Source organism: Streptomyces sp. H27-C3, assembly GCF_030063415.1.
GTDB lineage: Bacteria > Actinomycetota > Actinomycetes > Streptomycetales > Streptomycetaceae > Streptomyces.
The window spans coordinates 57,672-165,176 of sequence record NZ_JASITA010000017.1 but is presented as its reverse complement, the minus strand read 5'-3'; the positions used below and the strand labels follow the sequence as shown (position 1 = coordinate 165,176).

93 protein-coding genes, 1 tRNA gene and 2 pseudogenes (1 of these 96 cut by a window edge) are annotated in these 107,505 nt (G+C 70.5%); 54 read left to right on the top strand and 42 right to left on the bottom strand.

What is annotated here, in order from left to right; translation table 11 throughout:
• Positions 1-285 precede the first annotated feature (285 nt).
• From QMK30_RS19245 to QMK30_RS19235, 3 genes are all read right to left on the bottom strand, one after another.
• Entirely contained in the window at positions 286-789 is a 504-nt protein-coding gene (locus QMK30_RS19245) for a DUF937 domain-containing protein (protein WP_283519520.1), read from the bottom strand.
• A 364-nt stretch (positions 790-1,153) separates the two neighbouring features.
• Positions 1,154-1,378 carry a DUF397 domain-containing protein gene (locus QMK30_RS19240; protein WP_283519519.1) on the bottom strand — a complete coding sequence of 75 codons (225 nt, stop codon included), beginning with the start codon at positions 1,376-1,378 and terminating at the stop codon, positions 1,154-1,156.
• A complete protein-coding gene (locus tag QMK30_RS19235) occupies positions 1,365-2,189 on the bottom strand; it encodes a helix-turn-helix domain-containing protein (RefSeq protein WP_283519518.1) in 825 nt (274 codons plus the stop codon). Before QMK30_RS19235 ends, QMK30_RS19240 begins: the two co-directional genes overlap by 14 nt.
• 197 nt (positions 2,190-2,386) lie before the next feature.
• Here QMK30_RS19235 and QMK30_RS19230 point away from each other — a divergent pair, with 197 nt between their 5' ends.
• From QMK30_RS19230 to QMK30_RS19215, 4 genes are all read left to right on the top strand, one after another.
• Positions 2,387-2,704, top strand: a complete 318-nt coding sequence (locus tag QMK30_RS19230; protein WP_283519517.1) for a hypothetical protein — start codon at positions 2,387-2,389, stop codon at positions 2,702-2,704.
• Entirely contained in the window at positions 2,701-3,057 is a 357-nt protein-coding gene (locus tag QMK30_RS19225) for a hypothetical protein (protein ID WP_283519516.1), read from the top strand. The genes QMK30_RS19230 and QMK30_RS19225 overlap by 4 nt, the downstream gene beginning before the upstream one ends.
• 201 nt (positions 3,058-3,258) lie before the next feature.
• Complete coding sequence (gene recD2 / locus QMK30_RS19220) at positions 3,259-5,499, top strand: SF1B family DNA helicase RecD2 (protein ID WP_283519515.1); 2,241 nt, start codon at positions 3,259-3,261, stop codon at positions 5,497-5,499.
• A 125-nt stretch (positions 5,500-5,624) separates the two neighbouring features.
• A complete protein-coding gene (locus QMK30_RS19215) occupies positions 5,625-6,971 on the top strand; it encodes a citrate synthase (RefSeq protein ID WP_283519514.1) in 1,347 nt (448 codons plus the stop codon).
• 459 nt (positions 6,972-7,430) lie between these two features.
• Here the strand turns inward: QMK30_RS19215 and QMK30_RS19210 are convergent, their stop codons facing one another.
• The 4 genes from QMK30_RS19210 to QMK30_RS19195 all read right to left on the bottom strand — a co-directional run bounded on the left by QMK30_RS19210 (position 7,431) and on the right by QMK30_RS19195 (position 11,728).
• Positions 7,431-9,620: a heavy metal translocating P-type ATPase gene (locus QMK30_RS19210; RefSeq protein WP_502963169.1), complete on the bottom strand. Its 2,190-nt coding sequence runs from the start codon at positions 9,618-9,620 to the stop codon at positions 7,431-7,433.
• A gap of 128 nt (positions 9,621-9,748) precedes the next feature.
• Entirely contained in the window at positions 9,749-10,066 is a 318-nt protein-coding gene (locus QMK30_RS19205; protein WP_283519512.1) for a heavy-metal-associated domain-containing protein, read from the bottom strand.
• A gap of 301 nt (positions 10,067-10,367) precedes the next feature.
• Entirely contained in the window at positions 10,368-10,565 is a 198-nt protein-coding gene (locus QMK30_RS19200; protein WP_215128394.1) for a helix-turn-helix transcriptional regulator, read from the bottom strand.
• A gap of 236 nt (positions 10,566-10,801) precedes the next feature.
• A complete protein-coding gene (locus QMK30_RS19195; RefSeq protein ID WP_283519511.1) occupies positions 10,802-11,728 on the bottom strand; it encodes a sugar phosphate isomerase/epimerase family protein in 927 nt (308 codons plus the stop codon).
• Positions 11,729-11,853: 125 nt separating this feature from the next.
• Between QMK30_RS19195 and QMK30_RS19190 the strand changes: the two genes are divergently transcribed.
• The 7 genes from QMK30_RS19190 (at position 11,854) to QMK30_RS19160 (ending at position 19,780) form a co-directional block, all read left to right on the top strand.
• Entirely contained in the window at positions 11,854-13,152 is a 1,299-nt protein-coding gene (locus QMK30_RS19190; RefSeq protein WP_502963165.1) for a 5-dehydro-2-deoxygluconokinase, read from the top strand.
• 8 nt (positions 13,153-13,160) lie between these two features.
• Entirely contained in the window at positions 13,161-14,033 is an 873-nt protein-coding gene (locus QMK30_RS19185; RefSeq protein ID WP_502963168.1) for a Cgl0159 family (beta/alpha)8-fold protein, read from the top strand.
• A gap of 30 nt (positions 14,034-14,063) precedes the next feature.
• Positions 14,064-15,026 (top strand): 5-deoxy-glucuronate isomerase, encoded by a 963-nt coding sequence (gene iolB / locus QMK30_RS19180; RefSeq protein ID WP_283519509.1) that lies wholly within the window; start codon positions 14,064-14,066, stop codon positions 15,024-15,026.
• Complete coding sequence (iolD, locus tag QMK30_RS19175) at positions 15,023-16,939, top strand: 3D-(3,5/4)-trihydroxycyclohexane-1,2-dione acylhydrolase (decyclizing) (RefSeq protein ID WP_283519508.1); 1,917 nt, start codon at positions 15,023-15,025, stop codon at positions 16,937-16,939. The genes iolB and iolD overlap by 4 nt, the downstream gene beginning before the upstream one ends.
• Positions 16,940-16,970: 31 nt before the next feature.
• Positions 16,971-18,470 (top strand): CoA-acylating methylmalonate-semialdehyde dehydrogenase, encoded by a 1,500-nt coding sequence (locus QMK30_RS19170; RefSeq protein ID WP_283519507.1) that lies wholly within the window; start codon positions 16,971-16,973, stop codon positions 18,468-18,470.
• A gap of 228 nt (positions 18,471-18,698) precedes the next feature.
• Positions 18,699-19,187, top strand: a complete 489-nt coding sequence (locus tag QMK30_RS19165) for a GNAT family N-acetyltransferase (protein WP_283519506.1) — start codon at positions 18,699-18,701, stop codon at positions 19,185-19,187.
• Positions 19,187-19,780, top strand: a complete 594-nt coding sequence (locus QMK30_RS19160; protein ID WP_283519505.1) for a DUF4291 domain-containing protein — start codon at positions 19,187-19,189, stop codon at positions 19,778-19,780. The genes QMK30_RS19165 and QMK30_RS19160 overlap by 1 nt, the downstream gene beginning before the upstream one ends.
• A 246-nt stretch (positions 19,781-20,026) precedes the next feature.
• Here the strand turns inward: QMK30_RS19160 and QMK30_RS19155 are convergent, their stop codons facing one another.
• Positions 20,027-20,644 carry a DinB family protein gene (locus tag QMK30_RS19155; protein ID WP_283519504.1) on the bottom strand — a complete coding sequence of 206 codons (618 nt, stop codon included), beginning with the start codon at positions 20,642-20,644 and terminating at the stop codon, positions 20,027-20,029.
• A gap of 191 nt (positions 20,645-20,835) precedes the next feature.
• Positions 20,836-21,288: a GNAT family N-acetyltransferase gene (locus QMK30_RS19150; RefSeq protein WP_283519503.1), complete on the bottom strand. Its 453-nt coding sequence runs from the start codon at positions 21,286-21,288 to the stop codon at positions 20,836-20,838.
• A 138-nt stretch (positions 21,289-21,426) separates the two neighbouring features.
• Here QMK30_RS19150 and QMK30_RS19145 point away from each other — a divergent pair, with 138 nt between their 5' ends.
• The 5 genes from QMK30_RS19145 to QMK30_RS19125 all read left to right on the top strand — a co-directional run bounded on the left by QMK30_RS19145 (position 21,427) and on the right by QMK30_RS19125 (position 26,294).
• Positions 21,427-24,114: an alpha/beta fold hydrolase gene (locus QMK30_RS19145; RefSeq protein WP_283519502.1), complete on the top strand. Its 2,688-nt coding sequence runs from the start codon at positions 21,427-21,429 to the stop codon at positions 24,112-24,114.
• 62 nt (positions 24,115-24,176) lie between these two features.
• A complete protein-coding gene (locus QMK30_RS19140; protein WP_283519527.1) occupies positions 24,177-25,019 on the top strand; it encodes an ABC transporter permease in 843 nt (280 codons plus the stop codon).
• 186 nt (positions 25,020-25,205) lie between these two features.
• Positions 25,206-25,439 carry a hypothetical protein gene (locus QMK30_RS19135; RefSeq protein WP_283519501.1) on the top strand — a complete coding sequence of 78 codons (234 nt, stop codon included), beginning with the start codon at positions 25,206-25,208 and terminating at the stop codon, positions 25,437-25,439.
• Positions 25,440-25,548: 109 nt separating this feature from the next.
• Positions 25,549-26,013 (top strand): anthrone oxygenase family protein, encoded by a 465-nt coding sequence (locus tag QMK30_RS19130; protein WP_283519500.1) that lies wholly within the window; start codon positions 25,549-25,551, stop codon positions 26,011-26,013.
• Positions 26,014-26,102: 89 nt separating this feature from the next.
• Entirely contained in the window at positions 26,103-26,294 is a 192-nt protein-coding gene (locus QMK30_RS19125; RefSeq protein WP_349362082.1) for an FG-GAP repeat protein, read from the top strand.
• Positions 26,295-26,460: 166 nt separating this feature from the next.
• Here QMK30_RS19125 and QMK30_RS19120 read toward each other — a convergent pair whose 3' ends face one another.
• Positions 26,461-27,048, bottom strand: a complete 588-nt coding sequence (locus tag QMK30_RS19120) for a class F sortase (protein WP_283519526.1) — start codon at positions 27,046-27,048, stop codon at positions 26,461-26,463.
• Between the two features lie 31 nt (positions 27,049-27,079).
• Complete coding sequence (locus QMK30_RS19115; RefSeq protein WP_283519499.1) at positions 27,080-27,628, bottom strand: hypothetical protein; 549 nt, start codon at positions 27,626-27,628, stop codon at positions 27,080-27,082.
• Positions 27,629-28,505: 877 nt separating this feature from the next.
• Here QMK30_RS19115 and QMK30_RS19105 point away from each other — a divergent pair.
• Both QMK30_RS19105 and QMK30_RS19100 read left to right on the top strand, forming a co-directional pair.
• Positions 28,506-28,973 (top strand): GntR family transcriptional regulator, encoded by a 468-nt coding sequence (locus tag QMK30_RS19105; protein ID WP_283519498.1) that lies wholly within the window; start codon positions 28,506-28,508, stop codon positions 28,971-28,973.
• A complete protein-coding gene (locus QMK30_RS19100) occupies positions 28,970-29,542 on the top strand; it encodes an HD domain-containing protein (RefSeq protein ID WP_283519497.1) in 573 nt (190 codons plus the stop codon). The genes QMK30_RS19105 and QMK30_RS19100 overlap by 4 nt, the downstream gene beginning before the upstream one ends.
• Here QMK30_RS19100 and QMK30_RS19095 read toward each other — a convergent pair.
• Together QMK30_RS19095 and QMK30_RS19090 are read right to left on the bottom strand one after the other, a co-directional pair.
• Positions 29,530-30,003 carry an NUDIX hydrolase gene (locus QMK30_RS19095; RefSeq protein ID WP_283519496.1) on the bottom strand — a complete coding sequence of 158 codons (474 nt, stop codon included), beginning with the start codon at positions 30,001-30,003 and terminating at the stop codon, positions 29,530-29,532. The genes QMK30_RS19100 and QMK30_RS19095 overlap by 13 nt on opposite strands.
• A 2-nt stretch (positions 30,004-30,005) precedes the next feature.
• The gene (locus tag QMK30_RS19090; RefSeq protein WP_283519525.1) at positions 30,006-30,764 is read right to left on the bottom strand and encodes a helix-turn-helix domain-containing protein; all 759 of its coding nucleotides are present in this window, start codon (positions 30,762-30,764) and stop codon (positions 30,006-30,008) included.
• A 592-nt stretch (positions 30,765-31,356) separates the two neighbouring features.
• Here QMK30_RS19090 and QMK30_RS19085 point away from each other — a divergent pair.
• The 14 genes from QMK30_RS19085 (at position 31,357) to QMK30_RS19020 (ending at position 42,116) form a co-directional block, all read left to right on the top strand.
• On the top strand, positions 31,357-31,623 hold the full coding sequence (locus tag QMK30_RS19085; protein WP_283519495.1) for a DUF6284 family protein: 267 nt from the start codon (positions 31,357-31,359) through the stop codon (positions 31,621-31,623).
• Positions 31,620-31,958 (top strand): hypothetical protein, encoded by a 339-nt coding sequence (locus QMK30_RS19080; RefSeq protein ID WP_283519494.1) that lies wholly within the window; start codon positions 31,620-31,622, stop codon positions 31,956-31,958. Before QMK30_RS19085 ends, QMK30_RS19080 begins: the two co-directional genes overlap by 4 nt.
• Positions 31,955-32,968, top strand: a complete 1,014-nt coding sequence (locus QMK30_RS19075) for a DUF2637 domain-containing protein (protein WP_283519493.1) — start codon at positions 31,955-31,957, stop codon at positions 32,966-32,968. The genes QMK30_RS19080 and QMK30_RS19075 overlap by 4 nt, the downstream gene beginning before the upstream one ends.
• Complete coding sequence (locus QMK30_RS19070) at positions 32,965-33,318, top strand: RRQRL motif-containing zinc-binding protein (protein ID WP_283519492.1); 354 nt, start codon at positions 32,965-32,967, stop codon at positions 33,316-33,318. Before QMK30_RS19075 ends, QMK30_RS19070 begins: the two co-directional genes overlap by 4 nt.
• A 28-nt stretch (positions 33,319-33,346) precedes the next feature.
• Positions 33,347-33,898 (top strand): hypothetical protein, encoded by a 552-nt coding sequence (locus QMK30_RS19065; protein ID WP_283519491.1) that lies wholly within the window; start codon positions 33,347-33,349, stop codon positions 33,896-33,898.
• Between the two features lie 150 nt (positions 33,899-34,048).
• Complete coding sequence (locus QMK30_RS19060) at positions 34,049-36,226, top strand: cell division protein FtsK (protein ID WP_283519490.1); 2,178 nt, start codon at positions 34,049-34,051, stop codon at positions 36,224-36,226.
• A 141-nt stretch (positions 36,227-36,367) separates the two neighbouring features.
• Positions 36,368-36,658: a hypothetical protein gene (locus QMK30_RS19055; protein ID WP_283519489.1), complete on the top strand. Its 291-nt coding sequence runs from the start codon at positions 36,368-36,370 to the stop codon at positions 36,656-36,658.
• A gap of 4 nt (positions 36,659-36,662) precedes the next feature.
• A complete protein-coding gene (locus QMK30_RS19050) occupies positions 36,663-36,851 on the top strand; it encodes a hypothetical protein (protein ID WP_283519488.1) in 189 nt (62 codons plus the stop codon).
• A gap of 14 nt (positions 36,852-36,865) precedes the next feature.
• Entirely contained in the window at positions 36,866-37,468 is a 603-nt protein-coding gene (locus tag QMK30_RS19045) for a hypothetical protein (RefSeq protein WP_283519487.1), read from the top strand.
• Positions 37,469-37,471: 3 nt separating this feature from the next.
• A complete protein-coding gene (locus tag QMK30_RS19040; protein WP_283519486.1) occupies positions 37,472-37,600 on the top strand; it encodes a hypothetical protein in 129 nt (42 codons plus the stop codon).
• Between the two features lie 142 nt (positions 37,601-37,742).
• Entirely contained in the window at positions 37,743-38,579 is an 837-nt protein-coding gene (locus QMK30_RS19035) for a bifunctional DNA primase/polymerase (RefSeq protein ID WP_283519485.1), read from the top strand.
• A 1-nt stretch (position 38,580) separates the two neighbouring features.
• Positions 38,581-40,056 carry an AICE element replication initiation protein gene (locus QMK30_RS19030; protein ID WP_283519484.1) on the top strand — a complete coding sequence of 492 codons (1,476 nt, stop codon included), beginning with the start codon at positions 38,581-38,583 and terminating at the stop codon, positions 40,054-40,056.
• A gap of 501 nt (positions 40,057-40,557) precedes the next feature.
• On the top strand, positions 40,558-40,728 hold the full coding sequence (locus QMK30_RS19025; RefSeq protein ID WP_502963167.1) for a helix-turn-helix transcriptional regulator: 171 nt from the start codon (positions 40,558-40,560) through the stop codon (positions 40,726-40,728).
• Positions 40,728-42,116 (top strand): tyrosine-type recombinase/integrase, encoded by a 1,389-nt coding sequence (locus QMK30_RS19020; RefSeq protein WP_283519482.1) that lies wholly within the window; start codon positions 40,728-40,730, stop codon positions 42,114-42,116. The genes QMK30_RS19025 and QMK30_RS19020 overlap by 1 nt, the downstream gene beginning before the upstream one ends.
• Before the next feature lie 187 nt (positions 42,117-42,303).
• Here the strand turns inward: QMK30_RS19020 and QMK30_RS19015 are convergent.
• Positions 42,304-42,376, bottom strand: a tRNA-Arg gene (locus QMK30_RS19015).
• 317 nt (positions 42,377-42,693) lie between these two features.
• Between QMK30_RS19015 and QMK30_RS19010 the strand changes: the two genes are divergently transcribed.
• The 7 genes from QMK30_RS19010 (at position 42,694) to QMK30_RS18980 (ending at position 51,776) form a co-directional block, all read left to right on the top strand.
• Positions 42,694-44,292, top strand: coding sequence for a dynamin family protein (locus tag QMK30_RS19010; protein WP_283519481.1), 1,599 nt, complete (start codon positions 42,694-42,696; stop codon positions 44,290-44,292).
• 137 nt (positions 44,293-44,429) lie between these two features.
• Positions 44,430-46,193 (top strand): GTPase, encoded by a 1,764-nt coding sequence (locus QMK30_RS19005; RefSeq protein ID WP_283519480.1) that lies wholly within the window; start codon positions 44,430-44,432, stop codon positions 46,191-46,193.
• Between the two features lie 143 nt (positions 46,194-46,336).
• A complete protein-coding gene (locus tag QMK30_RS19000; RefSeq protein ID WP_283519479.1) occupies positions 46,337-46,738 on the top strand; it encodes a single-stranded DNA-binding protein in 402 nt (133 codons plus the stop codon).
• 385 nt (positions 46,739-47,123) lie between these two features.
• Positions 47,124-48,539: a Cys-Gln thioester bond-forming surface protein gene (locus tag QMK30_RS18995; protein ID WP_283519478.1), complete on the top strand. Its 1,416-nt coding sequence runs from the start codon at positions 47,124-47,126 to the stop codon at positions 48,537-48,539.
• A 419-nt stretch (positions 48,540-48,958) separates the two neighbouring features.
• On the top strand, positions 48,959-50,623 hold the full coding sequence (gene ettA, locus QMK30_RS18990; protein ID WP_283519477.1) for an energy-dependent translational throttle protein EttA: 1,665 nt from the start codon (positions 48,959-48,961) through the stop codon (positions 50,621-50,623).
• A gap of 5 nt (positions 50,624-50,628) precedes the next feature.
• The gene (locus tag QMK30_RS18985) at positions 50,629-51,063 is read left to right on the top strand and encodes an acyl-CoA thioesterase (protein ID WP_283519476.1); all 435 of its coding nucleotides are present in this window, start codon (positions 50,629-50,631) and stop codon (positions 51,061-51,063) included.
• Complete coding sequence (locus QMK30_RS18980; RefSeq protein ID WP_283519475.1) at positions 51,060-51,776, top strand: DUF8010 domain-containing protein; 717 nt, start codon at positions 51,060-51,062, stop codon at positions 51,774-51,776. The genes QMK30_RS18985 and QMK30_RS18980 overlap by 4 nt, the downstream gene beginning before the upstream one ends.
• Before the next feature lie 144 nt (positions 51,777-51,920).
• Here the strand turns inward: QMK30_RS18980 and QMK30_RS18975 are convergent, their stop codons facing one another.
• Positions 51,921-52,325, bottom strand: a complete 405-nt coding sequence (locus tag QMK30_RS18975; RefSeq protein ID WP_283519474.1) for a globin — start codon at positions 52,323-52,325, stop codon at positions 51,921-51,923.
• Between the two features lie 108 nt (positions 52,326-52,433).
• Between QMK30_RS18975 and QMK30_RS18970 the strand changes: the two genes are divergently transcribed.
• Positions 52,434-53,396: a methyltransferase domain-containing protein gene (locus QMK30_RS18970; RefSeq protein WP_283519473.1), complete on the top strand. Its 963-nt coding sequence runs from the start codon at positions 52,434-52,436 to the stop codon at positions 53,394-53,396.
• 64 nt (positions 53,397-53,460) lie between these two features.
• On the opposite strand, the gene QMK30_RS18965 is transcribed toward QMK30_RS18970, so the two are convergent.
• The 14 genes from QMK30_RS18965 to QMK30_RS18900 all read right to left on the bottom strand — a co-directional run bounded on the left by QMK30_RS18965 (position 53,461) and on the right by QMK30_RS18900 (position 72,534).
• Positions 53,461-54,657, bottom strand: a complete 1,197-nt coding sequence (locus QMK30_RS18965; protein WP_283519472.1) for an FHA domain-containing protein — start codon at positions 54,655-54,657, stop codon at positions 53,461-53,463.
• Positions 54,658-54,748: 91 nt separating this feature from the next.
• Entirely contained in the window at positions 54,749-56,107 is a 1,359-nt protein-coding gene (locus tag QMK30_RS18960; RefSeq protein ID WP_283519471.1) for a vWA domain-containing protein, read from the bottom strand.
• 93 nt (positions 56,108-56,200) lie between these two features.
• Positions 56,201-57,484 carry a PP2C family protein-serine/threonine phosphatase gene (locus tag QMK30_RS18955; RefSeq protein WP_283519524.1) on the bottom strand — a complete coding sequence of 428 codons (1,284 nt, stop codon included), beginning with the start codon at positions 57,482-57,484 and terminating at the stop codon, positions 56,201-56,203.
• A 2-nt stretch (positions 57,485-57,486) separates the two neighbouring features.
• The gene (locus tag QMK30_RS18950) at positions 57,487-60,396 is read right to left on the bottom strand and encodes a serine/threonine-protein kinase (RefSeq protein WP_283519470.1); all 2,910 of its coding nucleotides are present in this window, start codon (positions 60,394-60,396) and stop codon (positions 57,487-57,489) included.
• Positions 60,393-61,742: a hypothetical protein gene (locus tag QMK30_RS18945; RefSeq protein ID WP_283519469.1), complete on the bottom strand. Its 1,350-nt coding sequence runs from the start codon at positions 61,740-61,742 to the stop codon at positions 60,393-60,395. Before QMK30_RS18945 ends, QMK30_RS18950 begins: the two co-directional genes overlap by 4 nt.
• Before the next feature lie 72 nt (positions 61,743-61,814).
• On the bottom strand, positions 61,815-62,816 hold the full coding sequence (locus tag QMK30_RS18940; protein WP_283519468.1) for a glutamate ABC transporter substrate-binding protein: 1,002 nt from the start codon (positions 62,814-62,816) through the stop codon (positions 61,815-61,817).
• Positions 62,817-62,836: 20 nt separating this feature from the next.
• The gene (locus QMK30_RS18935) at positions 62,837-64,210 is read right to left on the bottom strand and encodes a GlnX family signal transduction membrane protein (protein WP_502963164.1); all 1,374 of its coding nucleotides are present in this window, start codon (positions 64,208-64,210) and stop codon (positions 62,837-62,839) included.
• 287 nt (positions 64,211-64,497) lie between these two features.
• Positions 64,498-65,478 carry an N-acetylglucosamine kinase gene (locus tag QMK30_RS18930; RefSeq protein ID WP_283519467.1) on the bottom strand — a complete coding sequence of 327 codons (981 nt, stop codon included), beginning with the start codon at positions 65,476-65,478 and terminating at the stop codon, positions 64,498-64,500.
• Positions 65,469-66,734, bottom strand: coding sequence for a 6-phospho-beta-glucosidase (locus QMK30_RS18925; protein WP_283519466.1), 1,266 nt, complete (start codon positions 66,732-66,734; stop codon positions 65,469-65,471). The genes QMK30_RS18930 and QMK30_RS18925 overlap by 10 nt, the downstream gene beginning before the upstream one ends.
• Before the next feature lie 8 nt (positions 66,735-66,742).
• Positions 66,743-67,654, bottom strand: a complete 912-nt coding sequence (locus QMK30_RS18920; RefSeq protein WP_283519465.1) for a carbohydrate ABC transporter permease — start codon at positions 67,652-67,654, stop codon at positions 66,743-66,745.
• A 5-nt stretch (positions 67,655-67,659) separates the two neighbouring features.
• A complete protein-coding gene (locus tag QMK30_RS18915) occupies positions 67,660-68,637 on the bottom strand; it encodes a carbohydrate ABC transporter permease (RefSeq protein ID WP_283519464.1) in 978 nt (325 codons plus the stop codon).
• Between the two features lie 8 nt (positions 68,638-68,645).
• The gene (locus tag QMK30_RS18910) at positions 68,646-69,980 is read right to left on the bottom strand and encodes an ABC transporter substrate-binding protein (protein WP_283519463.1); all 1,335 of its coding nucleotides are present in this window, start codon (positions 69,978-69,980) and stop codon (positions 68,646-68,648) included.
• Between the two features lie 75 nt (positions 69,981-70,055).
• Complete coding sequence (locus QMK30_RS18905; protein WP_283519462.1) at positions 70,056-71,285, bottom strand: ROK family transcriptional regulator; 1,230 nt, start codon at positions 71,283-71,285, stop codon at positions 70,056-70,058.
• Between the two features lie 190 nt (positions 71,286-71,475).
• Positions 71,476-72,534 carry a mechanosensitive ion channel family protein gene (locus QMK30_RS18900; RefSeq protein WP_283519461.1) on the bottom strand — a complete coding sequence of 353 codons (1,059 nt, stop codon included), beginning with the start codon at positions 72,532-72,534 and terminating at the stop codon, positions 71,476-71,478.
• Positions 72,535-72,800: 266 nt separating this feature from the next.
• Here QMK30_RS18900 and QMK30_RS18895 point away from each other — a divergent pair, with 266 nt between their 5' ends.
• Positions 72,801-73,337, top strand: coding sequence for an HNH endonuclease (locus QMK30_RS18895; protein WP_283519460.1), 537 nt, complete (start codon positions 72,801-72,803; stop codon positions 73,335-73,337).
• Positions 73,338-73,425: 88 nt separating this feature from the next.
• Here the strand turns inward: QMK30_RS18895 and QMK30_RS18890 are convergent, their stop codons facing one another.
• On the bottom strand, positions 73,426-76,443 hold the full coding sequence (locus QMK30_RS18890; RefSeq protein ID WP_283519459.1) for a glycoside hydrolase family 84 protein: 3,018 nt from the start codon (positions 76,441-76,443) through the stop codon (positions 73,426-73,428).
• Between the two features lie 178 nt (positions 76,444-76,621).
• Between QMK30_RS18890 and QMK30_RS18885 the strand changes: the two genes are divergently transcribed.
• The 3 genes from QMK30_RS18885 (at position 76,622) to QMK30_RS18875 (ending at position 79,692) form a co-directional block, all read left to right on the top strand.
• Positions 76,622-76,861 (top strand): hypothetical protein, encoded by a 240-nt coding sequence (locus tag QMK30_RS18885; protein WP_283519458.1) that lies wholly within the window; start codon positions 76,622-76,624, stop codon positions 76,859-76,861.
• Complete coding sequence (gene malQ, locus QMK30_RS18880) at positions 76,862-79,345, top strand: 4-alpha-glucanotransferase (protein WP_283519457.1); 2,484 nt, start codon at positions 76,862-76,864, stop codon at positions 79,343-79,345.
• Positions 79,346-79,461: 116 nt separating this feature from the next.
• The gene (locus tag QMK30_RS18875; RefSeq protein WP_283519456.1) at positions 79,462-79,692 is read left to right on the top strand and encodes a hypothetical protein; all 231 of its coding nucleotides are present in this window, start codon (positions 79,462-79,464) and stop codon (positions 79,690-79,692) included.
• 113 nt (positions 79,693-79,805) lie between these two features.
• Here the strand turns inward: QMK30_RS18875 and QMK30_RS18870 are convergent, their stop codons facing one another.
• Positions 79,806-80,303, bottom strand: a complete 498-nt coding sequence (locus QMK30_RS18870; RefSeq protein WP_283519455.1) for a MarR family winged helix-turn-helix transcriptional regulator — start codon at positions 80,301-80,303, stop codon at positions 79,806-79,808.
• A gap of 123 nt (positions 80,304-80,426) precedes the next feature.
• On the opposite strand from QMK30_RS18870, the gene QMK30_RS18865 reads away from it, so the two are divergent.
• The 4 genes and pseudogenes from QMK30_RS18865 to alc all read left to right on the top strand — a co-directional run bounded on the left by QMK30_RS18865 (position 80,427) and on the right by alc (position 84,653).
• Complete coding sequence (locus QMK30_RS18865) at positions 80,427-81,350, top strand: EamA family transporter (RefSeq protein WP_283519454.1); 924 nt, start codon at positions 80,427-80,429, stop codon at positions 81,348-81,350.
• Positions 81,351-81,439: 89 nt separating this feature from the next.
• A pseudogene (locus QMK30_RS18860) lies at positions 81,440-82,348 on the top strand (DMT family transporter).
• A gap of 186 nt (positions 82,349-82,534) precedes the next feature.
• Positions 82,535-83,443, top strand: coding sequence for a LysR family transcriptional regulator (locus QMK30_RS18855; RefSeq protein WP_283519453.1), 909 nt, complete (start codon positions 82,535-82,537; stop codon positions 83,441-83,443).
• A gap of 76 nt (positions 83,444-83,519) precedes the next feature.
• The gene (alc, locus tag QMK30_RS18850) at positions 83,520-84,653 is read left to right on the top strand and encodes an allantoicase (protein ID WP_283519452.1); all 1,134 of its coding nucleotides are present in this window, start codon (positions 83,520-83,522) and stop codon (positions 84,651-84,653) included.
• Positions 84,654-84,822: 169 nt separating this feature from the next.
• Here the strand turns inward: alc and pepN (QMK30_RS18845) are convergent, their stop codons facing one another.
• Positions 84,823-87,408, bottom strand: coding sequence for an aminopeptidase N (pepN, locus tag QMK30_RS18845; RefSeq protein ID WP_283519451.1), 2,586 nt, complete (start codon positions 87,406-87,408; stop codon positions 84,823-84,825).
• Between the two features lie 158 nt (positions 87,409-87,566).
• Between pepN (QMK30_RS18845) and QMK30_RS18840 the strand changes: the two genes are divergently transcribed.
• The gene (locus QMK30_RS18840) at positions 87,567-88,064 is read left to right on the top strand and encodes a DUF1203 domain-containing protein (protein WP_283519450.1); all 498 of its coding nucleotides are present in this window, start codon (positions 87,567-87,569) and stop codon (positions 88,062-88,064) included.
• Positions 88,065-88,070: 6 nt separating this feature from the next.
• On the opposite strand, the gene QMK30_RS18835 is transcribed toward QMK30_RS18840, so the two are convergent.
• Positions 88,071-88,943, bottom strand: a complete 873-nt coding sequence (locus tag QMK30_RS18835) for a LysR family transcriptional regulator (RefSeq protein WP_283519449.1) — start codon at positions 88,941-88,943, stop codon at positions 88,071-88,073.
• 91 nt (positions 88,944-89,034) lie between these two features.
• Between QMK30_RS18835 and QMK30_RS18830 the strand changes: the two genes are divergently transcribed.
• A complete protein-coding gene (locus QMK30_RS18830; RefSeq protein WP_283519448.1) occupies positions 89,035-90,249 on the top strand; it encodes an MFS transporter in 1,215 nt (404 codons plus the stop codon).
• On the opposite strand, the gene QMK30_RS18825 is transcribed toward QMK30_RS18830, so the two are convergent.
• Positions 90,239-91,267, bottom strand: a complete 1,029-nt coding sequence (locus QMK30_RS18825; protein WP_283519447.1) for an aspartate-semialdehyde dehydrogenase — start codon at positions 91,265-91,267, stop codon at positions 90,239-90,241. The genes QMK30_RS18830 and QMK30_RS18825 overlap by 11 nt on opposite strands.
• A gap of 140 nt (positions 91,268-91,407) precedes the next feature.
• Here QMK30_RS18825 and QMK30_RS18820 point away from each other — a divergent pair, with 140 nt between their 5' ends.
• On the top strand, positions 91,408-92,109 hold the full coding sequence (locus tag QMK30_RS18820) for a nitroreductase family protein (RefSeq protein WP_283519446.1): 702 nt from the start codon (positions 91,408-91,410) through the stop codon (positions 92,107-92,109).
• Between the two features lie 93 nt (positions 92,110-92,202).
• On the opposite strand, the gene QMK30_RS18815 is transcribed toward QMK30_RS18820, so the two are convergent.
• Positions 92,203-95,508, bottom strand: coding sequence for a S8 family serine peptidase (locus QMK30_RS18815; protein WP_283519445.1), 3,306 nt, complete (start codon positions 95,506-95,508; stop codon positions 92,203-92,205).
• Positions 95,509-95,704: 196 nt separating this feature from the next.
• Between QMK30_RS18815 and QMK30_RS18810 the strand changes: the two genes are divergently transcribed.
• Both QMK30_RS18810 and QMK30_RS18805 read left to right on the top strand, forming a co-directional pair.
• Positions 95,705-96,157, top strand: coding sequence for an NUDIX hydrolase (locus QMK30_RS18810; protein ID WP_283519444.1), 453 nt, complete (start codon positions 95,705-95,707; stop codon positions 96,155-96,157).
• A 450-nt stretch (positions 96,158-96,607) separates the two neighbouring features.
• Positions 96,608-98,302: a TIGR03767 family metallophosphoesterase gene (locus QMK30_RS18805; protein ID WP_283519443.1), complete on the top strand. Its 1,695-nt coding sequence runs from the start codon at positions 96,608-96,610 to the stop codon at positions 98,300-98,302.
• A gap of 16 nt (positions 98,303-98,318) precedes the next feature.
• On the opposite strand, the gene QMK30_RS18800 is transcribed toward QMK30_RS18805, so the two are convergent.
• Together QMK30_RS18800 and pepN (QMK30_RS18795) are read right to left on the bottom strand one after the other, a co-directional pair.
• A complete protein-coding gene (locus QMK30_RS18800) occupies positions 98,319-99,368 on the bottom strand; it encodes a hypothetical protein (protein ID WP_283519442.1) in 1,050 nt (349 codons plus the stop codon).
• A gap of 209 nt (positions 99,369-99,577) precedes the next feature.
• Positions 99,578-102,169, bottom strand: a complete 2,592-nt coding sequence (gene pepN / locus QMK30_RS18795) for an aminopeptidase N (RefSeq protein WP_283519441.1) — start codon at positions 102,167-102,169, stop codon at positions 99,578-99,580.
• A gap of 142 nt (positions 102,170-102,311) precedes the next feature.
• Here pepN (QMK30_RS18795) and QMK30_RS18790 point away from each other — a divergent pair, with 142 nt between their 5' ends.
• Positions 102,312-102,980 carry a DsbA family oxidoreductase gene (locus tag QMK30_RS18790; RefSeq protein WP_283519440.1) on the top strand — a complete coding sequence of 223 codons (669 nt, stop codon included), beginning with the start codon at positions 102,312-102,314 and terminating at the stop codon, positions 102,978-102,980.
• Between the two features lie 133 nt (positions 102,981-103,113).
• Here the strand turns inward: QMK30_RS18790 and QMK30_RS18785 are convergent, their stop codons facing one another.
• The 5 genes and pseudogenes from QMK30_RS18785 to QMK30_RS18765 form a co-directional block, all read right to left on the bottom strand.
• Positions 103,114-103,755 carry a superoxide dismutase gene (locus QMK30_RS18785; RefSeq protein ID WP_283519439.1) on the bottom strand — a complete coding sequence of 214 codons (642 nt, stop codon included), beginning with the start codon at positions 103,753-103,755 and terminating at the stop codon, positions 103,114-103,116.
• Between the two features lie 86 nt (positions 103,756-103,841).
• The gene (locus tag QMK30_RS18780; protein WP_283519438.1) at positions 103,842-104,930 is read right to left on the bottom strand and encodes a glycerophosphodiester phosphodiesterase family protein; all 1,089 of its coding nucleotides are present in this window, start codon (positions 104,928-104,930) and stop codon (positions 103,842-103,844) included.
• A 307-nt stretch (positions 104,931-105,237) separates the two neighbouring features.
• A pseudogene (locus tag QMK30_RS18775) lies at positions 105,238-105,462 on the bottom strand (FGGY family carbohydrate kinase); the annotation flags it as partial.
• A gap of 93 nt (positions 105,463-105,555) precedes the next feature.
• Positions 105,556-106,566, bottom strand: a complete 1,011-nt coding sequence (locus QMK30_RS18770; protein ID WP_283519437.1) for a 2-hydroxyacid dehydrogenase — start codon at positions 106,564-106,566, stop codon at positions 105,556-105,558.
• A protein-coding gene (locus QMK30_RS18765; RefSeq protein WP_283519436.1) for an ABC transporter ATP-binding protein crosses the window boundary here: on the bottom strand, positions 106,563-107,505 show its 3' portion. Its footprint extends 149 nt past the window's final position; the window shows 943 of its 1,092 coding nt (coding positions 150-1,092); its start codon lies off the right edge, out of view — the gene reads right to left on this strand; it ends in the stop codon at positions 106,563-106,565. The genes QMK30_RS18770 and QMK30_RS18765 overlap by 4 nt, the downstream gene beginning before the upstream one ends.

Below are 107,505 nucleotides of genomic sequence, written 5' to 3'. Positions count from 1 at the left end.
GTGGGGGACGGGTGCGGGTGGGCGCCTGCGGCGGGCTTGTCCCCTACCCGCCCCTTCCCGAAGTCCTCAAACGCCGGACGGGCTGAAAATCAGCCCGTCCGGGGTCCGGGGCCTGCACCGGTTTCGGGAGGGGCGGGTAGGGGGGCGCGCCGCAGGCAACCCGCACCGCGCACCACCTGCATTCGCAGCGCACCCTCACCGCACCCGCGCGCTGTCCAGGCACCCGCACCGCGCACCACTCGTACCCGCAGCGCACCCGCGTGCACCCGCACTCACCCACCCCGCCTACTTCTTCGCGCCGCCCCCACCGAGCAGCCCGCCCAGCAGATCCCCGAGCCCGCCACCGCCGGAGGCCGTCGCCTTACCCCGCGCCGCGCGCTTCGAGAGGACCGCCACCACCACCGGCAGCACGACCTCGAACGCCTTCGTCACCGACGCCACCGGCAATCCCGTCCGCTTCGCGACGGCCGCCGCGGCCGGCCTGGCGATCTTGGCGAGGACACCGCCCATCAGGCCGCCGGAGAGCATCCCGCCCAGGCCGCCACCGAGCGTGGCCACGCCCTGCAAGGGCGGCTCCGCGGCGTCGGCGATGGCCAGGCGGACCTCCTCCGCCTCCTCGGGGGTCGCGGCGACCGCCTTCTCCTCCAGGCCCCCGGAGAGCGCGCTGACGCTGCTCTGCACGACGTCCTGAGCCCCGGCGGTGTCCGTACCCAGCAGCCCGGCGATCTCTTGGAGCTTGTCGTCGCCGAGCTCGTCGAGTACATCCTTCTGCAGCGAGTCATCATTCATGACCGAAACGCTACGTGCATGACTATTTGTCGGCACCTTGTGTCCGAACTAAATGAATCTCATCCACCGTGCAACCCTTCGCGCACTACGTGGGTCCTACTTGGCATCAGGGCTTCCGGGGGTGGATCCGGGGGGATTCAGGGAGGCCTGTGACGGAGGGGGATCTGGGGGGCCCGGTCGACGGACCGGGCCTCTGCGGTTTCCGGGCAAAGTCCCCGGAGTGGGGCTTGAAGCTTCCGTACAGATGCGTCAGCCCGCAGCGTGCACGAACAGCTTCGCGACCTGGCCCAGGCATCACTGTCGCCCGGACTTGACGGTTGCCTCGTCAAGTCGGCGAGCGGTCGGAGCCTTGACGTTCCATTGTTCAGCCGGGGAAGAAGCCGCCCTTGACGCCGGAGACGAACGACGACCAGGCCTCTGCCGGGAAGACCACCACGGGGCCCGTCACGGCCTTGCTGTCCCGCACCGGTACGTCGCCGTAGCCCCGCGCGACCTCAAGGCACTCGCCTTGCCCACCGCCGCTGAAGCTGGACTTGTACCAGTCGGTCAGCGCGGAGGAATCGGGGATGGTGTGTTCACTGCTGACCATGTTCGTGTTCCTCTGCTACCGCCCTGACGAGGGCCAGTGATTCCTGCTGGGACAACGCGTCACTCAGCGCAAGATCGTAGGCCGTGCGGCACCCGGCCACCAGGGCTGGATCGTCCATCAAGTGGCCGGTAAAGAGGCCCTCGACGTAGGCCAGTGGCGCAGAGTCCTTGAAATCCATCTGAGTGAGCAGGCTCTCCAGCAGCGCATGCGCCCCCACCCCGAACGGCAGTACATGCAACCGCAGACGCCCCGACTCCGCCAGATCCGCGATCCGCTGCAGTTGTTCTGCCATGACGAGAGGCCCTCCTACCTGGCGCCGGAGGACCGCCTCGTCCAGCAGTGTCCAAATGACAGGGTTCAACGGCCCGTCGAGAACCCGGGCACGCTCCGTTCGAATGACAACGTCTCTGTCAAGTTCCTCGGGCCGGTGGTTCGGCCGGTACGCGCAGAACAGAGCGCGCGCGTAGCTGGGTGTTTGCAGGATTCCTGGTACGAGGGAAAGTGCGAACTGCCGGATGCAGAGGGCCTGTTGTTCCAGCTCGGCCACTGACGCGAAGTGATCGGCGTACTTGGTCTCCAGGTCCTCCAGCCATCGGGCGAAGAACCCGTCCGTACCGAGCGCCCGGTCGATCCGCTGGGCGTCCTCCAGCCGGGGGAGCCTTCGGCCGGCCTCGAAATGGCTGATCAGCGTGGATGAGCACACGACCATCTCGCTCAGCGCCTCTTGAGTCAGCTTCGACGCCAGGCGCCTCAGCCGCAGCTCTTCGCCGTACTTCTCCCGTGGATTGCGCGGGCTGTGGGTTTCGTCCATGGCTTCTGACTCCCTGACCTGACAGATGCGTTGTCAAGCGCTGACTCCTGGCAGCGTAGCGAGGGGCGACCCCATTCTGTGATCTGTTCGCTACAGAACGCTAGGAAAGGCAGGCTGGCATGAGGGTTATCTGCGCTCGGCTCTTGGAGGCGCTGTTGAGGTTCCTGATGCCCGGCGGGGGGCGGCACAGGCCCTACGTGGACACGTATCCGTACTCGTGCGACTACGTCGGCGGCCCGACCGTGCGACGCATCGGCGGGAGGCCGACGCGGGGCGAGGACAGCCTGCTGGTCCGCCCGTACCTCGTGGCGCACGAGCGGCGACTGGCCGAAGAAGCGCAGGGCCGGGGGGCCGCCGAGGGCCGGCAGCGGCGGGTGTTGTGGCTCGCGGTGCGCGGCGTGGAATTCGGAGGTCAAGCGCTGGAGGAGACTCTCTCCGTGTCCCGAGCCGTGCGGCTCCCGGTCATCAACTCTGTCCGTACCGGGAAGAACCCGCGCGCGGAGGCGGTCGCATGAGCGGGGAGGGGTACGAGGGGCGGACGCTCCGGCTGTTGCCCTGGGCGGGGGCGGAGGGCAAGTCGTGTTACGTCCTGGGGGACGGCACCGGCTACGTGTCCCGCATGGCGAATGGCGTCGAGAGTATCCAGCTCGGTATGGCGGACGAGCTGTTGGGCCATGCGGCCGACCTCTTGGCGAATCAGCGGGTCGGCCGGAAGGAACTGCACTTTCTCGCAAGCCGGTTGACCGAGTCGCTGCGGGACGTCACGCGGGTCGCCGAGAGCCGGGGAGCCCGGCTGGACGCGGTGCGAGTCGCTCCCGACGGTGGCCCAGGTCCATGCCGATCTGCGGAAACCGAGAAATGGCAATGACGCGATCCGACTGACCGGTGCCCGTACTGTCACCAATCCTGATCGAGCAATCGACCACATCGCCCTGGCCGTCGCGTGCGTGCTGGACGGCCGTACAGCCCCTGTGCGGGCCCAGGGAACAATCAAGCGGGCTTCCCCCCGGCCGTGATCCCGCCTGCGGCCCCGTACCCCGCTGTCAGCGCCGCCCGGTAGCGTCGGATCATGTCCAGCCCAGCGCCAGCACCCAACCGAGCCGTCCTCGAAGGCGTCCTCGAACGGATCACGTACGCCAACGAGGAGACCGGCTACACGGTCGGCCGCGTCGACACCGGCCGGGGCGGCGGCGATCTGCTCACCGTCGTCGGCTCGCTGCTCGGCGCCCAGCCCGGTGAGTCGCTGCGGATGGAAGGCCGTTGGGGGTCGCACCCGCAGTACGGCAAGCAGTTCACCGTCGAGAACTACACAACGATCCTCCCCGCCACCATCCAGGGCATCCGCCGCTACCTCGGCTCCGGCCTGATCAAGGGCATCGGCCCGGTCATGGCCGACCGGATCACCACGCACTTCGGCGTCGACACCCTCGACATCATCGAGCGCGAGCCCAAGCGCCTCGTGGAGGTCCCCGGCCTCGGGCCCAAGCGCACCAAGCTGATCGGCGCCGCCTGGGAGGAGCAGAAGGCCATCAAGGAGGTCATGATCTTCCTCCAGGGTGTCGGCGTCTCCACCTCCATCGCCGTGCGGATCTACAAGAAGTACGCCGACGCCTCGATCTCCGTCGTGAAGAACCAGCCCTACCGGCTGGCGTCCGACGTCTGGGGCATCGGCTTCCTCACCGCCGACCGGATCGCCCAGGCCGTCGGCATTCCGCACGACAGCCCGGAGCGGGTCAAGGCCGGGCTGCAGTACGCGCTGTCCCAGTCCACCGACCAGGGCCACTGCTACCTCCCCGAGGAGCGGCTGATCAGCGACGCCGTCAAGCTGCTTCAGGTCGACACGGGCCTGGTCATCGACTGCCTCGCCGAACTCGCCGCCGAGGAGGGCGTCGTACGGGAGAAGGTCCCGGGGCCTGACGGCGTCGAGCCCGTCACCGCCGTCTACCTCGTGCCGTTTTACCGCGCCGAGATCTCCCTCGCCGCGCAGGTGCTGCGCCTGCTGCGCGCCGACGAGGACCGGATGCCGGCCTTCCGGGACGTGGCGTGGGACAAGGCGCTGGCCTGGCTGGGGGAGCGTACGGGCGCCAGTCTCGCGCCCGAGCAGGAGGCGGCCGTCAGGCTGGCGCTCAGCGAGAAGGTCGCGGTGCTCACCGGCGGGCCGGGCTGCGGCAAGTCGTTCACGGTCCGCTCGGTGGTGGAGCTGGCCCGCGCCAAGAACGCCAAGGTGGTCCTCGCCGCCCCCACCGGCCGCGCCGCCAAGCGGCTGGCCGAGCTGACCGGGGCCGACGCGTCCACCGTGCACCGGCTGCTCGAACTCCGACCGGGCGGCGAAGCGGCGTACGACAAGGACCGGCCGCTCGACGCCGATCTGGTCGTCGTCGACGAGGCCTCGATGCTCGACCTCCTCCTCGCCAACAAGCTGGTGAAGGCGGTCGCGCCGGGCGCGCACCTGCTGCTCGTCGGGGACGTGGACCAACTGCCCTCCGTCGGAGCCGGCGAGGTGCTGCGCGATCTGCTCGCGGACGGCGGCCCGGTCCCCTCCGTCCGCCTCACCCGGATCTTCCGCCAGGCCCAGCAGTCCGGTGTCGTCACCAATGCCCACCGCATCAACTCCGGTGTGCAGCCCATCACTCAGGGCCTGCCGGACTTCTTCCTCTTCGTGGAGGAGGAGACGGAGGAGGCGGGAAAGCTCGCGGTGGACGTGGCTGCCCGCCGCATTCCCGCCAAGTTCGGCCTCAATCCGCGGCGCGACATCCAGGTGCTTGCCCCGATGCACCGGGGCCCGGCGGGCGCCGGCACGCTCAACGCCCTGCTCCAGCAGGCCATTACGCCCGCCAGGCCCGACCTTCCCGAGAAGAGGTTCGGCGGAAGGGTGTTCCGCGTCGGAGACAAGGTCACTCAGATTCGCAACAATTACGAGAAGGGACTCAACGGGGTCTTCAACGGCACCGTGGGCGTGGTCACCTCGCTCAACCTGGACGACCAGCGCCTGACCGTGCTGACCGACGAGGACGAGGAGGTCGGGTACGACTTCGACGAGCTGGACGAGCTGGCGCACGCGTACGCCATGACGATCCACCGTTCGCAGGGCAGCGAGTACCCCGCGGTGGTGATCCCCGTCACCACCGGAGCGTGGATGATGCTCCAGCGGAACCTGCTGTACACGGCGGTGACCAGGGCCAAGAAGCTGGTCGTCCTCGTCGGCTCCAGAAAAGCGATAGGGCAGGCCGTCCGCACGGTTTCCGCGGGCAGACGGTGCACGGCGCTCGACCACCGCCTCTCGAAACGTCTCATAGAGGACCATTGGTAGGAAACGCCATCCAGGACTTCCCGGAACTGGGGCGAAGGGGGCAGGATGACCAGGTTGGCGGCACTGAGTGCCGCCGATAGGCCTGATGGTCGACCCCGAGTGCACTCTCCTGAGCCAAGTGGGGGATGGTAGAGACAGTCAGGGCACCTCGAAGAAGAGGCACTACGTCGGTGAGGGATGACGTGAGCGACAACTCTGTAGTACTGCGGTACGGCGATGACGAATACACCTACCCGGTGATCGACAGCACCGTCGGCGACAAGGGCTTCGACATTGGGAAGCTCCGGGCGCAGACCGGCCTGGTGACGTTGGACAGTGGGTACGGCAATACCGCCGCCTATAAATCCGCTGTCACCTATCTCGACGGTGAGCAGGGCATCCTGCGCTACCGGGGATACCCGATCGAGCAGCTCGCCGAAAGCTCCACCTTCGTCGAGGTGGCTTACCTGCTGATCAACGGTGAGCTCCCCAAGGTCGACGAGCTCGCGGCCTTCAAGAACGAGATCACCCAGCACACGCTGCTGCACGAGGACGTCAAGCGGTTCTTCGACGGCTTCCCGCGTGACGCGCACCCGATGGCGATGCTGTCCTCGGTGGTCAGCGCGCTGTCCACGTTCTATCAGGACAGCCACAACCCGTTCGATGAGCAGCAGCGTCACCTTTCGACGATCCGCCTGCTCGCCAAGCTTCCGACCATCGCGGCGTACGCGTACAAGAAGTCGATCGGGCACCCCTTCGTCTACCCGCGCAACGACCTCGGGTACGTCGAGAACTTCCTGCGCATGACCTTCTCGGTGCCGGCGCAGGAGTACGTGCCGGACCCGGTCGTCGTCGCCGCGCTGGAGAAGCTGCTGATCCTGCACGCGGACCACGAGCAGAACTGTTCGACGTCCACCGTGCGTCTGGTCGGCTCCTCGCAGGCGAACATGTTCGCCTCGATCTCCGCCGGCATCAGCGCGCTGTGGGGCCCGCTGCACGGTGGCGCCAACCAGTCGGTGCTGGAGATGCTCGAGGGCATTCAGGCCGACGGTGGCGACGTCGACAACTTCATCCGCAAGGTGAAGAACAAGGAAGACGGCGTGAAGCTCATGGGCTTCGGGCACCGCGTCTACAAGAACTTCGACCCCCGGGCGAAGATCATCAAGGCTGCGGCGCACGACGTTCTCTCCGCCCTGGGCAAGGATGACGAGCTGCTCGACATCGCGCTCAAGCTCGAAGAGCACGCGCTGGCCGACGAGTACTTCGTGGAGCGCAAGCTCTACCCGAACGTCGACTTCTACACCGGCCTGATCTACCGGGCCATGGGCTTCCCGACCGAGATGTTCACGGTGCTCTTCGCGCTGGGCCGTCTCCCGGGCTGGATCGCCCAGTGGCACGAGATGATCAAGGAGCCGGGATCGCGCATCGGCCGCCCGCGCCAGATCTACACGGGTGAGGTCCTTCGGGAGTTCGCCCCGGTCGAGAGTCGCTGACGCGATCGGCTGAGGGTCCGGGGGGTGTCCCCCGGGCCGGCACAGCCACGGGTGAGGTCCTTCGGGCGCTCCGGTCGAGGGTCGCTGACGCCCCGCCCGCGCCACTGACGCACCACCGCGTCTGCCGCTGAAAAGCGGAAAGCGCCCCGCTGCCGATCCCCCCACGGGTCGACAATGCGGGGCGCTTCCCATTTCCCCGAGCGGATTCCCCCCACGGGATCCGGCCGGGCGTCTGTGGTGAGCAGGAGCTCGTCTTGCGCGGTCTGCCGGGACCCGTACGTACGGGAGGGCCGCTCAAAGCTCCCCGGTTGCACGTGCCCCGGCCTACGTTTGCCCGAAATGTCCCCCAAGACATTTCGCGAACGTCCCCCAAGACGTCCTTGGCATCGCCCACTTAGACTCGCGAGTGGCCCATATGGTTACCCTCAAATCACGGTGACCTGTGTCACTTTGTGTGCGTCATGTGAAGGTACGCAGCCGAAGGCTGTTTGTCACTACGAACACCGAGGAAAAGGCCATCGCGAATCCGGCGATCATGGGGTTGAGCAGCCCGGCGGCGGCCAGCGGCAGCGCCGCCACGTTGTAGCCGAAGGCCCAGAAGAGATTGCCCTTGATGGTGGCGAGGGTCCGGCGCGACAGCCGGATGGCGTCCGCCGCCACCCTGAGATCTCCACGTACGAGCGTGAGGTCGCCCGCCTCGATCGCGGCGTCCGTTCCGGTCCCCATCGCGAGCCCCAGGTCGGCGGTGGCCAGCGCGGCGGCGTCGTTCACCCCGTCGCCGACCATCGCGACGCTGCGGCCCTCCGCCTGGAGCCGCTTCACCACGTCGACCTTGTCCTGGGGGAGGACCTCGGCGTACACCTCGGTGATGCCGACCGCGCGCGCCACCGAATCGGCGACGGCCCGGTTGTCGCCGGTCAGCAGGACCGGGGTGAGACCCAGGGCGCGCAGCTGGGCGACGGCCTGCGCGCTGGTCTCCTTCACCGCGTCGGCGACGGTGAGGACGCCGCGCGCCTGCCCGTCCCAGGCGACGATCACCGCCGTACGGCCCTCCGCCTCGGCGTCGGCCTTCGCGTCGGCCAGCTCGCGCGGCAGCTTCGGGCCCGCATCGGCGAGCAGCTCACCGCGCCCGACGAGCACGCGGTGCCCGTCGACCACACCGCGCACCCCGTGCCCCGCGACGTTCTCGAAGCTCTCCGGGACGGGCAGCGGGCCGTGTGCGGCGGCGGCGGCGGTCGCGATCGCGCGGGCGATCGGGTGCTCGGAGGCGTGCTCCAGCGCGCCCGCCAGGCGCAGCAGTTCGGCCTCGTCGGTGCCGGCCGCGGCGACGACGCCCTGGAGCTCCATGTGGCCGGTGGTGACCGTGCCCGTCTTGTCCAGTACGACGGTGTCCACCCGCCGGGTCGACTCCAGTACCTCGGGCCCCTTGATCAGGATGCCGAGCTGTGCCCCGCGCCCCGTGCCGACCATCAGCGCGGTCGGCGTGGCCAGGCCCAGTGCGCACGGGCAGGCGATGATCAGCACCGCGACGGCCGCGGTGAAGGACGCGGTCGGGTCGTCCGTCACCAGCAGCCAGCTGACGAGGGTGGCCAGGGCGATGAGCAGCACCACGGGCACGAAGACCGCGGAGATGCGGTCGGCGAGCCGCTGCACCTGCGCCTTGCCGTTCTGGGCGTCCTCGACGAGGCGGGCCATCCGGGCCAGTTGGGTGTCGGCGCCGACGCGGGTGGCCTCGACGACGATGCGGCCCGAGGTGTTCACGGTGGCGCCGGTGACGGTGTCGCCCGCGACGACCTCCACGGGGACGGACTCGCCGGTCAGCATGGCGGCGTCCACCGCCGACGCGCCCTCGGTGACCGTGCCGTCGGTGGCGATCTTCTCCCCGGGACGTACGACGAAGCGGTCGCCGACGGAGAGGGAGGCGACCGGGACGCGTACCTCGCTGCCGCCTCTCAGCACCGTCACGTCCTTGGAGCCGAGGTCGAGCAGCGCGCGCAGGGCCGCGCCCGCCTTCCGCTTCGACTGTGCCTCCAGGAAACGCCCGAGCAGGATGAAGGTGATGACTCCGGCGGCGACTTCGAGGTAGATCGTCGATGCCCCGTCGGTGCGTGAGGCGGTCAGTTCGAAGCCGTGGCGCATGCCCGTCATGCCGGCCTGCCCGAAGAACAGGGCCCACAGCGACCAGCCGTACGCGGCGAGCGTGCCGACCGACACGAGGGTGTCCATGGTGGCCGCGCCGTGCCTGACGTTGGTCCAGGCGGCCCGGTGGAAGGTCAGCCCGCCCCAGACGACGACCGGCGACGCGAGCGTCAGCGAGAGCCACTGCCAGTTGTCGAACTGGAGCGAGGGGATCATCGCCATCGCGATGACGGGCGCGGAGAGCGGCAGCGAGACCAGCAGCCGCTGCCGCAGCGAGGCGAGCCCGGCGTCCTGGCCCGTGGTCGCGGGCTCCTGCGGCGCGGCGGCGGGCGGCGGTGGTTCCTCAGCCGTGTAGCCGGTCTTCTCGACGGTGGCGATCAGGTCGGGGACCAGCACCCCGTCGACGTAACTGATCCTCGCCTTCTCCGTCGCGTAGTTGACGGTGGCGAAAACGCCGTCCATGCGGTTGAGCTTCTTCTCGATGCGGGCCGCGCACGAGGCGCAGGTCATCCCGCCGATGGAGAGCTCTACCTGAGAGGTGTCCACTATGTGCTGCTCCAGAAAACGGGCCGGGCCGTACAGGACCCAGTATGAACTGGTCCGTACGGCCCGGCCCGACCGGCCTGCGGCGCGGTGGCTCAGGCGCGGCCGGTGAGCTCGTAGCCCGCCTCGTCGATCGCGGCGCGTACGGCCTCGTCGTCGAGCGGGGCCTTGGAGACGACTGTCACCAGGCCGGTGGCGGACACGGCCTGCACGGAGCTGACGCCGGGGATCTCGGAGACCTCGGCGGCGATGGCGCCCTCGCAGTGACCGCAGGTCATCCCGGTCACCCGGTAGACCGTGGTGACGGCGCCCGCCTCGGACTCCGGCGAGGAACTGTCGTGGCAGGAGCCGGTCGGCGAGCAGCAGGAGGCGGTCGGGGTGGTCTCGGTCGTCGTCCCGGTCTCGGCGGTCATGTCGTTCTCCTCTTCGAAGGCGTGTGACTGCATGCGTGTCACTTCACTGCGTGCGTGTGTCACTGTCTGCGCTCCAGACTATACCCCTAGGGGGTATGGGTTCGACCGTCCTGCGGTAGAGATTTCGGTCGGCCCGAACGGCCCGATAATATCCGGTTCGCCCGAACTGCATGTGAGATGGCCCCTATGTCGCACTCGGGGAGAAGGGGCTGCCGGGCGGCCCGGGGGAGGGTGGCGTCGTGGTGAGGGCATGGGTGGGCCCCGTACCGATCTGCGATCGGTACGGGGCCCACCCATGCCCTCAGTCCTTGCGGCCTCTGTTGCCAGGCCTGCGTGACACCCAGGTGCGGATGGTGTCCGCGTACCAGTAGGGCTTGCCCCCCTCGACGTGATCGGGTGGCGGAAGCAGCCCGTGCTTGCGGTACGAGCGCACGGTGTCCGGCTGGACACGGATGTGCGCGGCGATCTCCTTGTACGACCAGAGCCTGCGGTCAGTCATCGGTGGCACCTCCCTGCGTGCGCCTCAACCTTGGCCGGGGGGCCATTGGGGGAGCTGGGGCGCGAACGCTGGCGATCACTCAGCCTGTGCCCGTTGAACGACGCAGAGTGACGGTAAGGGAGGGGCTGTTGAGGGCCTGTGACGTAAGACCCGCGTAGTGGAGACATGTGTGACAGGAACCGCACGGATGTGACATTTGTGATGCATGGGCAGAGAGGGTGCAGGGCGACTCCTGTCTACGCGCCGCAGGAACGGAGGAATCGGCGGGTGCGCCGCGCGATCGGCAGCGGCTTGTCCGGCGGGCACGGGTACATGTCCTGCTCGACGATCGCGAACAGCTCGGCGTCCAGCCGCTGCGCCGCCGCCAGTACGGGCTCCAGCGCGGGCACCCCGGTCGGCGGCTCGCACATCACGCCCCGCCCGACGGCCGGCCCGAACGGCACCCCGTCCGTGACGACATCGGCCAGGATCCGCGGGTCCACCTGCTTGAGGTGCAGATAGCCGATCCGCTCCCCGTACGTCTCGATCAGCTTGACGCTGTCTCCGCCGCAGTACGCGTAGTGGCCCGTGTCCAGGCAGAGCGAGACCAGGGAGGGGTCGGTCGCGTCGAGGAAGCGGTTGACGTTCTCCTCGCTGTCGATGTGGGTGTCCGCGTGCGGATGGACGACGATCTTCAGCCCGTACCGCTCGCGCACCTCCCGGCCGAGCCGCTCCGTCTGCGTGATGAGCGAGCGCCACTGCTCGGGGGTGAGGGTGTGGTCCTCCAGGACCTCGCCGGTCTTGTCGTCGCGCCAGAAGGACGGAATGACGACCAGGTGCTCCGCGCCCATGGCCCGGGTCAGCTCGGCGATGTCCGACACGTGCTTCCACGTGTCGTCCCAGACCCCACTCCCGCGATGCAGCCCCGTGAAGACGGTGCCGGCGGACACTTTGAGGCCGCGGCGCGCGGTCTCGGCGGTGAGGCGGGCCGGATCGGTCGGCAGGTAGCCGTACGGGCCGAGTTCGATCCAGGGATAACCGGCCTCGGAGACCTCGTCGAGGAACCGTTCCCAGGGCACCTGCTGCGGATCTTCGGGGAACCACACACCCCAGGAGTCGGGGGCGGAACCGATCCGGATGCGGGTCAGCGCGGGCACGGAAGCGGGGGCGGCGGAAGTGCTCATGAAAGCCAGCTTTCCGGCCGTTGGAGAAGGGTGTCAAGGGTTCGTCCGAATGTCAGGACAAAATGTTGACAGGGCGCGGCCGGGCCGACTAGACCTGGTTCCGCCGCAGAACCGGAGGGACGCGCATGTCGCCCAATTCATCTTCGTACGACTCACATTCGTGCGGCCCGCATGCGCACGGCCCGCATGGGTACGACCTGATCACGATGGGCCGGATCGGAGTGGACCTCTATCCGCTGCGGGCCGGGGTCGCGCTGGCGCAGGTCGACACCTTCGGCAAGTTCCTGGGGGGCTCCGCGTCCAATGTCGCGGTCGCCGCGGCCAGGCTGGGCCGGCGAACGGCGGTGATCACCCGCACCGGACAGGACCCGTTCGGCGACTACCTCCACCAGGAGCTGGGGCGGCTCGGGGTCGACGACCGGTGGGTGACGGGCGTCGCTGACCTGCCGACCCCGGTGACCTTCTGCGAGATCTTCCCGCCCGACAACTTCCCGCTCTACTTCTACCGGCAGCCCAAGGCCCCGGACCTGGAGATCCACACCGACGAACTGGACCTCGACGCGATCCGTACGGCGCGGATCTTCTGGATGACGGGCACGGGCCTGAGCGCCGAGCCGAGCCGCGGGGCGACGCTGGCGGCGCTGGCCGCGCGGGGCGGGGACGCGGGCCTGCGATCCGCGGGGGCCGGCGCGGATGCCCAGGACGCCGGCAGGTCCGGCGGTGATGAGTCCCGCGACGGCGCCCCCGCCGGAATCACCGTCTTCGATCTCGACTGGCGGCCGATGTTCTGGGCGGACCCGGACGCGGCCCGCCCCTACTATGCCGAGGCCCTGCGGCACGCCACGGTCGCCGTCGGCAACCTCGACGAGTGCGAGGTCGCCACGGGGGAGCGGGAGCCGCACGCCGCCGCCCGCGCCCTGCTCGCCGCCGGGGTCGAGCTCGCCGTCGTCAAGCAGGGGCCCAAGGGAGTCCTGGCCGTCCACCGGGACGGCACGACGGCCGAGGTGCCGCCCGTCCCCGTGCAGGTGCTCAACGGGCTCGGAGCGGGCGACGCGTTCGGCGGGGCACTGTGCCACGGGCTGTTGGCCGGCTGGGACCTGGAGCGCACCATGCGGTACGCCAACGCGGCGGGCGCCATCGTGGCCTCCCGCCTCGCCTGCTCGTCCGCGATGCCGTATCCCGGAGAGGTCGCCGAGGTGCTCGCGGGCGGCGAAGTCCCGGCGCAGGCACCGCCCGTGGAGGCGCAGGGAGCGGAAGCGGCCGAGGGAGTCGAGGGAGAGCAGGGAGCCGGGGAGGCGTGGGCGCCCGTACGGCCGCCACAGGCCGCCACCGAGCCGCACGCGCCCGTACGGCCGCCGCACCCCGCGCGACTCCGGGGGCGGGAGCCCCAACCGCCGCCCCCCGCCCCCGGAGTCGCGCCGTGAGCGCCGGGATCCGCATCTCCGAGCTCGTACGGGTGCGCACCCTTCACCCCGAAGCCGTCGCCGAGGCCGCCGCGCGGCGTCGGCGACGGCCCCTGGTCGGCGCCAGCGGGCGGCTCATGATCATCGCCGCGGACCACCCGGCCCGCGGCGCCCTCGGGGTCGGCGACCGCGAGTTCGCCATGGCCAACCGCGCCGACCTGCTGGAGCGGCTCTGCCTGGCCCTCTCCCGCCCCGGCGTCGACGGCGTACTCGCCACCGCGGACATCCTCGACGACCTGCTCCTCCTCGGCGCCCTCGATGACAAGGTCGTCGTCGGCTCCATGAACCGCGGCGGGCTCGCGGGCGCCGCCTTCGAGCTCGACGACCGCTTCACGGGCCACCGCGCCGAGGACCTGGAGCGGCACGGCTTCGACGCGGGCAAGCTGCTCCTGCGCATCGACTACGAGGACGCCGGATCGCTCAACACCCTCCACTCCGCCGCCCGTACCGTCGACGGGATGGCGGAGCGGCGGCTTCCGGTCTTCGTCGAGCCGTTCATCTCCCGCCGTGTGGCGGGCAAGCTGCTCACCGACCTGAGCCCCGAGGCCGTCACCCGCTCCATCGCCATCGCGTCCGGGCTCGGCGGCTCATCGGCGTACACCTGGCTGAAGGTCCCCGTCACCGCGGACCCCGACGACATGGCCCGGGTCATGGAGACCTCGACGTTGCCCGCGGTGCTGCTGGGCGGCGAGGTCGGCGGCGACCAGGACGGCGCGTACGAGAAGTGGCGCAAGGCGCTGCGGCTGCCGACCGTGCAGGGGCTGGTCGTCGGCCGCTCGTTGCTCTATCCGGCCGACGGAGACGTGACGGGGGCGGTCGACACCGCCGTGGGGCTGCTGTAGGAGACGGTGAGGGACGGGTAGGGACACCTCATGACGACGGACGACAGAACCAGGGGCAACGCCGGTGACGACGACGTGAACGACGTGAACGACGTGAACGACACGCATGTACGGGCCGGGACCGCGGCCCGCGGGCCGTACGCCCTGGACATCGACCCCAAGAGGGCCGGCTGGAGCCGTTCCAGCCTGCGCGTGCTGGAACTGGCGGCCGGTGGCTCCCAGCTGCTCGCCGCCGGGGACAGCGAGTGGATCGTGCTGCCGCTGACCGGCGGCTGTACGGTCCTCGTCGACGGAGAGATCATCGAACTGCGGGGCAGAGACAGCGTGTTCAGCGGAGTCACCGACTTCGCGTACGTGCCGCGCGACGCCCACGCCCAGATCGCCTCCGGTGCGGGAGGCCGCTTCGCCCTGGCAGGAGCGAGGTGCGAGCGACAGCTCCCCGCCCGCTACGGCCCCGCGCCGGAGGTACCCGTCGAGCTCCGCGGCACCGGCAACTGCTCGCGCCAGGTCAACAACTTCGCCGCCGCCGACACCTTCGACTGCGACCGGCTCATCGCCGTCGAAGTCCTCACCCCCGGCGGCAACTGGTCCTCGTACCCCCCGCACAAGCACGACGAGCACCGCCCCGGCGAGGAGGCCGAGCTCGAAGAGATCTACTACTTCGAGATCGAGGGCAGGGAGGTGGCGGAAAGCTACGGGGGCGGCGGGGAAGGCCTCGGCTACCACCGCGTCTCCCCGTCCCGACCCGGCGGTACGGACGTACTCGCCGAGGTCCGCTCCGGCGACGCCGTCCTGATCCCCGACGGCTGGCACGGCCCGTCCATCGCCTCGCCCGGCCACACCCTGTACTACCTCAACGTCATGGCGGGCCCGGGGGACGAGCGGCAGTGGCTGATCCGCGACCACCCCGACCACGGGTGGATCCGCGACACCTGGCCCGCACAGCCCGTTGATCCGCGCCTGCCGCTGTACGGACCGGAGGACCCACGATGACCACCCCCCGAGCCGACACCGGCGGACCCGCGAAGGGCCGCACCCGCCGACTGACCACCGCCCAGGCCCTGGTCGCCTTCCTGGCCCGTCAGTACACCGAGCGCGACGGTGTTCGCAACCGCTTGATCGCCGGCACCTGGGGCATCTTCGGCCACGGCAATGTGGCGGGCATCGGCCAGGCCCTCCTGGAGCCCGGCTCCGCCGACATGCCGTACTACCAGGGCCGCAACGAGCAGGCCATGGTGCATGCCGCCGTCGGATACGCCCGCCAGAGCGGCCGGCTCTCCGCGCACGCCGTGACCACATCCATCGGCCCCGGCGCCACCAACCTCGTCACCGGCGCCGCCCTCGCGACCATCAGTCACATCCCGGTGCTGCTGCTGCCCGGCGACACCTTCGCGACCCGCCCCGCCGACCCCGTACTCCAGCAGCTCGAAGTCCCGTACGCCGGTGACATCTCGGTCAACGACTGCCTGCGCCCGGTGTCCCGGTTCTTCGACCGCGTCGGCCGCCCCGAGGCGCTGATCCCCGCCGCGCTCGGCGCGATGCGCGTCCTGGCCGACCCCGCGCAGACCGGCGCGGTCACGCTCGCGCTGCCGCAGGACGTGCAGGCCGAGGCGTACGACTGGCCGGAGGAGTTCTTCGCGGAGCGCGTCTGGCGGGTCCGCGCCCAGGAGCCCGACCAGCATGAACTCCTCGACGCGGTACGGGCTTTCAGGGAAGCCCGCCGACCCCTGCTGATCGCGGGCGGCGGTGTCCACCACAGCGGCGCCGAGTCCGCCCTGGCGAGCTTCGCCGAGGCCACCGGCGTCCCTGTCGCCTCCACCCAGGCGGGCAAGGGCTCGCTCCCGTACGACCACCCCTGCGATGTCGGCGGCATCGGCCACACCGGAACCGCCACCGCCGATGAACTCGCCCGCACCGCCGACCTGGTGATCGGCGTCGGCACCCGCTACTCCGACTTCACCACCGCCTCCTCGACCCTTTTCGAGGACCCGGACGTCCGCTTCCTCAACCTCAACATCACCGGCTTCGACGCCCACAAGATGGCCGCCATGCCCCTGGTCGGGGACGCCCGCATCGGGCTCCAGGTCCTCAAGCAGGCGCTCAAGGGCCACCGTGTCCCCGACGCCCACGCGACCGGGTACACCGAGGCCAAGGCGCGCTGGGAGGAGCGGGTCACCGCCGCCTACGCCGTGCCCGACGAGGATGCCCGCCCCACCCAGGTCCAGGTCCTCGGCGTACTCGACAGCCTGGTCACGCATGACGACATCGTCATCAACGCGGCCGGATCGCTCCCCGGTGACCTGCACAAACTGTGGCGGACCAGGTCCCGCGACCAGTACCACGTCGAATACGGCTACTCCTGCATGGGCTACGAGATCCCGGCCGCGATCGGCGTACAGCTCGCCGCCCCGCACCGGCCCGTCTGGGCCCTGGTGGGCGACGGTACGTACCTGATGAACCCCACCGAAATCGTCACCGCCGTCCAGGAGAGCCTCCCCGTCAAGCTCGTGATCCTGCAGAACCACGGCTACGCCTCCATCGGCGGCCTCTCCGAGTCGGTCGGCGCCGAGCGCTTCGGCACGGCCTACCGCTTCCGTGCCCCGGACGGTTCGTACACCGGCGGGCCGCTCCCAGTGGACCTGGCCGCCAACGCCGCCTCTCTCGGCCTGCATGTCATTCGTGCCAAGACCGTGCGTGACCTGCGGGAAGCCCTCGCGGAGGCGCGTTCGTCGGAGCGGCCCACATGTGTCTACGTCGAGACCGAAACGGCAGACACAGTGTCGGGCCCGCCGCCGGCCCAGGCGTGGTGGGATGTTCCTGTGGCCGAGACCGCGACCCGACCGTCGACGATCAAGGCCCGGGAGGAGTACGACCGTCAAGCCACCGCGCGACGCCGCCATCTCTGACCGACCCGCCTGCAATACAAGGAGTTCTGGGATGAAGACGATCAACCACTTCATCGGCGGCAAGGCCGTCGAGGGCGCGTCGGGCAACTGGGGCCCGGTCACCGACCCGGCCACCGGCGCCGTGACCACCCAGGTGGCGCTCGCCTCCGTCGAAGAGGTGGACGCGGCCGTCGCGTCCGCCAAGGCCGCGTACGCGACCTGGGGCACCGCGTCCCTGTCCGCCCGTACCGCCATCCTCTTCCGGTACCGCGCGCTGCTCGACGCTCACCGCGACGACATCGCCGCGCTGATCACCGCCGAGCACGGCAAGGTGCACTCCGACGCGCTCGGCGAGGTCGCCCGCGGCCTGGAGATCGTGGAGCTGGCCTGCGGCATCACCACCCAGCTCAAGGGCGAGCTGTCCACCCAGGTCTCCAACCGGGTCGACGTCTCCTCGATCCGCCAGTCGATCGGCGTCGTCGCGGGTATCACGCCCTTCAACTTCCCGGCCATGGTGCCGATGTGGATGTTCCCGCTGGCCATCGCCTGCGGCAACACCTTCGTACTCAAGCCCAGCGAGAAGGACCCGTCCGCCGCGGTGCTGCTCGCCGAGCTGGCGTCCGAGGCCGGTCTGCCCGACGGCGTACTGAACGTGCTGCACGGCGACAAGGTCGCGGTCGACGCGCTGCTGGCCCACCCGGACGTGGCCGCGGTCTCCTTCGTCGGCTCGACCCCGATCGCCCGCCACATCCACGCGACGGCCTCCGCCAACGGCAAGCGCGTCCAGGCGCTCGGCGGCGCCAAGAACCACATGCTGGTTCTCCCGGACGCCGACCTCGACGCCGCCGCCGACGCGGCGGTGTCCGCCGCCTACGGCTCGGCGGGCGAGCGCTGCATGGCGATCTCCGCGGTGGTGGCGGTCGGCGCGATCGGCGACGAGCTGGTCGAGAAGATCCGCTCCCGCGCCGAGAAGATCAAGATCGGCCCCGGCAACGACCCGGCGTCCGAGATGGGCCCACTGATCACCGCGGCCCACCGCGACAAGGTCGCCTCGTACGTCACGGGCGCGGCGGCGCAAGGCTCCACGGTCGTCCTGGACGGCACGGGCCACACCGTCGACGGCTTCGAGGACGGCCACTGGATCGGGCTGTCCCTCCTGGACCACGTCCCGACGGACTCCGACGCGTACCGCGACGAGATTTTCGGCCCGGTGCTGTGCGTCCTGCGCGCCGACACCTACGAGGACGGCCTCGCCCTCATCAACGCCTCGCCGTACGGCAACGGCACCGCGATCTTCACCCGCGACGGCGGCGCGGCCCGCCGCTTCCAGCTGGAGGTCGAGGCCGGCATGGTCGGCGTGAACGTGCCGATCCCGGTCCCCGTCGGATACCACTCCTTCGGTGGCTGGAAGGACTCGCTCTTCGGCGACCACCACATCTACGGCAACGACGGCGTGCACTTCTACACCCGCGGCAAGGTCGTCACGACCCGCTGGCCGGACCCGGCGGACGCCCCCTCCGGCGTCGACCTGGGATTCCCGCGCAACCACTGATCCACTGCCGATACCCTCGGCCCCCGGCCCGTACGGACCCCCCTCCGTACGGGCCGGGGGTTTTTTCGGCTGATGCGGGTTTTCTCCGTACCGCGTGGGCGTGTGCATGACACTTCCGGTTTCGTCCGCCGCCGATTCGCGGGCGATCATCTTCTTCTGTCACTGCGGCGTGCGAGGGCACGGGATAACGGTTGGCGGCCGCGCGGAGGTGGCGGGCATGCTGTCCGCATGCTGATCAGAGAAGCCACCCCCGAGGACTGGCCCGCCGTCTGGCCGTTCTTCCACGAGATCGTCGCCGCCGGGGAGACCCTCACGTACCCGCTGGAACTCGGCGAGGACGACGGCCGTGGCTGGTGGTACCTGGCCGCCCCGAACCGAACGGTTGTCGCCGTCGACGACGACGGCACGGTCCTGGGCACCGCCAAGATGAACCGCAACCACCAGGGCAACGGCTCACACATCGCGAGCGCCACCTACCTGGCGGACCCGAAGCACTCGGGCCGCGGCGTGGGCCGGGCGCTCGTCGAGTACAGCGTGGCGTGGGCGCGGGCGGAGGGGTACCTGGCGATGCAGTTCAACGCGGTGGTCGAGACCAACGTGTACGCCGTGAAGCTGTACGAGTCGATCGGCTTCAAGGTGATCGGCACGCTGCCCGAGGGGTTCAACCACCCCACGAAGGGCTACGTCGGCGTGCACATGATGCATCTGGCCCTCTGATGACGGGGACGCACCGCGTACGGGCCCTCCACACGGAGACCACGGTCACCGTCTATCAGGCGTACGCCCCCGGACTCGGCCTCCCGGCCGCCCGCGACGGCCGCTTCCCGGCGGCCTGGAAGCGGGACCGCATGACGTGGATCAAGCCGTCGTTCCTGTGGATGATGTACCGCTGCGGCTGGGCGGAGAAGGAGAACCAGGAGACGGTCCTGGCTGTCGAGATCAGCCGCGACGGTTTCGAGTGGGCGCTGCGCAACGCGTGCGTGTCCCACTACGTGCACGGGCTGCACACCGACGAGGCCGCCTGGAAACGGGAGCTGAGGCAGGCACCTGCCCGCGTCCAGTGGGACCCGGAGCGCGATCTGCACCTGAACGCGCTGCCGCATCGCTCGCTCCAGCTCGGCCTGGCGGGCGAGGCGGCGGGCCGTTACGCGGACGAGTGGACGCTGTCCATCACCGACGTCACGCCCCTGGCCCACGAGATCCACGCCTTGGTCCGCTCCGGAGACCTGGACGCCGCGACCGCCCTGCTGCCGAGGGAAACGGCGTACCCGGCGGGGGACGAGCTGCTGGGGCACCTCACGGTGGGGTGAGGGGCGTCTGGGCACAGGCTGACCTACTCCGCCTCGATGCCGTAGTCCTTGAACAAGCTCTTCCTGGCCGCCCGTGCAGCCCTTGCCGCCGCCGACGAAGTCCCAGTCGCCGGTGGATGATCCACGGGCCCCCGCATGTGCCGTCCGCCGCATGCTGATACAGGATGTCCAGGCCGAGGCCCGAAACTCAGAATCGTTCAGCCGCTTCAAGATCGCGTGAGGGACGGGCGATACGTACATGCGCCTTCAGCGCTCCCGTGACCGGTACAGGTCGCGGAGCAGGGCGATCTCGGCTCCGTGGTGCAGCAGCTCCTGGTTGACCCACCACACGATGTCGACGAAGGGCTCTTCGGCGTCGCTGCCGTGGGGGTAGGTGCAGTACCCCACAGTGTCGAGCGCGGTGTCGTCGGCGCTCAGCAGGGCCTGCCGCCAGGCCGAGGCGGCCTCTTCGAAGGCCGCGACCGCCCCCGCGGCGTCCCCGCAGACGAGGGAGTCGTCGCGGGTCCTCGCGTGGTCACCGGCCGTGTGGTCGGCGCGGAGCGACACCATTTCGCTGATGTGGCTCAGGCGCCAGGCGATGCTGGTGAAGGGCGGCGGCCACGGGTGCGGATGCGGCGCCGCGTCGCGCCCCCACTCGCCGGCGCCGGCCAGGAGCGTCGCGCGCTCACCAGGACCGTCCGCGCGCCGCCGGACCGACCAGCAGGCGGGCACCGGCTCCCAGAGGTATTCCTCATCGGTCATGGGGCCGACCTTGGTGTCCGTCCCGTCGCCACTGTCCATGACAGGCCCCGACAGGCGGCCGACGAGGCGCTCGCAGGCGAAGTCGAACTGTTCCAGCAACGGGACCAGCCGAGGTGGGATCACTGGACGCTCCTAGGGTGCGCTGCCCGGCCCTCGAAGGGGACGAGGAGCCACCGGCTCGTCACCCTGGCACAGCCGACACCGCACCGCACCCTCCTTTTTGGGCCCGCGAGCACCGGCCGTGGCGAGCACCGGCCCGTAGCGGGTGGCGAGGCCGGGATCGCCGGGCGGGCAGCGGCCCGACGCCCGGGAACTCACCCGAACGTCCAGGTCAGCATCGCGAACTCGCCGTCGTCCTTCGCCTGCGCCGAGCGGTACGTCGCCAGCGCCGCGTCGTTGTCCAACTCCACCCCGACCCACATGTCGTAGCAGCCGAGCTCGCGCGCGTACGAAGCCAGGGCCTGGGTCAGGGCCCGGCCGAGGCCCCGGCGGCGGTACTCCTCGTCGACCGACAGCTCGTACAGGCACATCTCGGTGCCCTTGTCCGGGTGGTGCATCTCGATGCCCGAGACCATGCCGGCCGGCGCCCCGTCGACGTACGCGATGAGCATCAGGTGGCCGGGCGCGGCCAGGAAGCGCTCGGCCCACTCGGGGCGGGTCGGGCCGTCGTAGAGGTGCTCGGCGGCGGTCAGCTCGGCCACCGTCGTCGCGCGCCGGATCCGGGTGGCCCGGGAGCTCTCCGGGCGGGGGTCCGTACCGTTTCCCATGAGGCGCTTCCTCCTGCCGGCCGGGGGTGTGACTACCACGGCCGCCGTATGCGGGCGGGGCTCTGTACTCCCTGAGGAGGTCGGAGAGTCCCCCTGGCGGCAGCTTAGGGCGGGTGCGGGGCAGCTTAAAATCCAGGTATGGATTTTCGATTCCCCCTCAGGCCCGGGCGGCGGGTGCTCCTCAGCACGGCCGCTGCCCTCGCCGTTCTCGTGGGCGCAGGCACCTGGACAGCCGTCGCATCCGACGGACAGCCCGCCGTGCACCACGAGCAGCGGACGATGAGTGTGGACGGGGCGAAAATCGACACCTCGTACTTCACGGCCGGCGGTGGTGACAGCGAAGGCAAGCGCCCCGCCGTCCTCCTCGGCCATGGCTTCGGCGGCAGCAAGAACGACGTAAAGGCGCAGGCCGAGGACCTGGCGCGCAAAGGGTACGCCGTGCTGACCTGGTCGGCGCGGGGCTTCGGCAGGTCGACCGGCGAGGTCGGGCTCAACGATCCGGACCGCGAGGTCAAGGACGTGTCGAAGATGATCGACTGGCTGGCCGGCCGCCCCGAGGTGCGGCTCGACGCCGCCGGTGACCCGCGCGTCGGCGTCAGCGGCTCCTCGTACGGCGGGGCGATCTCGCTGCTCGCCGCAGGTCACGACAAGCGCGTCGACGCTGTCGCCCCGCAGATCACCTACTGGAACCTGGCGGACGCGCTGTTCCCCGACGGGGTCTTCAAGAAGCTCTGGGCCGGGATCTTCATCAACACCGGCGGCGGCTGCGAGAAATTCGAGAAGCAGCTGTGTGAGATGTACGAACGGGTCGCCGTCGCCGGAAAGCCGGACGCCGCGGCCCGCGACCTGCTGGAGGCCCGCAGCCCCTCGGCCGTCGGCGACCGCATCAAGGTGCCCGCCCTCATCGTGCAGGGCCAGAGCGACTCCCTCTTCCCGCTCGGCCAGGCCGACGCCATGGCCAAGGCCATCGGTGACAACGGCACACCCGTCGCCGTCGACTGGATCTCCGGCGGCCACGACGGCGGCAGCCGCGAGACGGCCCGCGTCGAGGGACGGATCACCCATTGGTTCGACCGCTACCTCAAGGACGACAAGGGCGCCGACACCGGCCCCGCCTTCCGCGTCACCCGCACCGGGGGCGTCGACTCCACCAACGGTTCCGCCCAGCTGCGGGGCGCGTCCAGCGACAGCTACCCCGGGCTCGAAAGCGACGGGAAGGCCCTGAAGCTGGGCGGGAAGCGTGAGCAGACCTTCGCCAACCCGGCCGGCGCCGCGCCCCCCGCCATCTCCGCGGTCCCGGGCGTCGGAGCCCTCTCCCAGCTGTCCGGGCTCGGCGTCGGGCTCTCCCTCGACTTCCCCGGCCAGAACGCCCGCTTCGAGACCGCGCCGCTCACCTCCGACCTGCGCGTCACGGGCAGCCCGACCGTCAAGGCCAGGGTCAAGTCGGACGGCGACGACGCGGTGCTGTTCGCCAAGGTGTACGACGTGAGCGCCGACGGCAGCCAGCAGGTGCTGCCCAGCCAGCTCGTCGCGCCCATCAGGGTCGCCGGTTCCGGCGCCAAGGACGGCGCCACCGTCGACCTCACACTCCCGGCGATCGACCGCGAGGTCAGGGCCGGGCACCGGCTGCGCGTCGTCCTCGCCACCACCGACCTCGGATACGCCTCCCCGGTCGACCCGGCGAAGTACACCGTCTCCCTCGAAGGCGACGCGGCCCTGACCGTGCCCACCGCGCCCGGCACGACCACCCAGGCGACCCCGCTGCCCTGGTGGGTCTGGGGGCTGCCCGCCGCGGGCCTGGCCGTGGCCGTCGTGCTGCTGCTCACCGCCCGGCGACGCACTCTGGCGCCCGCGCCCGACCCGACGCTCGCCGAGGTGCCGCTGGAGATCACGGACCTCACCAAGCGGTACGCGAAGTCCGCCGACCGGTACGCCGTACGCGACCTCTCCTTCCGGGTCGAGAAGGGTCAGGTGCTCGGGCTCCTCGGGCCGAACGGCGCGGGCAAGACCACCACGCTGCGCATGCTGATGGGCCTCATCAGGCCCGACAGCGGCGAGATCCGCGTCTTCGGGCAGGCCATCAGGCCGGGCTCGCCCGTCCTGTCGCGCGTCGGCTCGTTCGTCGAGGGCGCCGGCTTCCTGCCGCACCTGACCGGCCGTGCCAACCTCGACCTGTACTGGCAGGCCACCGGCCGCCCCACCGAGGACTCGCACATCGAGGACGCCCTGAAGATCGCGGGGCTCGGCGACGCTTCCCCAAGCTCTCAGCTTCGTTCGAGCGGGGGAGACCCCATCGACCGTGCCGTGCGGACGTACTCGCAGGGCATGCGGCAGCGCCTCGCCATCGCGCAGGCCATGCTCGGCATGCCGGACCTGCTCATCCTCGACGAGCCGACCAACGGCCTCGACCCGCCGCAGATCCGCGAGATGCGCGACGTCATGACCAAGTACGCGGCCGGTGGACGGACCGTCATCGTCTCCAGCCACCTCCTCGCGGAGGTCGAGCAGACCTGTACGCATCTGGTCGTGATGGACCGCGGACGGCTGATGCAGGCCGGACCCGTCGCGGAGATCACCGGCGGCGACGACACGCTGCTCGTGACGGTGGACGGCGACCTGACCGAGGCGGTGGCCGGGAAGGTCGCCGCGCTGCCGGGCATCGTGTCCGCCGTACGGACCGAAGAAGGCCTGCTCGTACGGCTGGACGGCGCATCGCCGAGCGCACTCATCGGCGAACTCGTCCGGCTGGACGTGCCGTTGACGGGTGTCGGGCCGAACCGTCGCCTGGAGGACGCGTTCCTCACCCTGATCGGAGGCTCCGCGTGAGCAGCAGTGGCACCAAGAGCGTTGACGCAGAGCCCGTCGAGCCCACCGAACCCACCGCGCCCGTGCTGTCCGCCCCCGGATACCGGGCCGGTCACACCCTCCCGCTGCGCGTGGAGGCCGTGCGGCAGTGGCGCAGGCGGCGCACCATGGTGATGGCGCTGATCCTCGGTGCCCTGCCCCTCGTGCTGATCGTGGCGTTCGCGATCGGCGGCTCGCCCGAGGCCGAGGGCGGCCGGGTGACGCTGATGGACACCGCCACCGCGTCCGGCGCCAACTTCGCCGCGACATGCCTGTTCGTCTCGGCGGGCTTCCTGCTGGTGGTGCCGGTGGCGCTGTTCTGTGGGGACACCGTTGCGTCCGAGGCCGGCTGGTCCTCGCTGCGTTATCTGCTGGCGGCGCCCGTGCCCCGCGCCCGGCTGCTGTGGAGCAAGCTCACCGTCGCGCTGGGCTTCAGTCTGGCGGCGATGGTGCTGCTGCCGGTCGTGGCGCTGGTGACGGGATCGATCGCGTACGGCTGGGGCCCACTGGAGGTGCCGACGGGCGGCTCACTGCCCGCCGGGGACGCGCTGCCGCGCCTGGCGATCGTCGTCGCCTTCATCTTCGTCTCCCAACTGGTCACCGCCGCGCTGGCGTTCTGGCTGTCGACGAAGACCGACGCCCCGCTGGGCGCGGTCGGCGGCGCGGTCGGACTGACGATCGTCGGCAACGTTCTCGACCAGGTCACCGCGCTCGGTTCCTGGCGCGACTTCCTGCCCGCGCACTGGCAGTACGCCTGGGCGGACGCGCTCCAGCCGCAGCTGGAATGGGCCGGCATGCTCAAGGGCGGGGCGGTCTCGGTGTCGTACGCGCTGGTGCTCTTCGCGCTCGCCTTCAGGGGGTTCAGCCGGAAGGACATCGTGTCCTGACCTGATCCGCCCGCTGCCTTCAACTGCCCCGGACTTCCAGCGCCCCGGCCTTCACCGCACCCCTTCCAGCGCCCCGCCTTCCACGGGCCGTTGCCGCATCGAGATCCATCCGCAACTCCTTCGACTGCATTTTCGGGCCGCCCCGTACGTCACATTGGCAAGTGCTGACGATCCAGGGGGTGCGGAATGAAGATCTGCGCAAGGACGTACAGGGGACTTGTGACGGGGGCGCTGGTCGGCGGCCTGATGCTCACCGGCTGCACCGGCACGGACGGCGGTGCGGCCAGGAGTGAACGCGGCGGCGGGAGTCGGGCCGACGACGGGAAGGGCCGCAGCGGCGGGACGGACGGGCAGTACGCGCCCGGCCCCTCCCATCCGTCCGCCGCGCCAGGGACGCGGTCGGGCAGGCGAGCCGCCTGAAGGGCTGAGGGCTGGGGGCTGAAGGTCGCGGGGGAGCGGGAGGCGTCGGTCGTCCGAACTTTCGAAAAGGCGGCTGCGCCCTCGCTCCCGCCGGGCCATGATGTCCGGCATGGCACCTCTTCTGCTCGGTCTCGCGATCGTTTCCACCGGCTTGTACGCCGGATTCATGCTCGTTTTCCTGACCGGGATCATGCCTGCTCTGGGTCGGCTCACGGACGAACAGTTCGTCGCGGCGATGCGACGTATCAACGAGGACATTCCGCGCGCCGTGTTCGTGACGGTCATGTTCGCCTCGGTGGCCTTTCCGGTGGCCGCGCTCGTCGTCCCGGTCGATGACCGGACGGGCACGGGGGCGGCGCTGCTGATCGCCGGGCTCGTGTGCGTGTTCCTCAACCACCTGATCACCGCCGCCGGGAACATCCCCCTCAACAACGCGCTCGCGGCATCAGAGGCGCAGGGCACCGCCGACCACGAGGTGCGCGAGGCCTTCGAAGTCCGCTGGAACCGCTTGCACCTGGTGCGCACGCTGCTGGTGACGGCGGGCTTCGCCCTGGTGGTCGCCTCCGACCTGTAACCCCGAGCGCTTGTGGCCCCGTGCCTCGGGGTCTCGCAACCCGGGGTCTCGCGATCTCCGGCACTCCTTCCACGAGGAAGCGCTTGCTGGTGGACACGAACGCCGACGGCCGCTCGGAGCTGGTCGTGGGCGCGCCCGGCGAGAACGCGGGCGCGGGCTCCGTATGGGTCCTGCCGGGCACCACGGCGGGCATCACCGCCACGGGGTCCTTCACCTTCGGCGCGGGGACCCTGGGCGCGGTCGCACCGGGCGCGGCCTCGGGGACGTCCTTCAACCGCTGATGTCCGGACTGGCCGAACTCCGGCCACTGAGGCCCGGATTCGCCCGAGGGAGCCTCAACCGCGGGGAGTGGACCGCACCTGCTCGGGGAAGGAGCCCCGCCGCGACGGGGGATGCGCGGCGGGACTCCACCATCGAGTGCCCGAGTCTCGGCGGGGTATGCGCCGGCTATCGCACGTGTGTCATCAGGGCATAGAGCACGACGTTGCCCTCGTACCCGGTCTTCTTCGAGTAGCCGCCGCCACAGGTGATGAGCCGCAGCTCGGGCAGGCCCGTGTTGCCGTAGACACGCTTGGCGGGGAAGCCGTCCTTCGGGACGACCTCGATGCCGTAGATCTCGAACACGGCGACGCGGCCGTCCGCGCGGGCCACCTCGATGTGCTTGCCCTTCTTCAGCGCGCCGAGGCCGAAGAAGACGGCGGGACCGGCATCGCTGTCCACGTGCCCGACCAGCACGGCCGTACCGCCCTCGCCGGGGGTGACGGCCCCGGTGTAGAGCCCCGCGAGATTCTTGGCGTCCTTGGGCGGCGCGTCGAGCCAGCCGTCGGCGTCCAGGCCGACATCGGTGAGGGGCGCGTCGACCTGGATCTCCGGAATCCTGACCCGCTCGGGCCGGGACCGGGGGAGAGGATCGGCGGGCGGCGTGTCGGTACGGAGCACCGCGGCCCCCGCGTCGGGCTGTGGGGGCCCGTCGGTGGCCTCGGAGGTGCCGTTGCGTATGAGCAGGAACCCGGCCAGCACCGCCAGCACGACCATCGTCCAGGAACCGCGCTGTCGCGACACCGGCTCAGGCGCTGTCACCGGCGTTGCCGCTCCGGCGGCGGCGGAGATACACCCCGAAGCCCAGGGCGCCGGCGAGCACGGCGGAGCCCGCCGCGATCTGAAGGGGATCGGCATCGGAGAAACTGCCGCCCGCACCGGCCTTGACGCCCTTGTGGACGTCGCCGGTCCGCGTACCCGTGCTGGTGTTCGTGTGCTGGTCGCCGCCGGCGATGGTGAGGGTCGTGGTCCCCTTCTCGCCCTTGCACTCGAAGGTCACGTCGTACTGGGCACCGGGCTTGGCATCCGGGTAGACCTGCGCGGTCCCCGGCTTCCCCTCCTTCAGTGTGACGTCGTCGAAGACCGGCGCCATCACCTTCACGGTCGGCACCTGGCATTCGGTGGCGTTCAGGGTGACGGTGCCGCCGGCCGCGATGGTCGAGGGGGTGACGGTGAAGCCGAAGGAGGTGATGTTGTTGTTCCCGTCCTCGGCGACAGCCATCGGCACGGCGAAGGAGAGGGCGGCGACACCGAGCAGAGCGGTGGAAGCGACACGTAGGGCACCTATGGAACGCACAGCGAATCCTCCAGATCTCAAGGGGGCAATGACCCCTTTGCTTCACAGAAGGCTAGGTTTGCGCGCCTGCGGCGACCACTCGGGTCGTCCGAACGGCTCACTCGTACGAGCCCGCCAGTGGGGATTGGCGCTACCCAACCCTTCGGCCGTCATGGCTACGACGCACTGGTGCGTGACGTACTCGCTGTCCCAGGTGCGGAGCGTGGCACCCCGCTGGTCTCAGTCTCCCGCTGCGGCGTGACGGACGGCCTGCCGTTGGCTGCCCACTGGGGCCGGAGGGTCTGGTGCGGGCGTGGCGGCCTCGGTGGATGATGACCTGGCCGTGATCGGGGCCTGGGGAATGGTGGTCAGCCACTTGATCCGTAACTCCAGCCGGATCGGCCGACGTCGGTATGTGACCCGGTTCGAGCAGCGTCACCGTGTATTCACCGTGGCCAACCGCAGAAACCCGGTGACCGCCGGACAGGGTCGGACCGCGCCGGACCGTCCTCGTGATCATCAGGGGGGCGGCGCTTACCTGTCCGCTACGACACCCTCGCTAGCCTGCGAAAAAACCCTCCACGAGGGAGGGTTGGTTGTGGTGCCCCCGGCAGGACTCGAACCTGCGGCCAAGCGCTTAGAAGGCGTGCGGACACTGCGCCGCGATCAAGTCTGCGACCTGCGCGTTTGTTTCGATTTCCCGGCGGCGCTGGCGGCGCTTCGACCCGCAATCGACCGGAGGAAGATCAAAAGAGTGGGGGGCAGGATACGGCTGAGGGATACCGCGAGCCGTCGTGGTCCGGCTTCCAGCCAGTCCAGAAGCCAAGGCGGCCCCCACGTACACCCGGGCGCATGGGACTCTGGAGACGAACGGCGGACGTCGGAAGAAGGAGAGCGAGTGTCGACGCAGCCAAGCCCGCGGGGAACCTTCTTGCAGATCGCTGAGGCAGTGAAGGCGGACATCGAGAAGGATTCGGGCATGACGGAGCTGCCGTCACTGGCCGACATCATGCGCGAGTACGACGTCTCGCGCGGAGTGGCGCTCAGAGCCTTCCGCGTACTGCGCGAGGAAGGGGTAGCCGAGCCCGTACCGGGCGCCCGATGGAGAGTGCTCCGGGACGGTCAGGCGGAGGACCGCCGGCCGTTGGCCGACCGCATCGCGGACCTGGTCGAACATGAGCGGCTGAGGGTTGGGGCGGAATTCTTGAGCGCTTCCACGCTGAGCGCCAGGTTCGGAGTTTCGCGACCGACGATCAGCAAGGCACTCGACAAGTTGGAAGCTGCCGGACTGCTGTCAGAAGGCGGGCAGGGCAAGGTGCGGACCGTACGCGCCCTGCCGAGCCGAGAGGAGCGTTCCCCATCTTGAGCATCACAGGACTGGCCGACTGGGCCTATCCGGTCGCGGAGTCGTTGCTTGCCGAGCCGTTGCCGCGACGCTGGGCACATTCACAAGGGGTGGCGGAGCGAGCGCGGTCGCTCGCCCCGATGCTCGGCACGGACGCGGACCTGATGGAGGCCGCCGCGGTAGTCCACGACATCGGGTACTCACCGGACTTGGCCAAGACCGGCTTTCACCCGCTGGACGGGGCTCGGTACCTCCGCAGTGTGGTCCACGCTGACGAGCGTCTCGTGCGCCTCGTGGCTCACCACTCCTGCGCGTGGATGGAAGCGGAGGCGCGCGGCATGCGCGAGGAACTGGAAGAAGAGTTCCCGCGCGAGCACGACCACCTCAATGACGCGCTCTGCTACTGCGACATGAACACGACGCCTGACGGGACGCCGACGAACCCTGTGGACCGGGTGAACGAAATCGCCGGTCGCTACGGACCCGACAGCTTGATCGGGACGTTCATCCGTCGCGCCGAGCCGGAGATCCTGGCCAGCACGGCGCGCGTCCTCACACGCCTCGCCACAGTCGAGCGTCAGCCGATGTAGGGAGTACTCCGCCCCTGGTCCATCGCGTGCTCGATGCGAAGCCGCATGGTGGGGTGAACGTCGTACGACGTCAGGTCCGTTGGGTCTACCCAGCGGACCTGAGTCGTCTCGTCACTCGTCTGGATCTCGCCGCCGACCGGCCGCGCGCGGAAACAGATGCTGAACTGCTGCCGAGCCTCGCCATCGTCGTAGAGCATCACGTGTCCGGGGTCGGTGTAGATCCCGGACATCCCGATGACTTCGGCCTTGATGCCGGTCTCTTCCCAGACCTCCCGCACGACTGTGTCACTGATGGACTCGCCAACGTCGTGCCCGCCGCCGGGCAGGGCCCACCGGCCGTTGTCCGAGCGCTGGATCATCAGCACCTGACCAGTGTCGTTCTGCACGAACGCAACGACGGATGGCACGACCGAGTTGGCCGGCGGCGCGTCAGGGTCGTGCAGATAGTCAATGCGTCCCATGCTCAAGCTCCCGAGATGTCGTTGTCCGTGACCTGGCGACCGCCGGTCCAGGTGTGTTCGATGCTATTCGCGTACGTGTCGAAGAGGCCGCCGCCGGGGAGCCGCCGCAGGTGCAGGACAGGGGCTAGGTACGCGCCGATTCCGTAGACGTGCGTGTTCACCAACATCTCGTCATCGGCGCGGAACAGTGAGTTGTAGAGCGTCGCGCCGTGGAGCCGGAAATCGATGTCCGGATGGCTGTCGAACAGAGGCCGGTAGTTCATCAGGGCGTTACGGATCTTCCCGTCCATGATGCGGTGGCCCTCATCTATGCCGCGCTGCTGGACGGCCGGGCAACCTGGGTCCCCCAGCAGAATGCGGACCTGCGCCCCAGCCTCCGACTTCATGCGGAGGAGCCCGATGAACTGCGGGTCCTCGGACATCCACAACCCGGCGTAGGCAAGCAAGTCGATGCGATGCGACGCGCGCCCGTACATCTCGCGCCACAAGCCGGCCGGGACCATGTGGCGATGCGGGTAGACGGTGAGGATCTCCGCGCGGCTCAGGTCCGTCGAAGTGTCGACGGCGCGAGCGTCCTCCCACAGCGTCGTGACGTCGACTTTCAGCGTTGACGCGGTGGCGTATTGGTGCCGCCGATATGGCACTTTCCCCTGCGTGATCCAGCGTTCGACCGTCTTCGGGTTGACCTCGATCGCTTCTGCGAGTTGCTGCACGGTCAGGCCCTGAGCCAAGAGCGCCGAGCGTAAGCGTTCGTTGGGCATCTCCACCCCCGGTGGGACTTCTTGGGAGCTCTTGACGGTAGCGAGATCAACCCAACGTGTCCATGGGTGGGGTAACCAACGACCCTGACCTGGAGAGATTCTGATGGTGCGCCAGGAAGTCCCGGCGCGAAAGCAAGAAGTTCCGTCGGGCTACTTGACGGAAGCATCATGCAGCACCTGTAATACAGGTACTGCATCGGTTTGCGGTCCTCGGACGGCGGACCGATCGACAACTCAATCGCGTGATCCACCGCAGTGAGACGGCCGTGATTGCAACGGGTGAGAGCGAGTGGAGACCAGTCGGCCGAGACCGGACCCGCGTCACAACCGGGTCCCACACCCCGTAGGGGGACACGCCACCGACTCAAAGCAACCGCACGGCACATGGCCTCAGTGACTCCCGGGACTGCGGAACTCCCCGGGCCGAGAGGCACCGTGCGCATAGGAGATCCGTGCACGTCGCCCCGAAGGTCGCAGGGCCGGTTCGACTCCGGTCCGGGGCACTCCACCCATCCCAACGGCGCGCGGCCCCGGTGTTAGAGCACCGGGGCCACTGTTCGGGCCGTTCTGCCTACCAGGGAGAACACGACCCATGAACCACATCGTCACACTTCAGGACGCTGTTACCGCGTTCGCCGACTTCATGGAGCCGACGGATGCGGAGCTGGACGCGATCGAGTGCGAGATGCCCGCGATCCTCGCGGACGTCGTGCTGCTGGACGCGCAGATCATGGCCGTGGACCGGCCGGCCAGCGAGCTGGACGCCCGGCGGATCCGCCGGGCCCGTCACCGGGTGCTGGCCGCACGTCGGGACCTGACCAACCGTGCCGCGGTGGCCCAGAGCGGTGGTGCGGCATGAGCGCGCAGACCTTGCAGGACCTGAACGGTCCGCTGCTGCTCTTGCGTCTGTTCGGTGCGGAGTACCCGCACCTTCCGGCTGCGTATCTGTCGGTGTCCACGCTCTACCCGGACCAGCTGGAGATGTCGTTCCACGACGATCTGAGCGGGTTCGAGGCATGGCGGGATGCCTTGAGCATCGCGTCCGAAAGCGTCGTCCACCGCGTTCAGGGGAAGGGCCGAACGAGGGTGTTGCAGGCCGAAGCTTCCTTTGCCGGTGCCCGGTTGCGCCTGACCGGCTACGCCGAGATCCCGGCTCTTGACGCCGTTGCTTCGGGGGCGGTGGTCGGGTCGTGAACAGTGTTCAGATCCGTTCAGCAGAGCGCGCTTTGTCGGTCGGGACGTGGTTGATCGTCGGTGGAGCGATGCTCTACTCGATCCTCACCGTCACCCCGCTTATGGCCGCCCACACCCCCGATGACTGGGACTGGACCGCGCCGATCCTGCCCCTGGTGGTCGATGCGGCGGTCGTGATCGTGGTCCGCCTCGATGCCGTGCTGGCGGGGTTGGGCGGGCAGGGCGGACGCTGGCCCACCGCCCTGCGGTGGATGACCGGCGCCATGACCCTGGCACTGAACGTGGCCGACTCTGCACTCCGAAAAGACCTGGTCGGGGTCGCCGTCCACTCCGTTTCACCGCTACTGCTCATCGTCACGGCGGAGAGCGGCTTGGCCTACCGGCGCGCTATCGCCGCTGCGGTGGCCGCCCTGCACGCCAAGGAACGCACGGAGCGAGCCGAGCGCGAGCAAGCCACTGCCCAGCGGACCGAAACTGCCACCCAGCGCGTTCGGGATGAACGCGAGCATCAGGCGCGGCTGGTGCGTGAACAGCGCGAGCACGAAGCGCGTCTGGTCCGCGAGCAGGCCGAACGTGAAGAGCGGGCACAGCAGGCCGAGCGCGGGCGCACCGAAGCGCAAGAGCGTGCTGCCCGGGCGGAGCGTGAACGCCGTGAACAGGAGCGTGAACAGCAACAGCGCGACCGTGAACGCATCGAGCGCGAGGCTGCTGAGCGCGCCGAAGCTGAGGGCCGGGAGCGGGCGGCGCGTGAACACCGTGAACGCGAGCGTGAACAGCAGCAGCGTGAGCGTGAACGCGACGCCCTGCTGTCCGCCGGACCCGCCACCGAGAGGCTCCCAGAGGAGCGGGCACGGGAGATCGTACGGGCCGCTGTCAGCGCCGGTCTTCCGGTACGGGCGGCGGTCGAGCTGACCGGCTGGTCGATCGGCTGGGTCTCCGGCCGGTATCAGGATCTGCGCGATGCCGACCAGGCCCCGCATCTGCACGCGGTCGGCAGCGCCACCTCATGAGCCGCTGGGAACCGTCCGGCCTCCCCATCTATCGCTGGGACCTTGCCCCGGACGGCCTGGCCACCTACCGCCAGCTCCGCGCGCGGCAACTGCGGCCGGGCGGACATCCGGTGGTCGCCCAACTGGAACGCCCCCGGCGCAAGCGCCCGCCCCTGATCGCCTACCTCTACCGCATCGACCTTGCTAAGCCGGTCCGTCCGATGACCCCGGCGAAGTGGGGTGCGCTCGCCAAGGCGATGTGCGCCCGCCGCACCTGCCCCGAGTGCCGCACCGATGCCGGGTACTGCATCCCGACCTCGCTCGGCATGTGCGTGACCTGCGCCTACCCCGACGAACAGTGCGCTGCCTGAACGTGCCGATCCTCGAAGGAGATTCGCTGTGAAGATCACTGTTGCTCCGCACAAGCTGTTCGGCCGCCGCGACATCGTGCGCGAGGCCAAGTACCTCGCCCCGCTTGCCGCCCGCATCGTTGAGCGGTCCGTCCCCGGGCGCATGCCCCGCGTACAGGTCACCGTCACTACCCCTCGGGGTTTGGCTGAGCTGGCTACTTCGGCGGAAACGGCCCTGGTCGGAGACGTCGATGACCGCGTCCGGGCCCGTGCTCTGGCCGACGCGAACCGGCACGCCCGTGGGGCGGCTGGCCGGGCGGTGGCTCTGCCGGACGGGGGCGTTCTGCTTCTGCTCAACGCTCACCAGCACCGCACCGCCGATGACGTTGCGGTGACGCTCGTGCACGAGCTGACGCACGCCATGCAGTACAGCCGTCCCGGCGTCCGGGAGCGGATGATCCGCGACTTGCGCGACGGGTTCGGCATCGAGCCGCAGTCGCGCCGTGAGGACCGCGAGAGCGCCCGGCGGCTGCGGGCTGAGGAGAAAGAGGCGTACCGCGCCGAACACCTCGCCAGCCAGCTCACCCGCACCGCCGCCTGACGCCCTGTCAACCGTGGGCCACGACTATCCGAAAGTCCGGATAGTTGGTGCCCCCTTCGGCACTGAACCTTGTTCTGCACGGGCCCGACCGTCCACCTCCTACAGCGTCGGCCGGGCCCGCTCACCCCTCCATTTCGGAAGGAATCAGCAGTGAATCACGACGACGAGAACGAACTGTTCAACCGGCTCGAAGCCGACATGGCCACCGACCCCGGGACCGATGGCGGGGCGGATGTGGTCGACCTCGACAAGGCGCGCTCAGCCCGGACCGGAGCGGTCGAGCCGACTGCCCCGGCCGCTCGGGTGCTGGTGGATGGATCGGCCCCGGCGGGGCTCGGGTTCATGGACCGGCTCAGGGGTGCCAAGCGGCGCCCGGTGGTCCCGATGTGGCTCAAGTCGGCAGCAGAGCTGAAGGCCGCTACGGGTTGGGTGGCCGGGCACTACGGCCACAAGGCCGGGTATCACGCGGTCCGCTCCCCGGTCTACGCCGCGCGTCTTGCGCTGCTGTCGCCGCGCGGGGCCGCGAAGTTCACCGGTGGCGCGCTGCGGTGGGTGTCCGACAAGGAGGGTGAGCCGGTCCGCCGCGCGATGGTGGAGAAGGAAGACGCCGCCACCTATTTGAAGCTGTCGCGTCAGCGTGATGCGCGGGTGCGGTTGCGGACGCTGGTCGCGGTCCTGGCCTCGCTGATCGGCATGGGCGCCGCGCTCGCCCTGTATGTGCTGGCCCCGGGCTGGCTTCAGATGGTGTCGGTCACGGCGCTGCTGCTGGCGTTGGGGCATGTCGGGCGGCCGGAGGATGCGCCGGTCATCGTGCGTGCGGTGGATCTGCCGCAGGTGCAGCGCCTGACCTCGGACATTGTGGCCCGTGCGTTCGCCGCCCTGGGTATTGCGGAGATCAACAAGCAGGCTGCCAAGGGCAAGGCGGGCATTGAGTTCAAGGCCCCGATCCAGCGTGATGGCAAGGGCTGGCGCGCCGATATCGATGTCCCGTACGGGGTGACCGTCTCCGACGTGCTGGACCGCCGCGAGCGCCTCGCGTCGGGTCTGCGCAAGTCGCTGGGCTGTGTCTGGCCCGAGCCCGTACCCGGGGAGCACCCGGGGCGGGTGATGCTGTGGGTGGGGGATCAGGACATGGCCCGCGCCCCCCAGCCGTCGTGGCCACTGCTCAAGACCGGTACCACCTCGCTGTTCAAGCCGGTGCCGTACGGCACCGATCCGCGCGGCCGACAGGTCGCCTTCGACCTCATGTACGCGAACTTCCTGACCGGCGCCATGCCGGGCCGCGGCAAGACATTCGCGCTGCGCATCCTGCTGCTCGCCGCAGCGATGGACCCGACCGCTGAGCTGCACACCTGGGAGTTCAAGGGCACCGGCGACTTCTCCTCCTTCCAGCCCATCTCCCACTCCTACGGCTCCGGTCCCGGGGATGACGCCACGGTCGAGGGCTGCGTGGACGCCATGGAGTACGTCTACCGGGAACTCGACCGCCGGGCACGAGTGATCAACAAACTGCCCAAGGACATCTGCCCGGAGAACAAGGTCACCCCGGCCCTGGCGGCGAAGAAGTCACTGGGTCTGCACCCGCTGGTGATGTCCATCGACGAGTGCCAGGAAGTGTTCACCCACGAGCGGCTCGGCAAGAAAGCCGCTGAGCTGGCGACCGCCATCATCAAGCGGGGCCGGGCACTTGGGGTGATCCTGCTGCTCGGCACGCAGCGCCCGGACGCCGACAGCCTGCCCAAGGCAATCAGCGCCAACGTCGGCATCCGCTTCTGCCTTCAGGTCATGGGCCAGCCCGAGAACGACATGGTGCTCGGGACCTCGATGTACAAAAACGGCATCCGCGCCACCTCGTTCACCGCCGAGGACCTGGGCATCGGCTACCTGGTCGGGGCCGGGCCGAACCCGCAGATCGTCCGCTCGTACTACATCGACAACGCCACCGCAGACACGATCTGCGAGCGCGCCAAGGCCGCCCGGAAGGCGGCCGGCACGCTGCCCGACCCGGACGCGCCGAAGAAGGAGAAGGCCAGTGACACCCTGCTGGCCGACATCCTCGCCGTCGTGCCCACGGATGAGGCCAAGGTGTGGAACGAGACGGTCGTGGAGCGGCTGGCCGATCTGCGGCCCGAGCGTTACGGCGACTGGGCCCGCATGGGCAGCGAAGAGCAGACCGCGCACCTGACCGCGGCCCTCAAGCCCTACGGCATCGCCGCCGGGCAGATCGGGCGCCGCATCGACGGAAAGTTCGTCAACAAGCGCGGAATCAAGCGCGACGACATCACCAACACGGTAGCGGAGCGTAACCGAAACCGGGACGTGAGCTGACCGCCCGGGGCTGCTATCGATAGCGCACGCACCCGCTATCGATAGCAGCCCCGATAGCGGCCCACATGGGCCCTGATCAGCCCGCTAGCGCATAGCGGCCCACCTGCACAAACCCCTGAAACCCGGCCCCGGAGGCCCTCCATGCCCCCTGCCCTCCTCGCTATCGCCTGCCTACTCATCATCACTCTCGGTTACGTCAGCTTGTGTGCGTCGTCGCCGTTCGGGGACTGCCGCAAGTGCAAGGGCTTCGGCTACGCGCTCAAGAAGAACCGGCGCGGACAGCTCCGCCCCGGCAAGACCTGCCGCCGCTGCCGAGGCGAACGTAAGCGCATACGCGTCGGCCGCCACCTCTACAACATCTGGCTGCGCCTCTACCGCGACGGCACCAACACCCCCAAGAAGCCCGCCTTCAAGCCCACCTCGAAGGGATAGCCCCATGGCCGTCACCGTCTCGCTCGTGGCCCTGTTCGGACTGGTCCTGTTCTTCCTGCTGCGCGGCAAGTCCCTCGGCTTCGGGTCGGCGTTCATCGCCGTGATGTTCGGCTTCTTCCTCGCCTCGACCGGCGCGGCCGGTCCGGTGAACGAGCTCACCACCGCCCTGATCAACGCCATCCCCGAGATGTAGAGGAGAGCCCCGTGATGAACGAACCGATCGTCGCCCGCCACTGGCTCACCCTCGCCGCCCCCAAAGCGGCCCCGGCCGTGGCCACCACGACCGTGCTCATCCTCGGCAGGATCTGGAACGCCAACGGCGCCGAACACAGCTTCGGCAACGCCGCGTTGATGGTCGTCCTCGCCGCCGGGGCTGCTGCGGCCGGCGCTTCCCTCTCCCGCACCGGCAACGCCCCACTGGCCGCCACCGGGTACGCCATCTCCGGGAGCCTCGCCCTGTCCGGCATCGCCGGATACGCCGATGGGATCTCGTTGCCGTTGCTGCTGTGGGCGCTGGCCACCACCCTCGCCTACGGCATGGCCGCCCGGCACTGGCGCACCGACCGCCGCGCCAACGTCGCGCACCACCAGCACCTGAGCGAACGGCGCGAGGAACACGGCCACATCGAACGCGTCGAAGCCCTCCGCGCCGGGGCACAGATCGAAGTCGCCCGCTCCGGTGCGGCCTATGCCGAGCAGCTGGCCACCGCGCTCATCACCCGCGCGACTTTGCCTGGCTTCAACCCGCAGGCCCTCCAGAGCGCGGGCCTGCCCGAACTCCCCACCATCGACACCACCAAGGAGCACTGAGCCATGGACGACGACTACGAGGGCTGCGAGCTGTGCGAGCCCTCCGACGACAGTGACCCGTACTTCTACCCGCACTGCTGCGGGTGCGGAGCCAACGGCTCCAGCGAACACCCCGACTGCACCTGCGCCTAGCTACGCCGACGGCGGCCCCCGCATCTCGCCAAAGAACCGGGGCCGCCGTCGCCCACCTGTCACCAACAGACCTGTGGAGGTCTCCAGCATGACTCAACCGACCCTCATTGGGCGAGCGGCCAACCGGCCGTTACCGTCCGCCATGCCCGAACTCCTATGGACCGCCATGGACCTGGCTGCGGCCGGTGTCCCGGTGCTGCCCCTGCGGGAAGGCAAGGTGCCGTTCGGCAACTGCCGCACCTGCGCTGGCGGCGCCTGCGGTGGGCGCCCGCACATGAAAGCCGCGGGGCCCTGCCAGTGCCCGGCCGTCTGCCACGGCTGGGCCGCTGCCACGACCAACACCAGCGTCCTCACCTCCCCGCTGTGGGCTCCGGTCTGGCGCGAGGCAAAGGCAGTGGCCTACCACCCCGGCGGCGCTGGGCTGACCGTGGTCGACCTCGACAGTGCGGAAGCCATCGCGTGGGCGCGTCAGACCCTGCCCGCCACCCGGATCGTGCGCACCACCAGGGGTGAGCACTGGCTCTACCAGGGCGCCATGCAGTCCGCCAACGCCGTACGGCCCGGCGTGGACGTCAAGTCGTCCATGCAGTACGCCCGGTGGCTGAGCCGGGGCACTGGCACCATGACGGCCTTGCCGGATGCCGTGCGCGCGCTGGTCGTGAAGCAGCCCACGATTCGGCCGGCACAAAGGGCCGTCACCGTGCCCGCGCCGGTCGGCGGCGGGCAGTGCCCCCACCGCACGCCCGCCTATCTGGAGCGTGGCATCGCCATGGCCGAGCAGCGCATCAGCGACGCGCACAGCGCGGTGCACGCCACGGTCTACCGGACGTTCCTTGCTGTGCTGTCCGCGCACGGCCGGTGTGGCTGCCTCACCGACACTCACGTAGTGCGGCTGTTCATCGCGGCGCAGGCCAAGGGGGAATCTGCCCGGCACTGCACCGACGCGTGGACCAACGCCCGCACCCGGTTGGGACTGTGACATGGCCGACGACGAGAAGAACCCCGCCCGCGCGGTTATCACCGACTACGCGCAGGCCAATTTCCGATACTTCCGCACCGCCGAGGGGACCGTGTACGCGCAGCGGAACGGCCACCCGGTGGCCCGACCGATCCGCTCGCAGGGCACCACGGGCAGCCACCGCCAGGAACTCATGGTCGGCCTGTTTCGGGACGGGCGCGGTGTGTTCAACGGGTCCGCGCTCAAAGAGGCGTTGGACCTGATTGAGGCGCTCGCGCTGTATGAGGCCACGCAGCCCGTGAACATCCGCGTCGCCCCCGGATTCGACGGGGCGACGTGGCTGGACCTGGGGCGTGATGACGGGCAGTCCGTGCGCATTCACCCCACCGGGTGGGACGTCCTCATCCCCGACCCGCAGGAAGTGTGCTGGCGGCGTACCCAGCTCACCGGGGAACTGCCGTTGCCGGTCAAGGACACCGACGGCAAGGGCATCGACCTCCTGCTGAGGCTGTGCAACTTCGCCAACGCCGAGACCGAGTGCCTGGCTATCGCCTGGCTGATCGGCTGCCTCGGGCCGTCGGTGCCGGTCCCCGCGCCGTTCCTCACCGGGCCGCAGGGGGCGGGCAAGTCCACCGCCGGGCGGATGCTGGTGCGGATCATTGAAGGCATGGGCGGGGACCTGCGGCGCGCTCCGAAGGATGAAGAGAACCTCATCGCAGCCGTTGCGGCCGGGTGGGTCACGGCGCTGGACAACCTGAGCCACATGACCCCGGACCTGTCCGACGCCATGTGCTGCATCGTGACCGGAGCGGAGAACGTCAAGCGCGCCCTGTTCACCGACGGTGACGTCTTCCGCGTCGGCTACCGCCGCCCCCTGCTCATGACCGGCATCGACGTCGGCGTCATCCGGCCCGACCTCGCCGAACGCCTCATGCCCCTGCGACTGGAGCGGCCCCGCATCCGGCGCACGGAAGCCGAACTGTGGGCGGAATACGCGGAAGCGCTGCCGGTCGTGCTCGGGTCGCTCCTGGACTTTACGGTCAAGGTCCGTGCAGCCGACGCAGAGACGCCCACCGATCTGCGGATGGCGGACTTCGCGCACCTGTGCGCGCAGTTCGACACGGCGACCGGCCTCGGGGCCCTGCCCGCCTACCGGGCCAGTCTCGACGACCTCAACGACGACGTGATCGAGGGTGATCTCCTGGCGCAGACCGTCCTCAGGCACGCCGACACCATCGACCCGGGCGCCGCGCAGCGAATGACGTCCACCGAGTGGCTGCACTGCCTGAGCGTGCTCCACAGCGGCGACGACTTCCGTCCGCTGCCCAAGGGCTGGCCCACCACCGGCAAAGTCCTCTCCGACCGCCTCAAGCGCCTCCAACCCACCCTTGCCGCACGCGGTGTCCTCATCGACACCGGCCGCACCAGCGAGGGCCGGTACCTCGAAATGACCCGCCCGGCCACTCCGCCCCCGCACGAGCAAGAGCGGGCGTTCTGACCCACCCAGTTCACCCGGACAAGCAAGAGGAGCACCCCGCTCCCGCACCACGGACGCGGGTGCTCCTCTTGCTGTTCGGCGGAACGCCGCCCCAAGGTCGCGCCGCGCAGCGGCTCCTTCATCGCGCTTGAAGAAGCAGCGCACCACACCAGACACCACCCCCTCTTTTGTCCTAAGAGGAAAACCCTGCGTCATCTGCGTCATGCAAGCCCGAAAACGGCATCTGACCTGCGGCAACAGGCATGACGCAGACGACGAACTCTGCGTCATCCTGCGTCATCTGCGTCATGGGCTACGTCACGGATGACGCAGCCCATGACGCACCAATGACGCAGCTCCCACCACTGCGTCACGCAAAAGAGCAGGTCAGGGGCCTGAATGACGCGCATGACGCAATGACGCAGAAATCCGCACCTCGGACAGACACGGCCTCTCGCACAGTCCACAGCTCGAAGATCCCGTCACCCTTCCCAAGGAGTCGAAGCCGTGGCACGCCCCCAGATGCTCAAGCTCCCCGAGGTCTGTGAAGAACTCCAGATCTCCCGTTCGACCTTCTACGACTGGCGCGCCAAGAACCGCGCTCCCCGCTGCATCAAGCTCCCGAACGGCGACATCCGCGTCCGCCGCACGGACTTGGAGAACTGGCTCAACGACCTTGAGGACGCTGCCTGATGGACACGACATACAACGTCAGAGTGCACAAGATCATGACTTATCGAGGGCAGCGGAAGACCACGTACATCGTGCGGTGGGCCGTCGATGGCGCGCGGAAGCGTCGGCCGTTCGACACCTACGCTCTCGCCGATGCATTCCGCTCCGATCTCGTCAGCGCCACCCGCCGAGGTGAGGCGTTCGATTGCGCGACCGCATTGCCGGTTGCGTACCGTTCTGGCGCGAGCGCAGTCACCTGGTACGACTTCGCTGTCCAGTTCTGTGACATGCAGTGGCGTCGCACCGCCGGGAACAGTCGGAAGAACACCGCCAAGGCGCTCATGACAGCGACCGTCGCTCTGCTGCGCTCCGAGCCGAGCGACTTCAAGCCCGAGGATGTACGCACGGCGCTGCGGGAGTGGGCCTTCAACACCAAGCGCCGCAGTGACGCGCCACCCGAAGTCGCGGCCGTCCTCAAGTGGATTGAGCGCAACTCGCTCAGCATGGCGGCCTGGGAGGACCCGGCCAAGGTGGACGACGTCGTCCATGCGCTGTCCACGAAGCTGGATGGCTCGGCATCGGCAGCATCGTCGGTCAAGAGGTATCGCCGGATCATGAACGTGGTTTTGGAGTACGCGGTAAAGCGTCAGGTGCTGCGTGCGAACCCTCTCCCCAAGGGCAAGGGAACCGCTCCGAAGACGTCACTTGCCGTCGACAAGAGGTCGCTGCTCAACCCGGAGCAGGCTGGGGCCCTGCTCCGGTGGGTATGGCACCGCCCCCGTGGTGGCCATCGGCTGCACGCCTTCTTCGCCACGATCTACTACGCCGGGCCTCGCCCAGAGGAAGCCGTGGCGCTGCGTGTGCAGGACGTGCACCTTCCTGGGGAAGCAGACGCCGACCAGTGGGGCGAGCTGCTGCTCCACTCCGCTCAGCCGGAGGTCGGGAAGCAGTGGACCGACGCCGGTGGCGTGCACGAGAAGCGGGGCTTGAAGGGGCGGGCCGTCGAGGACACGCGCCCGGTGCCGTTGCGCCCGGCTCTGACGAAGATTCTCCGCGAGCACGTTGCGGAGGCGGACCTCAAGCCGGACGACCTGCTGTTCCCCGGAGAGAAGGGCGAGATGCTCGCTGGGTCGGTCATCCGTCGGGCGTGGCGCACCGCCCGGCTTAAGTGCCTTGCTCCACACGAGTACGCCTCACCGCTGGGGCGACGCGTTTACGACTTGCGACACACCTGCCTGACGAAGTGGCTCAACAACGGCGTTCCGCCGGCGCAGGTCGCTGAGTGGGCAGGCAACAGCGTGCCGGTGCTGCTGTCCACCTACGCCCGGTGTATCTCGGGGCAGACCAAGGATCTCCAGAAGCGCATCGAGGACGAGGAGGAGGTACGGCACCCGTCGGCGGATGAGTAGGACCGCCGGTGAAACTTCGACCCGCAATCGACCCGGCCACCCGCAGAAACCCGGTGACAGTCGGACACAGCCGGAGCGCCCCCGCGATCACGGGGGCGCAGTCTGGCGTTCGGGCGTCGGGTGGCATACCCGCCCTGACCAGCAAAAAAGCCCTCTCGAAGGGAGGGCTGATGGTGCGAGGAATGTGTGCCCCCGGCAGGACTCGAACCTGCGGCCAAGCGCTTAGAAGGCGCCTGCTCTATCCACTGAGCTACGGGGGCCGGATCGTGGCCTCGGTGGCCTGGGGCCCCGACTGGGTGGGACCTTGACCTTGCCGGGGTCAAGGATAGGGCTCCGATCGCCTTGGCCCGGTTGCTTCGCCTGCGTGGCACGATGTGGAGGTTCGGTGAAGCGACCCCGATAATCGCAGGCGAGTGCGAATCCCGCAGCGCTTTTGGCCTCTCGCGCCCCGGGTGTTGTGCACTCGTTATGCCTGCGCCCCACTCGTCCCGTCTGTCCCTGTGTCCCAATCGGCGCGCAGAGGGCCCATAGGCTTCAAAAACCAACTAAAATTGGGCATTCTTCGCATGTGGTGACCTTGGACGCACGGCCTCAGTTGATCGACGCACTTTCCGCCCTGCGCGACCGTGTCGCCGCCGTGCGCCTTCCGCTCCCTCTTCCGGGGGCTCCGCGCGCACGGCAGACACAGGTCGAGTTGCTTGCGCAGCTCGACGACTATTTGGTGCCCCGGCTGAGACAGCCTGAAGCGCCATTGCTCGTCGTCATCGGCGGATCCACCGGAGCGGGCAAGTCGACGCTCGTCAACTCCCTTGTGGGGAGGCGGGTCAGCGCGGCCGGGGTGCTGCGGCCCACCACGCGGACGCCCGTGCTGGTGTGCCACCCCGACGACCACCATTGGTTCGCGGGGCTGCGCGTACTGCCGCAGCTCACGCGCGTGTGGCAGCCGCAGTCGCTGCAGGAGGACGCGGCCGCAGAGGGGGGGCAGGCCGAGGAAGACGGCAACGCGCTGCGGGTGGAGACCGCGGAGACCCTGCCGCGCGGGCTCGCACTGCTCGACGCGCCCGACATCGATTCGCTGGTCGGGGGCAATCGGGTACTGGCCGCCGAACTCATCTGCGCCGCCGATGTGTGGGTGATGGTGACGACCGCCTCACGGTACGCCGACGCTGTGCCGTGGCATCTGCTGCGTACCGCCAAGGAGTACGACGCCACCCTCGTCACCGTCCTCGATCGGGTGCCCCACCAGGTCATTGCCGAGGTGTCACGCCAGTACGGCGCGCTGCTGGCCAAGGCGGGGCTCGGGGAGGTGCCGCGGTTCACCATCCCCGAGCTGCCCGAATCGGCGGGCGGCGGCACCGGGCTGCTGCCCTCCACCGCAGTGGCGCCGCTGCGGTCCTGGCTGACCCACCGGGCGCAGGACCCGGCGGCCAGGCAACAAGCCATGAGCCGCACCGCGACCGGGGTCATCGACTCGCTGGACGCCCGGATGCCCGAACTCGCCGGGGCGGTCGCCGCACAGTACGCGGCAGCCGTACGGCTCACGACGGCGGTCGAGAACGCGTACGAGAAGGAGGGCGCGCGGGTACGCCGACGGCTCCAGCGCGGTGCGGTGCTCTCCGGCGACGCGCTCACTCGTTGGCGCGGCCATCCGCTGGACAGCAGCGCGGGTGAACTTCTCGACTCGCTCGTCGAGAGCCTCACCGCGCTGCTGCAGTGCGCCGTGGCCGCCGCCGATGAGCACGTGGGCGAGGTGTGGCGGCGTGAGCCCGCCGCGGGCGCCGTGGCGCTGAATGTGCCGGACCGGGAGGCGGGCGAGCGTATCGGGATGGCCGCGCGGCGCTGGCGCCGGGTACTGGAGGAACTCGCCGAGGAGGAGTCTCGGGACCTGGACCGGTCGGCCGCTCCGGACCCCGAGGCCGTGGCGGCCCTGCTCTCGGCCGCGCTGCTGGGCGGGCGCCGGGCGCGCGGCGCGGGGGAGCGGCTGGCCGAGCGGATCGGGGTGATCGCCGCGCTGCGGCTGCGCGACAAGGGCGAGGAACTGCTCACCGCGTGCATCGACCGCGTACTCAACGCCGAACGCGACCGGCGGCTCGCACCGCTCGACGCCCTCGAAGTGACCCCGGAGCCGCAGGCCGCCCTGATCGCCGCGCTTTCCCTACTGCAGAAGGAGAAGTGATCCGTATGACCGAGGTGGTCAGTGATCAGACAGACCGAACGGACCGAACGGACCGAACGGACCGAACGGACCGAACAGACCGAACAGACCGGACGGACCGGGTGGGTCGTGCGGATGGTGCGGATGGTGCGGACCGGATGGATCGTGCGGATCGTGCGGATCGTGCGGAGGGGCGTGGCGCGGGGCGTTGGGACGACGGGCTGATCGCCCGTCGGTCCGCCGGGCGCACGGCGGAAGCCACCGGCGCGCAGGACGAAGCCGTGCGCCCTGTGGACGAGCCGTACGACGGCCTCCCGCGCGGCGGCACGTACAGCCGTGAGCTGCGTGGACGGCTCGACGCGCTGCGCGAACTGGTGGGCCTCTCCCGTACCCGCCTCGACGGCAGGACCCTCGCCGAGGCGGGGCGCGTACTCGACGAGGCGGCGGCCCGGCAGGGGCTGTCCGCCCAGCACACGGTCGTCGCCATCGCCGGCGCCACCGGCAGCGGCAAGTCGACGCTCTTCAACAACCTCGCCGGGGTGGCCATCTCCGATACGGGGCTGCGCCGGCCGACGACCTCGGCGCCCATCGCGTGCAGTTGGACGGACGGCGCGGCCGGGCTGCTCGACCGGCTGGGTATCCCGGGGCGGCTGCGCCGCAGGCCCCTGAAGCTGGGTGAGCCCGACGAGGCGATGCGCGGGCTGGTCCTCGTCGACCTGCCCGACCACGATTCGGCGATGACCGCACACCGGGACCAGGTCGACCGGGTGCTCAAACTGGTCGACGCGGTGATCTGGGTCGTCGACCCGGAGAAGTACGCGGACGCGGTGCTGCACGAGCGATATCTGCGGCCACTGGCCGGCCACGCGGAGATCACCTTCGTGGTGCTCAACCAGGTGGACCGGCTGCCGGGTGACGCCGCCGACCAGGTGCTCGACGATCTGCGCAGGCTCCTCGACGAGGACGGCATGGCACTCGGCGAACACGGTGAGCCCGGCGCCACGGTGCTGTCGCTGTCGGCCCTGACCGGTGAGGGCGTCGGTGAACTGCGCGAGATGCTGGGGCAGTTCGTGCAGGAGCGGGGGGCCGCAGGGCGCCGTATGTCCGCAGATGTGGACGCGGCGGCGGCCGGGCTGCGTCCCGTCTATGTGGCCGACGGGCAGCGGCCGGAGCTGGGGGAGAGGGCGCGCGAGGACTTCACCGACCGGCTCGCGGAGGCGGTGGGCGCGGCGGCCGTGGGTGAGGCGGCGGAGCGCGAGTGGCGCAGGAACGCCGGGCGGGCGTGCGGGACGCCCTGGCTGCGGCTGTTGCGCTGGTACGAGGCCAGGCGCGACCCGATGAGCAGTACGGAATCCGCGTCCGGCGAGGCCGCGGAGGAGGAAGAGGTCACCGCCAGGCAGCGCGTCGAGCAGGCCGTCCGCACGGTGGCTGACGAAGCGGCGGCAGGGCTGCCCGCGCCGTGGGCGCAGGCAGTACGGGAGTCTGCGGTGCGCGGCGCCGTCGGGCTGCCCGAGGAGCTGGACGCGCTGGCTGTGACGGCCGGGGTGCCGCACGGCAGGCCGCCCCGGCCGGGCTGGTGGCCCGCCGCGGTGCTGGCTCAGGCGTCGATGACGCTGCTTCAGATCTACGGCGGACTGTGGCTGGTGGGCCAGATCGTCGGCGCCCTGGAGCCCGGCCTGCTGCCGCCCTTCCTGGTCATGCTGGCCGGGGTCGTCGGCGGGCCCGTCGTGGAGTGGTCGTGCGGGGCGGCGGCCAGAGGGCCGGCGCGCCGGTACGGACAGGAGGCCGAGCGAAGGCTGCGCGACGCGGCGGCCGGGAGCGGGCGGGCGCGGGTGCTCGACCCGGTCTCGGCGGAGCTGCTGCGCTACCGCGAGGTGCGCGAGCAGTACGTGGCGGTGACCGGGTTGTCCACAACCGGCTGATAGTCCACAGGCTTCGGCAGGCTCGCGCCGTCCGGTCCAGCATGAGAACGGAACTGAACGGAACGAAGCGCGACAGAGCACCGGCGACGACTCATGACTCATGACGGATGAGGGTTCGCTGATGACGGACGGGGGCGGTTGGCATGAGTGAGACCTGGGTGACGATGGTGGGCAACGCCGCGACGAGCGTGGACTACCGGGATTCGGCGGCGGGCGGGGTGGCCAGGTTCCGGCTCGCCGTGACACCGCGGTACTGGGACCGCCAGAAGGAGAGTTGGTCGGACGGGCACTCCAGCTTCTACACCGTGTGGGCGCGCCGCTCACTCGCGATGAACCTGGCCGGTTCGGTCTCGGTCGGTGAACCGCTGCTGGTGTACGGCAGGTTGAGGGTGCGCGACGAGGAGCGGGACGGGCAGCGCAGGTTCTCCGCGGACATCGACGCGCTGTCGGTCGGGCACGACATCACACGCGGGACATCGGCCTTCAGACGCGTGGTGAAGGGGGATCCGCTGCTGGCGGAGCGTGCGAAGACGCCGGTGTCCTGAGGTTCCGAGGGGAAGGGAACTCAGGGGTTCGGGGATGCGTGAGGTGGGGAGTTCGGGCGCGCGTGGGGCGGGAAGTGCGGCGGTGCGTGGGGCGGGTGGTGTGGGTGGTTCAGGGATCCGTGCGATGCCAACGCCCTTGGCGGGGCAGGTGCGATGCCGCCGCAATGTGGCTTATTCGAACAGAGATTTATCGACATCCCCAGCTCAGAGGGGGTGCGGCGATAACGATTCCGATTCGGAATGGCCATGTGACGGCATGACAGGGGGCTGTCGATCTGCGCGTCCTTAGGATTCCCGGATACTCACGGGGCACTTGAGTCTGCCGGCGAGGCACTCCCCACACTCGCACCACCATGCGAAAGAGCCTCGCCCGAAGGGGAATTCTGTGTTTTCTGCGCTTTCTGTACGGAGGCGGAGCTCCGCCCGTCTGGCCGCCGCGCTCGTGGCCACGGGCCTCGTCGCGGCGGGTGCGATGGTCACCGCGGGGCCCGCCGCCGCGGACGAGACTCCACAGCACCAGGGCGGCGCGGTGGCCACCCTCGACGGTCTGAAGACCTACGACAAGGCCGTCATACGTACCGGTGGCAAGGATCAGCAGATACCTGCCGGCCTCTTCGAGATGACCGTCGACGGCGGCGGCAAGCTCAAGACGTACTGCGTCGACATCCACCGCGCGACCCAGGAGCAGGCGAAGTACCTGGAGAGTTCCTGGGACCAGACGTCGCTCGGCAGCAACCGCGACGCCGGCAAGATTCGCTGGATTCTGGACCACTCCTATCCCCAGGTGGACGACCTGAGCGCGCTGGCCGAGAAGGCCGGGGTCGCCTCGCTCACCGAGCAGACCGCCGCGGCCGGCACCCAGGTCGCGATCTGGCGCTACTCCGACCACGTCAAGGTCGACGCGCTCGACCCCAGGGCCGAGAAGCTCGCCGACTTCCTGGAGCGCGGCGCGCGCGGCGGCTCCGAGCCCAGGGCGTCGCTGACCCTGGAGCCGAACGCGGTCTCCGGCAAGCCCGGGGAGAAGGTCGGGCCCGTCAAGGTCCGTACCGGCGCGGGCCGTGTCACCGTGACCCCGCCCGCCGACGCGGCCGGTGCCGACGTCAAGGTCGTCGGCAAGAACGGCAAGCCCCTCACCACCGTCGTCAATGGCAGCGAGCTGTACTTCGACGTCCCCGCCGACGCGGCCGACGGCTCGACCTCGCTGACCGTGCAGGCCACCACCTCGGTTCCGGTCGGGAGGGCCTTCGCGGGGGCCACCCAGAGCCAGACCCAGATCCTGGCCGGCTCCAGCGTGTCGACCGTCTCCGCCGCGGCCACTGCCACCTGGGCGAAGGCGGGCGCGATCCCCGCGCTGACGGCCCGGAAGAACTGCGCCAAGAGCGGCGTGGACATCACCGCTGCCAACAAGGGCGACGAGCCGTACATCTTCGAGCTGATGGGCTCCAAGCACACCGTCGGCGCCGGCCAGTCGCGGACGGTCACCATCCCGGTCCAGGAGGACCAGGCGTACGACTTCACCATCGAGGGACCCGGCGGCTTCGAGAAAAACTTCAAGGGCGTCCTGGACTGCAAGACCTCGGGCGCCGTGGGCACCGGCACCATGGACCAGCCCGAGAACCGGCCCAGCCCCGCCACGGCCGGTGACACCCCGCTCGGCAGTGACGTCGGCCTCGACCTCGCCGAGACGGGCAGCTCCAATGCCACGCCGATGATCGCGGGAGTGGCGATCGGGTTCGTGGTGATCGGCGGGGCGGCGGTCTTCTTCCTCCGTAAGAAGCAGACGGACTTCACTGAGGAGTGAGAGGCCCCGGGGGGAGTGGGCGACCTACGCCGAGCGTGGGGTGGTGACCCCACCGAGCGTGGGGTGACCCCACCGAGGAATGGGCGACCCGCCCAGCGGCAGTACCTCAGGGCCGAGCTGCGGCTAGCTGAGGCCCGAGCTGCGGGTGTCTCAAGGCCGAGCGGCCCAGGCCGGGCACCGAGCGCCGGGTGGCTCAGGGCTGAGAGCGGTGGGTGGCTCGGGGCCGAGCGCCGGGTTGCACAGGGCCGAGCGGGTGAACCGGGACGCGTTCCGTGACCGGGTGCTCACTATGGGGCCGATATGCCTTGGTATATCGGGGCCGTTTCCGTCTGGGGGTGGCCGTGCGGCAAGATGGGTGTATCTGCCCTCACGCGGCGGAGCCGAACATAGGCCCTTCTCGATCTGCCGGACGGTTTCTCTTGGCTGAGTACATCTACACCATGCGCAAGACGCGCAAGGCGCACGGCGACAAGGTCATCCTTGACGATGTCACGTTGAGCTTCCTGCCCGGTGCGAAGATCGGTGTGGTTGGCCCCAACGGTGCCGGTAAGTCCACGGTGCTCAAGATCATGGCGGGGCTGGAGCAGCCCTCCAACGGTGACGCGTTCCTCTCGCCCGGATTCACCGTCGGCATCCTCATGCAGGAGCCGAAGCTCGACGAGTCCAAGTCGGTCCTGGAGAACGTCCAGGACGGCGCGGCCGAGATCATGGGCAAGCTCCACCGCTTCAACGAGGTCGCCGAGCTCATGGCGACCGACTACTCCGACGCGCTGCTCGACGAGATGGGCAAGCTCCAGGAGGAGCTCGACCACGCCAACGCCTGGGACCTCGACGCCCAGCTGGAGCAGGCCATGGACGCGCTGGGCTGCCCGCCCGGCGACTGGCCCGTGACCAACCTCTCCGGTGGTGAGAAGCGCCGCGTCGCGCTCTGCAAGCTGCTGATCGAGGGCCCGGACCTGCTCCTCCTCGACGAGCCCACCAACCATCTTGACGCCGAGTCGGTGAACTGGCTGGAGCAGCACCTCTCGAAGTACAAGGGCTGCGTCATCGCCGTCACTCACGACCGGTACTTCCTGAACAACGTCGCCGAGTGGATCCTTGAGCTCGACCGTGGTCGTGCCATCGCCTACGAGGGCAACTACTCCACGTACCTGGAGAAGAAGCAGACCCGCCTCAAGGTCGAGGGCCGCAAGGACGAGAAGCGCCAGAAGCGGCTCAAGGAAGAGCTGGAGTGGGTCCGCTCCAACGCCAAGGGCCGTCAGGTCAAGTCCAAGGCACGCCTCGCCCGCTACGAGGAGATGGCAGCCGAGGCCGACAAGATGCGGAAGCTGGACTTCGACGAGATCCAGATCCCGCCGGGCCCGCGTCTGGGCTCGATCGTCGTAGAGGTCCAGAACCTCTCCAAGGCGTTCGGCGACAAGGTCCTCATCGACGACCTGTCCTTCACGCTGCCGCGCAACGGCATCGTGGGCATCATCGGTCCGAACGGCGCGGGCAAGACCACGCTGTTCAAGATGATCCAGGGCCTTGAGACGCCGGACTCCGGCGCGATCAAGGTCGGCGACACGGTCAAGATCAGTTACGTCGACCAGAGCCGCGCCAACATCGACCCCAAGAAGACGCTCTGGGCGGTCGTGTCGGATGAGCTGGACTACATCAATGTCGGCCAGGTCGAGATGCCGTCGCGCGCGTACGTCAGCGCGTTCGGCTTCAAGGGCCCGGACCAGCAGAAGCCGGCCGGTGTCCTGTCCGGTGGTGAGCGCAACCGTCTGAACCTGGCGCTGACGCTCAAGGAGGGCGGCAACCTGCTGCTCCTCGACGAGCCGACGAACGACCTCGACGTCGAGACCCTCTCCTCCCTGGAGAACGCGCTGCTCGAATTCCCGGGCGCGGCCGTGGTCATCTCCCACGACCGTTGGTTCCTGGACCGGGTGGCGACGCACATCCTGGCCTACGAGGGCGAGTCCCGCTGGTACTGGTTCGAGGGCAACTTCGAGTCGTACGAGAAGAACAAGGTCGAGCGCCTCGGTGCGGACGCCACGCGCCCGCACCGTGCGACCTACAAGAAGCTGACCCGGGGCTGACCGACGTGAGCCGTCACATCTACTCCTGCCCCCTGCGCTGGTCGGACATGGACGCCTTCGGGCATGTCAACAACGTGGTCTTCCTGCGGTACTTGGAAGAGGCGCGTATCGACTTCATGTTCCGGCTGGCGCCGGGGGAGGGCAGCGCGTCCTTCACGGGCGGGTCCGTGGTGGCCCGGCACGAGATCGACTATGTGCGGCCGCTGGTCCACCGGCACGAGCCGGTAACCGTCGAGTCGTGGGTGACGAAGATCGGCGCGGCGTCCTTGACCATCGCGTACGAGATCAAGGACGAGACGACGCTGTACGTAAGGGCCTCCACGATCGTCGTGCCGTTCAACCTCGCCGAGTCGCGGCCCCGCCGCGTCACGGCCGAGGAGAAGGCGTTCCTCCGGGAGTACATGGACGACGACGCTGAGGAGGGGGCTGTCGCCGCATGACGGCACAGCACTCCGGCCGCGTGACTCTCGCTCTCGCCGACGCCGGCGAGGCGACGGATCTCGCGGCGTTCCTCGGGCGGTTGATCCACTACGACCGGGCCGCGGCGGTTCGCCTCCAGGCGGTCGGCGGGGCGCTGGCGGTCTTCGGCCGGCCGCCGTCCTTCGAGGTGCTGGCCATTCGTACGGCCCGGCTGGCGATGCCCGCCGAACTCGACGCCACCGTCTCGGCCGGGCAACTGCTCGAAGAAATCGACGAGTCGGCGGGGACGGCGGTCGTTCCGGACGCCGTCACCGGGCCGCCCTGGGCGGGCGTGCTGCCGCCGCGCGGTGGGTGGCGGCAGGTGCCCGGGCTGCCGGATTACCAAGCGGTGCGTGGCGCGGTGGCCGCCGCCGTGGCTGAATTCCGGGCGCGGGACGAGGCGTTGGAGCCGGACCGGCGGACCCGGGAGGAGCGCGACCGGATCGGTCGCGACATCTGGTCCCGGACCCTGGGGAGCACCGGGCTGCCGCTGCGTGCGGTGCATGCGGCTCAGTCGCTCGGGTTCCTGCGGCCGGTGCCTGTACGGGCCTCGGGCGCGCTCCTGGGTGAGCCCGGCGCGGGCGAGGCGCTGACGCTGCTCGCGGCCGGGTCCTGGCTTCGGCTTCGTACGGCGTACGGGTCAATTGCCCTGCGCAGGACGGGGCTTGGCGCGCTCACGGTGGCGCCGGTCTGAGTCCCCGCCGGGTCCGCCCGGCGGGCTCGTCCTCACATGCCGGACGGGCGGGACGCCGGCCGGGTGGGCCGCAGGCCGGGTGGGCCGCAGGCCGGACGGACTGAACGCACGCCGGGCGGGCGCCAACCGGATACGGGCCGGCGTTCAGCCCGTCGTGTTCACCATCGACGCGGCCGCGTACGTCAGGTAGTTCCACAGCTGGAGCCGGTGCTCCTCGGAGAGGCCGAGCTCATCGACGGCCACCCTCATGTGCTTCAGCCATGCGTCGTGCGCCGCCTTGTCGACCGCGAACGGGGCGTGCCGCATGCGCAGACGGGGGTGGCCGCGTTCGTCGCTGTAGGTGCGCGGGCCGCCCCAGTACTGCATCAGGAACAGGACCAGCCGCTCCTCGGCGGGGCCCAGATCCTCCTCCGGGTACATCGGTCGCAGCAGCGGATCGTCCGCGACCCCCTGGTAGAAGCGGTGGACCAGGCGCCGGAAGGTCTCCTCGCCGCCGACCTGCTCGTAGAAGGTCTGCTCCTGAAGCGTGCCGCGCGGAATCTCGTTCACCCGTCCATCGTCTCAGACTGCGCGACCTAGGACTTCGGCCCCAGGACCACGGCCGCCGGAGCATGGCCGGCACTCGCCTCCCGCGCCCCGCTGCGCGACAGTGGGCGTATGGGCGCACACGTGGATATGTATGCCGAGGCCCGCGCAGAGCTGGTGCGTGCGGTCGAGGCGACCGGGGCCTTGGCAGATCCCGCCTGGCGGGCGGCCTTCGCCGAGATCCCGCGGCATCTGTTCGTGCCGTACTACTTCGTCGGCCGGCCCGGCGGCTTCGAGCGGCTGTGGGGCGAGGACCCCGATCCGGCACGGCGGGTGCGCTGGCTGGAAGGGGTCTACGCGGACCAGCCGCTCGCCACTCGCATGCGCGACGGCGACCTGGTCTCTTCCAGTAGCCAGCCCTCGCTGATGGCCAGGATGCTGGCGGAGCTGGAGATACGGGACGGGCACGCCGTACTGGAGATCGGCGCGGGCACCGGCTACAACGCCGCCCTCCTCGCACACCGGCTCGGGGACGACCTGGTGACCACCGTCGACCTCGACCCGGAGATCACCGAGTCGGCGCGGACCCATCTGACAGCGGCCGGTCGCCACCCCGCGGTGGTCACCGGAGACGGGGCGCGCGGCTGCCCGGCCCACGCCCCCTTCGACCGGATCATCGCGACGTGCGCCCTGCCGTCCGTGCCGCGCGACTGGCTGGCCCAGTGCCGGCCGGGGGCCCGGATCCTGGCGCCGCTGTCGACCGGACTGATCTCACTGGAGGTTCGCGACGCCACGCACGCGGAGGGGCACTTCCTGCACACCTCCGCGTACTTCGTCCCGCTGCGCGGCGGCCCGGCGGCGCCCCTGCCGAGGAACACGGGCGGTCTGCCGCGCCACGTGCTGGAGAACGAGCTCTTCCGGTTCCTGCTCGGCCTGACCGCGGGCGGTCTGGACCCGCACGACGCGCTCGCGCTCTGGCACCGCGAGAGGCGGCCGGAGCGTGAGCGCTTCGGCGTCACGATCACCGCGGACAGCGAGTGGGCCTGGCTTGACGACCCGCAGGGGCCGTACGCCTGGCCCCTGGCCGGCCGCTGACCTCTGACCGCCCAGGCCCCTAGCTCCTCGGGCCAGGCCTCTCGACCCTCAGGCCCCTCGATCCTCAGGCCCGGCGTACCGTGATCGTCGTCCAGGCGCCGACATGGACCCGGTCGCCGTCCTGGAGCGGGATCGGCACGTAGGGCTGGATGGGGTCCTCCGCGCCGTTGACCGTGGTGCCGTTGGTCGAGTTCTGGTCGACCACGGCCCAGCTGCCGTCGGGCTGCTGGACCAGGACCGCGTGCTGGTGCGAGACGCCCGGGTCCTCCGGCGGTACGGACAGATCGATGTCCGGGGCCTCGCCGGTGCTGTGGCGGCGGCGCCCGATGGTGATCTGGTTGCCGGTGAGCGGGCGCCGCTGCTCGGGCGAGTAGGCGGGCAGGTTGAGCCCCGCCGCGTCCGGGCCGCTGCGCCGCATCATCGCCATGAAGTAGTCACGGTCCGGGCCCACCGTTGCGGTCCAGCTCGTGGGCGCGGCGCTGGGGGGCTGGTACTGCTGCGGGGGTGCCTGCTGGTGCCCCTGGTGCTGCTGATGTGCCTGTTGTGCTTGCTGTGCCTGGGCCTGTGCCTGTGCTTGTTGCGCCTGCTGCTGCTGCGACGGCGGGGGCAGCATCCAGTCGTCCTCGGCATTCCCCTGCCGCTGGGGCGCCTGCGGCTGCTGGAACGCCTGGGGCGGTGCGGGCGGGCCCGGCTGCTGGAACGCCTGGGGCGGAGGCGGCGGGCCGGGCTGCTGCTGGAAGGGGTGGGGCGGTGCCTGCTGCCCCTGGTTCTCGGGCGCGATCGGCTCCGCCGACCGGTTCATCTGCGACGGGCGTGAGCCCTGGTAGTCGAACGGGTCACGAGGAGTCGGCGGCGGCCCCTGCTGCGGCGACTGGAACCCGGGCGGCAGATTGAGACCGGGGCCGGGGCCGGAGTCGGGGGCAGGCGCTGAGCCGGGGCCCGCGTTGTGCGGGGCGACCGGCGTGTACGAGGTCGCCGTACTGGTGAGGAAGTTCCACCGGCACTCCTCGCAGTAGGGAGCCATGGCCTCACGCGGGGTGCGGCACTGCGGGCAGAGCTCCGCCTGCTGGGTGGCGTCGGAACCGCGCGCGAAGGGGTCGGATCCCTGTGCGTAGGCGTCCTGGCCCTGCGGCGGGTATCCGTAACCGGGAGCGGGTGGCGGGGGCGGAGGAGGCGGCGGCACGGCGCCGGCCATGCGATGGCCGCAGACCTCGCACCAGTCGTCGGAACCCGACTGGTGTCCGTTCGGGCAGGTCGGCATGTCGGCGCTTCCCCCTCTCAGTCCGGCCCGGAGGCCGTAAATCGGTACTTACTTCACGTATTTCTTGAATTACTTCTTGGGTTGCTCTGCGTTACTTCTTGACGCGAACTGTCTTCGTGGAGCGTGTTTCGAGGGTCATCTCGTCCGCATCCGCGACTTTCGCCTTCAGTCGCACAGTACCCGTCGCCTCATCGACGACGTCCACCACCTTCGAAAGCAGTTTCGCGGTGTCCGCGTTCCCCGACGCCGCCGCCAGCTGTACCGCACGGCCGAGTTTCGCGGTCGCACCGTCGTAGTCGCCCGACTTGCGCGCATCCAGCCCCTGCTGGATGACTTGTGCCAGTTCGGCCTGACCCGTGTAGTGCGCGACCTGAGGATTGATGGACGTGGAGGCCACCATGTCGTCCGTCCACACGGCTCGTACGAGACCCTGCGAAAGCGTCTGCGGCGTACCTTCGCCCACCGTCGGCAGGACGAGCGAGACCCGGGCCGCCAGCATCTCCCGGCCGATGCCGGCCTCGGGCACCTGCACGCACACGTGGTAGTCGCGGGACTCGTCGCCCCAGGAGCCCGTCGGGTAGTCCCCGGCGCGCGGGCCCACCTCGGTGCGCCGCCCGGTCAACTCCTCGACCGCGGGCGCGACCTGCTTGACGAACTTGATCTCCACGCCGACGGGCGTCCACAGCCGCAGTGCGACGTCCGCGACCTCCTTGCCCATCGCCTCCTCCATCATCTGCGTGAAGTCGGCGGACAGGCCGCCCGGATCGGCGACGATGTCGGCCGTGCCCAGGAGCGCCGAGGCGATGCCGGTGACCTCCTTGACCTCCCAGTCCGTGCCGACGCCACGGGCGTCGCAAGTGAAGCGGCCGACGCAGGAGTCGAGCGCGGCCCGCAGATCCTCCGGGGACTCGTGCTCGTTGCGTCCGTCGGTCAGCACGATGCCGTGCCTGATGGCGACTTCGGCCGAGCCGAGCAGCCGGTCCGCCAGTTGGAGCCAGGTGCCGATCGCCGTGCCGCCGCCCGCGCTGAGCTTGCGCAGGGACTCCTTGGCCTGGGCCCTGGTGCGGCTGTCCGCCAGCGCGAGAGCGCCATTGCCCGGGTAGACCTCCTTGGCGATGTGCGTACCGCCGATCACCGCGAAGGCGACGCCGTCGCGCAGGGTGTCGATCGCGGCGGCCGTCGCGTCCCGCGCGTTGCGCATCTTCGTCGGCGGATAGTCCATCGAACCTGAGCAGTCAACCATGATCACAACAGCGGCTGCAGGCGCCTGCCCGGGTATGAACGCGGGCGAGACCCCGGCCCCGGCCAGCCGTGAACTGCCGCTCGTACCGCCGCCGGTGGAGGTCACCGTGACAATCGCGTTGACCTCACGACCGCCCTCCGGAAGGTATTCGTTCTGATAGACCTCGACGGAGAATTGCGGCACACGGGACTTGGAGAAGTTGGCCATCGAATCGGCTCCTTGAGGCTCCACGTGACAAGTCTCCACGTGACAAGTGGTGAAGGCGATGAAGAGGTGAAGCAGCGGGAAGGAACAGGGGTCCTACGCCGTGCCGTAGGCCGATCCTGCCCCTTGAGGCGGTACCCGGAACGGCAGCACGGCCACTGTTACGTTGTCGTGGCCCCCGCCGTCGAGGGCGTGCCCCACCAGCACCTGGGCGCAGTGCAGCGGCCGCTCGGCGGCGTCCGCCGGTGCGACCTGCGCCATTTCCTGCGCCGCCTCCGAGTAGTTCCACAGTCCGTCGGTGCACACCACCACTACACCGGGGCGGTCCGGCTTGAAGGAAGCTGTGTGCGGCTCCAGTTCGTACGCGTCGGCGCCGAGCCATCCCGTGATGGCGTGGGCACGGTCGTCGGCGTACGCCTCCGCCTCGTTCATCAGGCCGGCCGCCACCATCTGGGCCGCCCAGGAGTCGTCCTCGGTGAGCCGGGCGGGCGGCGCCGTGCGGTCGTCGGGCACCCAGTAGACGCGGCTGTCGCCGACCCAGCCGACGACGAGCAGGCCTCTCGCGACGATCGCGCCGACCAGGGTGCAGGCGGGCGAATTACGGTGCGGATCGTGCTCCATGGCCTGACCCGGTTCGTTGGCCAGGGAGTTGACGGACTCGGCCGCCGCGACGATCGCCTCGTGCATCGCCTGCTGCGGGTGCGTGCCGCGCGGCAGGGACTCCAGCAGGGCCTCGTTGGCTGTGCTCGCGGCGGCTGCCGACGCCTCGTCGGGGCGGGTCGCCGACGACACGCCGTCGCAGACGATCGCCACGACCGCGGGCGAACCGTCGGGCAGCGCCGTCGTCGAGAGCGCGAACGCGTCCTCGTTGCGGTGGTGGCGCAGACCGCGGTCGCTGACCGCCGCCACCGCGTCCAGCTCCTGCTCCATGTGATCGCGCTCGCGGGGCTGGGCGTGGCCGCAGTTCTCGCAGTAGCCGTCCTCGTCGATCCTGCCCGCCCGGCAGGCCACACAGGCCTTGCCGCCCAGGGGCGTGCCGGCCGGCGGGGTCGCCTCGTGCTCGGGGGACCGGGGGTCGGCGGCCGGCGCGGCGTCGGGAGAGGCGAGCGCGAAGTCGTCGTCCGGGGTGCCGGGGGAGGGCGGGGCGTCGAACCGCACGGCCGCGGTCGCCTCGTGCGACGGATCGCCGCGCTCCTGACCCGCGTCGGAGCTGCCCGCCGAGGCGGCGCGCGGCGCCACCGCGATGGCCACCGTCGGGTGGTCGTCCGGCGGCTGTGGGACGGCCGACAGGTCGTACCCGCACGCCCCGCAGAACAAGTCACCCGTATCCAGCGGCTCCTCGCAGCAGGGGCAGGCGGACAGCTGGTGCATCTGCGACATCATCACACCCAGGTCCGGGGGCGGAAACGGTTGGCCCGTTCCACCAGGTCGATCCTTTCATCCCCGCGCTGCGCGAGCCGGGCAAGCACCCGGTACGAGCGTTCCAGCCCGAAGCGCAGGCCGCGCTCGTCCAGTTGGCTGCCGAGCAGCGCGGACCGCACGGGGCGCGCCCCGTGCCCACCGGAGAGTACCCAGTCGAGGGCGGTGCCGAGGACTTCGGTGGAAAGCCGCTCGCGGCGTACGGCATCCAGGCCGAAGCTCCGCAGGGCCTCCACCTGGGCCGCGGCGGCCATCAGATCGTCGCTCAGCGGGTCGCTCGCGGCGCGTCTGCGCAGCCGCGCCCGCACGGCGGCGACCCGCGCCGCCGTGTAGTGGATCGATGCCTCGGGCACGGATTCCAGCGAGCGTACGGCGCCGGGCCTGTCGCCCGCAGCGAGCTGGACGCGGGCGAGGCCGAAGGCCGCGCTGACGTAACTCGGGTCGGTCGTCCACACCAGGCGGTAGTACTCCGCCGCGTTGTCGAGCTGGCCGAGGACCTCTGCGCACACCGCGAGGGCGAGCTTGGGCGCGGCCTCGCCGGGGAACGCGTCGTAGATCGCGTCGAAGGAGAGCGCCGCGATCTCGTTTTCGCCGGTGGTGAGGGAGGCGATACCGCGGTACCAGACGACCCGCCAGTCGTCCGGGTGCCGCGCTTCCAGGGCCGTCAGCGCCTCCGCGGCGGTGGCGGGCTCGTTCATCTCCAGCCGGGCGCGCAGCTCGCGCAGCCGGCGCTCGACGGAGTCGCCGGGGGCGGACTGGAGGGCGGCGATCAGCTCGGCGGGCGCGGAAGCCATCAGACCGGCCAGGAAACCGGCGTTGGGGTCGTTCGGGTCGACGCGCGGCACGGGCAGTGCGAGCGCGGTGGCGCGCGGATCGAGGGCCGAGAGGAACGGCACCCCGGCGCCGTTGGCCGAGCCGGGCGGGGTCCCGGGCGGCGCGAAGGCACCGGCCGGCGCGGCAGCCCCGGCGACGGCCACGGAAGGGGAGACATGAGCGTGGGGGGCCACCGCGAGGGCGCCTCCACCGGAGCCCGGGTGGCCGGGCTGCTGCCCGGCCGCGCCCGTACCGCCGAGCTGCGCCGCGGCCCCGCCGAAGCCCGCACTGCCGGGCCCCGCAGGTCCACCGGGACCCGCACCGGCCGACTGCGCGCCGGGCAGCGCATGGCCCGCCTGCCCGTCGGGCGCGGCCGCGCCATTGCCCGCGCCGTACATCCCCGCGCCCACCGCTCCGTACCCCCCGACTCCGCCGGGCGCACCCGCGCCCTGCGCCGGGAAGTTCGCCGCGCCGGGAGCACCCGAAGGGGTGGCGCCCGGCTGGGCGGGGATCACGACGCGGCCCCCGGCGCGGCGGGCGCGGCGGGAGAGCGGCACGGATCGGCCGCCGAGCTGTGACGCGTCGCCGGTCAGCTCGGCGAACAGCCGCGCGTCCGTCACCCGCAGCTCCGGGCCGAACAGCGTCGAGAGCGCGGGCCGGGCCCGGCCCGTCTGGATCGCCACGACCTCCCGCAGGACGCCCGTCAGCTGCTCCGCCATCTCCGTCGCCGAGGCGAACCGCCGACCCGGATCCGGGTCGGTGGCCCGGACCAGCAGGCGGTAGAAGGACTCGTACGTACGGAAGACCTCGATGTTGTCGGGGTCGGGCAGGCTGTCCACGAAGACATTCGTGTAGCCCTGGAAGTCGAAGGTCAGCACGGCCAGCGTGCGCGCCACCGTGTACAGGTCGGAGGCGACGGACGGCCCGACCTCGGCGACCTCGGGGCCCTGATAGCCCACCGTCCCGTAGATCGCGCTCTCGTCGTCGTCCATCCTGCGGACCGCGCCCATGTCGATGAGCTTCAGCTGGTCCTGCTGCTGGATCGCGTTGTCGACCTTGAAGTCGCAGTACAAAAGGTTCCTGCTGTGCAGGTGGCCGAGCGCTTCGAGCGCCTCGATGCCGTACGCGCAGGCCTGCTCCACCGGCAGCGGATCGCGCTTGCCCGCCGGGCTGCGCCGCTCGTTGGCGATCTCCTTGAGCGACTTGCCGCCGACATACTCCATGACGATGTAACCGTCGAGGGAGCCGGTGCGCTGGTCGAGGTGCTCGACGAAGTTGTAGATGCGGACGATGTTGGAGTGCTCGATCTCGGCGAGGAAGCGCCGCTCCGAGATAGCCGCCGCCATCGCGTCCTGGTCGCCCGTGTCCAGCAGTCCCTTGAGGACGACCCAGCGGTCGGACACCGCGCGGTCGACCGCGAGATAGACCCAGCCGAGGCCGCCGTGCGCCAGGCAGCCCAAGACCTCGTACTGGCCGTGCACGATGTCGCCGGTGTCGAGCTTGGGGATGAAGGAGTACGGGTTGCCGCATTTCGTGCAGAACCCCTCGGTACGGCCCGGCCGTTCGCCGCGGGCCCGCCCCACCGGCGCCCCGCAGTCGCTGCGGCTGCAGAACCGCTTGCGCTCGGGGACTTCCGGGTTCTCCATCACCGCCGAGCGCGGGTCGGGCCGCGGCACGTCCGGGATGGACACGAGCCCGGCGCCGAGCCTGCTGCGGCCCGAAGCGCTCGACGACGCACCGGAGCTGCGGACCGAAACCGACCGGGACGTGGCCGAGCCCGACAGCGCGCGCGAGAGCCGCCCGGAGACGGAACGCCGCGAGGTCGATGAGCGCGACGAGCGCTCGGACGCCCGCGATGAGGCACGCGAACTGCTGCGCCCCGAGTTGTTGTTGCTGCTGGCCCTGTCGCTGCGCCCGCCGGCCGTGATGCCGGTCGGCGGCGACGACAGCGTGCCGGACGGCGAGACGACCGGCGCGAGACCGCAGGTGTCGCAGTACATCTCACCGCCGCCCATGTCCTCGTACGACCCCTCGCACCCGGGACGCTGGCACTCGCTCATGCTGAATCCCCTTTGTCGCTCCGCGAGGGCCCCGCACGGTCGGCGGGGCCGGTCTGCCGCGGGATCAGGACTTCCGCCGTGGCCCGCTGATAGCGCAGCACCGCCTGCTCGGCGGCGCGCAGATCGCAGGGCGCGCTCCACAACATCCGGCGGGCCGCCTCGTACCGCTCCATCAGCAGCGGGTCCTCCGCCATGCCGTGCCTGGCGACCTTCGCCTTGTACGCGTCGAGACGGCCGCGCAGCTCGGCGCGGACCGCCAGTGGCTCGGTGACCCGCGACAACGACTCCCGGGCGCGCAGCAGTTCGTCCTCGGCCTCGCGCTCCAGTGACTCCAGGAGCGGCGAAAGACGGTGCCACTGGGCGTGCCTGCGGTATCCGGCGGCCAGCACCAACTGCTCCTGGAGCGCGGTGGAGGGGCCGCTGACCGCGGGCACCTCCGACGCGGCGATCTTCGCCAGGACCTCGCCGCGCGCCGACCGTGCCTCGGTGAGCGTGCGGTCCGCGCGCGAGAGGACGTCCTGGAGCCGCAGCAGCCGCTGCTCCGCGTCCTGCCGCACGCCGAGGACCGCTTCGATCTCGCGCCGGATCTCCTCCAGCGCACGGGCCGCCCGGTCGTACCTCTCGGTGTCGGGCCGGCCACCGCCGGGCGCCGAACTGCCAAGTCCGGGGCGCCAGAAGGCGAGCGGGTCCGTCACCACCTGGCTGCGCAGCGTCGTCAGCTCCTGGGTGATCTCCTCCAGGTCGTCGCCCGCCGGGTGCTCCCCGGGCCGTACGCCGACGGAGTGCGCCAGCGACCTGGTGCGCAGCAGCTCGGCGGCGAGCAGATCGATCCGGGCGGGCAGCGCGGACCACACCGCGTCCGCCGTGACGACCATGTCGAGCGACTGCGCGTACAGCTGGTTCATCCGGGACACCAGCGCCGCCAGCGTGAACCGCTCGGAGAGCTTGGCGGGCCCGGTGATCGAATGGGTGTGACCGCCCCGCGCACCGCCCGCGACGCCACCCCCGGCGACCGTCACGCTCTCGCCGCGCAGTACGTCGGTCAGCTCGACCAGGTCCTCACGGTTCGGCCAGCGCCGCCGCGCCCGCAGCTCACGGGCGCCGGACAGGACCGCGGTGTACGCGTCGAAGTACGACCACAGCAGCGCGACGGCGTGCTCGGTGGCGGCCCAGCGGTCCTTGGTGACGCCCGTCAGCTCGGCGCCTTCCAGGAGTCGGCGGCCCGAGTGGTCCTGGAGTGCGAGGAGCGAGGTTTCGATCGCTTCGTACTCCGCGCCGAGCCGCGCCAGCGCACGGTCCACCTCGTCCCGGTCCATCACCGGCCCGGTGGCTCCCGCGACGCCCATCGATCACCTCTCCGCTCCAGCTGCGATCCGCTGTCCGTGCCGTTGATACTGCTGCATCCGCGCCCAACCGGCTCAATTTTCCCGGTACTTGGCCTCCGGTGGTGCCGTGATGCCGGGAAGGTCTGCCTTCAGCCAGTTGCCGTACGCCTTCATCCAGAGGCTGTCGGGGCCACCCCTGCGGTAGTCGTCGAGCACCTGGTTCAGCCGGCGCACCAGGTCGTCGCTGCCGAGCTTCGTCGCGATGCCGTAGTACTCCTTGGTGAACGGTTTCCCCTTGAGCTCGACCGCCGGGTCCTGCGCCGCCTGGCCCGCCGCCAGGGCGTTGTCCGTGACGACCGCGTCGACCTCGCCGAGTTGGAGCCGCACCAGGCAGTCCAGCTGGTTGGAGACGGTGAACTTCTCGAAGTCCGCGCCGAACGACTCCTCGGCGAGCGCGTCGTACGCCGTGGAGCCCTGCGCCGAGCAGACCTTCTTGCCTGCGAGCGACTTGTCGTACCCCTTGATGGTGGATGCCTTGGGGGCGAGTACCTGCTGGCCCGCCTGGAAGTAGGCGCTGGAGAAGGCGACGTCCTTCAGCCGGGTGCAGTTGATCGTCATGGTCCGGACGACGATGTCGACCCGGTCCTCCTGGAGCGCGAGGATGCGCTGATTGGTGGGGATCGCACGGTAGATGACCTTTTCGGGGTCGCCGAGGATGTCCTTGGCCATGGCCCGCACCAGGTCGATGTCGAAGCCTTCGAGTCCGCGGTTGACCGGATTGCGGTAGCCCCAGCGGAAGCTGTTCTGGTCGACGCCCGCGATCAGCTTGCCGCGCTTCTTGATCTTCTCGATGGCCGCGCCTTCGCCGCCCCCGGGCCGCAGACTGCGCTCCGGTTCCTCGCAGGTGTCCGCCCGCGCGGCCGCGGCCTGCGCCACGCTCTGCCCGGAGGCCGCTGTCCCGCTGTCGTCCCCGCCCCCGTGGGAGAGCGGCAGCAGCGTCAACGACGCGGTCAGCGCGCAGGCGGCGGCCATGGTCGCGACGCCGCCCCAGCCGCGCAGCCGGCCGACCGGGGTCCTCCTGCTCGTCCTGGTCACCGCGCCTCCTCCCACCCGTATCACCTGTACTCCGAAAGCCTGCGCCCGATGCCGAGCACCGCGCCGGTGGCACCGAGCACCGCCAGCACCGCGGCGCCCACCGGCAGTCCGGTCAGCGCGCCCCGCCCGTCCTCGGCGGCCCGGGTGAACTCGGTCTGCTCATGGGCGAGGGCCTTGTCCAGCGCCGCGTCGACGGCGTCGAAGCACTCGTCCGTGGAGTTCTCGTCGCCGGTGATCTGCAGCCGCGCGCTCTCGTACTCGCCGCCGTCGTCGGTGGCGCGGGCGGTGGTGTGCCGCTCGCGCCAGACCTTGACGCTCTTGGTGGCGACCTCGACGGGCTCGCTGCCCGCGAGGTCGTCGGCGAGCTCGCCCGCGTCGCCCAGACGCTCGCCGAGGATCTTCATGCTGTCCGCGTACTGGGATTCGTACAGGTCGCGCTTGCCGTCCTTGGCCAGTACGGCGCCGCGCGCGACCAGGGTGAGGTTCTCGTTGGCGCGGGCCTTCAGCGAGTTGATGCGGGCGTCGTTGAGGACTTCCAGGGACTCCTGGCCGCGCGTCCTGGCGTCGTTCAGCTCGGCCCTGGACACCGCGTGTCCGACGCCGAGCCACAGCAGAACCATGGCGGAGGCGACGCTCGCGGCGACGAGGCCATAGTTGAACACCCGGTTCGTACGGCGGTAGTTGCGTTGCTGGATCCAGATCAGGCCGCCGAGGGCCACCACGCCCAGGCCGAGCCCGAAGAACGGCCAGAGCCTCGCCTCGTCGTAGTCGTCCCCGAGCCTGCGGGTCTCCGACTGGTACAGCCGCTCCGCGGCCGGCAGCAGGGTCTTGGTCATCCGGTCGTTGGCGTACCGCAGATAGGCGCCGCCGAGCGGCAGGCCCTGCCGGTTGTTGGCACGGGCGCGCTCGATCAGGCCGGTGTAGCGGGGCAGTTCCTTGTTGAGCGTGGCTATCTCGTGCCCGGACGCGCTGGAGCTGTCCGTGTTGGCCGCGGCTTTCACCAGCAGCTCGGAGGCCGTCGCGACGTCCTTGTTGTACCGCGAGAGCACGTCCGGCGGCTCCTGCGCCCCTTCGAGGAATCCGCTCGACGCCGCAGTGTCGGCGTCCGCCAGCGAGCGGTAGATGCTCGCCGCGTCCGCGCTCAGCGGCTGGCTGCGCGACACCACGTCGTCGGCGGCGGTCGCGCGGCCGGAGACCTCCCAGGCCGTCACCGCCCCGAACGCCACGACGAGAACAGCCACCAGGGCGCCGATGATCCGCAGCCGGCCGGGCTCGGTCGTCGCACCGGCACGCAACCGGCCCACGCCCTCGGACCAGGCGGTGCCGCGCACGGGCGGCTGCGCCTCGCGCGCAAGTGAAGGCTGCGCCTCGCGCACATTCGGTGGGTGTGCCACGTGACCTCCCCCTCGGTCATGGACAGTCGGTCCGTTCTCCCCCGGTGATGTGTGGGGGCAGTGCCCGGCAAGCAGTATGGCCGCAGGGACCGACATCCACACCGGGATTGACTGGATCTTGTCCGATCACAGCTACCCGATCTCCCCGCATCTCCCGCTTATGTATACGCAGGGGGGATCTGTTCGGTTCCCGTTCGTACCGGTTGTGCAGGCAATGTGTGCGGTACGCGCACTCCGCCCGCCGCCCCGGACATTCGGGACGGCGGCCGGAGCCGAGCGGTGGCGCCCTACGCGTCGTAGTGCGTCCGCAGCCGCAGGTGGGACTCCGCGGGGGCCGAGACGTGGTCAAGACCCAGGAGCGCCGCGCCCAGCACCGGCGGGGCAGTGACGACGCCCGCCACCGCCTTCGGCGCACGGTCGGCGAGCAGCGCCGTGATGCGGTCGTTCAGCTCCGGGTGACGGGCCGCCAGCACACTGCCGCCCAGCAGCACAGGCGCCTCCGCGTCCAGCAGGTCCAGCCGGCCGAGTGCCACCGTCACCATCGCGACGACCTCCTCGGCCTGCCGGTGGATGACCGACAGGGCGACCCGGTCACCGGCCGCGCCGGCGGCGAAGAGCACCGGGGTGATCTCGTGCTTGCGCTTCTCGTCGATGCGGCGCAGGTGCAGCGCCTCGATCAGCGCGTACATCGAGTCGAGACCGAAGTACGCGGGCAGGACCCTCGCCAGCTCGGTCGGCTCGCCCCGCCCGTCCTCGGCCCGCGCCGCGAACCACAGCGCCTCCTCGGCCAGGCCCCCGCCGCCGCCCCAGTCGCCGGAGATGCGGCCGATCGCGGGGAAGCGGGCGGTGCGGCCGTCGGGGCGCATGCCGACACAGTTGATGCCCGCGCCGCACACGACCGCGACGCCGAGGGCCTCTGCGCCACTGGGCAGCCCGGCCCGCAGTATCGCGAAGGTGTCGTTGCGGACCTCGGTCGTACGGCCCCAGCCGCGCGCGTGGACCGCCGCCTCCAACTCACGCTCCTCGATGGGCAGGTCGGCGTTGGCCAGACAGGCGGAGACATGCTCGACCTCGTGGACCCCGGCCTCCTCCAGCGCCCGGCCGACGGTCACGGCGAGCGCGTCGATCGCCACGCCGAGCCCGACCACCGGCGGCTGGAAGCCATCGCCGCGCGCCGATGCGAGAACCGATCCGGCGGTCCCGATCACGGCCACATCTGTCTTGCTGTTCCCCGCGTCGATGGCGATGACAGCCGCGCTCACGCCCACGCGAAGTGCTCCCGGTTGTGCGCGATCAGCTTGTCGGTGAGCGCCTCGGCGTACTCGAACTGCCCGACCAGGGGGTGCGCGAGCAGCGCCTTGAAGACGCGGTCGCGACCGCCGCGCAGGGCGGCCTCCAGAGCCAGGTCCTCGTACGCGCTGACATGGGCGATCAGTCCGGCGTACAGCGGGTCCAGCTCGGGGACGGCGAGCGGGGTCGCGCCCGTCTTGTCGACCCGGGCCTGGACCTCGATCACCGCGTCGTCCGCGAGGAACGGCAGGGTGCCGTTGTTGTACGTGTTGACGACCTGGATGGGGCTGCCGCCGTCACCCAGGAGCGAGGCCGCCAGGTCGACGGCCGCCTCCGAGTAGAAGGCGCCGCCGCGCTTGGCGAGCAGCGCGGGCTTCTCGTCGAGCGCGGGGTCGCCATACATCGCGAGGAGTTCCCTCTCCATCGCGGCGACCTCGGCGGCCCGCGACGGCTTGCTGCCGAGCTCCCGTACGACCTCGTCGTGCGCGTAGAAGTAGCGCAGGTAGTACGAGGGGACGACACCGAGGCGGTCGAGCACCGCGCGCGGCAGGCGCAGGTCGTCGGCCATCGCGTCGCCGTGCTGGGCGAGCAGCCGGGGCAGCAGGTTCTCGCCCTCGGGGCCGCCGAGCCGTACGCCCAGCTCCCAGCTGAGGTGGTTGAGCCCCACATGGTCCAGGTGGACCTCGGCGGGTGCCACGTCGAGCAGCTTCGCGAATGTGCGCTGGAAGCCGATCGCGACGTTGCACAGACCGACGGCCTTGTGGCCGGCCTGGAGCAGCGCCCGCGTCACGATGCCCACCGGGTTGGTGAAGTCGATGATCCAGGCGTTCGGGTTCGAGCGGCGCACCCGCTCGGCGATGTCCAGGACGATCGGGACCGTACGCATCGCCTTGGCGAGGCCGCCGGCGCCCGTCGTCTCCTGTCCGACGCAGCCGCACTCCAGCGGCCAGGTCTCGTCCTGCTGGCGCGCGGCCTGTCCGCCGACGCGCAGCTGCAGCAACACCGCGTCGGCGTTCGCGACGCCCGCGTCCAGGTCGGACGTGGTGGTGATGATGCCCGGGTGGCCCTGCTTGGCGAAGATCCGGCGGGCGAGGCCGCCGACCAGCTCCAGACGGTCGGCCGCGGGGTCGACGAGGACCAGCTCCTCGATCGGCAGCGTGTCCCGCAGCCGGGCGAAGCCGTCGATCAACTCAGGTGTGTAGGTGGACCCGCCACCCACGACTGCGAGCTTCATTTCCTCAACTAGCCCTTCACTCCGGTCAGTGTGACGCCTTCGACGAATGCCTTCTGGGCGAAGAAGAAGACGACGATCACAGGGGCCATGACCAGTACGGTCGCGGCCATGGTCAGATTCCAGTCGGTGTGGTGTGCACCCTTGAACGATTCGAGTCCGTACGACAGCGTCCAGGCGGCCGGGTTCTCGGACGCGTAGATCTGTGGTCCGAAGTAGTCGTTCCACGCGGCGAAGAACTGGAACAGCGCGATGGCCGCGATGCCCGGCTTCGCCATCGGGATGACGATCCTGGTCAGCGTGCGGAACTCGCCGCAGCCGTCGACCTTGGCCGCGTCGATGTACTCGTTGGGGATGGTCAGCAGGAACTGGCGCAGCAGGAAGATCGAGAAGGCGTCACCGAACGCCATCGGGATGATCAGCGGCCAGAGCGTGCCGGACAGGTCGAACTGCTTCGCCCAGAACAGGTACATCGGGATGATGACGACCTGCGGCGGCAGCATCATCATCGAGATGACCAGCATCAGCGACAGATTGCGGCCCTTGAAGCGGAACTTGGCGAGTGCGTACGCCACCGGCACGGAAGACAGCACGGTCAGTACGGTGCCCAGGCCCGCGTACAGCAGCGTGTTGCGCCACCAGGTCAGGAAGCCGGGGGTCTCGAAGACCTTGACGTAGTTCCCCCACGCCCAGGTGTTGGGGGTGAGGTCGCGGGTGAGCGCCTGCTGGTCGCTCATCAGCGAGGTGAGGAAGAGGAAGACGAACGGCAGTACGAAGAACAGTGCGGCCGCGATCCCCAAAGAGTGCACGGCGATCCAGTGCAGCAGCGCCCTGCGGCGCGCGGTGCGCAGGGCCGGCGAGAGCTCGGGCGTGGGGCCGCTCTGCTTCGCCGTCTTGTCGGTTCTGTTGATGAGCTGGGTCATGACAGTCACTCACCTGCCTGGAGGAGGCCGCCGCGTCGCCGCATCAGCAGGGCCGTGAAGCACATGGCCAGGGCGAACAGGACGAGCGCGACGACGCAGGCGGAGCCGTAGTCGAAGCGCTGGAAGCCGAGGTTGTAGACCAGCTGCGGCAGGGTCAGGGTCGACTTGTCGGGATAACCGGGCTCGAAGGACTGACCGGAGTTGCCGATGACGCCGGAGGCGACCTTCCCCGCGACCAGTGGCTGTGTGTAGTACTGCATGGCCTGGATCACGCCGGTGACCACGGCGAACATCACGATGGGCGAGATGTTCGGCAGCGTCACGAAGCGGAAGCGCTGCCAGTTGGACGCACCGTCCAGCTCCGCGGCCTCGTACTGCTCCTTCGGTACGTCGAGCAGTGCGGCCATGAAGATCACCATCAGGTCGCCCACCCCCCACACCGCGAGCGTGGTGAGCGCCGGCTTGGACCACGAGGCGTCGTTGAACCAGCCCGGCGTGGGCAGCCCCAGGTCGCCGAGGATCGAGTTGACCGGCCCCGTCCCCGGGTTGAGCAGGAAGACGAAGCCCAGGGTCGCGGCGACCGGCGGGGCGAGGTACGGCAGGTAGAAGAGGGTGCGGAAGACGCCCGTACCCGTTTTGATCTTTGTGATCAGCATGCCGATGCCGAGGCCGAAGAGGACCCGGCAGGAGACCATGACGACCACGAGCCACAGGGTGTTGCGCAGGGACGGCCAGAACATGGGGTAGTCGTTGAAGACGTAACTCCAGTTGGCCAGCCCGTTCCACTGGGGCACCCCGAAGCCGTCGTACTTCATGAACGAGAAGTACACGGTGGAGACCAGCGGGTACGCGAAGAAGACCGTGAAGCCGATCAGCCAGGGCGACATGAAGGCCGCCGTGCGGAGCGCGGCCTTCCTGCGCTTGGTGCGGAGCGTGTTGCTGCTCTGTGAGCTCCGTGGGATCTGCGTGCTCTGCGTGCTCATCGCGAGGTCTACTTCGCCTTCGCGATGTCGGTGTCGATCTGCTTGGCGGTCTTTTCCAGACCGGCCTTCAGGTTCTTCTCCAGGTTCTTCTCGTACTGGAAGCCGAAGTCCTGGATCGTGTTCTGGTACGTCGCGCCGTTGACGGCGCCGTCGGGGGTGTTGGACTTCGGGTGCTGCGCGATCTCCAGGAACGTCTTGAAGCGCGGGTCGAAGTCCAGGTCGGGCGACTTCAGGGCCTCAAGGGTGGACGGCACATTGCGGATGCCGTTCGCGAACTCCACCACGGCCTTGGTGTCGGTCGTCATGTACTTGACCAACTCCCAGGCGGCGTTCTGCTTCTTGCTCGCCGGGGCGATGCCCATGATCGTGCCGGACAGGAAGCCCTTGCCGTAGCTCTCGGCCTCCTCGTCGGCGACGGGCATCGGCGCGACACCGATCTCGAAGGGAACCTTGGCGTCCTCGGCCATGCCCAGGCGCCACTCGCCGTCCAGCTGCATCGCGACCTGGCCGGTGTGGAAGGGGTGCTTCGCACCGAACTCGTCACCGAAGGTCGTGCGGAACTTCTCCAGCTTGGTGTAGCCGCCGAGGTCGTCGACGAGCTTCTTCTGGAACGTGAACGCCTTCGCGAACGCCGGGTCCTTGGCGATGTTCGACTTGCCGTTCTCGTCGAAGTACTTGTGGTCCCACGAGGACATGTAGTGATCGACGACCGTCTCGTAGCCGTGGTAGTTCGGCATGAAGCCGAGCTGCTCGTACGAGTCGCCCTTGGTCTTCGTCAGCTTCTTCGCGGTCGTGGCCAGCTCGGACATCGTCTTCGGCGGGGCCTTGATGCCGGCCGCCTTGAACGCGTCCTTGTTGTAGTACAGGCCGTACGCGTCGCTGAGCAGCGGCATCGCACAGCGCTTGCCCTCGAACTGGGTGTAGTCGAGCAGGACCTTCGAGAAGGTCTTCTCCAGATCCAGCTTGGACTTGTCGATGAAGGGCTGGAGGTCGGCGAAGGCACCGGACGAGCAGAACTTGCCGACGTTGGACGTGGTGAACGACGACACGACGTCGGGGCTGTTGGAACCGCCCGCGCGCAGCGCCTGGTTGAGCTTGTCGTCGGTGATGTTGCCGACGGCCTTGACCTTGATGTTCGCGTGGGCCTTCTCGAAGCGGTCGATGTTCTCCTTGATCGCCTCGACCTCGGCGGGGGCGCTCCAGCCGTGCCAGAAAGTGATCGTGGTCTTGGCGTTCGGGTCGTCGTTGGCGGCGGTCTCCGACGAACCCGTACACGCGGAGGCGAGTACCGATATGGCGGCGACGGCGACGGCCGAGGTGGTGAGGCGACGGTTTCTGCGCATGGCGGAGCTCCCAGGGGCAGGGACAGGGTGAGGTCGGACGCGGAGAACGGTGAAGCCGGGGGGTGACGGAGGGGCCTACTGGCGGGAAGTGTCGAACACTTCGTCGCGGGAGGTCGCGAGCGCGCTCTCCAGAGCGCCTCGCAGTACGGGATGCTGGAGGACCTCGCCGATGACGAGGCGGGGCCTCGACGCGGCCAGTTCGGCGAGTTCGGCCTGGACGAGTGAGCGCAGTGGCTCCCCGCCGGCGGCCGTGAGCGCGCCGGAGAGGACGATCAGTTCGGGGTCGAGTACGGCGACGACCGAGGCGAGTCCGGTGGCGAGCCGCTGGGCGTACTGCCGCAGGAACTCCGCGAGTTGTTCGTCGCCGGGCTGTTCGTCGCCCGGCTCCGCCTGGGCCGCCGCCGCGGCGCGCGCCAGCAGGGCGGCGCCGATCTCGGTGTACGGGTGCTGGGGGGTGTCGATCCCGAGCGACCTGGCGAGCCTGGGCACCGACTGCGAGCCCGCGAGTTCCTGGAAGCCGCCGCTGTTGGCCTTGGCCACCTGGCGCACCAGCGGGGTGCCGGGCACCGGCATGAAGCCGAGCTCGCCGGCGCCACCGGTCCAGCCTCGGTGCAGCCGTCCGCCGATGACCAGGGCCGCGCCGATGCCCTCCTCGCTCCACAGCAGGACGAAGTTCTCGTGGCCGCGGGCCGCGCCCAGGCGCTGCTCGGCGACGGCGGCGAGGTTCACGTCGTTCTCGTACCCGACGGGCATGGGCAACACGGCCGCCAGCTCGTCGAGGAGGGCGGGGGAGTGCCAGCCGGGCAGGTGGCTGGCGTAGCGCAGCCGTCCGGTGCCGGGGTCGAAGGCGCCGGGGGTACCGATGACGACGCGGTGCAGCTCGCTCCGGGTGAGACCGGCGGCCTTGACCGCTCCGTCGAGCGCGTCCGTCACCTGGCGTACGACGCTGTCCGCGCGGCGCCCCGGTGTCGGCAGTTCGAACTCTCCGACCGTCTGGCCCGCGAGGTCGGCGACGGCCGCGCGGATGCGCCGGGGCGTCACATCGAGCCCGGCGACATGGGCGGCGCGGGCGTTGACGGCGTACAGCTGGGCGTTGGGGCCGGGGCGGCCCTCGGTCGTGCCGGTGGCGACGACGAGACCCGCGGACTCCAGCCGGACCAGCAGCTGGGAGGCGGTGGGCTTGGAGAGCCCGGTCAGCTTGCCGATCTTCGTACGGGAGAGGGGGCCGTGCTCCAGGAGCAGATCCAGGGCGGCACGGTCGTTCATCGCACGCAGAACGCGCGGAGTTCCGGGTGTCCCGGCCATGGCCCTGCACCTGCCCTTCGGCTCTTCCCGTCCAACATCATTGTTAGGAAAGTTTCCTATTGAGTGGAAGGAACGTAAGACGCCCGCAAGGTGGCCGTCAATAGCCGTCAACGTACAGCGCCCCCGCGGCAACCAAAGCGTTACCTGCGGGGGCGTCGCGGAGAGCCGCTGTTACGTCGTAGGGGCGCCGCTACTTCGAGAGGTTCGTGGGCGGCGGTATCGGGGACGCCGCGAGGGACTGCGGCGAGGTGGGGCTGGCCAGGGCGGAGGGCGCCGCGGTGGGATCGGCGGGCGGAGTGCTCGCCTGCTCGACGGCCACCGGGCCGCCGACGATGCGTATGCCCTCCCTGTCGAAGGCCTGCTTGATCCGCCAGCGCAGCTCGCGCTCCACCCCGAGCGCCTTGCCCGGCATCGTCTTCGCGGTGATTCGCACGGTCATCGACTCAAGGAGCACCGAGTCCAGACCGAGCACGTCGACCGGGCCCCACAGCAGCTCGTTCCACGGATCGGCCTTGGCGAGCTCCTCGGCGACCTCGACGATCACCTTGCGGACATGGTCCAGATCCTCGGTCGGGCGCACCTGGACGTCGACGCCGGCCGTGGCCCAGCCCTGGCTCAGGTTGCCGATGCGCTTGATCTCACCGTTGCGTACGTACCAGATCTCGCCGTTGTCGCCGCGCAACTTGGTCACGCGCAGCCCCACCTCGATGACCTCGCCGGACGCCACCCCCGCGTCGATGCTGTCCCCGACGCCGTACTGGTCCTCCAGGATCATGAAGACGCCGGAGAGGAAGTCGGTGACGAGGTTGCGCGCGCCGAAACCGAGGGCCACACCCGCGACGCCCGCCGAGGCGAGCAGTGGGCCCAGGTTGATGTTGAGCGCGCCCAGCACCATCAGGGCGGCCGTGCCCAGGATCAGGAACGACGCGACGGACCGCAGCACCGACCCGATCGCCTCGGAGCGCTGGCGGCGCCGCTCGGCGTTGACCAGCAGCCCGCCGAGCGCGGTGCCCTCGACGGCCTGCGCGCTGCGGTTCATGCGCGCTATCAGCTTGGTGAGGGAGCGGCGGATGACCGTACGCAGCACGGTGGCGATGAGCACGATCAGCAGGATGCGCAGGCCGACACTCAGCCAGGTGGACCAGTTCTCCTCCACCCAGCCCGCGGCGTTGTTCGCCCTCTCCGTGGCCTCGTCGAGGGTGACGGGGTCGGGCGTCGGTTCGGCGGCCGACAGGGCGGACAGGAACACGGTACCTCCAGGCGCGGCGACAGCAGACCAACCACACTAACGGGGCATCACCCTCGGTCCGGTGCGGTGCAGGGGGGGAGAGACAAGCCTCACCCGGGGAACTATTGGGCTCGGCCCGGGTGCGCTCCCGTCGCGTCCCCCGTGTGGTCGAAAACACTCCGAGCCCGTTACCCGGACGTGGTGGCGCTGCGACCAGCCATGAGGGGAGACTGAGAGCAGATCGTCCCGGCGCGAGCCACGCGCCGCCGGCGTAACAGGAGGCATCCGTGCCGCATGTCCTTGTCCTCAATGCGTCGTACGAGCCGCTCGGCGTCGTACCGCTCCGCCGCGCGCTCATCCTCGTCCTTGAGAACAAGGCCGTCTGCCTAGAGGAATCCGGCGCCTTCATGCACAGCGCGACCCTCGTCATCCCGGCGCCCAGCGTCGTACGGCTGAAGAGGTTCGTGCGGGTCCCCTACCGGGGGCCTGTTCCGCTGACCCGCCGTGCGCTCTTCGCCAGGGACGGCGGCCGCTGCATGTACTGCGGTGGTGTCGCAACCAGCGTCGACCACGTCATTCCGCGCAGCCGCGGCGGTCAGCACGCCTGGGAGAACGTGGTGGCGGCCTGCCGCCGCTGCAATCACGTCAAGGCGGACCGGCATCTGCTGGAACTGGGCTGGCGGCTGCGCCATCAACCCGCGCCGCCGTCCGGTCTCGCCTGGCGCATCATCGGGACCGGGCATAGGGACCCGCGCTGGCTGCCCTACCTGCAGCCGTTCGGCGCGGACGATGTGATGGCTCGGATCGACGGCGTTTCCGCCTGAGGATCCGGGCCTTTGTCATCTGCCCCCTGCCCGTCTGTCGCTGCCCGTCTGTCGCCGCTGCCCGGCCGCTGCCACTTCCCGGCTGCCGCTACTTCACGGCGTACGCCTCCACGCCGAACAGTGAGTAGCCGAACGGCAGCGCCCGCTCGTCGCACTGGACCCGGACGAAGCGGACATCCTTCGCGTCCATCCTGACCTCCTCGCGCCCGCCCCTGCCGTCGCGGACGGTGGCCGCCGTGCGCCAGTTGCGGCCGTCCGCCGACACCTGGACGCGGTACTTCTTCGCGTACGCCTCCTGCCAGTGCAGTACGACCTGGCCGAGCCGTACCGGCTGCGCCAGTTCGGCCTGCCACCACGCGGAGCGGCCGATGGGGGACGTCCAACGGGTCTCCGGGTCGCCGTCGCCCGCGGCGCCGGCCGGGAAGTCGGTCGTCTCGTCGCCGGACGAGGAGATCCTCGCGCCTTCGCCGCGGACCAGATCGGCGTCGGCGGTCTGCGGGGCCGCACGCACCGTCAGAGTGCTCTGCTCGCCGTCGAAGGCGACGGGCACCGTGTACTCGCCCGCCGGTACGGCCTTGTCGATGGTGATGTCGAGGGGGACCGTGGTGCGGGTGCCGCGCGGCACCGTCGTGGTCTTCGGAGCTCGCACCTTGATGCCCTTGGGCGCCTTGGTCGTGAGCCTGCCGCGCACATCGGCGGGGCGCTGTCCGGTCAGCGCCACCTCGACCCGCTGCGGATCTCCGCCGATCTCCGCGTCCGTCTCGGCGCGTTCGAGGCTGAGCTCGGCGCGGGGCTCGTCGGCGAACCAGGGCACCACCCGGTGCACAACGGGGGCGCTCCCGCCGCTGTTCGCGCTCCCGGTGCCCGCTCCTGTTCCGGTCCAGGTCAGGCGCACGGCATCGACCCGCGCGCCCCCGGCGTCCGTTTGCGTCCAGCCGCTCGCGGAGAGCGTGCCCGCGCGCCGCCAGCCCTCGCCGGGGACATGGGTCTCGACGGCCGCACCCTCGCCCGTACCTGGCTCCGTCATCGCCGTCAGCGCCTCGACCGGGCGGGCGCGGCCCAGCCGCACGGTGTACGAACCTGGGCCCTCGGAGACGGTGCCGCTCTTGCGGTCCGCACCGGTCCAGGCGTCGGCCTCCTTGCCCGCCTTCGTCAGGAAGACGTCCAGGGCGCCCTTGCCGACGGTCACCCGGTCCTCCGCCTTGAGCGAGCCGCGTATCGCGTCCAGGTCGAGTGAGGCGCGCCAGGCGGCGTCGCCGTCGCCGCGCGCCTGGGCCTGGAGCAGATCGACGGAGAGCTCGCCCGCGGTGCCGTAGCGCGCCAACTGCTCGATCCATGGCTTTACTTCGTCGTCGAACGCGCCGTCAGCCGCGTCCTGGAGCCGCAGCGGTGTCTCACGCATCACCGTGAACGCGGCGCGCAGCTTCTTGGCTGCCGCGGCCTTCGCGGCCGCGTCGACGCTGCTGTGCGTCCGCCAGAAGTCGTCGATCAGCGGACGCAGATAGGCGGACTCCTCGCCGCCCAGCACGGACGAGGCGTCATTGCCGGCCAGCGCCCGCATCGCCTCGCGGGCCTGCGGGTCGGCGCCCGCCAGGTCGTCGATCGCCGCCTGCCACGACTCCTGCGGCTGGTAACCCCGCGGGTTCCAGGCGTAGTCGGCGGCCGTGAACAGTGGGATGCGCGAGGCGGCGGCCTGCTCCATGGCGTTGGCGAGGAGCACCGACGAACCTGTCGCCACGGCGGGCTCACGGCCCATGTAGGGGCCGAGGAAAATGCGGTCCTGCGCGTAGTCGTTGACCGGATAGTTGTCCATGGTGACCAGCGGATGCCTGAACGCGGAGCGCGCACCGGCCAGTTCGCGGCCCGTGATCGTCCTTGGCACGACCCCGACGCCCGTCCACGCCACGTGCACACCGCCGTCCAGCTGCGCGGCGAGAGCACGCCGGTAGTCCGTCGTGCCGTCCTGGTAGAACTCCGTCGGCATCACGGAAAGCGGCTCCGCGCCGGGGTGGCGCTCCGCCAGATACTGCGCCACCGCGTTGGCCACGCGCGCGTGGGCCTTCGCCGCGGCCTCGGGGCCGGAGCCGAAGGTCTCGGAGTCCTGTCCGCAGTGCCACTCGCTGTAGCTGACGTCCTGGAACTGGAGCTGGAAGGTGCGCACCCCCAGCGCCCACATCGCTTCGAACTTGCGGTTCAGCGCCTTGATGTCGTTGTCCGACGACATGCACATCGACTGCCCGGGGGCCACCGCCCAGCCGAGCGTCACATGACTGCCGCGGGCCCGCTCGGCGAGGGCGCGGAAGTCGGCGCGCTTGTCCGCCGGGTAGGGGTCGCGCCAGCGCGCCTGGCGGTACGGGTCGTCGCCGGGCGCGTAGAGGTACCGGTTCTGCTTGGTGCGGCCCATGAAGTCGAGCTGTGCGAGGCGCTGCTCGCGCGTCCACGGCTGCCCGTAGAAGCCCTCCGTCATCCCGCGTACGGCCGTTCCCGGCCAGTCGCGCACGAGGGCCCCCGCGATCTCCTTCGGCCGGGTCACGCCGCCGCTCCGGTCCTCGCCCCGCACCAGCTGGCGCAGGGTCTGCACGGCGTGGAAGAGGCCGTCGTCGCCGACACCTTCGATGGCGACCGTGTCCCGCCCCGCGACCTGGCCGACAGCGATGCGGTAGCCGCCGGGCGGCAGATCGGCGCGCTCGGGTGCGCGCAGGGCGCGCAGCGCGTCCTGCGCGCCGGTGCCCTGCGCCCGTACGACGAGTCCCGCGGCGGGCAGCGGGCCGCCGGGCGCGGCAGTGGTGACGCTCCGTGCACCCGCCGTACGCAGCAGCTCTTCGAGTGCCCGCAGGGCGTGCGGGTCGGCGTCCGGGTCCGCGAGCAGCACCACGTCCCGGCCCACCGGGACGGCCTGTCCCGCCGCCCGGATCGTCTGCGGACGCGGCCATACGGGGGGCAGCGCGGTGTCGCTCTCGCGGTCCTGCGTGGTGACCGGCGGCGCTGCGGGTGGCGTGCCGGGATCGGGCTGTGGAGCGGCGAACGCCCCGTTCGCACCGCCGAGCAGTCCGCTCATCACGGCCATGGCGACTGCGGTCGCGCTCCTCCTGCCCCCGAGCTGCACAACTGTCTCCTCAGTCCGCTTCGTGTGGGCACCGAGCCCACCACCCGACCGCCAAGGTGTCAATTTCCGCGCGGGGAACGGAATGTGAGCCGGGACACGTTGTGGAAACGTATACGTCTGCGGCCGTGCCCATTGGGTAGGGCTGCCTTGTCCACGTAGCCCACCTAGGGAGGCCCCAGTGGCCGCAGCTCAGCTTCTCCTGTCCGCGCTGTCCAAACCGGCGCTCGGCCCCGACGCGGTGCTCGACGCGGGATTCACCGACCCGCTGCTCCTCTGCGAACCGCCCCTGACCAGTGAGCCGCCGATGGCCGACGCCGCGCCGCTCACCAGCGAGCCGCCGATGGCGGACGCGGCACCTCTGACCAGCGAACCGACTGCCCACGGCACGGCATCGGGCGTGGAGCCCCTGGGGGTCTAGATGGGCCTTGCCCGGCTCGCCGCCCTGCACGGGGTCGCCACGTCCTACGCGCCCTCCGCGGACCGCACGCTCCAGGTTCCGGACGACACGGTCGTCGCCGTGCTCGCGGCCCTGGGCGTCGACGCGCGCACCCCCGCCGCGGTGCGGGCGGCGCTCGACGCGCACGAGGCCGCGGCCGAGCGCCGGCTGCTGCCCGAAACGGTGGTGGCCTGGGCCCCGACCGAAGCGCAGGGCCTCTCTCCGGTCCCGCCCCCCGCCCTGGCGGACCTCCCCGCGGGCACCCTGTTCCGGGTCGAGACCGAACAGGGCACGGCAATGGAGTGGCAGACATCGCCCGCGCCGGGCACGGGGCACGACCGGCGGCCCCCGGGCACCGCGACGCCGGGCCCCGCCCCGGCCGCCGCACAGCCGCCACGCGACGCCGTGAGCGCCACCCCCGCCCAGGGCGCCACCCCGGCCGCCGAGGCACCGCGGGGTACCGCGCCGGGCCCTGCGCCGGGCGACGGACCACAACCCGGGCCGGGCCCTGTACGAGGCGCTGCGCCGGGTGATGGACCGGACCCCGCGCCGGGGCCTGCCCCGCGTACCGCGCAGGACTCCGAGCCCTCCGCGCCGAGCGCCGAACCACCCCCCGCGCCAAGTGCCCGGCACAGCCCTGCCCCGCGTCCCACCCAGGACCCCGGGCCCCCGGCGCCGCCCCTCGCCCCCGGCGGCCGGCCCGCCGGAGCCGTGGCCGGGGTGCCCGGCTGGGGGCAGTTGCCGCTCGGGGTGCACCGGCTGGCCGTGCGGACGCCGGACGGGCGGGAGGACACCGCCACGCTCATCGTGGCGCCCGAGCGGGTGCCGCAGCCCCATGGGCGCTCCTACGGGCTTCTGATCCAGCTCTACTCGCTACTGTCCGAGCGCTCCTGGGGCATGGGCGACCTCGGCGACCTCGCGGAGCTCGGCTCCTGGTCGGGGCGCGCGCTCGGCGTCGGATTCGTCCAGATCAACCCGCTGCACGCGGCCGTGCCCGGCACGCCCACCGACGCCTCCCCGTACCGCCCGTCCTCGCGCCGCTTCCCCGACCCCGTCCACCTGCGGGTCGAGGACGTCCCCGAGTACGCCCATGTCCCCGCGGCGGACCGCGCGCGCCTCGACGTCCTGCTGGGGCGCGCCGCCGAGCTGCGCGATTCCGTGCTGCGCAAGGGCGCGCTGATCGACCGCGACGCCGTCTGGGTGCTGAAGAAGGAGGCCTTGGAGCTCGTAGGGAAGGTTCCGCTCGGCCCCGGCCGCCGTGCCGCCTACTGCGACTTCCTCGCCGAGCAGGGCACGGCCCTGGAGGACCACGCCACCTGGTGCGCGCTGGCCGAGACGCACGGCTCCGACTGGCACGCGTGGCCCACCGGGCTGCGCGACGACCCGCACGCGGCGGAGGTCCACCGCGCCCGCACCGAGCTCTACGACCGGGTCGACCTGCACTGCTGGCTGGCCTGGCTCACCGACTCCCAGCTCGCCGCCGCCCAGCGGGCCGCCCGTGACGCGGGCATGCCGGTCGGCGTCGTGCACGATCTGGCCGTCGGCGTGCACCCGGGCGGCGCCGACGCCTGGGCGCAGCAGGATGCCTTCGCGCACGGCATGTCGGTCGGCGCACCGCCCGACGCGTTCAACGCGCTCGGTCAGGACTGGGGCCTGCCCCCGTGGCGTCCCGACGTCCTCGCCACCCACGCCTACGCCCCGTTCCGGGGGCTACTGCGCGGACTGATGCGCAACGCGGGCGCGTTGCGCATCGACCACGTCATGGGCCTGTTCCGGCTCTGGTGGGTCCCGCAGGGCATGCCGCCCACCCGGGGGACGTATGTCCGCTACGACGCCGACGCGATGCTCGCCGTCCTCGCCCTGGAGGCGCACCTCGCGGACACGGCCGTCATAGGGGAGGACCTGGGCACCGTCGAGCCCGGCGTGCGCGACGCCCTCGCCGAGCGCGGCGTGTTCGGCACCTCGGTGCTGTGGTTCGAGCGCGACTGGGCGGGCCGGGGCGAGCCGCTGCCGCCGGAGAGCTGGCGTGAGCGCTGCCTGGCCACCGTCACCACCCACGACCTGCCGTCCACCGCCGCCCGCCTCACCGGCGACCACGTCGTGCTGCGCCACCGCCTGGGTCTGCTCACCCGCCCCCTCGCCGAGGAGTCCGCCCTGGAGGCGGCCGACGTGACCGAGTGGGTGTCGTACCTCGCACGGCTCGGCCTGCTGCCCGAAGAGGCGGGCGACGAGGAGGGCGAGATCCGCGCGGTCTACCGCTTCCTGCTGCGCACCCCCGCCCGGATGGTCGGCATCTGGCTGCCGGACGCGGTGGGCGACCGCAGACCGCAGAATTTGCCCGGCACCTGGGACCAGTACCCCAACTGGCGGCTGCCCGTCGCCGACGCGGAGGGCAGACCCGTGACCCTGGAGGAGCTGACAGCCGCACCCCGCCTGCGCCGGCTGATGGACGTCTTCAGGTCATAGGAGGGTCCTCGGAGGGCCTGGGAGGGTCCTCGGAGGGTGCCCCCGCGGGGACACCGGTGTCCTCTTACGGCACCCCCGGGCGCGCGCCCCCGTTGGGCGTTCGCTACGTTTGCCCCGTGGACAAGAAGAACGCCCTGCGCGCCGGCGCCGTCGCGGCCGGTACGACGCTGATGATGCTGCTCATGTCGTCCCCCGCGCTCGCGCGCACGCGCGACGACGGTGACGATCCCGGTCCCGGCCTGAGCGTGATGGAGACGCTCGGCCTCTACGTCGTGGCGCCGATCGGTCTTTTCGTGGTCATCGCGGGCCTCGTCATGGTGCTGGACAAGTCCAAGAAGCAGGCCTGACCCAACCGTTTCAGCGAGGGCGTCCGTTTTCCGTACCCGTACGGAAAACGGACGCCCTCGCCGTGTTCACCCGCCCGGGCAGTCCGCCTGCTCCCGGGCCGTACCGGCTCTGCCTACTCCCGGACCGTCCCGGCGAGCATCTGCCGCAGCAGCTCCTGGAGCTGCTCCAGCTGAGCCTCGTCGAACTCGTCGAGCGCCGCGCGCTGCAGCTCAAGACCGGCCGAGACCGCCTCGTCGACGAGGGCAAGACCGCGCTCCGAGAGGGTGACCCGCAGTCCGCGCCGGTCGTGCGGATCGGGGCTGCGGGACAGCAGCCCGGCCCGCTCCAGCTTGTCCAGCCGGCCCGTCATCCCGCCGGTGGTGAGCATCAGCGTCGCGGAGAGCTCGCGCGGTGACAGCGTGTACGGCTCACCGGAACGGCGCAGCGTGGCGAGGACGTCGAACTCGCCGCGGGAGATCCCGAAGCGTACGTACGCCTTCTCGACGCGGTCACCCATCGCACGCGCGATCCGGTAGACCCGGCCGAAGACGGCCATGGGGGCGGTTTCGAGGTCGGGACGCACCACGGCCCACTGGGCGGTGATGGCGTCCACGGGGTCCTTGGTCGTCATGTCCGCAGTATCCGCAGAGATCTGATCGGCCGCAAGAAAGTTGCTTGACGGAAAGTAGCTTAGAGGTAAGCTACTTTCGGTCGAGCAGCTCTGCGCGACGTGAACGACCTTGAGGAGCACGCCATGAACCGTGCCGGAACGATCGCGCTGACCGCACTCGCCCCCGTCTCCTGGGGATCGACGTACGTGGTGACCACCGAATTCCTGCCCCCCGACCGGCCGCTCTTCACCGGCCTGATGCGCGCACTGCCCGCCGGTCTGGTGCTGCTCGCGATCGGCCGGACGCTGCCGCGCGGCGCCTGGTGGGGCAGGGCGGCGGCCCTCGGGGTGCTGAACATCGGCGCGTTCTTCCCGCTGCTCTTCCTCTCCGCGTACCGGCTGCCCGGCGGGATGGCCGCGGTCTTCGGCTCGCTGGCGCCACTGTTCGTGGCCGGGCTCGCGGTCCTCCTGCTGAGCGAGAAGCCGACCGTACGCACCCTGCTCACCGGCATCGCGGCGGCGCTCGGCGTGAGCCTGGTGGTGCTGCGTGCCACCGCCGCGCTGGACATGGTGGGCGTGCTGGCCGCCCTCGCCTCCTCCGCCTCGATGGCCACCGGCACCGTCCTCACCAAGCGCTGGGGGCGCCCCGAAGGGGTGGGGCCGCTGGTGATGACCGGCTGGCAGCTCACCGCGGGCGGCCTGCTGATCGCACCCGTCGCGCTTCTGGTGGAGGGTGCGCCGCCCGCGCTGGACTCGCGCGCGGTCGCCGGATATCTCTACCTCGCGCTGGTCAACACGGCGGTCGCGTACTGGCTGTGGTTCCGCGGCATCGGCCGACTGTCCGCCACCTCCGTCACCTTCCTCGGCCCGCTGTCCCCGCTGACCGCCGCCGTCATCGGCTGGGCGGCGCTGGGCGAGGTGCTGACGCCGGTCCAGCTCCTGGGTATGGCGATCGCGTTCGGGGCGACGCTGTTCGGGCAGGTCGGGCCTCGCGAAACGTTCAGTTCTGCTGAAAAGAATGATCGGAACATTTCGATGGACCTGATGAGTGAGCCGGTGCGACGGTAGCCCCGCAACCAAGATCCCCAGCAGGGGAATGAGGCAAGGGAGAGCCCGTGAGCGTCCTGGACCGAGCCCGTATCGGCAGCGCCTGGCCGATGGCCGGGGGAGCGGGGCGACGAGCCTGCCTGCTGCGGCAGTCCGCCGGCCTCGGCCTGGTGCTCGCGGCCGTCGCGACGGCTCTCTGGTCGGGCAGTTTCGTCACCTCCCGCGCCCTCCACGACTCCGTCCCGCCCGTGCAGGCCGCCTTCTGACGCTGGATCGTGGCGATCGCCGCCGTCGCGTCCTTCGCGGTACGCGAGACCTGTCGCCAACGCCGCCTGATCCGAGCCCGCTTGGGCTACCTCACCCGCGCCTCGCTGCTCGGCGTCACCGTCTACAACACCCTCGTCAACCAGGCCGGAGTCACCACATCGGCCGGCAACATGGGCATGATCATGGCGGCCTCGCCGGTCCTGATGGCGGTGTACGCACGCCTCGGCGGCAAGCGCCTCGGCGCCCGGGGCGTCACCGGGATGCTCATCGCCTGCGCCGGAGTGCTGCTCCTGGTCAGCAAGGGCTCCCTGGCGCCGGACTTCGCGGCCGGAGACCTGTGGATGGTCGCGGCGGCCTTCAGCTTCGCCTCGTACAGCGCCCTGCTCAAGCTCCGTCCGGCCGAAATCGGCGGCCTGGCCTTCCTCTTCACCACCTTCGTGCTCGGCGCGCTGATGCTGCTTCCGGCGTACGGGATCAGCCTGGCGGCCCAGGGCGGCTTCGAGCCGACGGCCGGCACGGTCGGGCCGCTGCTGTACGTCGGCGTGTTCTCCTCCGCCGTCGCCTTCTTCGCCTGGAACAAGGCGATCGCCCTGATCGGCGCGGCCCGCGCCGGAATTGTCTACTACCTTCAGCCGGTCTGCGTGGCGCTGCCCTCCTTCGCCCTGCTCGACGAGGAAACGGGGCCCACGCGGATTCTGTGCATGGCGCTGATCCTGGATGGAGTGATGATCGGGGCGGGCCGGAGCAAGTAACTCCATCCGGATGTGCCGGAATTCATCGCACGGAATACTTCGCGCCGCTCCGCTGCGAGATTGCGGTGACCCTTGCTCGGTGAGGCCGGGGCATGCCGCATTCGGCCTCACCTGTACGGCGATCGACGAGGCCTTCGCCACGCTCGCCTTAAGGCCCGACACGCCGGCCGGGATAGGTTGCGTCCCATGATCGAGTGGGACATCAAGAAGCTGCGGATCCTGCGCACCCTGCGTGAGCGGGGGACCGTGACCGCGACGGCCGAGGCGCTGCTGATGACGCCGTCGGCCGTCTCGCAGCAGCTGTCCAACCTGGCCAAGCAGCTCGGCGTCCCTCTCCTGGAGGCGCACGGGCGGCGGGTGCGGCTCACCGACGCGGCGCATCTGGTGCTGCGGCACGCGGAGGCCGTCTTCGTCCAACTGGAGCAGGCCGGCGCCGAGTTGGCCGGGTATGTGAAGGGCGAGGCGGGGGAGGTGCGGGTCGGCGCGTTCTCGACGGCCGTGCCCGCCCTCGTCGTGCCGGCCGTGCAGCTGCTGCGGACGACGCACCCCGCGGTGGAGGTGCGGGTGCGGGAGGCGGAGGCCGCCGAGGCGTACGAGCTGCTGGCGAGCGGGGCCGTCGACCTCGCGCTGTCGCTGGCGGCGCACGCCCCGACCGCCCGTGACCCGCGACTCGCCCGCGTCCCGCTGTTCGCCGACCCGCTGGACGTGGCGCTGCCCGCCGGGCACCCGTTCGCCGGGGCGCCCGGACTGCGGCTGGCCGACCTGTCCGGCGAGGCGTGGATCTTCGGCGGCAGCGGACCGTGGTCGGAGATCACCCGCCGCGCGTGCGAGGCGGCGGGCTTCGTGCCGGAGCAGGCGCACAGCGCGGCGGGCTGGACGGCGATCCTGGCCATGGTCGAGGCCGGGATGGGGGTAGCGCTGGTGCCGCGGATGGCGGCGGAGCGGCGCACGGGCGTGGTGATGCGAGTGCTCAGCGCGGACCGGCCGCAGCGGCACGTGGTGGCGGCGGTGCGGCGCGGGGCGGAGGCGGGGCCCGCGGTGGCGCGGGTGCTTGCGGCGCTGCGCGAGGTCGCTGCGGCGCGCACCGGCTCGTAACCATGCAGTTCTGCTTCAAAGGCTGTCCAGAAACTTTCGATGGACCTGACTGGTCCCCGGCTGTGACAGTCGGGGCATGACGACGACCGAAGCGCAGCTCGAAGACCCGCACGCCAACGACGCCGCCCCCTACGGCGGAGGAGACCCGTACGCCGACTACCGGACCGGCGACTTCCCCTTCACCGGCCTCGTCGACCTCGCCGACCGCCGCCTGGGCGCGGGCGTCATCGCCGCCAACGACGAGTTCTTCGCCGAGCGCGAGAATCTCCTCATCCGCGAGCGGGCCGTCTTCGACCCCGAGCACTTCGGTCACAAGGGCAAGATCATGGACGGCTGGGAGACCCGCCGTCGTCGTGGCGTCGACGGTACGCAGCCCTTCCCGGCCCCCGACGACCACGACTGGGCCATCGTGCGGCTCGGCGCGCCCGGCGTGATCCGCGGCCTCGTCATCGACACCGCCCACTTCCGCGGCAACTACCCGCAGCGCGTGTCCGTGCAGGCCACCGCAGTCGAGGGCTCCCCGAGCCCCGAGCAGCTGCTGGCCGCCGACGTGAAGTGGGAGGAGATCCTGCCGGAGACCCCCGTACGCGGCCACGCCGCCAACGGTTTCGAGATCACCGCCGAGCGCCGCTATACCCACATCCGGCTGTGCCAGCACCCCGACGGCGGCGTCGCCCGGCTGCGCGTCCACGGGGACGTCGTCGCGGATCCCGAGTGGCTCGGCCTGTTCGGCACGATCGACCTGCTCTCGATCCTCAACGGCGGTACGTACGAGGACGCTTCGGACAAGTTCTACTCCTCGCCCGCGCAGATCATCCTCCCCGGCACATCCCGCAAGATGGACGACGGCTGGGAGAACCGCCGTCGCAGGGTCCGCGACACCAACGACTGGGTGCGGTTCCGGCTGGCGGCGCAGGGAGCGGTTCGCGCGATCGAGATCGACACGGCGTACCTCAAGGGGAACTCGGCGGGCTGGGTCGCGCTGAGCGGGCGCAACGGTGAGACCGGCGAGTGGTTCGAGATCCTGCCCCGCACCAAGCTCCAGCCCGACACGCTGCACCGGTTCAAGCCGGCGGCTCAGGCGGTGGTGACGCATGTGCGGCTGGACGCGTTTCCCGATGGCGGGGTGGCTCGGATGCGGCTGCACGGGGTGCTCACGGAGCAGGGCACGCAGGCGCTGCGGGTGCGGCACGCGGAGCTGACGGGCTGAGGTCTTGATCTTGGGGGGCGGGCCGCTGCGCGGGGCTGTGCTCTACCCGCCCCCTTCCCGAAGCCGGGGCGAGCCCCGGACCCCGGGCGCCCTTCGGGTGTGTCCTCAAGCGCCGGACGCGCTGAAGTTCAGCCCGCCCGGCGCTTGAGGACTTCGAGAACCCCTCCCGCTACGCCGAAGCCGCGTCCGCCGCCTGTGCCCGCAGCGCCCGCTCCACTCCGGCGCGGGACTCCGACATCAGCCGCCGCAGCGACGCGTTCGGCTCGGCCGAGGCCAGCCACGCGTCCGTCGCGTCCAGCGTCTCCTGGGAGACCTGGAGCGCCGGGTAGAGGCCCACCACGATCTGCTGGGCCATCTCGTAGGAGCGTGAGTCCCACACACCCTTGACCGCCGCGAAGTACTTCGCGGTGTACGGCGCGAGCTGCTCACGCTGATCGGTCTGCACGAAGCCGCCGATCGCCGCCTCCTGGAGGGAGTTCGGCAGCTTGTCGGACTCCACGACCGAGGCCCACGCCTCGGCCTTCGCCTCGGGTGTCGGCCGAGCCGCACGGGCCACCGCCGCGTGGCGCTCGCCCGCGGACGTCTTGTCCCGCTCGTACTCGGCGGCGATGTCGTCCTCGTCGTACTGACCGGTCGCCGCGAGCCGCTGCACGAACGCCCAGCGCAGCTCGGTGTCCACGGCCAGGCCGTCGATCGTCTCCGTACCCTGCAGGAGCGAGGCCAGCAGGTCCGCCTGCTGCGGCGTACGCGCGGTCGCGGCGAACGCGCGCGCCCACGCCAGCTGGTGATCGCTGTCCGGCGCGGAGCTGTGCAGATGCGCCAGCGTCGCCTCCGTCCACTGCGACAGACCCGTCTCACGCCACGCGGGCGTCGCGTACAGGTCCAGCGCCAGCTTCACCTGACGGTGCAGCGACTGGACGACACCGATGTCCGTCTCCTTGCCGATGCCGGACAGCACCAGCGCCAGATAGTCACGGGTCGCCAGCTCGCCGTCGCGCGTCATGTCCCAGGCCGAGGCCCAGCACAGCGCGCGCGGCATCGACTCGGTGAAGTCGCCCAGGTGCTCGGTGACGACGGCCAGCGAGTCGGCGTCGAGGCGGACCTTCGCGTACGACAGGTCGTCGTCGTTGAGCAGGACCACCGCGGGACGCGGCGTGTTCTCGGGGAACGGCACCTCGGTGCGCTCGCCGTCGACGTCGAGCTCGATCCGGCTCGTACGGACCAGCTTGCCCGCCTCGTCGAGGTCGTAGCAGCCGATCGCGATACGGTGCGGGCGCAGCGTCGATGTGCCCTTGGCGCCGGCCGGCAGCGCCGGGGCCTCCTGCCTGACCGCGAACGACGTGACGTTGCCCGCCTCGTCCGTGGTGATCTCCGGACGCAGGATGTTGATGCCGGCGGTCTCCAGCCACGCCTTCGACCAGGCCTTCAGGTCGCGGCCCGAGGTCTCCTCCAGCGCGCCGAGCAGGTCGGACAGGCGGGTGTTGCCGAAGGCGTGCGCCTTGAAGTACGCCTGCACACCCCGGAAGAACTCGTCCTGGCCGACGTACGCGACGAGCTGCTTCAGGACGCTGGCGCCCTTGGCGTACGTAATGCCGTCGAAGTTGACCAGGACGTCGTCGAGGTCGGTGATCTCAGCCATGATCGGGTGGGTGGAAGGCAGTTGGTCCTGCCGGTACGCCCAGGTCTTCATGGAGTTCGCGAACGTGGTCCACGAATGCGGCCATTTCGAGCCCACCGCGTCCGCCTGGCAGGCGATCGAGGTGTACGTGGCGAACGACTCGTTCAGCCAGAGGTCGTTCCACCACTCCATGGTGACGAGGTCGCCGAACCACATGTGCGCCAGCTCGTGCAGGATCGTCTCGGCGCGCGTCTCGTACGCCGCGTCCGTCACCTTCGAACGGAAGACGTACTGGTCGCGGATGGTCACCGCGCCCGCGTTCTCCATCGCGCCCGCGTTGAACTCCGGCACGAAGAGCTGATCGTACTTGGCGAAGGGGTACGCGTAGTCGAACTTCTCCTGGAACCAGTCGAAGCCCTGCCGCGTGACGTCGAAGATCGCGTCCGAGTCGAGGAACTCGGCGAGCGAGGGCCGGCAGTAGATGCCCAGCGGGACGCTCTGCCCGTCGCGCTCGTAGGAGCTGTGCACCGAGTGGTACGGGCCGACGATCAGCGCGGTGATGTACGTCGAGATGCGCGGCGTCGGCTCGAAGCCCCAGACATTGTCCTTGGGCTTGGCCCCCTCTGAATGTCGCGGTGGGGAGTTGGAGATCACGGTCCAGCCCTCGGGCGCCTTCACCGTGAACGCGAAGGTCGCCTTGAGGTCGGGCTGCTCGAACGACGCGAAGACACGGCGGGCGTCCGGCACCTCGAACTGCGTGTACAGATAGGCCTGCTGGTCGACGGGGTCGACGAAACGGTGCAGACCCTCACCGGTATTGGTGTACGCGCAGTCCGCGACGACCTTCAGCTCGTTCGGACCGGCCTCCAGGTGCTTCAGCGCGATCCGCGAGTCCCGGAAGACGGCGGCGACGTCCAGGGACTTGCCGTTCAGTACGACCTCGTGCACGGCCGGAGCCACCAGGTCGATGAAGGTCTCGGCCCCGGCCTCGGCGGACTCGAAGCGCACGGTGGTCGAGGACCGGTAGGTGCCGCCCTGCTGGGCGCCGCTCAGGTCGAGGTCGATCTCGTAGGCGTCGACAGTGAGCAGTCGCGCCCGCTGCTGCGCCTCTTCGCGGGTCAGGTTCGTGCCAGGCACCGGTCATCTCCTCGGTATGTGACGTTTTTGCCATCCTTCCACGCGGCCCGGGGGCGGGGCTGCTCGGTACGCTCGCAGCTGAGTCGGCAGGACGGCTGCCACAGCGCCGTGTCCGAAGTCCGCCGGTGCCCGGCCCGCCCCGCGCCGATGCTGGACGCATGACGACCTACCTCGCCCGCCCCATCACCCCCACCGCCCTCAAGCAGCTTCGCGACACGGACGACGCGGGCCGCCCCTGCGCGCCGTACACCGACGACGAGGGCGGCGCGCCGCTGCGCTGCTGTCTGTGGCCGAGCGCGGTGGGGGAGCGGATCGCGCTCGTCTCGTACGCGCCGCTGCGGCGCTGGGCCGCCGAGCACTGGGCCAAGCCCGGGGCGTACGACGAGCAGGGGCCCGTCTTCATCCACGCCGAGGAGTGCGAAGGGCCGGGTGACGGCGACGGCTACCCCTTCGCGCGCTCCGGCGCCCTGCGTACCGTCCGCCGCTACAGCGCGGACGGGCACATCACCGGCGGCCGGCTCCTGGAGATCCCCGAGGAGACGGCGGCAGGCTTCGACGCCGCGTTCGCCGAGGCCTTCGCCGACCCCGAGGTGGCGCTGGTGCACGTCAGGGCCGTCGAGTACGGCTGTTTCCACTTCGAGGTGCGCAGGCCGTGACACCCCCTAGTCGGTGAGCGCCCGCGCGAAGGCCCGTACCCGCTCCGTCTCGCCGTCCCGGTGCCACACCATGCCGAGCACCGAGTCCGGCAGCCCTTCGACCGGCACGAAGGCGACGTCCTTGCGGCCGTGGTACTCCGCCGTCGGCCGGCACAGCAGCATCGCGCCGCGGCCCGCGGCGACCAGGGTGAGGCCCTCCTGGAGCGTGCCGACCGACGGGCCGGGAACGGCCGAGGGCGCGTGGGCCTCGCGCCAGTACGCGGGGGCCGGGGCCGACGCCTCGACCAGGGTCGTCGTGGCCACCTCCGCCGCGGTCAGGGAGTCACGGGCCGCGAAGGGATGGCGCAGCGCGACCGCGACGGTCTGCTGCTCCTTCGAGAAGAGCGGGCCCAGCATCAGGTCGGGCTCCGCCACCGGCAGCAGCACGATCGCGGCGTCCACCTCACCCCGGCGCACCGCCCCGAACGGGTCGCAGAACGGGATCTCCACGATCTCCGTCACGCACGCCGGGTGGAGCGTCTGGAACACGGTGATCGCCCGCATCAGACGGACATCCGCCGTGCCCTGGAATCCGATCCGCAGCCGGCCATCGACGCCGCGCGCCTCGGCCCGCGCGTTGTCGACGGTGGTGCGCAGCGCGTCGTACGCGGGACGCAGCTCGGCCAGGAAGCGCTCACCGAGCGGGGTCAGCCGCACCCGGCGACTGGTGCGGTCGATCAGGCGTGCGCCGATCCGCCCCTCCAGTGCGCGCAGCAGCTGACTGATCCTGCTCTGCGACACATACAGCCGCTCGCCCGCGCGGCCGAAGTGCAGTTCCTCGGCGAGCACGAGGAAGCTCTCCAGCTCCCGGATCTCAAGGCCACCCGTGCCGCTGCTCATTGTCCACACCCGTCGATCGATAAATCCGGCTCACAGAACGATGAGGATTTCGCCGTTGTTCCCGGCGACCGGGCGGCCAAGGCTGGTCCTCATGCAACAGAGCACCGAACTTACGCGCCCCGCACGTGCGTTGCCGCCCGCTGTGTTCGGCGTCGCCGCGGCCACCTTCGCGGTCGTCACCACCGAGATGCTGCCGGTCGGCCTCCTCACCTCGCTCGGTGACGGTCTGCGCACCTCGGACGGCACCGCGGGCCTGACCGTCACCCTCCCCGGCGTCGTCGCGGCGCTCGCGGCACCCCTGCTGCCCGTCGCCGTACGCCGGGCGGACCGGCGGCTCGTGCTGTGCGCGCTGTTGACGCTGCTGGCCGCCGCCAACGCGCTCTCCGCGCTCGCCCCCGGCTTCGGCGTGCTCCTCGCGGCGCGCGCCCTGGTCGGCGTGTGCATCGGCGGGGTCTGGGCGATTGCCGCGGGGCTCGCGGTGCGGCTGGTGCGGGAGCAGACCGTGGGCCGTGCCACCGCGGTCATCTTCAGCGGGATCGCGGTGGCGTCCGTACTCGGCGTACCCACTGGCACTCTCATGGGTGAACTGGTCGGCTGGCGCTGGGCGTTCGCCGCGATGGGCGCCTTCTCCCTGGCCGTGGCCGTCCTGCTCGCCGTCCTGCTGCCGCCGCTGCCCGCCGGCGGTGCGGTGCGCCTGCGCGAGGTCGCTGGGCTCTTCCGGCTGCCCGCGGTCCGGGCCGGACTCCTGGTGGTGATGCTCCTGGTCGCCGGCCACTTCGCGGCGTACACCTATGTCCGCCCGGCGCTGGAGCGGATTCCCGGCATCGGCGCGGGACTGATCAGCGGGCTGCTCCTGCTGTACGGGAGCGCCGGCATCGCGGGCAACTTCCTGGGCGGCGCCGCCGCCGCCCGCGACTCCCGCCGGACCCTCCTCGCGATCTCCGCGGTGCTCGGCGCCACCGCGCTGCTGATGGCCGGCACGGGCGGCTCGCTCGCCGCCGCGGCGGCGCTGCTCCCGGTGTGGGGGCTGGCGTACGGCGGGGTGTCGGTCGGCGCGCAGAACTGGCTGATGGCAGCGGCCCCGCACAGCCGCGAGGCGGCCCCCGCGCTCTTCGCCGGGGTGTTCAACGCGGCGATCGCCCTGGGGGCGCTGCTCGGCGGCCGGGCCGCCGACCACTACGGCGTACCCGGCGCGCTGTGGCTGGGGGGCGCGCTGGCGCTGCTCGCGACGGGCGCTGTCATGACGGTGGGGCGGGGCTCCACCGAGCCCCGCCCCACCGCGCCCACCAAGAAGGTCAGCCCTTGAGCTCCGCGGCGACCAGCTCCGCAATCTGCACGGCGTTCAGCGCCGCGCCCTTGCGCAGGTTGTCGCCCGAGAGGAAGAGCGCAAGACCGTTCTCCGCGGTCTCGTCGAGGCGGATGCGGCCCACGTACGAGACGTCCTTGCCCGCGGCCTGCAGCGGCGTGGGGATGTCGGACAGCTCGACGCCGGGCGCCGCGCTGAGCAGCTCGTACGCGCGCTCCACGCTCAGCGGGCGCTCGAAGCGCACATTGACCTGGAGCGAGTGCCCGGAGAAGACCGGGACGCGCACGCACGTACCGGAGACCTTGAGGTCGGGGAGCTCCAGGATCTTGCGGGACTCGTTGCGGAGCTTCTGCTCCTCGTCGGTCTCGAAGGAACCGTCGTCGACGATCGCGCCGGCCAGCGGCAGCACGTTGTACGCGATGGGGCGCTGGTAGACGGCGGGCTCCGGGAAGTCCACCGCGTCGCCGCCGTGGGTGAGGTCGGCGGCGTGCTCCACGACCTTCTTGACCTGGCCGTCGAGCTCGGCCACACCGGCCAGCCCCGAGCCGGAGACGGCCTGGTAGGTGGTGGCGATCAGCGCGGTCAGACCGGCCTCGGCGTGCAGCGGCTTGAGCACCGGCATCGCGGCCATCGTGGTGCAGTTCGGGTTCGCGATGATGCCCTTGGGGCGGTTCGCGATGGCGTGCGGGTTGACCTCGGAGACGACCAGCGGCACCTGCGGGTCGCGGCGCCAGGCCGAGGAGTTGTCGATCACGACGGGCCCCTGCGCGGCGACCTTCTCGGCCAGCGCCTTGGACGTCGTACCGCCCGCGGAGAAAATCACGATGTCCAGGCCGGTGTAGTCGGCCGTCGACGCGTCCTCGACGGTGATGTCCGTGCCGTTCCACGTGATCGTGGAGCCTGCGGACCGCGCGGAGGCGAAGAGGCGCAGCTCGTCGACCGGGAACTTCCGCTCGACGAGGATCCTGCGCATGACTGTCCCGACCTGACCGGTCGCTCCGACGATTCCGACCCTCACGTTGACTCCTTTTATACGTATGTCTCGGGCAAGCCGGCCCATGACAAGCTCGCCCATGATGTGTATGGCCCCACTCGGATTGTCCAATCGATTGTCCGAGGGACGGGACACGGGGCCCCTGCCCCCACCAGACTCGACCCATGTCTGTGACAAAGAACAAGTGGACACCGACCCACGGCGACCCCTACCGGCCGGTTCCCTATCGCCCCGACCGTATGCAGGGCGCCGAATCCCTGGCGCGCGCGGCCGAGCTGCGCGCGCGCATGGACGAGCGCCGCACGGTGCGCCGGTTCTCGACGGACCCGGTGCCCGAGCAGGCGGTGAAGGACGCGATAGCCTGCGCGGCCACCGCCCCGTCCGGCGCCCACCAGCAGCCCTGGACCTTCGTCCTGGTCAAGGACGCCGAGGTACGCCGCCGGATACGGCAGGCGGCCGAGGAGGAGGAGCAGGTCAGCTACGACGGCAGGCTCGGTGAGGAGTGGCTGGCGGCGCTGCGCCCGCTGGGCACCGACGAGGTCAAGCCGCATCTGACTGACGCGCCCGCGCTGATCGTGGTCTTCCAGCAACGCCACTGGCTGGGCGAGGACGGCACCAAGCGCAAGCACTACTACGTCGACGAGTCGGTGGGCATCGCCGTCGGCATGCTGCTGTCCGCGCTGCACCTGTCGGGGCTCGCCGCCCTGATCCACACCCCGAGCCCCATGCGTTTCCTCTCCGAGGTGCTCGGCCGCCCCGCCAACGAGAAGGCGTTCGCCGTGATCCCCGTCGGCTACCCGGCCGACGACTGCGTGGTGCCCGACCTGGTCCGCAAGACGCTGGACCAGGTCATGGTCGAGGTCTGACCCGTCCCCGACGACAAACGCGTCCCCGACGACAACGAGAAGGGGGCGGGCGCCGGTGTGGCGCCCGCCCCCTCCCTCGTGCTCGTCAGGCCGTTACGGCGTGACCTTCTGGATCTGGACACTGCCGGTGCCCGCGGCGGTGCCGCGCGCGTTCAGCAGCTGCACCTGGCCGAAGAACTGCCGGCCCTCGGGCGCCGCGCCGGCCACCAGCACCTCGGCGGCGACCTGCGCCGACGCGCCGTTGGCGAGCTTGACGACCTTCGAGTCGTCGACCTTGATCGACCCGAGCGACGGCGCGAAGAACACATCGCGGTAGTCGTACGCGGTGGTCCCGGCCGGGATCGCGTAGCCGTCCACGACGACGCGGTACGTACCGGCGGTGGGCTTGACGAGGCTGACCGCCTCCTCGGAGTCGCCGTCCGCGGCCGATCCGACGAGCACATCGCCCCGGTAGACCGCGAGGTCCAGGTCGGCGGCGGCGTCGGAGACCTTGCCGATGGCGACGTCCAGCCGCTCGACGCCCTCACCGATGACGACCGTGGACTCCTGCTGCTCGCCCTGCTTGATCGTCGGACGCGCGTCCTTCGACGAGCCGAGCGGGCCACCCTTCAGCTTGCCCTCCAGCGCGGCGAAGTCATTGGTGACCTTCCACTCCACCGGCGCCGGAGTACCGACCTTCGCCTCGGGCAGGACCTGCACGGCCGGGTCGAAGGTGACACCGAGCAGCGAGACGTCCAGCTTGTACGGGTTGTCGAGCAGCGGCGACGTACGGCGCGACTCGACCTCGATCTCCCAGACACCCGGAGCCGGGTTCGGGTACGAGCGGACGTCGGGGCGGCAGATGTTGGCCGGGTTCACGTAGTTCGGGTAGCAGTTGACCGTCGAGGTCGGGTCGGACGGAACGCCGTACGGGTGGATGGAGATGAACCGCGTCTGGCTGCCGTCCTTGAGCCCGCCCAGGGCGACCTCCAGGGTCTTGGCACCCTGCGGGACGGTGATGAAGTACGACTTCGAGCTGTTGCGCTGCACCGAGTCCGACTCGGACACGGCGTAGGCGGGCTTCGCGAGGTCCTCGGCGGCGACGACCGTGCTGAGGACCTGCTTGTCGATGCCCTCGGTGCGGTTGTCGTCCACCTCCAGGATCGCGCTGTGGATTCCCGCCGAGCGGGGCTGCGCGGAGACCTTCACGGTGACCGGCGTGTTCAGCGGGAGGCCGATCACGTCGTCGCCGACGATCCGGAAGGTGCCGTCGTTGTTCTCGAAGTGCAGCTCGTGCCGAAGGGCGCGGTCCGGGCCCGTGGTGCGGGTGACGGTGACGTCGTAGACCTTCTTCTGGCCGGTCTTCAGGCCGCCCTCGCGGTCGTACAGACCGGTGCCGAAGCCCGGGGTCTTGAGGTTGGTGTCGAGAGCGGTGTCGACCGGCGCCTTCACGGTGTACTCGTGGGCCGTCGCACCCCTCTTGATCGCCTTCCAGGCGTCACCGATGTTCATCAGGCCGGCGCCCTCTTCGTGCGCCTGCGTGCCGCTGATGTGGTCGGCCTGGCTGGTCAGCGCGGTGCGCAGCTTCGCCGGGGTGAGCTCGACGCCGGCCTGCTTCGCCGCGGACAGCAGCAGCGCCGATGCGCCCGCCGCCTGCGGGGACGCCATCGAGGTGCCCTGCAGCATGGAGTAGCCGGGCGGCAGCTGGTAGCCGGCGTCGGCGACCGGGCCGCCGGGGGCCCAGGTCTGGGTGGTGTTGATACCGGCGCCGGGCGCGCTGATGGTCGGCGCGAAGCCGCCGTCCTCGCGCGGGCCGCGGGAGGAGAACGGCATCATGGCGTACCGCTTGCTCACCTGCGAGCCGTAGTTGGCCGCCCACGTCTCCTTGGAGATGGACGCGCCGACCGAGATCACCTTGTCGGCCACCGAAGGGTCGCCGATCGTGTTGGTGCCGGGGCCGCTGTTGCCGGCCGAGATGACCAGCTGCACACCGTAGGTGTCGATGAGGCGCGTGTAGAGCTCGGCGCGGGCGTTGTTGCCGTCGTTGAGCGCAGGCAGGCCGCCGATCGACATGTTGACAATGTCGACACCGCGCTTGGTGACGAGATCGATCATGCCCTCGGTGAGCGCGACGTTGGTGCAGCCGCCGCTCCAGGTGCAGGCGCGCGAGGAGACCAGCTTGGCGCCGGGGGCGGCGCCGTTCATCTTGCCGCCGAAGAGGCTGTTGGCGGCCGCGAGGCCCGCGACGTGCGTGCCGTGCGAGCCCTCGATGACACCGATGCTGACGTAGTCGGCCTTGGCGCCCGACCCGTTGTAGACGACGTCCTTGCGGACCTCGGTGACGAACGGGATCTGCTCGACGATCTCCGTCGCCGGGTTGTCCTTGCCGAAGTACCGGACCTGCTGCGCGTCCTTGTACGGCTTCATCGCCTCTTCGTCGCCGAAGTCGGCGTCGTTGTCGAGGTCGACACGGACGCTGCCGGCCGCCGAGTCGTAGAGCACGCCCCACACGTCGGTGGTGTCGCCGTCGCGGTTCAGGTCGCCCGCCATGTCGCCACCGGTGGTGGCGGCCTCCGCGAACGTGTTGAACTTGTACGTGCCCGCGGGCGCGGACCAGGTCCGGCCGCCGGTCGTGAAGACCGGCCCGCTGACCTCGGCCGTCATCCGGCGCCAGGTGCCGTCGGCGTCGGCGACCGGGTCGGTGGCCGTCACCCAGTCGACGATCTTGCGCTCGCCGGTGGTGGTCTTCTGGAGCGCTGGGTGCCCGAGGTCGATGCCCGAGTCCAGGATGCCGATGGTGATGCCGCGGCCGTCCGCCTTCGGGTTCTTCTTCACGAAGTCCACGGCGCCGGTCTCGAAGGACGGGTTGTACGGGTTCCTCGCCGGGGTCTCCTTGTCCGGCGCCGGGTACGTGCCCTTGGCCGCGGTGTCGGCGCCCTTGGCACGGTCGCCCTGCGGCGTCGGGTCGTCGAGCTCGATCTCGTGCTTGAGGTCGATGCCGTGGACGCTGGAGAGCCTCGCCGCCGCCTTGATGGCCGCGTCCGCGCGGTCCGTGGGGAGCGTCGCCCGTACATAGCCGAGCTTGTCGTCACTACGTCCGACGACGGAGCCCCGCACGGCGTCGAGCTGACGCGCGACCTGCTCGGTGGCGCCGGGCGCGGTGGCGACCATCAGCGTGACGCTCTTCGCGCCGGTGGACTCCGCCTCGGTGAGCAACTGCGCGTCGGCGCTGCCGAGCTTTTGGGCGGCAGTCTTGGCGGCGGGCGGCGCCGTCGCACCTGGCCCGGTGTCCGCGGGGGCCGCGAACGCGGCCACCGGTGCCGCGGCGCACAGCGCGGCAACGAGCCCGGCGGCGACGGCTATTCGGGCCGTGCGTCTCGGCCCGGTGGTGGAGCCGGAGGATTCGAGGGTCATTGGCATCCCTGTATGTGGAAGAGAGGGTCCGGAATACGGTGCCGGATGACCGCTCAGCCTTTCTTAAGTGACAGTTCTTTGGGGAGAGTTGTCAGGATCTGAATGTGCTCTTGGCGTACATCCGCCAGCGCGCCGCATCCGCCATCGGGAGTGAATCACCGCATACCGGGCGGCCAGGCGCGTTGCCCCGTAACCTCACCCAATGAACCAAGAGCTCAGGGTGGCGGCCTACGCCGTGTGCGTGCGGGACGGCCAGGTGCTCCTCGCCCGCTGGGTGGCCCCCGACGGCAGCAAGCGCTGGACGCTGCCGGGCGGCGGCATGGACCACGGCGAGGACCCGTACGACACGGTCGTCCGCGAGGCGCTGGAGGAGACCGGCTACGCGGTCGAGCCGGTCCGTCTCATCGGCCTGGACTCCATCACCCGCCGCTACCCGCGCCGCCTCGGCACCTTCGCGGACTTCCAGGGCCTGCGGATCGTGTACGAGGGCCGGGTCACCGGCGGTGAACTGCGCCACGAGACGGGCGGCTCCACGGATCTGGCCGCCTGGCACCCGCTGGAGGCCGTCTCCGGCCTCGACCGCGTCGAGCTGGTCGACACGGGCATGGAGCTGTGGCGGACGAAGCCGGCCGCGGGGCGGGTCGCGGGGCGGTAGCGGGAGGGGCCTGGGACCGGACCGGCCGCGGGGCTCGTCCGGGGGCGAATTGTGCCGCCTTCCCCGCCAGATGAACGGGGAGTGAGCGCGACCATGCGGCCCGGGGGGCTTCCGATGGCACTTCACGCGCCCCCGGACGCCCGGGTGATCCCTGTCCGGTGATCGGTGTTGCGCGTTGCGGAGCCGTTAACGCGCAGGCCATTCCCGATGTCAACGATCCAGGGGGGCGGGGGATTCCACTTCCGCCCGGGGCACGCCGTCCGGATCGTCCGGGCCCGCCCCGCCCGGCACGGCACCCCGCAGCGTCACCGGCCACCCGCACCCGGCAGCCTCCCGCAGCCGGCCGTGCGCCCCCGGTGCCCGCGAGGCCCCGCACCGGACGGAGGCGGTCCGCGGCCAAGGCGGCACGGCGCGCCCGGCCGATGCGTTCGCACCCGGGGAGACCGCGCCATGTCACGCCTACGCTCCGCAGCCGCCCTCGACCGCCGCTCCTTCCTCGCCGCCACCGGGGCGGTCGGCGCCTCCGCCGGCCTCGGCGTCGTGATCCGCCCCGACCAGGGCGCCCCGACCCCGCCCCGCAGCCCCGCCGATCCGGCCGCCGCGCCCCGGCCCGCGGCGCCCGTCGCCCCCGTCTCCAGGGCCACCTCCATCGGTACGGTCGCCACGCCCCGCGCCGCCGCACCCACCGGATACCGGCGGCTCGGCGGCGGCCCCGGCTGGAAGCGCGTCGTACGCGGCGAACTCGCCGCGGCCAAGCCGGGCCGCGCCGACCGCCGCACCACCGTCGCCTCCTTCGTCCAGCTCACCGACCTGCACCTCACCGACACCCAGCACCCGGTCCGCACGGAGTACATGCGCGCCCAGGCCGTCTCCGCCTGGCGCCCCCAGGAGGCCCTCACCGTGCACGGCGCGGTGTCCCTGGTCGAGCGCGTCAACGCCCTGCGCGGCGGGCCCGCCACCGGGGCGCCGCTCGACTTCGTCATGACCACCGGCGACAACACCGACAACAACTCCAAGGCCGAGCTGGGCTGGTTCCTGCGCACGATGAGCGGGGGCCGCATCACTCCCAACACCGGAGACCCCGGCCGCTACGAAGGCGTCCAGGACTCCGGCCTGCCCCTGTACTGGCACCCGGACGGGGCCCTGCGCGACGCCGACAAGAAGCTCGGCTACCCGCGCATCGAGGGCTACCTGGCCGCCGCGATCCGCCCGGTCAACAGCCCCGGGCTGCGGCTGCCCTGGTACTCCACCGTCGGCAACCACGACGACCTGCCCAGCGGCTGCTTCGCCAACGGCACCGAATTCCTCGGCGACTTCGCTGTCGGCGACCGCAAGCTCATGACCCTCCCGGTCGCCGACGCCCGCGCGCTGGAGGCCGTGATCAAGGACGGCAAGGACCCCAGGGGCAACCACTACACCGACCTGCTGCGCCGCGAGACCCGCCGGATGCGCCGCGTCACCCCCGACCCCGCCCGCGCCCCCTTCACTCCGCGCGAGTACATTCAGGCCCACCTCGACCCTGCGCACGCGGGGGCGTCGACGGGCGCGCCCGGCCACGGCTACACCCGCGAGAACCTCGACACCGGAAACCTGCACTACTCCTTCCGCATCGCCGACGGCGTCCTTGGCGTCAGCCTCGACACAACTCACCGCGGCGGCCACTTCGAGGGCCACATCGCCCAGGCCCAAATCGACTGGCTCAAACGCCTGTTGACGGCGCATCAGGACGACAAGGTGCTGATCTTCAGCCACCACAACAGTTGGACGTTCGACGGCGACGACGGCGACCGGCTGCTGGCGCTCCTCAAGCGGCATCGCAACGTCGTCGCCTGGATCAACGGTCACAGCCATCGCAATGTGATCCTCCAGCACGGCACCTTCTGGGAGATTTCCACCGCCTCGCACGTCGAGTTCCCCCAACTCGCCCGCGTCATCGAACTGGTGGACAACCACGACGGAACGCTCTCGCTCTTCACCACGCTCATCGAGTCCGCGGCGCCCCACCGCACCGACTACACCGACCTCTCCCAGACCGGCCTCGCCGCGCTGTACCGCGAACTGTCCTTCAACGCACCGGGGGCCAGGCGCAATCTCGCGGGCCCGGCGGACGCCCGCAACACGGAACTGCTCCTGAAGAAGCGGTGACCGACCCCGTTGACGCTCAGCGGGGGAGGAGCACCACGTAGGCCGCAGGCTCCCGGTCCGACGCCGCAAGCAGGGCCGTACGCACCACCGCGGCCTGCTGCTCCAGCGAATCCCGCAGCTTCCTGGGCGTGATGTGCACGACCGTGATGCCGAGCCGCTCCAGGTGCTCCCGCTTGCGGGCGTACTCGGTCCACAGCGCGTCCTCCTCCTGCCGCTCGCCCTGCCGGGGCGCTCGGGTGTCCAGCTCGATCGCCACCGCCTGGTCCGGCCAGTACGCGTCGACACCACCCAGGTAGGGACCGCCCAGCAGCCGCAGGTCGACGTCCCACAGCGGGTCGGGCAGCCCCTGGGCGCGGACCATCTCGTACAGCCGCTCCTCGGCGATGGCCCGGCCCTCGGCGAGCAACGAGTCCACCGCGTCGACCACATGCGGCCGCGAGAGCAGCCGCGCCGTGCTCAGCTCCCGCACCACGGCGGCCGGCTCGCAGTGTCCGCCGCGCACCGCCTCGGTCAGCAGCCGGCGCACCGCGTCCGCGTCGTCGAGCTGCGCGACGGCGTCCGCGAGCGCACGTGCCACGGGGGCCACCGGCACGCCGGTGAGCTGCTGCGCGGAGGGCGTGGAGTGGGCGCGGATCAGCCGGGCGCAGCCCGTCGAACGCAGCCTGCGGGTGCGCGGCACCAGGACGTCGATGTGGTCGATGGAGAGCAGTGGGGGAGCGGCGGAGAAGCCGTGCAGGGCGAGCGCGGCCAGCCCGGTGATCATGACGTCGCCGTACGGAGGGGCGTCCGCGCCCGTCCTGCGCTGCGCGGGCACCGCCGCCTGGGCCGGCGGCCGTCCCGCGTACAGCAGCACCGCGTGCAGCCGCTCCTCGCCGGTCGGCGGCCCGGGGTGCAGGACGACGATGCCGGGCAGGAGCTGCTGCCAGGGCCCGCCGGGGCGGCACTGCGCGGCGGTGTCGGCGGGGGAGACGCCGTGCGCCCGCAACTGCGCCGCCGACAGCACGCGGCGCTGTACATCGGTGAGGTGGCTGAGGGGGCGGGGGGAGACGGGGGGGTTGTGGTTCATGTCTCGGGGTTTCCCGCGCTTTCCCCGCCCACTAACCGCTGTTACAAGCCCGTCGACAATTCAGGACAAGCCCGCACTAAAGTACGAGCGTTCGACTGCCGATCAGGCAACCCCGTGGATACGCCACGGAGTTGCCCGTATCAAGCGCGCATCAGGCCCGTATCAAGCCCGCTCAAAGGTCGTCCCGGGCCCCTGCGGGCGAGTGGGCCTCAGACGGCCGCGGCCCTGTCGCACGCCTGTCCGCGCAAGCCCCGCGCCAGGTCGTCCCGCGCTTCGAGCACCAGCCGTCGCAACGCAGGCGCCGCGTCGGGGTGGCTCTCCAGCCACGCGTCCGTCGCGGCCAGCGTCGCCGGATCGTCCTGCAGCCCCGGGAACAGCCCCGACACCACGTCCATCCCGATCTGGATGGACCGCTCGGCCCACACCCGCTCGATCGTCGCGAAGTACATCGGCGCGTAGGGCGCGATCAGCTCCCGCTGACCCGGCTGGACGAAGCCGTCGATCGTCGCCTCGACCAGCGCGTTCGACAGGGCGTCCGACTCGACGACCGCGGCCCACGCCTGCGCCTTGACCGCCTCCGAAGGACGCGAGGCCAGACACCGCACCTGGTGCCGCTTGCCGGACGCCGTGTCGTCGCGCGCCAGCTCCGCCTCGACGGCCTTCTCGTCGACCACCCCGTGCGAGGCGAGCGGTCCCAGGAACGCCCACCGCAGCTCCTGATCCACGTCCAGGCCGTCGATCTTCGCCGTGTCGTCCAGCAGACCCTGAAGCAGCTGGAAGTCGGCCGCGGTGCCCGCCGTCGAGGCCAGGAAGCGCGCCCACGTCAGTTGATGCTGGCTGCCGGGCTCGGCGAGCCGCAGCTCATGCAGCGCGCCCTCGGACAGCGCCCGGCCGCCCTCCTCGCGCCACTCGGGAGCCGCGTAGTGCGTCAGTGCGGAACGCGTCCACGCGTGCAGCATCTGCAACACCCCGATCCCCGACTCGCGACCGGCGAACTTCAGCACCAGGGCGATGAAGTCCCGCGCCGGCATGAGCGCGTCCCGCGTCATGTTCCACAGCGCGGACCAGCACAGCGCGCGCGCCAGCGGATCGGTGAGCTCACCGAGGTGCGCGCGCAGGGTGTCCAGCGAATCGGCGTCGAAGCGGATCTTGCAGTACGTCAGGTCGTCGTCGTTGACCAGCACCAGATCGGGCCGCTCGTTGCCCGCCAGCTCGGCCACCACCGTCCGCGGCCCGGCCACGTCCGTCTCGGCCCGCGCGTAGCGCACCAGTTCCCCGCCGACGCCGTCGCGCCGGTACAGGCCCACGGCGACCCGGTGCGGACGCAGCTCCGGATGGGAATTGGCGGCCTCCTGCACCACGGCCAGCTCCGTGATCCGCCCCGCCGCGTCATAAGTGACCTGCGGCGTCAGCGTGTTGACGCCCGCCGTCTCCAGCCACGCCCGGGACCAGGCGGCCAGATCGCGCCCCGAGGTCTCCTCAAGCACGGTCAGCAGGTCGCCGAGCCGGGTGTTTCCGTACGCGTGCCGCTTGAAGTAGTGCCGGGCGCCCTCCATGAAGGCGTCCTTGCCGACGTACGCGACGAGCTGCTTGAGCACCGAGGCGCCCTTGGCGTACGTGATGCCGTCGAAGTTGAGCTTGGCGTCCTCCAGGTCAAGGATGTCGGCCGTGATCGGGTGCGTCGACGGCAGCTGGTCGGCCCGGTACGCCCACGCCTTGCGGTTGTTGGCGAAGGTGACCCAGCCGTCGGTGAAGCGCGTCGCCTCCACCATCGAGTACGACCCCATGAAGTCCGCGAAGGACTCCTTCAGCCACAGGTCGTCCCACCACCGCATGGTGACCAGGTCGCCGAACCACATGTGCGCCATCTCGTGCAGGATGACGTTCGCCCGGCGCTCGTACGCCGCCTCCGTCACCTTCCCGCGGAAGATGAACTCCTCGCGGAAGGTCACACAGCCCGGGTTCTCCATCGCCCCGAGGTTGTACTCCGGCACGAAGGCCTGGTCGTACTTCCCGAAGGGGTAGGGGTAGTCGAAGGTGTCGTGGAAGAAGTCCAGGCCCTGCTTGGTGAGCAGGAAGACGTCGTTCGCGTCGAAGTGCCGGGCCAGCCCCTTGCGGCACAGCGCGCCGAGCGGGATCTCCAGCTCCGTGCCGTCCGCGAAGGTGCGCCGGTAGGAGTCGGTCTCGTAGTGGTAGGGACCGGCGACGACCGTGGTGATGTACGTCGAGATGGGCCGCGTCGGGGCGAACCGCCAGGTGCCGTCGACCGGCCCGCCCGCTCCCTCTGCCGCGCCGTTGCTCCAGACCGTCCAGCCCTCGGGCGCGGTCACCTCGAAACGGAAGGGTGCCTTCAGGTCCGGCTGTTCGAAATTGGCGAAGACGCGGCGCGAGTCGGCCGGCTCGTACTGCGTATAGAGATAGACCTCGCCGTCCTCCGGGTCGACGAAGCGGTGCATCCCCTCGCCGGTGCGGCTGTACGCGCACTGCGCGTCCACGACCAGCACGTTCTCGGCGGCCAGCTCGTCCAGCGCGACCCGCGAGCCGTCGAAGACGACCGCCGGGTCCAGCTCCCTGCCGTTCAGCGTCACCGCCGTCACCGAGGGCGCGAGCAGATCGGCGAACGTGGCGGCGCCGGGCCGGGCCGACCGGAAGCGCACCGTGGTCACCGAGCGGAACGTGCGCGGTCCTTCCCCAGCCTCCCCGAGCGCCGATCGCAGGTCGAGGGCCACTTCGTAACCATCGACAGACAGCAGCTCGGCCCGCTCGCGGGCCTCGTCGCGGGAAAGATTCTCACCGGGCACGGGCACTCCTTCGTGTCTCGTTCGAACGCTCCGATCCTCCCATGCGCCACTGTCCCGGGACATCCGGGAATGACGCGGGTGACCAGTGGCGTTGGCCCTGACAAGGCGCCACGGCCCCACCACGTCCTTATCGAGGAGAGACATGTCCACGAACGGCAGCACTCCGAGCGGCAAAATACCGATCGGCAGGACCCCGGCCGATTTCTGGTTCGATCCGCTGTGCCCCTGGGCCTGGATGACCTCGCGCTGGATCCTTGAGGTCGAGAAGGTCAGGGACGTCGAGGTCCGCTGGCACGTGATGAGCCTGGCCGTACTGAACGAGGACCGCATCGACGAGCTCCCCGAGGAGTACCGCGAGATGCTGGCGACGAAGGCGTGGGGCCCGGTCCGCGTGGTGATCGCCGCCCAGCAGAAGCACGGCGACGACGTGGTGGGCCCGCTCTACACCGCGATCGGCACCCGCGTCCACAACCAGGGCCAGGACATCGGCCCCGAGGTGATCCTCGCGGCACTGGAGGAGGTCGGCCTGCCGGCGTCGCTGGCGGAGTACGCCGACACCGACACGTACGACAAGGAGCTGCGCGCCTCCCACCAGGAGGGCATCGACAAGGTCGGCCAGGAGGTCGGCACCCCGGTCATCGCGGTCCCCGGCCCCGACGGCGACGAGGTCGCCTTCTTCGGCCCCGTGGTCACCCCGGCCCCCAAGGGCGAGGCCGCGGCCCGTCTGTGGGACGGCACGCTGCTGGTGGCGGGGACCCCGGGCTTCTACGAGCTCAAGCGCACCCGTACGCAGGGCCCGATCTTCGACTGACGGTCCGGCGTCGCGCAAACAGCCGACCCCCGCGAGTCATGTCCTCGCGGGGGTCGGCCTTGTTCCACCCGCCCCGGTGAGGGTTGAGAAGACGATCACGAGGCAGGGCGTGTGTGGTCCCGTGGCGCGGTGACTACGGGACGAGCAGCAGGTTGTTCGCGCTCTGCTTGGCGGCGACGTATCGCTTCGACACGTCCTGCCAGTTGACGACCTTCCACATCGCGTCGATGAAGTCGACCTTCTGGTTCTTGTACTGCAGGTAGAAGGCGTGCTCCCAGGCGTCGAAGACCAGGATCGGCACGGAGCCCTGGCCGATGTTGCCCTGGTGGTCGTAGACCTGCTCGACGATGAGACGGCCGCTGACCGGCTCGTACGCGAGGACACCCCAGCCGGAGCCCTGGGTGGTCGCGGAGGCCTTGGTCAGCTGGGCCTTGAACTTGTCGAACGACCCGAACGACTCGGCGAGCGCGTCGGCCAGCTCGCCGACACCGTCCTTCGCCAGTGGCTCGCCGCCGCCGTCACCGCTCATGTTGTGCCAGTAGATGCTGTGCAGGATGTGACCGGAGAGGTGGAACGCGAGGTTCTTCTCCAGCCCGGTGATCGAGCCCCAGGACTCCTTGTCGCGAGCCTCTTCGAGCTGCTCAAGGGTGTCGTTCGCGCCCTTCACATAGGCCGCGTGGTGCTTGTCGTGGTGCAGTTCGATGATCTGCGGGTTGATGACGGGGTCGAGCGCCGCATAGTCGTACGGAAGTTCTGGAAGTGTGTAAATGGCCATGATCCGAGCCCTCCGACTGCTTATTGCGACTGATATGCAGATGCAGGCTAGCAGCAGAAGGGTTCCATGTTGATCAGGCGTTGGTCCTAGGTCTTCGGGTCCATGGCGTCCCTGGCGAGTACCGCGATGTCCGGGAAGTCCGTCACCACGGCGTCCACCCCGAGCCGGTAGTGCAGCGCGTACTCCGCGAACGCGTCACCGAAGTCGTTGGGCGCGGCGCCGCGGCGGAACGCGGCGGGCAGGAACTGGTTCTCGCAGCGGAAGGTGTACGCGCCGACCTTCAGCCCGGCCGTGTGCGCGTCCGCGAGCAGGGGGGACGGCGCCACCACCGCGCTCTTGTCCGGCCCGATCCAGTCGGCGTACTCCGCGATCCCGCGCAGTCCGGCCGGCGTCGTCATCTCCTTGTACGTCGCCGGGTGGCCGAAAGGGCCGCCCGTCGTGCCCAGCGCCTGCCACAGCGGCACCCGCAGCCGCTCGGCGGCGATCCGCAGCAGACTCGAAGGCTCGAAGGACTGCACGACGCACTCCCGGGCGCTGAGCCTGCTACGCCGGATGATGCGGGCGAGCGGCGGTTCGAGGGGCAGGCCGATGGAGCGGAAGTAGGTGGGGTGCTTGGTCTCAGGGAAGACCGCGATCGTCCTGCCGTGCTGCCTGGACAGCTTCCGCGCCAGGTCGACGACCTCCTGGAAGGTCATCACGCCCTGGCGTCCGTCGAAGACCGTGTTGCGGTTCCTGATCAGCGGCAGCCGCTCGACGGCGCGCAGGGTCCTGAGTTCGGCGAGCGTGAAGTCCTCGGTGAACCACCCGGTGACCGGCCGCCCGTCCACCGTCTTGGTGGTGCGGCGCCCGGCGAACTCCGGGCGGGTGGCCACATCGGTGGTCCCGGAGATCTCGTTCTCGTGCCGTACGACGAGGACATGGTCCTTGGTCGGTACGAGATCGGGCTCGATCCAGTCGGCGCCCGTCTGGACGGCGTATGTGTAGGACGCGGCGGTGTGCTCGGGCCGCCACCCGGCGGCGCCCCGGTGCCCGATGACGACGGGGCCGCGGCGCGAGCGGGGTTCGGCGGCGGCTCCGGTGCCCGCGGCCGCGGCGGGGAGCGCGGTGGCGGCCGCGGCTGCGGTCGCCAGTCCGGCGGCGAGCAGGACGGAGCGGCGTCTTGGCTGTGCGGACACGGGAATCTCCCTGTTCGTAGCGGGTGTTGAGGGGCGGCGACTGCACGATAGGCGGGGGCGGAGCGGATCGGGGCGGTGTACGAACGCCCTTCACCGGGTGGTCCGCGACCCGCCGTGCGGGGTTCACCTCCGACGGTGGGCGCGGGGGCGGATCGTCGCGCCGGGCCCACCCGAGCGGCGTTCGTGTCCTCATGGCCGGACGGGCCGGGAGGGTCGCCTGCCGGGTGGGAGTACGGAAACGTCATCCGCCCGCACGGGCCCGCGCCCTCGTGCGGGACTCCGCCAGGCGGGCCAGATGCGTGGCATAGCCCCGTGCGTAGAACCGCGCCCGCTCCGGGTCCGGCTCGACGACCGCAGTCGGCGCGGTCAGCACCTGGGTCACCGCCGCGTACACCGCGTCCATGTCCTGCTCGACGAAACCGCCGGGGATGTCGAGCGCGACGGGCCGGGACTCGACCGCGAGCTCCCGCCCCCGCGCGTCGAACGCCGCCGCTTTCACCGCGGACGTGCCCACATCGATGCCGACGTACATGTCCCGGACCTCCTCGGGTCAGGCGTGCGGGTCGGCCCTTCGGTCGTGCCCCGGCCCGGGGCTCGGGCCTGGGCCGGGGCCGGGCGTGCCTGCTCAGGTCAGGCAATGCGCGAGTGGAGCTCCCTTGGCGTACCTTGCCACCTCCGACGCGGCAATCCTGGCCGCCTTCTCGGCGACCTGACGGCTCGCCCCGCCGAGATGCGGGGTCAGTACCACTCCCGGCGCACTCCGCAGCCGCGCCCCGGCGGGCAGTGGCTCCTGCTCGTACGTGTCGAGCCCGGCCGCCGTCAACTGTCCGCTGTCCAGCGCGTCGCACAGCGCCTCGGTGTCGACCAGCGGGCCGCGCGCCACATTGACCAGCACCGACCCGCGCGGCAGCAGCGCCAGTTCGCGGGCGCCGATCAGGCCGCGGGTCTCGTCGGTCAGACGGGCGTGCAGGGTCACCACCCGGGAGCGCGACAGCAGGCTGTCGAGGGAGTGCACCCGTACCCCGTGTATGTCCCCGCGGATGTAGGGGTCGTACACCTCCACCTCCGCGCCGAACGCGCACAGCGCCCGCGCGACCCGGCTGCCCACCGCGCCGTAACCGATCAGCCCGACCCGGGTGTCCTCCAGCTCGGGCCCGCACTGCTCGTACGTGTAGGACGAGGCGTCCCACAGGCCGCGTAGGGTCAGCGCGTCGTGGTTCTGGGGGATGCGGCGCATCGTGGCGAGCATCATCCCGACCGTGTACTCGGCGGTGGCCGCCGCGTTGCGGCCCGGCGTGAAGCACACCCGTACGTCACGCGCGCGTGCCGCCTCGATGTTGACGTTTACCGGGCCGCCGCGGCAGACGACGAGCAGGCGCAGCTCGGAGGAGGCGGCCAGGACCCGCTCGGTGAAGGGCCCCATCTGGGTCACGCACACCTCGACGCCCCGCAGGGCCTCGATGAGCGCGTCCTCGCAGTCGCTGGCCTCGTCGACCTCGGCGACCTTGCCGAAGGGCTCCAGCGGCCAGGGGAGGGCGAGTTCGGTCAGGTCGAAGGGGGCGGGGACCGCGGCCCCCAGAGCCTCGGAGATCAGCGAGTTGAGGACGAAGTGGTCACCGGCGGCCAGGATTCTCATCGCAAAGCCTCTCCTGTATCGGCGTCGAAGACATGGGTGAGCCGCGGGTCCGCGGCCACCCGCACGGTCTGGTCCCGGTCGAGACGCACCTCGGGCCCGGTCTGCACGACAAGGGGTTTGACCACCCCGTCGAGAGCGAGGGTGGCGATCCCGGTCTCCAGGAGCGGCTCGTGCACGCCGACCCGGGCCGGTACGACCTCGTCGTCGCCCTCGTCGGGGTCCGCGAGCCGCAGATCCTCGGGGCGGATGCCCAGCACGACCTCGCGTCCGGCCGCCAGCCGTACCGGCACGGCCATGCGCACGGTGGCGGAGAGCCGCACCCGTCCGTCCTCGGCGACGACACCGGGCAGCAGGTTGATCGCGGGCTCCCCGACGAAGTCGGCGACAAAGAGATTCGCCGGGCTGTCGTAGATCTCGTGGGGAGTGCCGAGCTGCTGGATGACGCCGTCCTTCATCACGGCGATGCGGTCGGCGAGGGACAGCGCCTCCTCCTGGTCGTGCGTGACCAGGATCGTGGTGTGACCCAAGTCCTTCTGGATGCGCTTGAGTTCGCGCCGAGTGGTGTCGCGCTGTGCCGCGTCGAGGTGCGAGAGCGGTTCGTCGAGCAGCAGGACGTCGGGCTCGCGGATCAGCGCGCGGGCCAGTGCGACGCGCTGCTTCTGGCCGCTGGAGAGGCTGCCCGGCCTGGCGTCAAGGAGCTCGGTCAGGCCGATCCGCCCGGCCATGTCCCTTACCCGCGAGGCCACTTCCTTGCGTGGCCGGCGGCGCGCGGTGAGTCCGAACCCGAGGTTCTCCGCGACGGTCAGCGGCGGATAGAGCGCGTAGTTCTCGAAGGCGACCCCGATGTTGCGCTGCTGGGCGGGCAGCGGCACCACCGAGGAGCCGCCGACCAGAATGTCCCCGCCGGTCACCGACTCCAGTCCGGCGATCATGCGCAGC

Bases quoted from the DNA above. Each gene is read 5' to 3' on its own strand.
- QMK30_RS18910 (WP_283519463.1), bottom strand. From the start codon at position 69,980: ATGCGCAGAAACCGTCGCCTCACCACCTCGGCCGTCGCCGTCGCCGCC.
- QMK30_RS19205 (WP_283519512.1), bottom strand. From the start codon at position 10,066: ATGACCGCCGAGACCGGGACGACGACCGAGACCACCCCGACCGCCTCC.
- QMK30_RS19240 (WP_283519519.1), bottom strand. From the start codon at position 1,378: ATGGTCAGCAGTGAACACACCATCCCCGATTCCTCCGCGCTGACCGAC.
- QMK30_RS18950 (WP_283519470.1), bottom strand. From the start codon at position 60,396: ATGAGCGAGTGCCAGCGTCCCGGGTGCGAGGGGTCGTACGAGGACATG.
- QMK30_RS19070 (WP_283519492.1), top strand. From the start codon at position 32,965: ATGAGCCGCTGGGAACCGTCCGGCCTCCCCATCTATCGCTGGGACCTT.
- QMK30_RS19090 (WP_283519525.1), bottom strand. From the start codon at position 30,764: ATGCCCAACGAACGCTTACGCTCGGCGCTCTTGGCTCAGGGCCTGACC.
- QMK30_RS18805 (WP_283519443.1), top strand. From the start codon at position 96,608: ATGTCACGCCTACGCTCCGCAGCCGCCCTCGACCGCCGCTCCTTCCTC.
- QMK30_RS18955 (WP_283519524.1), bottom strand. From the start codon at position 57,484: ATGTCGCAGATGCACCAGCTGTCCGCCTGCCCCTGCTGCGAGGAGCCG.
- QMK30_RS18820 (WP_283519446.1), top strand. From the start codon at position 91,408: ATGTCTGTGACAAAGAACAAGTGGACACCGACCCACGGCGACCCCTAC.
- QMK30_RS19040 (WP_283519486.1), top strand. From the start codon at position 37,472: ATGGACGACGACTACGAGGGCTGCGAGCTGTGCGAGCCCTCCGACGAC.
- QMK30_RS19225 (WP_283519516.1), top strand. From the start codon at position 2,701: ATGAGCGGGGAGGGGTACGAGGGGCGGACGCTCCGGCTGTTGCCCTGG.
- QMK30_RS18915 (WP_283519464.1), bottom strand. From the start codon at position 68,637: ATGAGCACGCAGAGCACGCAGATCCCACGGAGCTCACAGAGCAGCAAC.
- QMK30_RS19025 (WP_502963167.1), top strand. From the start codon at position 40,558: ATGCTCAAGCTCCCCGAGGTCTGTGAAGAACTCCAGATCTCCCGTTCG.
- QMK30_RS19120 (WP_283519526.1), bottom strand. From the start codon at position 27,048: ATGGTCGTGCTGGCGGTGCTGGCCGGGTTCCTGCTCATACGCAACGGC.
- QMK30_RS18980 (WP_283519475.1), top strand. From the start codon at position 51,060: ATGACGGCACAGCACTCCGGCCGCGTGACTCTCGCTCTCGCCGACGCC.
- QMK30_RS18855 (WP_283519453.1), top strand. From the start codon at position 82,535: ATGATCGAGTGGGACATCAAGAAGCTGCGGATCCTGCGCACCCTGCGT.
- QMK30_RS19145 (WP_283519502.1), top strand. From the start codon at position 21,427: ATGGATTTTCGATTCCCCCTCAGGCCCGGGCGGCGGGTGCTCCTCAGC.
- QMK30_RS18830 (WP_283519448.1), top strand. From the start codon at position 89,035: ATGCAACAGAGCACCGAACTTACGCGCCCCGCACGTGCGTTGCCGCCC.
- QMK30_RS19020 (WP_283519482.1), top strand. From the start codon at position 40,728: ATGGACACGACATACAACGTCAGAGTGCACAAGATCATGACTTATCGA.
- QMK30_RS18770 (WP_283519437.1), bottom strand. From the start codon at position 106,566: ATGAGAATCCTGGCCGCCGGTGACCACTTCGTCCTCAACTCGCTGATC.
- QMK30_RS19030 (WP_283519484.1), top strand. From the start codon at position 38,581: ATGGCCGACGACGAGAAGAACCCCGCCCGCGCGGTTATCACCGACTAC.
- QMK30_RS18945 (WP_283519469.1), bottom strand. From the start codon at position 61,742: ATGGGCGTCGCGGGAGCCACCGGGCCGGTGATGGACCGGGACGAGGTG.
- QMK30_RS18790 (WP_283519440.1), top strand. From the start codon at position 102,312: ATGTCCACGAACGGCAGCACTCCGAGCGGCAAAATACCGATCGGCAGG.
- recD2 (WP_283519515.1), top strand. From the start codon at position 3,259: ATGTCCAGCCCAGCGCCAGCACCCAACCGAGCCGTCCTCGAAGGCGTC.
- QMK30_RS19150 (WP_283519503.1), bottom strand. From the start codon at position 21,288: ATGGGAAACGGTACGGACCCCCGCCCGGAGAGCTCCCGGGCCACCCGG.
- QMK30_RS19200 (WP_215128394.1), bottom strand. From the start codon at position 10,565: ATGACTGACCGCAGGCTCTGGTCGTACAAGGAGATCGCCGCGCACATC.
- QMK30_RS18965 (WP_283519472.1), bottom strand. From the start codon at position 54,657: ATGCCGACCTGCCCGAACGGACACCAGTCGGGTTCCGACGACTGGTGC.
- QMK30_RS19210 (WP_502963169.1), bottom strand. From the start codon at position 9,620: ATGACCTGCGCCTCGTGCGCGGCCCGCATCGAGAAGAAGCTCAACCGC.
- QMK30_RS19215 (WP_283519514.1), top strand. From the start codon at position 5,625: ATGGTAGAGACAGTCAGGGCACCTCGAAGAAGAGGCACTACGTCGGTG.
- malQ (WP_283519457.1), top strand. From the start codon at position 76,862: ATGGGCCTTGCCCGGCTCGCCGCCCTGCACGGGGTCGCCACGTCCTAC.
- QMK30_RS19165 (WP_283519506.1), top strand. From the start codon at position 18,699: ATGCTGATCAGAGAAGCCACCCCCGAGGACTGGCCCGCCGTCTGGCCG.
- iolD (WP_283519508.1), top strand. From the start codon at position 15,023: ATGACCACCCCCCGAGCCGACACCGGCGGACCCGCGAAGGGCCGCACC.
- QMK30_RS19160 (WP_283519505.1), top strand. From the start codon at position 19,187: ATGACGGGGACGCACCGCGTACGGGCCCTCCACACGGAGACCACGGTC.
- QMK30_RS19035 (WP_283519485.1), top strand. From the start codon at position 37,743: ATGCCCGAACTCCTATGGACCGCCATGGACCTGGCTGCGGCCGGTGTC.
- QMK30_RS18785 (WP_283519439.1), bottom strand. From the start codon at position 103,755: ATGGCCATTTACACACTTCCAGAACTTCCGTACGACTATGCGGCGCTC.
- QMK30_RS18970 (WP_283519473.1), top strand. From the start codon at position 52,434: ATGGGCGCACACGTGGATATGTATGCCGAGGCCCGCGCAGAGCTGGTG.
- QMK30_RS19135 (WP_283519501.1), top strand. From the start codon at position 25,206: ATGAAGATCTGCGCAAGGACGTACAGGGGACTTGTGACGGGGGCGCTG.
- QMK30_RS18920 (WP_283519465.1), bottom strand. From the start codon at position 67,654: ATGACCCAGCTCATCAACAGAACCGACAAGACGGCGAAGCAGAGCGGC.
- QMK30_RS18925 (WP_283519466.1), bottom strand. From the start codon at position 66,734: ATGAAGCTCGCAGTCGTGGGTGGCGGGTCCACCTACACACCTGAGTTG.
- QMK30_RS19245 (WP_283519520.1), bottom strand. From the start codon at position 789: ATGAATGATGACTCGCTGCAGAAGGATGTACTCGACGAGCTCGGCGAC.
- QMK30_RS18835 (WP_283519449.1), bottom strand. From the start codon at position 88,943: ATGAGCAGCGGCACGGGTGGCCTTGAGATCCGGGAGCTGGAGAGCTTC.
- QMK30_RS18815 (WP_283519445.1), bottom strand. From the start codon at position 95,508: ATGCCAATGACCCTCGAATCCTCCGGCTCCACCACCGGGCCGAGACGC.
- QMK30_RS19195 (WP_283519511.1), bottom strand. From the start codon at position 11,728: ATGAGCACTTCCGCCGCCCCCGCTTCCGTGCCCGCGCTGACCCGCATC.
- QMK30_RS19235 (WP_283519518.1), bottom strand. From the start codon at position 2,189: ATGGACGAAACCCACAGCCCGCGCAATCCACGGGAGAAGTACGGCGAA.
- QMK30_RS19055 (WP_283519489.1), top strand. From the start codon at position 36,368: ATGCCCCCTGCCCTCCTCGCTATCGCCTGCCTACTCATCATCACTCTC.
- QMK30_RS19045 (WP_283519487.1), top strand. From the start codon at position 36,866: ATGAACGAACCGATCGTCGCCCGCCACTGGCTCACCCTCGCCGCCCCC.
- QMK30_RS18800 (WP_283519442.1), bottom strand. From the start codon at position 99,368: ATGAACCACAACCCCCCCGTCTCCCCCCGCCCCCTCAGCCACCTCACC.
- QMK30_RS18810 (WP_283519444.1), top strand. From the start codon at position 95,705: ATGAACCAAGAGCTCAGGGTGGCGGCCTACGCCGTGTGCGTGCGGGAC.
- QMK30_RS18870 (WP_283519455.1), bottom strand. From the start codon at position 80,303: ATGACGACCAAGGACCCCGTGGACGCCATCACCGCCCAGTGGGCCGTG.
- QMK30_RS19085 (WP_283519495.1), top strand. From the start codon at position 31,357: ATGAACCACATCGTCACACTTCAGGACGCTGTTACCGCGTTCGCCGAC.
- QMK30_RS19005 (WP_283519480.1), top strand. From the start codon at position 44,430: ATGGATCGTGCGGATCGTGCGGATCGTGCGGAGGGGCGTGGCGCGGGG.
- QMK30_RS18960 (WP_283519471.1), bottom strand. From the start codon at position 56,107: ATGGCCAACTTCTCCAAGTCCCGTGTGCCGCAATTCTCCGTCGAGGTC.
- QMK30_RS18840 (WP_283519450.1), top strand. From the start codon at position 87,567: ATGACGACCTACCTCGCCCGCCCCATCACCCCCACCGCCCTCAAGCAG.
- QMK30_RS19190 (WP_502963165.1), top strand. From the start codon at position 11,854: ATGTCGCCCAATTCATCTTCGTACGACTCACATTCGTGCGGCCCGCAT.
- iolB (WP_283519509.1), top strand. From the start codon at position 14,064: ATGACGACGGACGACAGAACCAGGGGCAACGCCGGTGACGACGACGTG.
- QMK30_RS19000 (WP_283519479.1), top strand. From the start codon at position 46,337: ATGAGTGAGACCTGGGTGACGATGGTGGGCAACGCCGCGACGAGCGTG.
- QMK30_RS19130 (WP_283519500.1), top strand. From the start codon at position 25,549: ATGGCACCTCTTCTGCTCGGTCTCGCGATCGTTTCCACCGGCTTGTAC.
- QMK30_RS19170 (WP_283519507.1), top strand. From the start codon at position 16,971: ATGAAGACGATCAACCACTTCATCGGCGGCAAGGCCGTCGAGGGCGCG.
- QMK30_RS18905 (WP_283519462.1), bottom strand. From the start codon at position 71,285: ATGGCCGGGACACCCGGAACTCCGCGCGTTCTGCGTGCGATGAACGAC.
- QMK30_RS19050 (WP_283519488.1), top strand. From the start codon at position 36,663: ATGGCCGTCACCGTCTCGCTCGTGGCCCTGTTCGGACTGGTCCTGTTC.
- QMK30_RS19095 (WP_283519496.1), bottom strand. From the start codon at position 30,003: ATGGGACGCATTGACTATCTGCACGACCCTGACGCGCCGCCGGCCAAC.
- QMK30_RS18865 (WP_283519454.1), top strand. From the start codon at position 80,427: ATGAACCGTGCCGGAACGATCGCGCTGACCGCACTCGCCCCCGTCTCC.
- QMK30_RS19080 (WP_283519494.1), top strand. From the start codon at position 31,620: ATGAGCGCGCAGACCTTGCAGGACCTGAACGGTCCGCTGCTGCTCTTG.
- alc (WP_283519452.1), top strand. From the start codon at position 83,520: ATGACGACGACCGAAGCGCAGCTCGAAGACCCGCACGCCAACGACGCC.